At 42.4% G+C, this 115,343-nt stretch carries 124 protein-coding genes, 1 other RNA gene, 1 pseudogene and 1 riboswitch (2 of these 127 cut by a window edge); of the genes and pseudogenes, 21 read left to right on the top strand and 105 right to left on the bottom strand.

Going from position 1 to position 115,343, the window contains the following annotated elements; translation table 11 throughout:
- Together FOF60_RS15730 and FOF60_RS15735 are read right to left on the bottom strand one after the other, a co-directional pair.
- Positions 1–829, bottom strand: the 5' portion of a protein-coding gene (locus tag FOF60_RS15730) for a carboxypeptidase M32 (RefSeq protein WP_192470437.1). Its footprint begins 680 nt before the window's first position; the window shows 829 of its 1,509 coding nt (coding positions 1–829); it begins with the start codon at positions 827–829; its stop codon lies off the left edge, out of view.
- 199 nt (positions 830–1,028) lie between these two features.
- On the bottom strand, positions 1,029–1,262 hold the full coding sequence (locus tag FOF60_RS15735) for a DUF2249 domain-containing protein (protein ID WP_192470436.1): 234 nt from the start codon (positions 1,260–1,262) through the stop codon (positions 1,029–1,031).
- A gap of 196 nt (positions 1,263–1,458) precedes the next feature.
- On the opposite strand from FOF60_RS15735, the gene FOF60_RS15740 reads away from it, so the two are divergent.
- Entirely contained in the window at positions 1,459–1,593 is a 135-nt protein-coding gene (locus tag FOF60_RS15740; RefSeq protein WP_264647576.1) for a hypothetical protein, read from the top strand.
- 39 nt (positions 1,594–1,632) lie between these two features.
- On the opposite strand, the gene FOF60_RS15745 is transcribed toward FOF60_RS15740, so the two are convergent.
- The gene (locus tag FOF60_RS15745) at positions 1,633–3,996 is read right to left on the bottom strand and encodes a nitric-oxide reductase large subunit (RefSeq protein WP_192470435.1); all 2,364 of its coding nucleotides are present in this window, start codon (positions 3,994–3,996) and stop codon (positions 1,633–1,635) included.
- A gap of 224 nt (positions 3,997–4,220) precedes the next feature.
- Here FOF60_RS15745 and FOF60_RS15750 point away from each other — a divergent pair, with 224 nt between their 5' ends.
- From FOF60_RS15750 to FOF60_RS15770, 5 genes are all read left to right on the top strand, one after another.
- The gene (locus FOF60_RS15750) at positions 4,221–4,910 is read left to right on the top strand and encodes a Crp/Fnr family transcriptional regulator (RefSeq protein WP_192470434.1); all 690 of its coding nucleotides are present in this window, start codon (positions 4,221–4,223) and stop codon (positions 4,908–4,910) included.
- Positions 4,911–5,017: 107 nt separating this feature from the next.
- Positions 5,018–5,257, top strand: a complete 240-nt coding sequence (locus FOF60_RS15755; protein WP_192470433.1) for a DUF2249 domain-containing protein — start codon at positions 5,018–5,020, stop codon at positions 5,255–5,257.
- A 1-nt stretch (position 5,258) separates the two neighbouring features.
- Positions 5,259–5,474 carry a DUF2249 domain-containing protein gene (locus FOF60_RS15760; protein ID WP_192470432.1) on the top strand — a complete coding sequence of 72 codons (216 nt, stop codon included), beginning with the start codon at positions 5,259–5,261 and terminating at the stop codon, positions 5,472–5,474.
- 5 nt (positions 5,475–5,479) lie between these two features.
- Positions 5,480–6,724: a hypothetical protein gene (locus FOF60_RS15765; RefSeq protein WP_192470431.1), complete on the top strand. Its 1,245-nt coding sequence runs from the start codon at positions 5,480–5,482 to the stop codon at positions 6,722–6,724.
- A 12-nt stretch (positions 6,725–6,736) separates the two neighbouring features.
- On the top strand, positions 6,737–7,042 hold the full coding sequence (locus FOF60_RS15770) for a metal-sulfur cluster assembly factor (protein ID WP_192470430.1): 306 nt from the start codon (positions 6,737–6,739) through the stop codon (positions 7,040–7,042).
- A gap of 77 nt (positions 7,043–7,119) precedes the next feature.
- Here the strand turns inward: FOF60_RS15770 and FOF60_RS15775 are convergent, their stop codons facing one another.
- From FOF60_RS15775 to FOF60_RS15815, 8 genes are all read right to left on the bottom strand, one after another.
- Positions 7,120–7,287 (bottom strand): hypothetical protein, encoded by a 168-nt coding sequence (locus FOF60_RS15775; protein ID WP_192470429.1) that lies wholly within the window; start codon positions 7,285–7,287, stop codon positions 7,120–7,122.
- A 158-nt stretch (positions 7,288–7,445) separates the two neighbouring features.
- Positions 7,446–8,588, bottom strand: a complete 1,143-nt coding sequence (locus FOF60_RS15780; RefSeq protein ID WP_192470578.1) for a THUMP domain-containing class I SAM-dependent RNA methyltransferase — start codon at positions 8,586–8,588, stop codon at positions 7,446–7,448.
- Between the two features lie 132 nt (positions 8,589–8,720).
- Positions 8,721–9,109, bottom strand: an RNA gene (gene rnpB, locus FOF60_RS15785) — RNase P RNA component class B.
- A gap of 83 nt (positions 9,110–9,192) precedes the next feature.
- A complete protein-coding gene (gene gpsB, locus FOF60_RS15790) occupies positions 9,193–9,492 on the bottom strand; it encodes a cell division regulator GpsB (protein WP_023627594.1) in 300 nt (99 codons plus the stop codon).
- Between the two features lie 97 nt (positions 9,493–9,589).
- The gene (locus FOF60_RS15795) at positions 9,590–10,150 is read right to left on the bottom strand and encodes an SLOG family protein (RefSeq protein WP_192470428.1); all 561 of its coding nucleotides are present in this window, start codon (positions 10,148–10,150) and stop codon (positions 9,590–9,592) included.
- A 126-nt stretch (positions 10,151–10,276) separates the two neighbouring features.
- On the bottom strand, positions 10,277–10,594 hold the full coding sequence (locus tag FOF60_RS15800) for a CotD family spore coat protein (RefSeq protein ID WP_084135366.1): 318 nt from the start codon (positions 10,592–10,594) through the stop codon (positions 10,277–10,279).
- A 387-nt stretch (positions 10,595–10,981) separates the two neighbouring features.
- Positions 10,982–12,259, bottom strand: coding sequence for a ribonuclease H-like domain-containing protein (locus FOF60_RS15810; RefSeq protein ID WP_192470427.1), 1,278 nt, complete (start codon positions 12,257–12,259; stop codon positions 10,982–10,984).
- Between the two features lie 15 nt (positions 12,260–12,274).
- Positions 12,275–14,551 carry a DEAD/DEAH box helicase gene (locus FOF60_RS15815; RefSeq protein ID WP_192470426.1) on the bottom strand — a complete coding sequence of 759 codons (2,277 nt, stop codon included), beginning with the start codon at positions 14,549–14,551 and terminating at the stop codon, positions 12,275–12,277.
- A 207-nt stretch (positions 14,552–14,758) separates the two neighbouring features.
- Between FOF60_RS15815 and FOF60_RS15820 the strand changes: the two genes are divergently transcribed.
- The gene (locus tag FOF60_RS15820; protein ID WP_192470425.1) at positions 14,759–15,451 is read left to right on the top strand and encodes a Crp/Fnr family transcriptional regulator; all 693 of its coding nucleotides are present in this window, start codon (positions 14,759–14,761) and stop codon (positions 15,449–15,451) included.
- Positions 15,452–15,536: 85 nt separating this feature from the next.
- Here the strand turns inward: FOF60_RS15820 and hcp are convergent, their stop codons facing one another.
- Entirely contained in the window at positions 15,537–16,838 is a 1,302-nt protein-coding gene (gene hcp, locus FOF60_RS15825) for a hydroxylamine reductase (RefSeq protein ID WP_192470424.1), read from the bottom strand.
- 223 nt (positions 16,839–17,061) lie between these two features.
- Between hcp and FOF60_RS15830 the strand changes: the two genes are divergently transcribed.
- Positions 17,062–17,535, top strand: coding sequence for an Hsp20/alpha crystallin family protein (locus FOF60_RS15830; protein WP_192470423.1), 474 nt, complete (start codon positions 17,062–17,064; stop codon positions 17,533–17,535).
- Between the two features lie 217 nt (positions 17,536–17,752).
- Here FOF60_RS15830 and FOF60_RS15835 read toward each other — a convergent pair whose 3' ends face one another.
- Positions 17,753–18,328, bottom strand: coding sequence for a YppG family protein (locus FOF60_RS15835; protein WP_192470422.1), 576 nt, complete (start codon positions 18,326–18,328; stop codon positions 17,753–17,755).
- A gap of 191 nt (positions 18,329–18,519) precedes the next feature.
- On the opposite strand from FOF60_RS15835, the gene FOF60_RS15840 reads away from it, so the two are divergent.
- Positions 18,520–18,717: a YppF family protein gene (locus tag FOF60_RS15840; protein ID WP_192470421.1), complete on the top strand. Its 198-nt coding sequence runs from the start codon at positions 18,520–18,522 to the stop codon at positions 18,715–18,717.
- Positions 18,718–18,758: 41 nt separating this feature from the next.
- Here the strand turns inward: FOF60_RS15840 and FOF60_RS15845 are convergent, their stop codons facing one another.
- The 3 genes from FOF60_RS15845 to FOF60_RS15855 form a co-directional block, all read right to left on the bottom strand.
- Entirely contained in the window at positions 18,759–19,142 is a 384-nt protein-coding gene (locus FOF60_RS15845; protein ID WP_192470420.1) for a YppE family protein, read from the bottom strand.
- Positions 19,143–19,269: 127 nt separating this feature from the next.
- The gene (locus FOF60_RS15850) at positions 19,270–19,524 is read right to left on the bottom strand and encodes a hypothetical protein (RefSeq protein ID WP_192470419.1); all 255 of its coding nucleotides are present in this window, start codon (positions 19,522–19,524) and stop codon (positions 19,270–19,272) included.
- Positions 19,525–20,052: 528 nt separating this feature from the next.
- A complete protein-coding gene (locus FOF60_RS15855) occupies positions 20,053–21,039 on the bottom strand; it encodes a DUF2515 domain-containing protein (RefSeq protein ID WP_192470577.1) in 987 nt (328 codons plus the stop codon).
- A gap of 123 nt (positions 21,040–21,162) precedes the next feature.
- Between FOF60_RS15855 and recU the strand changes: the two genes are divergently transcribed.
- Both recU and FOF60_RS15865 read left to right on the top strand, forming a co-directional pair.
- Positions 21,163–21,780 carry a Holliday junction resolvase RecU gene (gene recU, locus FOF60_RS15860; RefSeq protein ID WP_192470418.1) on the top strand — a complete coding sequence of 206 codons (618 nt, stop codon included), beginning with the start codon at positions 21,163–21,165 and terminating at the stop codon, positions 21,778–21,780.
- A gap of 31 nt (positions 21,781–21,811) precedes the next feature.
- Positions 21,812–24,376, top strand: a complete 2,565-nt coding sequence (locus tag FOF60_RS15865; protein ID WP_192470417.1) for a penicillin-binding protein 1A — start codon at positions 21,812–21,814, stop codon at positions 24,374–24,376.
- 29 nt (positions 24,377–24,405) lie between these two features.
- On the opposite strand, the gene FOF60_RS15870 is transcribed toward FOF60_RS15865, so the two are convergent.
- The 6 genes from FOF60_RS15870 to FOF60_RS15895 form a co-directional block, all read right to left on the bottom strand.
- Positions 24,406–24,783, bottom strand: a complete 378-nt coding sequence (locus FOF60_RS15870) for a YpoC family protein (protein WP_192470416.1) — start codon at positions 24,781–24,783, stop codon at positions 24,406–24,408.
- A complete protein-coding gene (gene nth / locus FOF60_RS15875; RefSeq protein WP_192470415.1) occupies positions 24,783–25,433 on the bottom strand; it encodes an endonuclease III in 651 nt (216 codons plus the stop codon). Before nth ends, FOF60_RS15870 begins: the two co-directional genes overlap by 1 nt.
- A 154-nt stretch (positions 25,434–25,587) precedes the next feature.
- On the bottom strand, positions 25,588–26,295 hold the full coding sequence (locus FOF60_RS15880; protein ID WP_192470414.1) for a DnaD domain-containing protein: 708 nt from the start codon (positions 26,293–26,295) through the stop codon (positions 25,588–25,590).
- A gap of 269 nt (positions 26,296–26,564) precedes the next feature.
- Positions 26,565–27,746 carry a pyridoxal phosphate-dependent aminotransferase gene (locus tag FOF60_RS15885; RefSeq protein ID WP_192470576.1) on the bottom strand — a complete coding sequence of 394 codons (1,182 nt, stop codon included), beginning with the start codon at positions 27,744–27,746 and terminating at the stop codon, positions 26,565–26,567.
- Positions 27,747–27,815: 69 nt separating this feature from the next.
- Complete coding sequence (locus FOF60_RS15890; RefSeq protein ID WP_192470413.1) at positions 27,816–28,301, bottom strand: cell wall elongation regulator TseB-like domain-containing protein; 486 nt, start codon at positions 28,299–28,301, stop codon at positions 27,816–27,818.
- 71 nt (positions 28,302–28,372) lie between these two features.
- Entirely contained in the window at positions 28,373–28,543 is a 171-nt protein-coding gene (locus FOF60_RS15895) for a YpmA family protein (protein WP_192470412.1), read from the bottom strand.
- 203 nt (positions 28,544–28,746) lie between these two features.
- Here FOF60_RS15895 and FOF60_RS15900 point away from each other — a divergent pair, with 203 nt between their 5' ends.
- Positions 28,747–28,971, top strand: coding sequence for a hypothetical protein (locus tag FOF60_RS15900; RefSeq protein ID WP_192470411.1), 225 nt, complete (start codon positions 28,747–28,749; stop codon positions 28,969–28,971).
- An 84-nt stretch (positions 28,972–29,055) separates the two neighbouring features.
- Here FOF60_RS15900 and FOF60_RS15905 read toward each other — a convergent pair whose 3' ends face one another.
- From FOF60_RS15905 to FOF60_RS15960, 12 genes are all read right to left on the bottom strand, one after another.
- On the bottom strand, positions 29,056–29,886 hold the full coding sequence (locus FOF60_RS15905) for a ComEC/Rec2 family competence protein (protein WP_192470410.1): 831 nt from the start codon (positions 29,884–29,886) through the stop codon (positions 29,056–29,058).
- A gap of 108 nt (positions 29,887–29,994) precedes the next feature.
- The gene (gene dinG, locus FOF60_RS15910; protein WP_192470409.1) at positions 29,995–32,790 is read right to left on the bottom strand and encodes an ATP-dependent DNA helicase DinG; all 2,796 of its coding nucleotides are present in this window, start codon (positions 32,788–32,790) and stop codon (positions 29,995–29,997) included.
- A 485-nt stretch (positions 32,791–33,275) separates the two neighbouring features.
- Positions 33,276–33,662, bottom strand: a complete 387-nt coding sequence (gene panD, locus FOF60_RS15915; RefSeq protein WP_192470408.1) for an aspartate 1-decarboxylase — start codon at positions 33,660–33,662, stop codon at positions 33,276–33,278.
- A gap of 23 nt (positions 33,663–33,685) precedes the next feature.
- Positions 33,686–34,534: a pantoate--beta-alanine ligase gene (panC, locus tag FOF60_RS15920; protein ID WP_192470407.1), complete on the bottom strand. Its 849-nt coding sequence runs from the start codon at positions 34,532–34,534 to the stop codon at positions 33,686–33,688.
- Positions 34,531–35,367 carry a 3-methyl-2-oxobutanoate hydroxymethyltransferase gene (gene panB / locus FOF60_RS15925; RefSeq protein WP_192470406.1) on the bottom strand — a complete coding sequence of 279 codons (837 nt, stop codon included), beginning with the start codon at positions 35,365–35,367 and terminating at the stop codon, positions 34,531–34,533. The genes panC and panB overlap by 4 nt, the downstream gene beginning before the upstream one ends.
- A 244-nt stretch (positions 35,368–35,611) precedes the next feature.
- Positions 35,612–36,607 (bottom strand): biotin--[acetyl-CoA-carboxylase] ligase, encoded by a 996-nt coding sequence (locus FOF60_RS15930; RefSeq protein WP_192470405.1) that lies wholly within the window; start codon positions 36,605–36,607, stop codon positions 35,612–35,614.
- Positions 36,568–37,776 (bottom strand): CCA tRNA nucleotidyltransferase, encoded by a 1,209-nt coding sequence (locus FOF60_RS15935; protein WP_225649890.1) that lies wholly within the window; start codon positions 37,774–37,776, stop codon positions 36,568–36,570. The genes FOF60_RS15930 and FOF60_RS15935 overlap by 40 nt, the downstream gene beginning before the upstream one ends.
- Entirely contained in the window at positions 37,773–38,912 is a 1,140-nt protein-coding gene (gene bshA / locus FOF60_RS15940) for an N-acetyl-alpha-D-glucosaminyl L-malate synthase BshA (protein WP_192470404.1), read from the bottom strand. The genes FOF60_RS15935 and bshA overlap by 4 nt, the downstream gene beginning before the upstream one ends.
- Positions 38,909–39,625 (bottom strand): bacillithiol biosynthesis deacetylase BshB1, encoded by a 717-nt coding sequence (gene bshB1 / locus FOF60_RS15945; RefSeq protein ID WP_192470574.1) that lies wholly within the window; start codon positions 39,623–39,625, stop codon positions 38,909–38,911. Before bshB1 ends, bshA begins: the two co-directional genes overlap by 4 nt.
- Complete coding sequence (mgsA, locus tag FOF60_RS15950; protein WP_192470403.1) at positions 39,606–40,037, bottom strand: methylglyoxal synthase; 432 nt, start codon at positions 40,035–40,037, stop codon at positions 39,606–39,608. The genes bshB1 and mgsA overlap by 20 nt, the downstream gene beginning before the upstream one ends.
- A gap of 10 nt (positions 40,038–40,047) precedes the next feature.
- Positions 40,048–40,848: a 4-hydroxy-tetrahydrodipicolinate reductase gene (dapB, locus tag FOF60_RS15955; RefSeq protein ID WP_192470402.1), complete on the bottom strand. Its 801-nt coding sequence runs from the start codon at positions 40,846–40,848 to the stop codon at positions 40,048–40,050.
- Positions 40,849–40,862: 14 nt separating this feature from the next.
- Positions 40,863–41,177: a nucleotide pyrophosphohydrolase gene (locus tag FOF60_RS15960; RefSeq protein ID WP_041964555.1), complete on the bottom strand. Its 315-nt coding sequence runs from the start codon at positions 41,175–41,177 to the stop codon at positions 40,863–40,865.
- A gap of 291 nt (positions 41,178–41,468) precedes the next feature.
- On the opposite strand from FOF60_RS15960, the gene FOF60_RS15965 reads away from it, so the two are divergent.
- Complete coding sequence (locus tag FOF60_RS15965) at positions 41,469–42,341, top strand: YitT family protein (RefSeq protein ID WP_192470401.1); 873 nt, start codon at positions 41,469–41,471, stop codon at positions 42,339–42,341.
- Positions 42,342–42,433: 92 nt separating this feature from the next.
- On the opposite strand, the gene FOF60_RS15970 is transcribed toward FOF60_RS15965, so the two are convergent.
- From FOF60_RS15970 to FOF60_RS16125, 32 genes are all read right to left on the bottom strand, one after another.
- Complete coding sequence (locus FOF60_RS15970; protein ID WP_192470400.1) at positions 42,434–43,111, bottom strand: zinc metallopeptidase; 678 nt, start codon at positions 43,109–43,111, stop codon at positions 42,434–42,436.
- A gap of 61 nt (positions 43,112–43,172) precedes the next feature.
- Entirely contained in the window at positions 43,173–43,970 is a 798-nt protein-coding gene (gene ypjB, locus FOF60_RS15975) for a sporulation protein YpjB (protein WP_192470399.1), read from the bottom strand.
- 69 nt (positions 43,971–44,039) lie between these two features.
- A complete protein-coding gene (locus FOF60_RS15980) occupies positions 44,040–44,642 on the bottom strand; it encodes a lipoprotein heptaprenylglyceryl N-acetyltransferase LhaT (protein WP_192470573.1) in 603 nt (200 codons plus the stop codon).
- Between the two features lie 223 nt (positions 44,643–44,865).
- Positions 44,866–45,624, bottom strand: a complete 759-nt coding sequence (locus FOF60_RS15985; protein ID WP_192470398.1) for a menaquinol-cytochrome c reductase cytochrome b/c subunit — start codon at positions 45,622–45,624, stop codon at positions 44,866–44,868.
- A 68-nt stretch (positions 45,625–45,692) separates the two neighbouring features.
- On the bottom strand, positions 45,693–46,367 hold the full coding sequence (qcrB, locus tag FOF60_RS15990; RefSeq protein ID WP_102263395.1) for a menaquinol-cytochrome c reductase cytochrome b subunit: 675 nt from the start codon (positions 46,365–46,367) through the stop codon (positions 45,693–45,695).
- A gap of 3 nt (positions 46,368–46,370) precedes the next feature.
- A complete protein-coding gene (locus FOF60_RS15995; protein ID WP_102263396.1) occupies positions 46,371–46,877 on the bottom strand; it encodes a QcrA and Rieske domain-containing protein in 507 nt (168 codons plus the stop codon).
- 155 nt (positions 46,878–47,032) lie between these two features.
- Positions 47,033–47,488 (bottom strand): YpiF family protein, encoded by a 456-nt coding sequence (locus tag FOF60_RS16000; RefSeq protein ID WP_192470397.1) that lies wholly within the window; start codon positions 47,486–47,488, stop codon positions 47,033–47,035.
- A gap of 765 nt (positions 47,489–48,253) precedes the next feature.
- A complete protein-coding gene (locus FOF60_RS16005; protein ID WP_192470591.1) occupies positions 48,254–48,808 on the bottom strand; it encodes a ReoY family proteolytic degradation factor in 555 nt (184 codons plus the stop codon).
- A gap of 42 nt (positions 48,809–48,850) precedes the next feature.
- Positions 48,851–50,116: a tetratricopeptide repeat protein gene (locus FOF60_RS16010; RefSeq protein ID WP_192470592.1), complete on the bottom strand. Its 1,266-nt coding sequence runs from the start codon at positions 50,114–50,116 to the stop codon at positions 48,851–48,853.
- A gap of 94 nt (positions 50,117–50,210) precedes the next feature.
- Positions 50,211–51,116 carry a hypothetical protein gene (locus FOF60_RS16015; protein ID WP_192470593.1) on the bottom strand — a complete coding sequence of 302 codons (906 nt, stop codon included), beginning with the start codon at positions 51,114–51,116 and terminating at the stop codon, positions 50,211–50,213.
- Positions 51,117–51,255: 139 nt separating this feature from the next.
- A complete protein-coding gene (gene aroA, locus FOF60_RS16020) occupies positions 51,256–52,548 on the bottom strand; it encodes a 3-phosphoshikimate 1-carboxyvinyltransferase (protein ID WP_192470594.1) in 1,293 nt (430 codons plus the stop codon).
- Between the two features lie 17 nt (positions 52,549–52,565).
- Positions 52,566–53,672 (bottom strand): prephenate dehydrogenase, encoded by a 1,107-nt coding sequence (locus tag FOF60_RS16025; protein ID WP_192470595.1) that lies wholly within the window; start codon positions 53,670–53,672, stop codon positions 52,566–52,568.
- A gap of 13 nt (positions 53,673–53,685) precedes the next feature.
- Entirely contained in the window at positions 53,686–54,789 is a 1,104-nt protein-coding gene (hisC, locus tag FOF60_RS16030) for a histidinol-phosphate transaminase (protein WP_192470596.1), read from the bottom strand.
- A gap of 104 nt (positions 54,790–54,893) precedes the next feature.
- Positions 54,894–55,250, bottom strand: a complete 357-nt coding sequence (aroH, locus tag FOF60_RS16035; protein WP_192470597.1) for a chorismate mutase — start codon at positions 55,248–55,250, stop codon at positions 54,894–54,896.
- On the bottom strand, positions 55,243–56,337 hold the full coding sequence (gene aroB / locus FOF60_RS16040) for a 3-dehydroquinate synthase (protein WP_192470598.1): 1,095 nt from the start codon (positions 56,335–56,337) through the stop codon (positions 55,243–55,245). The genes aroH and aroB overlap by 8 nt, the downstream gene beginning before the upstream one ends.
- A 2-nt stretch (positions 56,338–56,339) precedes the next feature.
- A complete protein-coding gene (aroC, locus tag FOF60_RS16045; protein WP_192470599.1) occupies positions 56,340–57,512 on the bottom strand; it encodes a chorismate synthase in 1,173 nt (390 codons plus the stop codon).
- 255 nt (positions 57,513–57,767) lie between these two features.
- Positions 57,768–58,541 carry a CheR family methyltransferase gene (locus FOF60_RS16050; protein ID WP_192470757.1) on the bottom strand — a complete coding sequence of 258 codons (774 nt, stop codon included), beginning with the start codon at positions 58,539–58,541 and terminating at the stop codon, positions 57,768–57,770.
- 186 nt (positions 58,542–58,727) lie between these two features.
- Positions 58,728–59,174 carry a nucleoside-diphosphate kinase gene (gene ndk, locus FOF60_RS16055; protein ID WP_102263408.1) on the bottom strand — a complete coding sequence of 149 codons (447 nt, stop codon included), beginning with the start codon at positions 59,172–59,174 and terminating at the stop codon, positions 58,728–58,730.
- Positions 59,175–59,265: 91 nt separating this feature from the next.
- On the bottom strand, positions 59,266–60,228 hold the full coding sequence (gene hepT, locus FOF60_RS16060; protein WP_192470600.1) for a heptaprenyl diphosphate synthase component II: 963 nt from the start codon (positions 60,226–60,228) through the stop codon (positions 59,266–59,268).
- A 387-nt stretch (positions 60,229–60,615) separates the two neighbouring features.
- Complete coding sequence (locus FOF60_RS16065; protein ID WP_192470601.1) at positions 60,616–61,317, bottom strand: demethylmenaquinone methyltransferase; 702 nt, start codon at positions 61,315–61,317, stop codon at positions 60,616–60,618.
- A 4-nt stretch (positions 61,318–61,321) separates the two neighbouring features.
- The gene (locus FOF60_RS16070; RefSeq protein WP_264647578.1) at positions 61,322–62,158 is read right to left on the bottom strand and encodes a heptaprenyl diphosphate synthase component 1; all 837 of its coding nucleotides are present in this window, start codon (positions 62,156–62,158) and stop codon (positions 61,322–61,324) included.
- Between the two features lie 265 nt (positions 62,159–62,423).
- Complete coding sequence (gene mtrB / locus FOF60_RS16075; protein ID WP_192470602.1) at positions 62,424–62,657, bottom strand: trp RNA-binding attenuation protein MtrB; 234 nt, start codon at positions 62,655–62,657, stop codon at positions 62,424–62,426.
- Between the two features lie 306 nt (positions 62,658–62,963).
- Positions 62,964–63,530, bottom strand: a complete 567-nt coding sequence (gene folE / locus FOF60_RS16080; RefSeq protein WP_192470603.1) for a GTP cyclohydrolase I FolE — start codon at positions 63,528–63,530, stop codon at positions 62,964–62,966.
- Between the two features lie 298 nt (positions 63,531–63,828).
- On the bottom strand, positions 63,829–64,101 hold the full coding sequence (locus tag FOF60_RS16085) for an HU family DNA-binding protein (protein WP_023627533.1): 273 nt from the start codon (positions 64,099–64,101) through the stop codon (positions 63,829–63,831).
- A 503-nt stretch (positions 64,102–64,604) separates the two neighbouring features.
- Complete coding sequence (gene spoIVA / locus FOF60_RS16090; protein WP_192470604.1) at positions 64,605–66,083, bottom strand: stage IV sporulation protein A; 1,479 nt, start codon at positions 66,081–66,083, stop codon at positions 64,605–64,607.
- Positions 66,084–66,373: 290 nt separating this feature from the next.
- On the bottom strand, positions 66,374–67,087 hold the full coding sequence (locus tag FOF60_RS16095; protein WP_192470605.1) for a hypothetical protein: 714 nt from the start codon (positions 67,085–67,087) through the stop codon (positions 66,374–66,376).
- A 28-nt stretch (positions 67,088–67,115) separates the two neighbouring features.
- On the bottom strand, positions 67,116–67,316 hold the full coding sequence (locus tag FOF60_RS16100; RefSeq protein ID WP_167831376.1) for a DUF2768 domain-containing protein: 201 nt from the start codon (positions 67,314–67,316) through the stop codon (positions 67,116–67,118).
- 264 nt (positions 67,317–67,580) lie between these two features.
- Positions 67,581–68,627 (bottom strand): NAD(P)H-dependent glycerol-3-phosphate dehydrogenase, encoded by a 1,047-nt coding sequence (locus FOF60_RS16105; RefSeq protein ID WP_192470606.1) that lies wholly within the window; start codon positions 68,625–68,627, stop codon positions 67,581–67,583.
- 19 nt (positions 68,628–68,646) lie between these two features.
- Complete coding sequence (der, locus tag FOF60_RS16110; protein WP_192470607.1) at positions 68,647–69,957, bottom strand: ribosome biogenesis GTPase Der; 1,311 nt, start codon at positions 69,955–69,957, stop codon at positions 68,647–68,649.
- Positions 69,958–70,159: 202 nt separating this feature from the next.
- A complete protein-coding gene (locus FOF60_RS16115; RefSeq protein WP_192470608.1) occupies positions 70,160–70,345 on the bottom strand; it encodes a capping complex subunit for YIEGIA in 186 nt (61 codons plus the stop codon).
- A complete protein-coding gene (locus tag FOF60_RS16120) occupies positions 70,342–71,235 on the bottom strand; it encodes a YIEGIA family protein (RefSeq protein ID WP_192470609.1) in 894 nt (297 codons plus the stop codon). Before FOF60_RS16120 ends, FOF60_RS16115 begins: the two co-directional genes overlap by 4 nt.
- Positions 71,232–71,843, bottom strand: coding sequence for a YphA family membrane protein (locus FOF60_RS16125; RefSeq protein WP_192470610.1), 612 nt, complete (start codon positions 71,841–71,843; stop codon positions 71,232–71,234). The genes FOF60_RS16120 and FOF60_RS16125 overlap by 4 nt, the downstream gene beginning before the upstream one ends.
- A gap of 207 nt (positions 71,844–72,050) precedes the next feature.
- Between FOF60_RS16125 and FOF60_RS16130 the strand changes: the two genes are divergently transcribed.
- The gene (locus tag FOF60_RS16130; protein WP_167831382.1) at positions 72,051–72,194 is read left to right on the top strand and encodes a YpzI family protein; all 144 of its coding nucleotides are present in this window, start codon (positions 72,051–72,053) and stop codon (positions 72,192–72,194) included.
- A 107-nt stretch (positions 72,195–72,301) separates the two neighbouring features.
- Here FOF60_RS16130 and fni read toward each other — a convergent pair whose 3' ends face one another.
- The 9 genes and pseudogenes from fni to prsW form a co-directional block, all read right to left on the bottom strand.
- A complete protein-coding gene (gene fni, locus FOF60_RS16135) occupies positions 72,302–73,360 on the bottom strand; it encodes a type 2 isopentenyl-diphosphate Delta-isomerase (RefSeq protein ID WP_192470611.1) in 1,059 nt (352 codons plus the stop codon).
- Between the two features lie 12 nt (positions 73,361–73,372).
- Positions 73,373–74,512, bottom strand: coding sequence for a 30S ribosomal protein S1 (rpsA, locus tag FOF60_RS16140; RefSeq protein ID WP_192470612.1), 1,140 nt, complete (start codon positions 74,510–74,512; stop codon positions 73,373–73,375).
- Positions 74,513–74,665: 153 nt separating this feature from the next.
- Complete coding sequence (locus FOF60_RS16145; protein WP_192470759.1) at positions 74,666–75,247, bottom strand: lysophospholipid acyltransferase family protein; 582 nt, start codon at positions 75,245–75,247, stop codon at positions 74,666–74,668.
- Positions 75,248–75,249: 2 nt separating this feature from the next.
- Positions 75,250–75,924, bottom strand: coding sequence for a (d)CMP kinase (cmk, locus tag FOF60_RS16150; RefSeq protein WP_192470613.1), 675 nt, complete (start codon positions 75,922–75,924; stop codon positions 75,250–75,252).
- Between the two features lie 221 nt (positions 75,925–76,145).
- On the bottom strand, positions 76,146–76,328 hold the full coding sequence (locus tag FOF60_RS16155; protein ID WP_192470614.1) for a YpfB family protein: 183 nt from the start codon (positions 76,326–76,328) through the stop codon (positions 76,146–76,148).
- A gap of 63 nt (positions 76,329–76,391) precedes the next feature.
- Positions 76,392–77,051 (bottom strand): flagellar brake protein, encoded by a 660-nt coding sequence (locus FOF60_RS16160; RefSeq protein ID WP_192470615.1) that lies wholly within the window; start codon positions 77,049–77,051, stop codon positions 76,392–76,394.
- A gap of 213 nt (positions 77,052–77,264) precedes the next feature.
- Entirely contained in the window at positions 77,265–78,614 is a 1,350-nt protein-coding gene (ypeB, locus tag FOF60_RS16165; RefSeq protein WP_192470616.1) for a germination protein YpeB, read from the bottom strand.
- 12 nt (positions 78,615–78,626) lie between these two features.
- Positions 78,627–79,319: pseudogene (sleB, locus tag FOF60_RS16170) on the bottom strand (spore cortex-lytic enzyme); the annotation flags it as partial.
- A 201-nt stretch (positions 79,320–79,520) separates the two neighbouring features.
- Entirely contained in the window at positions 79,521–80,192 is a 672-nt protein-coding gene (prsW, locus tag FOF60_RS16175) for a glutamic-type intramembrane protease PrsW (RefSeq protein ID WP_192470618.1), read from the bottom strand.
- A 102-nt stretch (positions 80,193–80,294) separates the two neighbouring features.
- Between prsW and FOF60_RS16180 the strand changes: the two genes are divergently transcribed.
- Positions 80,295–81,266, top strand: a complete 972-nt coding sequence (locus tag FOF60_RS16180) for an asparaginase (RefSeq protein ID WP_192470619.1) — start codon at positions 80,295–80,297, stop codon at positions 81,264–81,266.
- A gap of 531 nt (positions 81,267–81,797) precedes the next feature.
- Here the strand turns inward: FOF60_RS16180 and FOF60_RS16185 are convergent.
- The 7 genes from FOF60_RS16185 to FOF60_RS16215 form a co-directional block, all read right to left on the bottom strand.
- Positions 81,798–82,772 carry a YpdA family putative bacillithiol disulfide reductase gene (locus tag FOF60_RS16185; protein WP_192470620.1) on the bottom strand — a complete coding sequence of 325 codons (975 nt, stop codon included), beginning with the start codon at positions 82,770–82,772 and terminating at the stop codon, positions 81,798–81,800.
- A gap of 118 nt (positions 82,773–82,890) precedes the next feature.
- Positions 82,891–84,168, bottom strand: a complete 1,278-nt coding sequence (locus FOF60_RS16190; RefSeq protein ID WP_192470621.1) for a Glu/Leu/Phe/Val family dehydrogenase — start codon at positions 84,166–84,168, stop codon at positions 82,891–82,893.
- A gap of 352 nt (positions 84,169–84,520) precedes the next feature.
- Positions 84,521–85,105 (bottom strand): genetic competence negative regulator, encoded by a 585-nt coding sequence (locus FOF60_RS16195; protein ID WP_192470622.1) that lies wholly within the window; start codon positions 85,103–85,105, stop codon positions 84,521–84,523.
- Positions 85,106–85,170: 65 nt separating this feature from the next.
- Positions 85,171–86,085: a MerR family transcriptional regulator gene (locus FOF60_RS16200; protein WP_192470623.1), complete on the bottom strand. Its 915-nt coding sequence runs from the start codon at positions 86,083–86,085 to the stop codon at positions 85,171–85,173.
- 76 nt (positions 86,086–86,161) lie between these two features.
- Positions 86,162–86,932 (bottom strand): metallophosphoesterase, encoded by a 771-nt coding sequence (locus tag FOF60_RS16205; protein WP_192470760.1) that lies wholly within the window; start codon positions 86,930–86,932, stop codon positions 86,162–86,164.
- A 29-nt stretch (positions 86,933–86,961) separates the two neighbouring features.
- The gene (locus FOF60_RS16210) at positions 86,962–87,348 is read right to left on the bottom strand and encodes a hypothetical protein (protein ID WP_192470624.1); all 387 of its coding nucleotides are present in this window, start codon (positions 87,346–87,348) and stop codon (positions 86,962–86,964) included.
- Positions 87,349–87,408: 60 nt separating this feature from the next.
- Entirely contained in the window at positions 87,409–88,041 is a 633-nt protein-coding gene (locus tag FOF60_RS16215) for a CBS domain-containing protein (protein ID WP_192470625.1), read from the bottom strand.
- 146 nt (positions 88,042–88,187) lie between these two features.
- Here FOF60_RS16215 and FOF60_RS16220 point away from each other — a divergent pair, with 146 nt between their 5' ends.
- From FOF60_RS16220 to FOF60_RS16235, 4 genes are all read left to right on the top strand, one after another.
- Positions 88,188–88,418 carry a spore coat associated protein CotJA gene (locus FOF60_RS16220; RefSeq protein ID WP_192470626.1) on the top strand — a complete coding sequence of 77 codons (231 nt, stop codon included), beginning with the start codon at positions 88,188–88,190 and terminating at the stop codon, positions 88,416–88,418.
- Complete coding sequence (locus tag FOF60_RS16225) at positions 88,415–88,675, top strand: spore coat protein CotJB (protein WP_192470627.1); 261 nt, start codon at positions 88,415–88,417, stop codon at positions 88,673–88,675. The genes FOF60_RS16220 and FOF60_RS16225 overlap by 4 nt, the downstream gene beginning before the upstream one ends.
- A 26-nt stretch (positions 88,676–88,701) precedes the next feature.
- The gene (locus tag FOF60_RS16230; protein WP_192470628.1) at positions 88,702–89,271 is read left to right on the top strand and encodes a manganese catalase family protein; all 570 of its coding nucleotides are present in this window, start codon (positions 88,702–88,704) and stop codon (positions 89,269–89,271) included.
- A gap of 90 nt (positions 89,272–89,361) precedes the next feature.
- Positions 89,362–90,917 (top strand): IS3 family transposase gene (locus FOF60_RS16235; protein ID WP_264647579.1). Its coding sequence is split into 2 segments (ribosomal slippage): positions 89,362–90,001 and positions 90,001–90,917, totalling 1,557 coding nucleotides; the frame shifts between segments, so codons are not numbered across the junction.
- Positions 90,918–90,974: 57 nt separating this feature from the next.
- Here FOF60_RS16235 and FOF60_RS16240 read toward each other — a convergent pair.
- The 5 genes from FOF60_RS16240 to FOF60_RS16260 form a co-directional block, all read right to left on the bottom strand.
- Positions 90,975–91,433 (bottom strand): YpbF family protein, encoded by a 459-nt coding sequence (locus FOF60_RS16240; protein WP_192470630.1) that lies wholly within the window; start codon positions 91,431–91,433, stop codon positions 90,975–90,977.
- A gap of 191 nt (positions 91,434–91,624) precedes the next feature.
- The gene (locus FOF60_RS16245; RefSeq protein WP_192470631.1) at positions 91,625–92,350 is read right to left on the bottom strand and encodes a LysM peptidoglycan-binding domain-containing protein; all 726 of its coding nucleotides are present in this window, start codon (positions 92,348–92,350) and stop codon (positions 91,625–91,627) included.
- Positions 92,343–92,945 (bottom strand): CPBP family intramembrane glutamic endopeptidase, encoded by a 603-nt coding sequence (locus FOF60_RS16250; RefSeq protein WP_192470632.1) that lies wholly within the window; start codon positions 92,943–92,945, stop codon positions 92,343–92,345. The genes FOF60_RS16245 and FOF60_RS16250 overlap by 8 nt, the downstream gene beginning before the upstream one ends.
- Positions 92,945–94,444 (bottom strand): RecQ family ATP-dependent DNA helicase, encoded by a 1,500-nt coding sequence (locus tag FOF60_RS16255; protein ID WP_192470633.1) that lies wholly within the window; start codon positions 94,442–94,444, stop codon positions 92,945–92,947. Before FOF60_RS16255 ends, FOF60_RS16250 begins: the two co-directional genes overlap by 1 nt.
- Positions 94,435–95,481, bottom strand: coding sequence for a YpbB family protein (locus FOF60_RS16260; protein WP_225649923.1), 1,047 nt, complete (start codon positions 95,479–95,481; stop codon positions 94,435–94,437). Before FOF60_RS16260 ends, FOF60_RS16255 begins: the two co-directional genes overlap by 10 nt.
- A gap of 293 nt (positions 95,482–95,774) precedes the next feature.
- Between FOF60_RS16260 and FOF60_RS16265 the strand changes: the two genes are divergently transcribed.
- A complete protein-coding gene (locus tag FOF60_RS16265; RefSeq protein WP_023627496.1) occupies positions 95,775–96,023 on the top strand; it encodes a ferredoxin in 249 nt (82 codons plus the stop codon).
- A 135-nt stretch (positions 96,024–96,158) separates the two neighbouring features.
- On the opposite strand, the gene FOF60_RS16270 is transcribed toward FOF60_RS16265, so the two are convergent.
- On the bottom strand, positions 96,159–96,740 hold the full coding sequence (locus FOF60_RS16270; protein ID WP_192470635.1) for an ECF transporter S component: 582 nt from the start codon (positions 96,738–96,740) through the stop codon (positions 96,159–96,161).
- A gap of 164 nt (positions 96,741–96,904) precedes the next feature.
- Positions 96,905–97,037: riboswitch (FMN riboswitch) on the bottom strand.
- A 299-nt stretch (positions 97,038–97,336) separates the two neighbouring features.
- Here FOF60_RS16270 and serA point away from each other — a divergent pair.
- Positions 97,337–98,911, top strand: a complete 1,575-nt coding sequence (serA, locus tag FOF60_RS16275) for a phosphoglycerate dehydrogenase (RefSeq protein WP_192470636.1) — start codon at positions 97,337–97,339, stop codon at positions 98,909–98,911.
- A 98-nt stretch (positions 98,912–99,009) separates the two neighbouring features.
- On the opposite strand, the gene FOF60_RS16280 is transcribed toward serA, so the two are convergent.
- From FOF60_RS16280 to FOF60_RS16360, 17 genes are all read right to left on the bottom strand, one after another.
- A complete protein-coding gene (locus tag FOF60_RS16280; protein WP_192470637.1) occupies positions 99,010–99,822 on the bottom strand; it encodes a histidinol-phosphatase in 813 nt (270 codons plus the stop codon).
- 68 nt (positions 99,823–99,890) lie between these two features.
- A complete protein-coding gene (locus FOF60_RS16285; protein WP_192470638.1) occupies positions 99,891–100,853 on the bottom strand; it encodes a peptidoglycan DD-metalloendopeptidase family protein in 963 nt (320 codons plus the stop codon).
- Positions 100,854–101,068: 215 nt separating this feature from the next.
- The gene (locus FOF60_RS16290; protein WP_192470639.1) at positions 101,069–102,310 is read right to left on the bottom strand and encodes a hypothetical protein; all 1,242 of its coding nucleotides are present in this window, start codon (positions 102,308–102,310) and stop codon (positions 101,069–101,071) included.
- Positions 102,285–102,836, bottom strand: a complete 552-nt coding sequence (gene sigX / locus FOF60_RS16295) for an RNA polymerase sigma factor SigX (RefSeq protein WP_192470640.1) — start codon at positions 102,834–102,836, stop codon at positions 102,285–102,287. Before sigX ends, FOF60_RS16290 begins: the two co-directional genes overlap by 26 nt.
- 442 nt (positions 102,837–103,278) lie before the next feature.
- Positions 103,279–105,066 carry an ATP-binding protein gene (locus FOF60_RS16300; RefSeq protein WP_192470641.1) on the bottom strand — a complete coding sequence of 596 codons (1,788 nt, stop codon included), beginning with the start codon at positions 105,064–105,066 and terminating at the stop codon, positions 103,279–103,281.
- Entirely contained in the window at positions 105,063–105,779 is a 717-nt protein-coding gene (locus FOF60_RS16305; protein WP_041965633.1) for a response regulator transcription factor, read from the bottom strand. The genes FOF60_RS16300 and FOF60_RS16305 overlap by 4 nt, the downstream gene beginning before the upstream one ends.
- 112 nt (positions 105,780–105,891) lie before the next feature.
- Entirely contained in the window at positions 105,892–107,079 is a 1,188-nt protein-coding gene (gene ccsB, locus FOF60_RS16310) for a c-type cytochrome biogenesis protein CcsB (protein WP_192470642.1), read from the bottom strand.
- A gap of 12 nt (positions 107,080–107,091) precedes the next feature.
- Entirely contained in the window at positions 107,092–108,717 is a 1,626-nt protein-coding gene (locus FOF60_RS16315; protein ID WP_192470643.1) for a cytochrome c biogenesis protein ResB, read from the bottom strand.
- 27 nt (positions 108,718–108,744) lie between these two features.
- Complete coding sequence (resA, locus tag FOF60_RS16320) at positions 108,745–109,266, bottom strand: thiol-disulfide oxidoreductase ResA (RefSeq protein ID WP_192470644.1); 522 nt, start codon at positions 109,264–109,266, stop codon at positions 108,745–108,747.
- A gap of 64 nt (positions 109,267–109,330) precedes the next feature.
- On the bottom strand, positions 109,331–110,056 hold the full coding sequence (gene rluB / locus FOF60_RS16325) for a 23S rRNA pseudouridine(2605) synthase RluB (protein ID WP_192470645.1): 726 nt from the start codon (positions 110,054–110,056) through the stop codon (positions 109,331–109,333).
- A gap of 359 nt (positions 110,057–110,415) precedes the next feature.
- Entirely contained in the window at positions 110,416–110,949 is a 534-nt protein-coding gene (locus FOF60_RS16330; protein WP_167831417.1) for a spore maturation protein, read from the bottom strand.
- A 6-nt stretch (positions 110,950–110,955) separates the two neighbouring features.
- Entirely contained in the window at positions 110,956–111,543 is a 588-nt protein-coding gene (locus FOF60_RS16335; protein WP_192470646.1) for a nucleoside recognition domain-containing protein, read from the bottom strand.
- Positions 111,536–112,672 (bottom strand): D-alanyl-D-alanine carboxypeptidase family protein, encoded by a 1,137-nt coding sequence (locus FOF60_RS16340; RefSeq protein WP_192470647.1) that lies wholly within the window; start codon positions 112,670–112,672, stop codon positions 111,536–111,538. Before FOF60_RS16340 ends, FOF60_RS16335 begins: the two co-directional genes overlap by 8 nt.
- Before the next feature lie 182 nt (positions 112,673–112,854).
- Positions 112,855–113,343, bottom strand: a complete 489-nt coding sequence (locus FOF60_RS16345; RefSeq protein ID WP_192470648.1) for a YpuI family protein — start codon at positions 113,341–113,343, stop codon at positions 112,855–112,857.
- Positions 113,344–113,504: 161 nt separating this feature from the next.
- Positions 113,505–113,924: a hypothetical protein gene (locus FOF60_RS16350; protein ID WP_192470649.1), complete on the bottom strand. Its 420-nt coding sequence runs from the start codon at positions 113,922–113,924 to the stop codon at positions 113,505–113,507.
- Between the two features lie 154 nt (positions 113,925–114,078).
- A complete protein-coding gene (gene scpB, locus FOF60_RS16355) occupies positions 114,079–114,669 on the bottom strand; it encodes an SMC-Scp complex subunit ScpB (RefSeq protein WP_192470650.1) in 591 nt (196 codons plus the stop codon).
- 4 nt (positions 114,670–114,673) lie between these two features.
- Positions 114,674–115,343, bottom strand: the 3' portion of a protein-coding gene (locus FOF60_RS16360; RefSeq protein ID WP_192470761.1) for a segregation/condensation protein A. Its footprint extends 74 nt past the window's final position; only the last 670 of its 744 coding nucleotides appear in the window; its start codon lies off the right edge, out of view — the gene reads right to left on this strand; its stop codon occupies positions 114,674–114,676.

The raw sequence follows: 115,343 nt of genomic DNA on the forward strand, positions 1-115,343 counted from the left end.
AAATGTTTTGTTCATAAAGAGCGTGGCCTCCTTCATGAATGGTACCAAAAACAGCTGTCCTGAAATCTGCTTCATCATATTTCGTCGTAACCCTAACATCTCCAGGGTTCAATCCCATCGCAAATGGGTGAACCGTTTCATCTAGGCGGCCAGCATCAAAATCATATCCCATTTGCTTTAGGATCTCTAGGCTGAAAGCACGCTGCTTTTCTTTAGGAAAATGCTTAAAAAGGAACTCTGTTTCAGGTTTGGCAGTTGAACTGGAAATCTGCTGTACAAGCGGGACAATTTTTTCACGAAGGTCTCCAAACACCTGATCCAAAACCTCAACAGTTACTCCAGGTTCATACATATCGAGCAAGGTGTTGTATTTATTCCCTTCATATCCCCAGTAACCAATGAATCTCTTAGTGGTATCCACCAATTTTTCAAGATACGGTCTGAACATTTCAAAATCCGACTCTGCTTTTGCTTCTTCCCAAACAGTTTCGGCTTTTGATTGAAGAATCACATATTCACGATATTCTTCTGCAGGGATTTTTTTATTGCGATCATAATCCTTTCTGCACTCATCCAGCGTTTTACGGGTAATCTCAGATAAACTTGTTTCATTTGAAAGTCGTGCTATGTATGACGCCATTTCTTCTGATGTTGACATGTTAAACAGCTCGGAAGACAGTACCCCGATGACTTCAGAACGCTGGCCAGCTCCCTTTTTCGGGGCTCCAGTCCGTAAATCCCAATAAATCAAAGAAAGCGCCTCTCCATAGGCAGCCATTTTTTTGACATAGTCCAAAAATCTCTTTTCTGTTTGCATAACTTCACTCATTCATTTCACCCCATTTATCTCTTTCCAGTCTATCTTATCATACTTTTCTGAAATTTACGTTCAGGAAAATCAAAAAGCCCGCGCTAAAAATAGCTGAACGGTGAAGCTAAGTTCTTTATGAACTTAAAGGATTCCGAACAAAATAAAAACAACAGGCGAACCTGTTGTTTAATAGATTACTAGAATGTTTTCTGGATTATTATTTCGTTTTGCCGATCGCCACACGCCATGTTTCTGGGCCTTCTTCAAGATACTCCCATGAAAATGACTCCGCGCGCTCCATCATGAATTGGTATTGCAGCGGTCTAGGGTCGTGGTCATTGACAATTTGCATGAATTCTCCCTTTTTCAGAGAATCAAAATGATTGAATATCGTAGGGTGTTTATCCCGTGGTGCATAATCAGGTACATTGATAATAACGTTGAAAGTCATTTCACTCTCTCCTTTAAGTCTGATTTTCTTTACATTTTTATTATAAATCCCATCTAATCACCTCGTAGTGAGCGCGGTCACAGTTTGACTATGACTTCTTTCATTCAAGAAGATTAGTAATTATTGATAGTCCCTGTGAAAAAATAAAGGAACTTTTTTTATAAGAGCGAAACTTAAAGTTAAGGAGGCGATTTTTTTGAAAGAGTTAGTTGGCAGCTGCGATCGTTGCAGAAAAGAGATTTTTTGCCTGGATGGATTTTTGAATGGTGTACATAAAGATGGGAAAGTACTTTGTTTTGAATGCGAAAAAGAAGAAGAACTAAAATCATAATAAAAACCGCAAAGCGATGAAGCTTTGCGGTTTTCCTATTTAGTCTTCATCAACAGCCAAATCTTTTACTGGCAGCTGTTCTCCCTCTTTATGTGTCACTTTACGGAGATTGAAGAGTGCTTTTACGCTGAATATTGCCAGCGCAGCAACACCAATCAAGAAGATTGTATCAGGGATTGATCTCAAGGTCAGCAGCATTTCAACCGTTTCTCCCTGCAAGAACTGGGATGAACGTGAAGCTGCATAGCCATTGAAGTACGCTTCTTTTAACTGTAGATACCCGACTGGCAGCAATGACAGGAATACCATTCCGGCCAAGCCTACATTCAGCATGATGACAATGAATTTAACCCACCTGTCGCTCCATTTTTCAGGGTTAACAATATTGCGCAATGAATAGATCAATACTGCCCCTGCGAACATTCCATACACACCCATCATCGCCGCGTGGCCGTGTGCTGGTGTCAGGAACTGACCGTGTTCAAGGAAGCTTACTGCAGGCAGGTTGATCAGGAATCCGAGTACCCCTGCACCAACCAGGTTCCAGATCGCTACTGAAATCAAGAACCAGAATGTACCTTTGTAAGGGAAATCGACTCCCCCATCCCTCATCATTTTGTACTGCTCATATGCTTCCAGGATGAGCAAGGTTAATGGGATGACTTCAAGTGCAGAAAATACAGAGCCCAGTGCGATCCAAACCTCTGAAGAACCATTGTAATAATAATGGTGGCCGATGCCGATGACACCTGCTCCCATCAGCAGGATTAATTGGAAGTATAATGCTTTTATTGTTGATTTTTTCGTGACAAGCTTCATTTGGACCATTAAGAAACCAATGACAACGACTGCGAAAACTTCGAATATCCCTTCAACCCATAGATGGATGATCCACCAGCGCCAGTAGTCAGCAAAGGTATAGTGTGTGCCTGGATTGATCATGAAGGCAAAGAAGTAAAATGCCGGTACGGCGATAGCTGAGTAGAACAATAGGTGAATCAGCCCGCCTTTATCTGATTCCCTTTTCAAACCACTCTTGATTCCGCGGAATACGATGAACAGCCAGATCAGCATTCCGGTCGCAAGTATGAACTGCCATAAACGTCCCAGCTCTAGATATTCCCAGCCCTGGTGGCCTAATAAGAACCAATTGTTACCCAGGTAGCCGTTTGCACCAAGCCATTGGCCAATCATGCTGCCGGCTACAAGCACTACTAATGCCCAGAAAAGAATGTCGACTAGTAATCCCTGGCGTTTTGGTTCATGTCCGCCTACAAGCGGAGCAATGAAGATTCCCATTCCAAGCCACGCTGTTGCAATCCAGAAAATCGCGAGCTGCAAGTGGAAACCTTTTGTAATGTTGAAAGGCAGGATATCATGGACCCATTTCATTCCAAAGAAACTATCAGGCTCAATATAATAGTGTGCCAGCAGCGCTCCGAACATTGCCTGAACAAAGAACAGCACGGATACAACTGCAAAATATTTACCCGTTTTCAATTGTGAAGATGTAAGCGGAAGCTTCCTCAAATCGATTTTAGGGAAGTTACCCGCTGTATAAGCCTCTTGCATTCCCAAATGATAGCGATAGAAGACAAACAGGATCAAGCCTACGAACAGGATCAGAATGGTTACACTCGCCCCGCTCCACCAGATCGCCGAGAATGACATGGTGTTACCTGCGTCCTCATAATATGGCCAGTTATTTGTATAAGTTATATCATCGTCAGGTCTTTCTGTACTTGATAGCCAAGCTGTCCAGAAAAAGAAATCAGCGATTTGTTCAATCTGATCACCCTTTGAGACCCAGGCGCGCTCCCCGTCCGGCATATGCCTTTCCTGGATTAGCCCTGGTTTTAGACCCCACTGGTCACCTTCAGTAAAAATAGTATGATAAAATTCCCTTACCTTTTCGTGCCCATATATTTGTGCGTCTGTCAGCACCAGCTTATCTGTATCAGGTACATAACGATTTTCACGCATTTCCTTCATGACAGTGTCTCGGATGATTGTTTGTTCATCCTCTGCCAAGCCTTCGAAATCTTTACCGTATTTCTCCTTTGCCCTGAAGTCTTGCATCCCATCAGAATAAATCTTCAAAGCTTCTGCAGTATAATCAGGTCCCATATAGGATCCATGCCCTAATACAGTTCCATAATCCATCAGACCATACTTTTGGAAGACAGCCTGCCCTCCCATGATGCTTTCTTTTGTTAAGATGACTTCTCCCTTTGCGCTTGTGGCTTCAAGCGGCCTTGGAGCCATATCTTTAAAGATCCAGTAACCTCCTGTCAGGAGTACTGTAAAGCTTAGTAATAATGTAATGATGAGTACGGATTTCAACAGTGAGTTTCTATTTTTCTTGACCACTGCCTTCGTGGATGTTCCATGCTGGAGTTCCATCTACCATACATCCCCTTCCCTGTTATATTTACACCCTAAGCATAAAGGGAAAAGCGATGTTGAGTTTGTGAAGTTCCTCATTTGTTGGGTGTGATATTTCCCACAGCAATGATAATTATTTTCATAAAAACGTCAAAATATGATTCAAGTCACTTAGCCCTCCTCTTTCCCTTGATAAAATTTAAAGCAGATACTTAATCAAAATCATAGAGGAGCAGATTGATATGCATATATCTCAAATCAGACAGCAATTAAAAGAAGTTCCTATATTCAAAGAATTGTCACCAGAAGAGCTGGACCCTATTGTTGAAATTGCCCAGCCAAGATTCTTTAAGAATAAAATGTATGCTTTCATGCAGGGAGATCCGCTTGACCGGGTTTTCTTCATCTATTCAGGTAAAGTAAAGATTTATAAAACAGACTCGTCTGGCAGGGAACAAATCGTATCAGTCCTTGAATCCGGTGAAATGTTCCCTCACGCCGGATTCTTCAGGAAAGGTCAATATCCAGCTCACGCGGAAGTAATGGAGGACACACAGATGATCATCGTACCAATCTCCAAATTTGAAGAGATCCTGGTTGCCTATCCTGAACTTTCTATTAAGTTATTCCGTGTCCTTGGCGAGAAAATCATCGATTTGCAGGCCAGGCTCGAGGAACAGATTCTTCACAATACTTACGAACAGATCATTATGCTGTTACTCCGTCTATGCAAGACAAATGGAGAAAAGAAGGAACATGGATTTAAATTGACCACCCATTTTACCAATAAGGAATTTGCCAATATGATCGGTACTTCCAGGGAAACGGTCAGCAGAACCATCAACCATTTAAAGAAGAAAGATTACTTAAGTCTGGATCCTGACGGCTACTATCTGATTGACCATGAAAAATTGCATCAAGAATTGTTTTAACAGGAAGAACAAAATTTCTGAGGTTAAGTGATGAGCATCACGGCAGAAAATAGTGAAAATGATTATCATTTAATCATACCAACTACAGTATTAAGGAGCTGAACGATATGGAACATAGAACAATTGAACTGGACGTGCGGGAGGATATCAATAACAAGCTGGAGCCATTTCAAAAAATCATGGAAGCTATTGGCGAGCTGCAAATGAATGACAGCCTGGTTCTCCATGCTCCCTTCAAGCCTGTCCCATTATATGGAGTATTAAAAGCAAAGGGCTTTGAGCACGAAGTTGAAAAAATCGAAGCAAAACATTATAAAATCACTTTTACCAAAACAGGAGGGAAGTAAGATGATACTCGACAATAGGGGGCTTGAACCGCCACAGCCGATGATCAGGACGCTGGCTAAGCTTGAAGAGCTTGAACCAGGAGAGACGCTTATCATCATTAATGACCGCCGGCCGATGTTCCTGTTCGAGCAGCTGGATGAACTTGGTTTTTTATACTTGACTGAACAGCAAGAAGATGGCAGTTATCGAGTGACTATTTCCCGAAAAGCGGGGTGATTGAAGTGTTTCAGCAAAGCAGCGGTAACGAGACAAATATTAAACTTCCTTTTTCTTTCATCGGCTTCAGCATGCTGGCATTGATCCTTTCACAGCTGCTGATCCTGCTGAACGGTGACCTGCTTGTTTCCGGTGTGTTCCGACTGCCGGCAATCTGGTCTGCTGCACATCTTTTCGTGCTAGGCTGGGCACTGATGGTCGCTATGGGTTCAATGTACCAGCTGGTCCCAGTCGCCTTCCTGACACCGATCTGGAATGAGAAATTCGGTTTCTGGCAGTTAGGGGTAACGACTGTAGGTATCATATCTTTTGCAGCTGCTCTGTACTTTCAGCCAGAGAATGCCCTAATTCCGGGACTCCTGACATTGCTCGGCATCCTGATGTTCATTTTCCAAATGTTCATGACGCTTAAAAGCCAGGCAAAGCCCAATATCCTAACTTTATTCGTAGGAACTGCACTATTTTCTCTGCTTGCTACCATTTCACTTGGTATTACACTGGTTCTGAGCATGAAGACAGGTTTTGCATCAGAGTATTATCAAGCTATTTTTAAAACGCATATCCTGCTAGGAACAGTAGGCTGGTTCTCATTATTGATCTTTGGTTTTTCTTATAAAATGGTTCCTATGTTCTCACTTTCACATGGGTATTCCATGAAACCGGCACTACATGTCTTCGGTGTTTATGTTATTGGAATAATCCTTTTGATCTCTTCCTTCTTATCGGGCAGCCATCTGTTTGAAGTCCTGGGAACTCTCATGCTGTTTGCTGGGTTCATGGTTTTCACCTGGCATGTCAAAATGATCATTGAAAAGCGTGTGAAGAAGAAGCTTGACCGTCCCTTCATGTTCGCATTATTCGCGATTGGTTGCGGGGCTTTAGTCCACTTTGCTGCTTTTACTGGAAGCGCCGCAAATCTTCTTCCAAAAATGGCAGGTCCGATTATTTTACTATATTTAGTCGCATGGATTGCATTCAGTATCATTGGTTATCTATATAAGATCGTTCCATTCCTGTGGTGGACTCATAAATACAGCAAGGAAATCGGCAAAAAGAAGGTACCTGCGTTGAAGGACATGATGGACGAGAAACTGGCACTGCCGCTTTTCATCTTGTTCACTGCCGGCACCATCCTTCTAATACTCTCATTCATCGTCAAGTTGATGCCGGTCTTTTACATTGGCCAGGGATTGATTGTTATCGGGTCTGTTCTATTCAGCTATATTATCGCCAAAGTAGTAACTATTTAAGGAGGAGTTAGAATGACTGAATTACTGGAAAAAATCAGGGAGAATTTAAAAACTGTAATCGACCCAGAATTGAATATTAATGTAGTAGATTTAGGTTTGATCTATGAAATAGAAGTTCCAGAACCCCGCACTGCTAGAATCTTAATGACACTTACAACTCCAGGCTGTCCACTTCATGACAGCATCGCCAGCGGCATTAGATATTGCGTACAAGGCATGGAGGAAATTGACCATGCAGACGTCCAATTGACGTGGGAGCCAGCCTGGACACCTGACCGGATGACCGAGGATGGAAAAAGACTGCTTCAGGGGTTTTAATCAGGGTATACATGAAAGTTTCATAACCAACCACAAAGTAAAACGCTTGGGCGCTCCAAGCGTTTCTTTGCATTGGCTTATTTAGGATTTGAAAGGCCAAATGACAATGCCTGACGGAAATTATTTTCTGCTTCCTGCAATTCAGCCAGCTGGAGTTCATCAGCCTGGAATTCATTACGCAATGCCTCTGTACTAGTTGAAAGAGCTTTTGAGATCCGCTGGAAGTCGATAAAAGAATAATTCATTGCCATCCCTCCGTTCATACGAAATACAGATTTAAATGTATTTTATGCCGTTCTCACCTTATTTATTCCTACAGGTTAGCCTTAGTGCTTTTTTAAAGGCTGTTTCATATTTCATTTTTTTAAATAACAAAGCCTCCTGATATACAGGAGGCTGCGTCTTATTTATCAACTCTTGGAGGGCGTTTGCCCCAATACTGATAGTAATCTGTTCGAATAAACCCATTGAACAGCTTACGCTTCTTTGTTGCTGGTTTTCCGTATACTTGTTCAAAGTCCTCATTGGATGTCAGGATGTAAATGGACCATGTGTCAAGCGGAGCAAATGCCTTGCCCATCTGGCTGTACATTTCTTCTACTGCTTTCTTTTCACCCAGTCGCTCCCCGTATGGCGGGTTGCCAACGATGACCCCATAGTCTTTTTTTGTAGTAAAGTCCTGGACACGCATTTGCTTGAAGGAAATCAAATCGCCCAGCCCCGCTTCAAAAGCATTCTCTTCAGCGATTTTTACCATGCGATGGTCGATGTCCATGCCGCTGATGTCCAAAGGCTGATCATATTTTGCAAGATCCTCTGATTCCAGCCTAACCTCTTCCCAAACAGAATCAGGAAGAATAGGCCAGCTCTCTGATACAAACTCTCTGTTAAAGCCTGGTGCAATATTTTGACCAATTAATGCTGCTTCAATCGGAATCGTTCCTGACCCGCAGAACGGATCGACGAAAGGCTTGTCCGGATTCCAATTGGTCAGCATGATCAGGGCAGCTGCAAGAGTCTCCTTCAATGGAGCTTCCCCCTGGCCAGACCTGTAACCGCGCTTATGCAGACCGCTTCCGCTGGTGTCGATTGTCAGTGTTACGACATCCTTCAGGAGGGCAACTTCTATTTTATATAACGGGCCGTTCTCTTCAAACCAAGTTGTTTTTTTGTATGACTTTCTCATTCGTTCAACAATAGCCTTCTTCACGATTGCCTGGCAATCGGATACGCTGAAAAGCTTGGATTTCACTGACTTGCCCGAAACAGGAAATTCAGCATTCTCAGGTAAAAATTCCTCCCATGGGAGAGCCTTCGTTTTTTCAAATAATTCGTCAAAGGTATAAGCCTTGAATTCGCCGATTTTGATTTTAATTCGGTCAGCGGTACGGAGCCACATATTGCTTCTGGCTATCGCCCTGGCGTCCCCTTTATAAGTGATCTTCCCGTTTTCCACCTGACATTCGTACCCTAGGTCACGGACTTCCTTTGCGACGATTGCTTCTAGGCCCATCGCCGAGGTTGCGATTATATCAAAATTTTTCATCGTTTCACCCTTTATATCCAAAATCTTATGTACTCCATTATTAAGTTGCCCAATAGACTTAATATACATAAAAAAAGCTCTCCTGGCAAAAGGAGAGCTTTAGTAAACACTCATACAAATCCATTAATAACGTTCTGTAAGCCATGTTTTGTACCTTCGTACTGCAAACGACCAAAAGTCTCGTACTCCGGCGGTAATCATCTATCTACAGATGAGAACTCATCTGTCCTTCCCTTTGTTCAGTTCCTCCAGGAAGGTGCCCCTACCATCGTTTGGGTTTCTCGCTCGTGGGGTTTACCTCGTTCCACCCTTCCGATTTCTCGAAAGGCTCCGTCACTGTGGCACTTTTATAGGTATTCATGCCATATCGTTGCCGACTTAGGCATTTTCCCGGCCGTCAGCCGAGCGTGAGCCCGACTGCCCTGGCTTATGAATTGGCCAGGCACGAACACTACAGGCATCTCAGCCTGTGCGAGCATGGACTTTCCTCTGCAGCAGAACTGCAGCGATTACCCGAACGTTATTAACAGCTACAAGAAACATTATATGAAATATAGGTTTGAAAAGCAATGGTAATACATTTCAAAAACTAGCAGATGCTGGATTAATCGTAAAGTTTATCCCCAAAAACATGCTTTTCAAGATTCGAAAGTCTTTTAAGGATATCGAAATTCGTTGTACCGGCAGCCTGTGTGCTTGGTCGGCGCGAAGCTTCATCAAGCTGCTTTTTCAGGCGAAGATTGTCCTGTTGAAGCTCTTCGATCTCCTGCTGCATCACTTCATAGTCCTTAATGATCATATCAAGAAACTTATCGACATCTTCCGGTTTGTAACCACGCATTGCTGTTTTGAATTCTTTTTCTAAAATATCTTTAGCAGTTAACTGTATTTTATCGGATAGCATTCCATTCACCTCAATATACCCCAATCGTCACATTTATTTTTTCAAAAACAAGGGGATTTGTCAATTTTTCTTTTATTAAACTTATTTATGAGTAATTTTAAAAATCCTGCTGTTTCAATTGTTCCTCTTCAACCGCCATTTGTAAATCGTACAATGTAATTAATCTTATCTCATAATCGTTTGTTTCTTGATATTTTTTTGCTGTTTCATATATAAATTTTGGGCTGCCTTCTTTTTCAGGATCATAAAGCAGGACCAACAAGTCGCTTTTCTCTACAAAAAATTGATTCTTCAACCTGAATTGCCACGGTTTTTCATAAGGCTTTTTAGTGATGGAATCAACATGGTCAGCGCCAGCAAGCACTGATTCATACCACTCCTTATTGGCTTCTTTCCAAGTTTCCTCCTGATTCAGGAAAGGAGTGAATACAGAAAGTTTAAGTTCGGGATATTCTTCCTGCAGCTCGAAAACCGCTTCACCAGCCCACAATTCGACACCCAGCTGTCCGCTTATCATCACCCATTCCAGGCCTTCTTCAATTAAAGGAAGCAAGCTTTTTTTTATCGCAATTTTTATGTATTCTGCTGACGGATGATTATGCTGGAACACGCCAAGTTCAAAAGGTTTATAACCAGATATTGCAGCTACTTTTACCATATAATCTCCTTTGAATCTATTATTGAAACAAAAACTCCATATTAGAGGTATTCCCTATATACAGGAATTATTACACCTTAAATATTAAAAAAACAAGGGCTTTAGGAGCCCTTGTTTAAAGTCATTTTATCGACCAAATCCTGGACCGCCAAATCCTGGTCCACCAAATCCTGGACCGCCAAATCCCGGGCGCGGTCTCGGGCCAACTGGAGCCACTCCGCCTGGTACCGGACCAGGTCCGCCATAATGATTCTGGTGTGTCACCTGATTAACCGTGGACTGTGTCTGCGGGAAATAATGGACATGATCGTAATTAATGTGGTTTACGTTTGTAGTGTGTGTTGGATGAACATGCGGAACCACATTGTTTGTAAAGTTATGGTTCGTGCAGCACTTTGTAGGATGAACTACTGTTGGCAATACATGTGTCGGCTTGCAGTGCATAGTGCATAACTCCTTTCATTTAGACTTATTGTTTACATTATCAGCCTATGAAGAAGTCATGCGTCTTGTACTAATGAAAACACCTATTTTTCAAGAGAAATTACAGTGCAGTCACTATTGATATTTCCTAGAGGAATGTGTAAAAGTTGTCCTTCAACCCGCTGAAGATCACAGCGATGAGTGTAATTACAACAAAATATAGAACTAATACCGCTTTATACATCAAACCAGCCCCGTAAAATTATACTGTTTTTTAACACCATACAATTTTACATTTTACAACGTCGAAACCATACATACAACAGGATATTACAGGTTTTAAAAGGAAAAATGTTAAAATTTTGTTACAATTCAAGATTCCTTGACGAAACCTGGCATAAAACCAATTTATTTTGGCGAATTCTGCGCTTGCCCGGGAAATTCTTTTCGGGAAATCCTCTGTATCCTTTTTTCGAGCTCAATGGTAAAAATCATGTCTTTTTTTGTTGTACTCTTTTCTTCGCGGTGTATTTCTTCAGCAAGAGAGCAGTACTTCATCGCCAGTTCTAGGTTCTTCTCGCGATGCTCGTAATGTTTGGCCAGCTCTATGCACGCTTCTTTCCGCTGCTTTTTCGTCCCTTTAGCTGCACTTTCTATCCAAAGCTCGACCGCTTTTTGCCATTCTTTATGCTTTTTATACTCAAATGCAAGTGCATGCTTAGCTGAGATCGCTTCCTCATTTCCTTCATCAAGAAGTCCACTGAACGTCTGCTTCGCTTTATCTGATTCACCAAGATAGGAAAACCATCGTCCCACCTCGAACGTTTCCCTCGATGTTTGTGTCCTGTCCCTTCCAAGAATCTGAAAGGTTAAATGTGTATAAAGAGTCAAAAGTGACAGGATATCCGTTTCATTGTGCTTAATGACTCCAATCAGGCCTTCGGGGTTTTTCCTCTCCAGAAAGTCAAAATAAATCATTGGTGCCAAAAAGCCAGGAATGTCATCCTTTCTTTCTAGACCTAGTACTTCTTGTTCGACAATGCTTAATTTCATCCGCTCAATTTTATGCTTCCACAACCTCCGGGCAGCATGATATAAATCAAAATGGCCATAGGAAGGCAGCTTAGGCACATGGTCACGAACAAGGGTGTGTCTCGTTTTGACCTGTGGCCAATCGAAAGCCTTGCCATTGTATGTAACCAATGTCGTGTAATCGGCATTCATTAAAAAGCTCTGATAAAGAGCTACTTCCGCTCCTGGATTTGGCAGGATATGCTGTTTCAATTTCAATGAATTCCCTGAAATGGACGCATGGCCAAGCAGGAAGATGGTATTGCCTGCCCCTCCCCCAAGCCCTGTTGTTTCGGTATCAAAAAATACCAGGTCGGCTGGGCTGTGCCCAACTGCAGAAAGCGGATGCTTTGTCTGCTCCTTGTTCCACAGTGTTACAGCCTCCAGTAAATCGCCGAATTGGTAATGACCGTGCTGTTGGTCCAGTGGATAACTCACTTCCCTGACAAGGCAATATTGTCCGTCAAAATAGAAGGGGGATACCTGCTCCTGCTGCCAGACATCAAGATATGGGATTTCCGGCGCTTCTTCCGCTTTTACCGGTTCGGCCTTGGGCTTTTCAACTCCGCTTTTTATATGTGGCTTCAGCCTGTTCAATTTATTCTTGAGACTCATATTCCCCCTCCTTCCCTACACAGCCGCTTTAAGGAATAAATCCAGTAATTTTACGACGTCATTTTTTGAATGAATAGATGATGTATCCGTTCCGATGCAAGATGGGCACCCGTCGGCACATTGGCAATTCATGACCATTTTTTTAGTTTGGTTCAGAATTTCTTCGATTCCGGTATATATTTTTTCGCTTAACCCGATCCCTCCAGGGTAGCGGTCATAAAAGAAGATCGTTGGCTTTTCATTATGAGCCGCCTTGACCTGCGGGACAACATGAACGTCAGAAGGGTCGCACATTACGAATAATGGAGCGATATGCTTTAGTGCCTGGGATGTCCCAATCAGCCCTTCCTCAAGCCGGTCATGGCCGAACTCCGACAGTTCTTTGTTCAGTGATATCCATGCTGAGCTTGTGTGAAGCTCCTCTTCCGGAAGGAAAATTGGTCCTGAACCAATATTCTCATGTGTTTCAAACCGGATCTTCTTGAAAATCGTTGCCATTGCTCTGACACTGACATCGCCATAGCCAATTTCTGTTTCTTCATTGCCCCTGATTTTATCTTCTTCAAGGACGCTAAGCTGGACAGCAAGGTTCGCATCGGTAAAATAATCGACATCCACTTCGCGGACAAACGCCTTCTTTTCCTCCCAATCAAGCTTTTCCACCTGGAATTGTATTCCCTGGTGGAGATAAATGGCTTCTTCATGCAGCAATGTCATCGCTGAAAAAGTATCCATTTCGCCAATAACCCTTACATTTGCTACATCTGACTGGTCAATGATCACGACATTTTCCTGTGATGCTGAACGCAGGCTGATATTGTGTGCCGGGAAAGCGTCATTCATCCAGAACCACTTGTCTCCGTTCTGGTGCAGGATACGCTCTTCCGTCAAATATTCCAGTATTTCTTCAATTTCAGCAGCACCAAAAGTGTCGCCCTTTTTGAAAGGCAATTCATAGGAAGCACATTTGATGTGATCAATTAGGATAATCAAATTGTCCGGGTTGATTCTTGCCGTTTCCGGACTGCGATTAAAAAAGTAATCTGGATGCTGGATAACGTATTGATCCAGCGGGCTGGAGCTGGCCACCATGATGACAACCGATTCACCGTGGCGGCGTCCTGCCCGCCCTGCCTGCTGCCAGGCACTCGCAATCGTTCCCGGGTAACCGTTCATGATACATACCTGAAGCTGTCCGATATCGACACCAAGTTCAAGCGCATTGGTGCTCACTACCCCATATATGTCACCTGAACGAAGGCCCTTTTCAATTTCGCGCCTTTCTGTCGGAAGATAGCCGCCCCGGTATCCTCTGATTGCCCTTGGACCCAGCTTGTGTTTGACCAGCTCCTGTAGATAAGTAAGCAGGATTTCGACTCTCACCCTGCTTCTTGCAAACACGATGGTCTGGATTTTATTTTTCAAAAATTCACCTGCAAGCCTCCTGGTTTCAAGCGTTGCACTTCTGCGGACATTCAGCGGAATATTGACGACTGGCGGATTATAAAATAAAAAGTGCTTCCTTCCTGAAGGAGCTCCATTATTGTCAATCAGGACCATATCCTTTTCAGTAAGACCCTCGGCCAGTTCAAGCGGATTTGCAATCGTAGCGGAAGTACAGATGAAAACAGGATCGCTTCCATAGTAATTGCAGATCCTCTTTAATCTTCTAATGACATTTGCCACATGGCTGCCGAAGACCCCCCTGTAAATATGCAATTCATCAATGACGACATACTTCAGGTTTTCAAAAAGGGAAACCCATTTTGTATGATGCGGCAGGATCGCAGAATGGAGCATGTCCGGGTTTGTTATAACGATATGCCCTGCTCTCCTGACCTTCTGGCGGATATTAGAAGGAGTGTCTCCGTCATATGTATAACTATTGATTGCCAGCTCCGCCTCCTGGATCAATTCATTGATTTCACTTTTCTGATCCTGGGCCAGCGCTTTTGTCGGGAACATATACAGCGCCCTGGCATTCGGATCATTAATGATCGATTGAAGCACTGGCAGGTTATAGCACAATGTTTTCCCTGAAGCAGTCGGCGTGACTGCCACTATGCTTTGCCCCTTCATGATTTGCTCATAGGAAGACTTCTGGTGTGTATACAGGCGGGAAATTCCCCGTCTCTCAAGTGCATTTCTTAATACACCGCTTAATTCCTCTGGCATTTCTTCCGTTTGGGCTTCTCTCTCTTCAATCGTATGCCAGTGGACTATATTTTTCTTTACCGATTCACTAACCTTTAGTTCTTGCAAAATCTCTTGCATGCTTTTCCGGACCTTCATAGCGTTCACCTCGTTATTCCTATTTTACCGAATAAACGTTCGTTGCAAAAGATAAAAGTTCAATAAATCAATCTGCTATTTTTTGGAATACATACTCTTCCATCCCTAATCACCTCTATTTAATCTTCCTCAGAACAATCTGTTATGTCTTTTAAATCAGCCTTTTGTTAAAATAGAGTGGACAAACAGCTGACAGAGGTGTTTTTTTTGAATAAAAATGAAATTAAAAGAGTCCTGGCTAGATTTTCTTTATTCAGGGATCTTGATGATAATGAACTAGATAAGATTGTCGATATATCAATTTCCCGAGAGTGGAAGAAAAACAGCCATATTTTCATGCAGGGTGATCCGCTGGAAAATGTGTATTTTATTAATGAAGGAAAAATAAAAGTCTATAAAAGTGATGCCAATGGACGGGAGCAGATTGTGGCCATCCTGAAAAAAGGTGAGATGTTCCCGCATGTCGGTTTTTTCCGAAAAGGCGGCTATCCAGGTTATTCCGAGGTGTTGGAACAGGCAAGCCTTGTTGTGGTTCCGATTTCACAATTCGAGAAAGTCCTAGTTGATAATCCTCACTTAAGTATCAAGGTATTCAAGGTGCTTGGAGAAAAAATTGTTGATCTTCAAGAAAGGCTTGAAGCACAAATCTTGAACAACACTTATGAACAGATCATCAAGCTTTTGATCAGGCTGGGAGAACTTCATGGAGAAAAACAGGAGGACGGCACAGTATTATTGAAGGCTGACTTCACAAACAAAGACCTCGCCAATATGATTGGAACAACCAGGGAAACAGTTAGCAGGACATTGACTAAAATGAAAAAAGATGACCTAATCTCTACTGATACAAACGGGAACATGGTATTAGATCCTGATGTGTTAATGGATGAGCTTGTCTAATTTACCAGCAAACCCCATTATGCTTTTCTTTAGTATATTATAAACATAGTAAAACGCCCGGATTCTGCTCCGGGCGTTTAAATTATTATTCAGTTTTGCTTAATCCCATCATTGTTTCCATATCTTCCTGTGCGGTTGTGATCAGCTTCAGATTGAATGTATCCTGAAGTACCTGCATCACTCCCTCAGAAATGAATTCTGGCGGCTTAGGCCCAATGCGAATATCCTGGATCCCAAGGCTGAACAATCCAAGCAGGATCGCTACAGCTTTTTGCTCGAACCAAGAAAGGACGATACTTACAGGCAGCTCGTTAACGTCACACTCAAACGCATCAGCAAGTGCCTTCGCAATTTTTACAGTGGATACAGAGTTATTGCACTGGCCAAGGTCCAAGTATCTTGGGATGTTTGTTCCAGGAACCACTCCATAATCTACATCATTGAAACGGAATTTTCCGCAAGAAGTTGTCAAAATCACAGCTTCTGGAGGAAGTGATGTTGCGAGCTCTCGGTAATATTCTCCGCCTTTACCTGGTGCGTCACAGCCTGCAATGACGAAGAAGCGCTTAATCTTGCCGGCTTTTACTGCATCAATGACCTCTGGCGCCAGCCCGATGACCGTTTCATGGTGGAAGCCTGTCACTAATGTTTCTTCGGATTCCATATTGGCTTCGGGAAGCTCCAATGCTCTTTCGATCAGCATGGAGAAATCATCATTTTCAATCTTCCTCACATTCTCAAGGCCCGCAACTTCATATGTAAACATACGGTCTGCATATGAACCTTTGATAGGCATGACACAGTTTGTCGTAGCCAAAATTGCTCCTGGGAATTTTTCAAACAGGCGGCGCTGGTCGAACCAGGCTTTCCCGATGTTCCCCTTAAGATGCGGGTACTTCTTCAATGCTGGATAGCCATGTGCAGGTAGCATCTCGGAGTGAGTATAGATGTTGATTCCTTTTCCTTCTGTTTGCTTCAATAATTCTTCAAGCGCGAACAGGTTATGACCTGTTACCACGATTGCTTTTCCTTCAATCTTATTCTGGCTGACCTTAACAGGCTGCGGAATTCCAAGACGGCTTGTGTGTGCCTCGTCAAGCATTTCCATCACGCGGACTGCTGACTGGCCAACCTTCATTGCCATATCGATATGTTCTTGAACATTAAAGTTTGAGTTAGTTAATGTCATATATAATGCTTCATGGGTTGTTGCGTCAACAAATGGATCTGTGAAACCAAGCTGGTTCGCATGTGTTCTATATGCTGCAATCCCCTTCAAAGCAAAAATCATAGTATCCTGAAGACTAGCGATTGTTTCATCTTTTCCGCACACACCAACAACTGTACATCCCCCTGTTGGCGTTTGTTCACATTGGTAACAAAACATATGTGTATTCCCCTCTTCTGCGTTATTTACTTTTTCAGCATACAGAGGATGAAAATCCAGTTAAGTGACCTAAATCACACTAAAGGCATTTTTCACAAAGTGTTCAAAAATCTAAGGCGAAGCGATGAAGCCTTTCCAAGGTTAAAAAATCACCAATATTGAACAGGGACATTCCTCTCAACATATCCTATTATAAGAATTCCTGCAGAGGAGGATGTTCCCAATGGCAACCAATCATCCTGACCGCCCCAAAAAACATGAGGCGCTGGAACAATGGTTTAAATCTATGAATCAACTGATGCAAGAGAAGCCGGTTAAAGGCATACTGCAAAGCATTGATGATTTTTTCAGACAGCCCTTTCCACATTCGCCCTTCAATGTGGTGCTGCATGAAACTGAAAAGGAGTATATAGTGAAAGCAGAATTGCCAGGGGTTAAGAGAGACCAAATATCAATCAATATCATTAATAACTCCCTTACCATATTGGTCAATCAGACTGACGTCACTTCAGAGATCAATGATATCGCCAAAACGGAGAAGCACATGGCTTCGGCACGGCGTTTGAGCAGGACGATTCCCTTTTCTGTTCCTGTCAATGAAAGAAAGACCCGTGCCGCCTATCGTGACGGGCTGCTTGAAGTGAAGGTCGCGAAAAAGCAAGGCAAGAAGATTGATATATTGTCAGACCAGGATTAAAGAAATGGAAAAAACTTTATCGTACCCTTATAGGAGACAATAGCATCGCATAAGGTTACGATTCCCTCTTTATCGTATCCTTTTAGCAGACGAAAACCTTGCATAAGGGTACGAACACAAAACAAGCAGGCCATTTAATTAGCCTGCTTGTTTTTTGGTTCCTATAACATACATTCACCTCATAGTAACTCGGGAAGTAAGAAAATCTCCATCTTACTTAAACCTTGAACATCCCGCCCAGTCCTTTTACCAGGGAGGAAACCTGTGTCACTGCATTCATCATCTGGCCCGCCGTATCTACCATTTTGTTGACATCCAAGTTGCCATCCTGGCTCTTAAAGGAGTTCATAATCGATTGCAGGCCGGATGGCTGCTTAGGCATGAATGCATATTGCGGATAGGGATTGAAATTCTGGTAATCGTTTTGAGGGTTATAGTACCCGTAAATCGGGTCACCCTCAGGCTCAAGGGGATTCTGGAAAAGCATTTTGGAATAGTCATGCTTGTTTCCGCCCATTTGATTAGGCTGATTCCAAGAGCCATTACCCTGCATATACTGATTCATTGGATAACCCTGCTGCATATAGGGGTTCATCGGATTTTCCTGCTGTATATATTGGTTAGGCCAGTTTCCTGGCGCGGCATTCCAATATGGAGCATTATATTGTTGAGGGTATGGCTGCTGCCGGTTCAAACCTTGATTATTCACGTTTACAAAGTTAGGATCTAGATTGTATTGATTTTCCCACCATTGTGGATGATTGGCATTCGTCTTATTTCTGCGGCCAAACATGGCGAACATCCTCCTCCAGGTTTTCATTACGATATTATATGTTACGGCCGCCCAGTTGGTGATAAAGCTGGAAGGTGCTTCCGGTTTTGTCTAATGGTGAAATATGTTGTCGGAAGTTTCAATTTTTGAAAAATAGATGACAATTGTATTTTCATGATACGATTGTTTTAAATGATGGAGGAGGATGAAAAATGAACGTTCACGAACTAAAAAATCTATTTGCCGAAACAAAAGCATATACTCCGGAACATGTAAATGAATTGCTTGATTTCACTAAAAAATCATACATTCAAAATGATATTACCATTTTAGAATACCGGAACCTGGTTCGTGAGCTGGAGTTGCAAGGTGCCGTCATTCCCGAGGAACAGAAAGAAATATCCATCTAAACAGATCGAAGCACCAGTTCAGAACTGGTGCTTCTTTAGTTTCAGCTGCCTGGCTGGCCTGCAGATTGTTCGATGGCAATGATCATGCTGTTTAGAATGAATTCAACCGACTGTACTTGATCGAGGAATCTCTTCTTGCTTGTTTCAGGAAAAAAAGCCTGAACAGAGATGACTTCCAAATAATCAGCCGCTGTTTCGATTTGATTAGCATGAAGGTTCTTTGGTCTGTTATTTTTAACCCAGTTGGCGGCAGATTCTCTCCAGGCATCCGCTGCTAGTTTTACCTCATCAGCAAATGGCTTTACTTCCGAATGAAAGTCACCCCTGACACCCTTTTCCTTCGAATATTGAAATCTTCTATGTGCGGTATCCACATTCACCAGCAATTGCCGGGACAATGTCAGTATGTTATTTTCCAATTCCATGTTCATCACACTTTCTTAAATCTATTTTACTTTCGCTTTTGCGTCCAATCGTTGACCATCTTTCAGAATACAAAAAAGTAGCCTTCTTTAAAAAAGCTACTTAAGGTTGAATCTATTCTATTATAAATTAAAAACTCAATTCAAGTTTTAAAGATGTCTGTTCAGGCTTGGCATGCAAGGCTTGGGTCATTGGCTGCGGCAGTTTACCTTCCATTTTTTCTAAAAGAATGCTTGTTTCTGCTAAATGCAAGGAATGTGCTCCATACATTTTCTTTCGGATATCCGTCAATGAATCATGCAGGTTCATATCTGTCACTTCAAGGCTATCGGCCATGTCATTCAACATCCCTAAAATCTCTTCTTTTTCAATTCCTGGTCTCATAGGACATCTCTCCTTACTATAGTAACTTTTTGGGCTGGCAGAATCATTCTCGCTGCACGTCAAAGAATTTACGGAAATATAGGAACTTTACTTGTAAATTCTATTTTTGGCTGAAACCTCCTTCCAGGTTGACAAAACTAGAAGAAATTCGCCAAACAAAGTGCTTTTCAGCAACAATCTGTCCAGCCTTCGACATGCAATTGCCGAATGAAAAACCAGCAAATGAACAAACTAATCTCGGGAGGTGTTCAAATGAATAAAAAACAACAGAAAACTGCACATCAGCCTGGTAAAACTGCGGAGAAGAAAACAGGATATGGCGACAAAAAATTAGAAGGACCTAACCGTCCAGCAGAATGACGCAAAACTCAAGCCAGTCGTTCCGCCCCAGCAAGCGGTTTGAGCTGCTGCAAGCGATCACTTTTCACAAGCTGCTCAAGGATGCCGTCTAGGGAAATGAAACTAGCGGAACGCTGGAACTGGACTAAGAAACAAAAAGCAAGGAGTTCCCTTGCTTTTTTGTTTGGTTCATTCCGGTGTGAATAATTCCTTCAGCGAAATCAAAGCATGTAATTGTTTTTGTTTTTTTTTGTACCATCCGGTCAAGTGGACAGGATGCCTGTGATTAATTTTTTGGCTGAACCACTTTTTGTGATATCTCCTCTCTTTAAACCAGTCACCTTGCTCACGGAAATGATGCTGAATAATGGGATATGTACAGCGAAGGAATGGAGTGTCTCTTTTTTTATTTCCAGGAAAGTACTGTTCATAATCATGCCTTGAAGCAGTATGTTCCGTATGCACCGCAAATTCCAAAAATAAAGGATAGTAACGGTTGTCAAACAATATTGATGCAAGCCGCTTTCCTAGGTTAATTCTTTTGCTGACAGATTTGAATCCATTCACACTTGCCCCGTAAAGTTCTCCATCGCACGTCGGAAAAAGGACTGTGCTGAAATGCAAATAGTCTTCAAAGGAAAACATCAAGGTATTGAATACGCGCTTTGTATATAGTGGATGCCTTATAACAGGATTATGAATCACATTTTGTTCATTTATGATCAAAGCCGTCAATAGCCTCTTCTTATCTCCATGCTCCCAAAATATCTGCCATTCCCTTTCCATAAAAGAAGAAACATCAAGGAATTTCAGCAAGTGAAACATTGGTGTGCTTTTTTTCGTCGAATAGGAGTATAGAAGGAGCTGGGAATAGGCATCGCGAAAGATCAGCCAGTTCGCCCTTTCATATGTGAGGAACAAACGCAGGCGAATTGGAGGATCCAGAAACTGTGGGAACCAGTCTCCCTCCAGGTCGCACATATTATATCCGCCATTTCTTGAAACCATGCTGGCCAGGAACGACCAGATCATTTCTGGATAGTCCAGATAGAAATCCAGATATGCTCTTGTTCTTGAGATATTGTCCAAATTCTTTTCATGTGTTTCCTGCCTGATTTTTTGCAAAACTTCGGCTTCGTGGTCAGTCAGTTGTTGAAATTGAGGATTTTGGGTTATTGACACACCTTTTCTCTTCCTTTTCAATAGGTTCTTTATAGGGTGAATTGAAATGAGGCTTTTTATTCAACCAAAGTCAGTTGATATTTGGTATGATATAGAGTAGTCTGCGAGGTGGTTAGCTTGATCTTCAATTATCCAAATGGGAAGAAATATACTCCAAATACAAGAAATGAGCCGGCAAAGAAAGCCAGGGTGCAAAAAAACGCAGCCTATAGCAATAGAGGTATGACATTAGAGGAGGACCTGAATGAAACGAACTCCTACTATCTTGACCGTGGTATAGCGGTAATCCATAAAAAGCCGACACCCGTTCAAATCGTTAATGTGGATTATCCGCGCAGGAGTGCAGCAGTAATAAAAGAGGCATACTTTAAACAAGCTTCTACCACAGACTATAATGGGGTTTACAAGGGTAGATACATTGATTTTGAAGCGAAAGAGACAAAGTTTTCAACATCTTTTCCTTTGAAAAACTTTCATGAGCACCAGATCGTCCATATGAAAGCCATACTTGAGCAGCAAGGCATTTGTTTTGTGATTCTCCGCTTCTCCACCGAAGAAGAGATCTACCTGCTCGAAGCCAGCCATTTACTTAATTTTTGGGAGCGAATGATAACAGGCGGCAGGAAGTCAATCACAAAGGAAGAGGTCATGAAATTGGGCCATCAGATCCCCCTTGGCCTTCATCCAAGGATTGACTATATAAAGGTTATCGATTATCTTTATAAACTTAGTTAGTTTTTTATTGCGAGAAAGGAATGAACTATATATGGCACAAAAACCTCAAACTAGAGAGGAGCGACGAAGACAGCAGGCAGCCAAGAATAAGAAACCTAAAGGAAAGAAAGCGAATAAAGGAATGTTCAAGAAAATTTTCCTTACGCTGATCGCCCTTGGGATCATTGGCATGCTGACTGGAATCGCCACCTTTGCATTCATGATACAGGATACGCCAAAACTTGACGAAAGCTTGCTCAAAGACCCTATATCCTCCAAGATCTATGATAAAGACAAAGAGCTTGTAACAGAAGTAGGCTCGCAGAACAGGGACTATGTTGCCTATGAGGATATACCAAAGCTAGTGGAAAGCGCCTTTTTAGCGACAGAGGATGTGAGATTTTATAAGCATAATGGTATCGATGTCATCCGTCTTGGAGGCGCCGTTTTAGCAAACATAACTGACGGGTTTGGATCCGAAGGTGCATCTACCATTACTCAGCAGGTTGTTAAAAACTACTTCCTTGGCTTTGAAAAAACAATCTCCAGGAAGGCACAGGAAGCCTGGCTTGCATACCAGCTGGAACAGAAATATACAAAAGAACAAATCTTTGAAATGTATGTAAATAAGATTTATATGTCAGAGAATATGCACGGTGTCCTGACTGCATCAAAGACTTACTTTGGCAAAGATTTAAGTGAGCTTGAGCTTCATGAAGCCGCCCTGCTTGCAGGTATGCCTCAGAGCCCTAATAATTACAATCCTTTTACGAACCCTGAAAAAGCGGAGAAGCGAAGGAACACTGTATTAATGCTGATGCATCAGCATGGATTCATTTCACAGGAAGATAAGGAAAACGCACAGAAGATTCCTGTTGAATCCAGCCTTGTAAAAGAAGAAAACAGAAAGAATAAGAATGAAGAACCTTTCGATGCTTTCGTGGACATGGTGATCGAAGAGGTTACCGAAAAAACTGATTTTGATATCTTTTCCGATGGCCTTGAAATATATACGACTCTAGACCAAAACGCACAAAAGCATGTTGAAAATATCCTGAATACAGATGCCGCTGTACAATTCCCTAATGACGAAATGCAGGCTGGCATCACCCTTCTGGATACGAAAACCGGTGAAATACGCGCGATAGGCGGCGGTCGAAAACAGCAGGTAAAACGCGGACTGAATTATGCGATTGATGTAACAAGACAGCCAGGATCGACCATCAAGCCAATCCTTGACTATGGACCTGCGATTGAGCATTTGCGATGGGGCACCTATCATATGCTTGAAGATAAGCCTATGACCTATTCAAACGGTGAACCGATCGGTAACTGGAACGACAAGTATAACGGAGTCATGACTATGAGAATGGCTCTGGCAAAATCGATCAATATTCCTGCCCTGCAAGCCTTCCAGGCTGTAGGTCTTGAGAAGGCAAGAGAGTTCGGGACCAATCTTGGTTTAACACTAGATGATCCTTTTTACGAATCAGCGTCGATTGGTGCCAAAGAAATAGCGCCAATTGAAATGGCTGGTGCGTATGCAGCATTTGGAAACAATGGTTTCTTTACGGAGCCATATTCTGTCAAAAAGGTTGTACTCCGTGACAAGACAGAAATTGACCTGACTCCTGAAACTGAAGTCGTCATGAAAGATTACACTGCCTTTATGATTTCAGACATGCTTAAGACGGCGATCAAGCAAGGAACTGGGGCAACTTACGCAAACATCTCCAACCTGCATGTTGCCGGAAAAACAGGAACAACGAATTACACACAAGATGAAATAAATAAATGGGAAATCAAGAATGGCGGTGTTCCTGACTCCTGGTTCGTTGGCTATACAACAAGATATACAGCATCTGTCTGGACGGGTTATAGTGACAGAAAGACCGCACTTTATGGGAATGAACAAAAAATTTCCCAGACTCTTTTCAAGAATCTAATGACCTATGTATCAAAAGATGTGGATACACCTGATTTTACCGTACCCAAGAGTGTGGAAAGAGTTAAAGTCGAAAAAGGCACAATGCCTGCAAAGCTTGCCAGTGAATATACTCCAAAGGACCAGATCCTTTATGAGTGGGCTGTAAAAGGAAATGTTCCTAAGGAAACTTCCAAGAAGTTTGAAAAGCTTGAAACTCCATCAAAGCTTGAAGCAAAATACGATGAAATCAAGAATGAAATTCTCCTGACTTGGGAATTCAATCAGGAGAATAAAGAGGATATTCAATTCGAGGTTACCGCATCCCTTGATGAAGGTCCTGAGCAAACACTGACCACGACAGCTGAGACAGGATTGAAAATCGCCAATGCTGTTCCAGGCGGTATTTACTCATTCAAGGTAACTGCTATACGTGGTGAACAGCGATCTGACCCAGCCACCCTGAAAGTCGAAGTTCCAGAACCACTCCTCCCAGAACAAGAAGATGGCGAGAATGAAGAAGAAGAAAATGATGAAGGAAATGAGAATGGGAACGGGAATGGAAACGGCAATGGAAACGGCAATGGCAATGGCAATGGCAATGGCAATGGCACTGGTGATGGCACTGGTGATGGTGATGGTGATGGAAATAATGATGACGGTGGGGATGATAATAATCCCCCTGGACCATAAGCCTTACTAAAACAAACAAACGTCCTGAATCAATCAGGACGTTTGTTTGTTGATTTATTTAATATTACTTGTTTGGCAAACTGCTTTTCCTGTTCAGCGAACAGCTCAGCAAGCTGTTTATAAGAATGAAAAAGTTTTGGTCTAGAAACAATAAAATCAAGTCTTTCTTCGGTATTCACCGGTTTGATTTTACAGTCTTTAATCGAATGCATATCCTGATTCAGGCCGTTTGTAAGAAAAAGAAACTGTTCAAATAGCAGGATCGCCCTCTGCATCAAAGGCTCTGCCCCCTCACTATCCCTGTTCCTGAAGTGAGCGGCCAACTGATCCTTACACTGTTTCCACTCACTGAGAAGTCTTTCCACTGCCTTGTTACAATCCTTAGAGAAAGTATCTACTCTATCCATTACGCTTTTGCTCTCATCCTTTTCTTGCCCTCTCTGCATACCTCCAGCAAAGGACATGTTTCACACTTGGGGTTTTGCGCTTTACAATGATATCGGCCAAAAAAGATCATCCTGTGATGCGTGATCGACCACTCTTCCTCAGGAACCTTTTTCATCAGTGTTTTTTCAACCTCAAGTACAGAATCCTTCCAACGGCAAAACGCCAGACGTTTGCTCACCCGCTCTACATGCGTATCCACGGCAATGGCAGGTACACCGAATGCTACTGAAACAACAACGTTTGCTGTCTTGCGCCCAACACCAGGAAGCTTTGTCAATTCATCCCTGTCCTGCGGCACTTCTCCGCCATACTCATCTATAATCATCCTGCATAGCTTTTGGATATTCTTCGCTTTATTTCTATATAATCCAATTGAGCGGATGTCCTGCTGAAGTTCTTCCAATGAAACACTCAAAAAATCCTCAGGAGTTTTGTATTTCTGGAATAAGTTTTTTGTCACCTTGTTCACAAGTGCATCAGTACATTGCGCAGAAAGGGCGACAGCAATTACCAGCTCAAAGGGATTCGAGTGAACCAGTTCACAGTGGGCTTGAGGAAACATCCGCCCCATTTCATCCAGGCAAAATCTTATCTGTTGTTTATTTAGCATTTATATCACCACTTTTCTAAATTTGGCCTTCTAAATGTGTAAGCCCTTTTATCATAATTAAATTTATTCAATCCTATTTTGCAGCCAATTGCAGCAAAGTTTGAGAAAAGAGCAAATTAAAAAAAGAGAGAATGAATGAATTCTCTCGTTACAATTACTGTTCAAGCCAGTTATAAAACGGAACAGGATTCGCAGAAACTTTAGGTTCTTCCTTCCCTGTCTTTTGCGTACTCTGATGCTGCCTGAATTTCCTTCCATAACTTTTTGCTTGTTCAATTGTCTTGATTCCATTCTTCTTCCATTCGAAAAGAATTCGGTCTATGTACCGAAAATTCAGTTTGCCAGAGATGACAGCTTCTCTTAACGCAGCTTTAATGATGATCGGATCATGGTGATCATCATCCATCCACATTGCCAGTGACTCACATTCAAATGGTGATAACGGCCGGCCGAATTCCCTTTCAAACGTTGTATATAAATCCGTCTCTTCCTTCTGGTCCAGAATCTCTTTCTCCTGTTTCCGCTTGAGCATAAACTGATCGAACAGCTTTTCCCATAGCGGTTCCAGTGAATATTTTTCATATCTGATTCCGTCCGTGGAATTCCCGTCACTTATCGATATAAACCCTCTTTGAATCAGTGCTCGGAGCAAATCTGTACATTCAAAAGCCGATATCGTCATGCGGGCTGCAAGTTCCGTAGGCGTAGGAAATTCATTTCCTTTTTCAGAAAAATAGAATACATGAAGTAGTAGTGCCAATTCTTGTTCGTTCAATCTCATTTCTTTATACTGCGTTAGCAATACAGCAGGAATGGTAACATTCCCCTCTTTCAGCCAATCTAACAAATCTGCTTTTTTCATTCCGGACACCTCTTTTCATAGTATAGCATGAACAAGCCCGGCTGGTAATAAAATAGGAAAAGATTAAAAAGGGAAATTAGTCGAAAAATAGCGAAAAGGAAAGCTATTCCAGATAAGAAATACGATACTAAAATAATCAAGGCCCGCAAATTTACGGGCCCTCATATTATATTAATACAGGTATTATTATGGATAAAGAAGATTCAGCAAACGTGGGAATAGAATCGATTAACGCAAATGTTCTTCCCTGCTTATCCACGCTGCCTGATTTAAACTCGGCTTTGAATGAACTTATGGATCCTGCTGACCGCTTCCTCCAGCTGGTCAAGGGAGGTTGCATATGATAGTCGCATATAGTCAGGTGCTCCAAATCCAGAGCCAGGGACAACTGCAACATTTGCTTCTGTAAGCAACACTTCTGCAAACTCATCTACATCCTTGCAGCCTGACATTAGTGCTGCTTCTTTTGCATTCGGGAACAGGTAAAATGCTCCCTGAGGCTTAATGCAGCTGATTCCTGGAATGTCGTTCAGCTTCCCATGGATGATTTCAAGCCTATCTTCAAATGCTGAACGCATCGTTTCCACGGCATCCTGTTCACCAGCATAGGCAGCAATCGTTGCATATTGTGCCGGAGTAGTCGGGTTTGACGTGCTATGGCTTGCCAGGTCGGTCATTGCATTGATGATTTTGCTGTCACCGGCAGCGTAGCCGATTCTCCAGCCTGTCATTGAATGGGATTTGGAAACACCATTAATGATGATGGTCTGCTTTTTCAGGTCTGCTGAAAGCTGGGCAATCGAGATATGTTCAGCATCTCCATAAATTAACTTTTCATAGATTTCATCTGAAATGATCAGAATGCCCTTTTCCAGGCAGACTTCGCCAAGAGCCTGCAATTCCTCTTGAGAATAAACCATCCCGGTAGGGTTGCTCGGAGAATTAATGATGACTGCCTTCGTCTTTTCAGTGACCTTCTCCTTCAGTTGATCAGGAGTGATCTTGAAATTGTTCTGCTCCAGTCCCTCGACGTAAACCGGATTCCCACCCGCAAGCTTGACCTGCTCTGGATAACTGACCCAATATGGAATCGGAATGATGACCTCATCACCCTCATTAAGCAGAACCTGAAAGAGTGTGTATAATCCATGCTTAGCTCCACTTGTCACAATGATTTCATTCAGCTGATAATCAAGTCCTTGATCTTCTTTTAACTTAGCAGCGATTTCCTTTTTCAAATCTGGAAGCCCGCCAGATGGTGTGTACTTTGTGAAGCCCTCATTCATTGACTTTACAGCAGCATCGATAATATGCTGCGGCGTGTTGAAGTCTGGCTCTCCTGCTCCTAGTCCAATCACGTCTTTCCCTTGCGCTTTCAATTCTTTTGCTTTTGCAGTAATTGCCAAAGTTGATGAAGGAGTGAGCGCTCCCACTCTGCTGGCTAACTGGATCTCCATCCCTTTACCTCCTATGTTTTTTTACATGTATAACGTTCTGTAACCTCGAATTCCCCACAGGAATTACAAATTATCAATAGCCCTGAGTTTTTCACCCGTATCAAAATCGACATAATAATAATTGATTGTGTCGCTGTTGTTCCGGTAAAAAATTTCCCATGCCGGCCTGTCCGTCTTTTGTATTCTGGCCATGCCGAGCCTTACTTCGATGATTTCATTCGGATTTTTTTCCTGATATAGTTTATTTAAAGCCTCTTTTTTCGTGATACCATTTTTGGCATTTCTCGTGATAACTTCGCTGTTTTTTTCATTAATCCATACATAAACAGCTTCTTCTTTAGCATTTTTCCCGGTCATCACATAATAAGTCTCTTCTCCGCTGTACAAACTGAAGTTTGTGAAATCGGTAAGATTTGTTTCTTTTGACGCAATTTGTACAGCCTCTTTTTCTGCTGCCTTGACTGGCTCAACAGCGTTTAAGTAAACATTGATCAGAATCCCCGTTATTGTAACAATTATGAGAATGCTGAAAAATATCCATTTCTTCACATGTATCCCTTCTTTATGTATGCTCTTTTCTGCTTAACAAAACAGCAGTTCATGCTAATATTTTCTTTATATCATGTTCGGTAAATGGTGAAAACTGCTTTTTCTTTATCATCCTGATCCAGTGCAAGACCGAACATTAGGTCATCACGCTTCAATGTCCTGTTAAGGGCATCTACTATTTTATATAAATCAGGGCTATTCTGGACTTTCACGGTTGAGACCACTTCAATTTTGCTTTCCATGCTCGTTCCCTCTCCTCTCACACAATTATTGTCATTTATATATGAGTGTTCAACTGGCAACAATAGAATTAACACCACTCATTATATCAGGAGATAGCCCTCACTGGTAAGAGTATTCCTGCCACACAAAAAACTTTTCTAGTCCAAACACAGAAAAGCGGAAGCGCCTCGGTCAGCCCCGACAAGCGCTGGAGGGCCTGCCAGTGAAGTTGTTCTTTAACTTCATTGGCAGGACCGAAATCGAAATGTATAGCCGACTGTCCAGAAACGCAGAAACTGGAGACTCCGACAAAGAAGCGCTTTTTGCTTCTGCCGGCGGAGTTGAAGTTTCGGAGTTTCTAGGAGGCGACACAAGACAAGCGACTCGAGTGGCTAGGCGCTGTAGCTGGACAATTCTCAAAGTGTTATTTTACTTCTTACAGAACTAAAATGGCTGCGCAATTTATGCGCAGTTTTTCTTTATCCATTTGATCATTTCAGAAGTGATATTTTCAGCTAAAAAGGTTCAGCTTTTATTCTTCGCTCAAAATCGTTATGACATCATAGGTTGAATCGGTAAGCTTAATTGTAACAGTACCATGCTGCTTTGTGAAATAAACATCAATCCAGGCTTCATTCAGCATTTCCACTAAATCTGGGTCGGGTTTAATCGAATTGGATTTAAAAATCACTGCGAGTTGCGGATCTAAATGCTCGATCAGCAAATCAGAAAAAGAACCTTTTGCAGCAAAAAAGGGCAATTTCACTATATTGACATTCTTCAATGGTTCAGCAAGAAAAGCTTGCTCAGAATTATGACTCGCTGAGCTAATATAAAAAATTTGATGATGGAAAAATTGAAAAGATATATCCGTCCCTTCATTCTCTTCACTTCCATCAAAAATGACTTCAGCAGTCAATCCTGGCATTAGCTTTAACAAATCTCCCTGCTTCCAGCTTTGAACCTTCACCTCGGCCGGAATTGGAGCTTGTGTAAGAACCTGATTACCAGCTTTCCCGGTAAATATCCGGCGAACATTATATTTCTCGATGATTTGCCCGAGGTTTTCCTGCCCTGTATCCGCAGTCAAAATAATCGTCGATAAATCCTTAACATGAAAAAGAGTGAGCAGCCTTTCAAGCTGTTTTAAAGTACCCTTTCCACCCGTGTTGACCAGTATATTATCGCCATTGGCGTGCTGGATTAGCGCAGCTTCTCCATCGCTGATTGCTAAAAAGGTAAAGGCCAATTCATTTCTTTTCAGGTTGACATCCACTCCTTCAACCTCTACGGGAGAAGAAGGAGATTCATACGGAAAATAATACCAATTCATAAATGCCAGGATTGCTAATATCAGCTTCATGTACACTCCTCCAATTACTTCTAGCTTTAGAGTGCGTCATTTAGCTGAAATTATAAAAAGCTTTTTAAAAAAGGACTGCTTTCACATAGGCAAAATAACACAGCGTTCCTACAGCCAATCATGAATCATCTCGACAATTTCTGTTATAGTCCCTTTTTCAACAGGAACGTCAGGCACCGAATGTAAAAAGGCTTTTCCATATGATGTAGTAACAAGCCTTCGATCGAAAACAAAAATCAAACCTCTATCGTTTGATGTACGGATCAGCCTCCCGAATCCTTGTTTAAATCTCAGGACCGCTTCAGGCAAGGATAGTTCAGAAAAAGGACTGCCACCGTTTTCCTTGATTAAAGCACATTTAGCGGCTGTAATTGGTTCATCGGGAGGAGTAAATGGAAGCCTCACGATGATCAAGCATGACAAATCCTCACCCGGAATATCAACACCCTCCCAAAAACTGCTGGTCCCAAATAAAATCGCTTTATCAAACCGCTTGAAGTTCCTGGTCAGTCTCGTCCTGCTCCCTGCTGTAATACCTTGGGCAATCAAAATATATTCTTCCAGAAGGCCGCTTTCCTTGATCAATTCATAAGCCTTTTTCAGCATCTCATGGGATGTAAATAAAATCAGCATCCGGCCTTTGGTTGCTTCTGCAATCGATATTATATGTTCTGTAATGGCCGCAACATAATCATCATTGGAAACAGCCTTTATATCCGGCAAGTCGTCAGGGACAACAAGCTTGACCTGCGAACCATAGGAGAATGGCGATGGTATTTGCTTTTCCATAAGCGTATTTCGGATTCCCAATTCCTTTTTGATAAAAGCAAAGGAATTATTAACAGACAGGGTTGCTGAGGTAACAACTACGCTTCTTTTTTTCGCAAAGAATTGTTCTGCCAAATATTCAGATACATAAACAGGGCGTGAAAAAATGGTCGTTGAATTTTGCAAAGCCCTCATATCTGCCTCGATCCATCTCACATAGCCGCTATCATCCATAAAAAGAGTCCTGGCGGTCATGCAAATTTGTTCCAAATCTTCTTTAACTTGTACTACTTCTTCAAGGATGGATTGCTGCACGCCTGTATATTGCTGAGAGTTTTTCCCAGCCTCAACCAGCCTTTTGTCCAGAGCCGCGATTAAATCCTTTAAGTGAAAATAAAACCTTTCGGCGGTTGTCTTCAATGCGCTCCATATACGATTATCCCTGTCCGGAACCATGCTTGCATGTATTTTGCTGCCAAGGGTTTTATTCTTCAGCGTTTTCCTAGCATAGGTTCCCGCAAGCTTGAAAAGTTCTTCTGTTTCATATACCAGGTCGGAAATCAACTGATTGATTTCAAACGAATGAAGTCTGCCGGAATCAATATCGCCGTTATTATGGTTCAGCAGCGTCTCCAATTTATAAAACAGCTGGTTTTGGTCATATAGACCAAGCTGATTAAGTACTAGCCTGGCCCCGAGATAATCCAGTGATTTCCCAAAGTACTTTCCTGCCGCTTTTTCGAACTGGTGACCTTCATCGAGTACGGCATAATCATAACTCGGTAATGGACCTTTTTCAGAAACAAGGTCCGCAAGAAGCATGGAATGGTTGGTGATTAAAATATCCGCATGCTGTGCTTTTTCAACCGCTCTTTGATAAAAATCATAGCCTTCCCAATGCTTTGTCCTGAGGAATAAAGCACGTTCATTTTTCACTTTACCCCAGAAAAGCATGCCCCCGCTTGATAAATTGAGTTCATCAAAATCTCCAGTTTCTGTCTGCGTGAGCCATACAAGGATTTGCATTTTAGTAAGGGCTGTATCATAGTTCTCCTCTACTTCCCTCAGGGATTGCTCAAACCGGGCCATGCTGATATAGTTATTCCTGCCTTTAATCAGCGTAGCATTTATGGATGTTCCCAGTACCTGAGCGAGTTTCGGAACGTCATTGAACAATAGCTGCTCCTGAAGCTGGGTAGTATAAGTACTGACTACAACTGGTTTATTGCTTTCCAAAGCAAATATTGCCGCGGGGATTAAATAACCAAGAGACTTGCCTACTCCCGTTCCCGCTTCAATCAAAGCATGGCCATTCTTTGAGAAAGCTTCACGCACAGTATCTATCATCTCGAACTGCCCATGCCTGATTTCATAGCCAGTAAAAGCTTTTTGGAGGAGTGCCTTCTTTTCCTCCACTGATTCAGGATACTTAATAACACTTTGTTCAGCGTTTCTGACTGCCGCTACCCTTCTCAAAGCAATCCCCCGGTAGACCTCAATATGGTCAGGTAATACTTCCAGGCTGCGCTCCTTCCTATTCAGTACATCATCAAAAATCAAGTGAAGATCGCTTTTTAGTCCCTCAGAAAGCTTTGCAAGCTCCTTGACTGTAACAAGAGGCAAGGCTTTTACAGCGTCAAGCATGATCAGGAGCAGCTCTGCCGTCACTTGGGCATCACTATCAGCCTGGTGAGGACGGTCATGATGCAATTCCTCTCTTGCGGCCAAATCTGTCAATTTATAACTGTCAGCCGACGGATAAAGAATTCTTGCCATTTCCACCGTATCTATAACCGGGCCATAGAAACCTTCCTGGCCTGAGCTTAATAATTCTTCTTGTAAAAACGAAAGATCAAATAAAACATTATGAGCCACAAAATACGCATCCTCAAGCATATCAGAGATCTGTGGAGCGATTTCCTCAAATAATGGAGCATCCTTCACCATTGAATCCGAAATTCCCGTCAACTCCTCAATGAAAGCAGGAATAGCCTGCAATGGATTGACAAGTGAGGAAAATCGGCCAGTAATCTTCCCATCCTCAATGATCACGGCTCCAAATTGTATAATACGGTCACCCTTTTTGGGGGAATTTCCCGTTGTTTCTAAATCTACAACCACAAATTTTTGGCTCATTCTTCAATACACCTCTAACATTCAGTCAAACAAAACCGTATCACAAAAAATACGAAAGTGAAAGTGAGACAATGCCTTTAACGCTGTTCTGACACTCTACAATAATGTATTTTTTTCATCCGGACATTAATTTCATGTAACATTTTTTATCCAGATATTTCATTTCATATTCCATTGGCCTTCATTGAGACGCTTTCCATCATTCGGACATTCCACTTTCATGCTCCAATGGCCATTAGTGGGATATAGCACTTTCCATCTTTAAATCCCTATGTAAAACAGGCCTATTCATATTATGACCATTATAAATGCAATTGGGGTATTCTTTTAACCATTCCAGGGCAAATATCCAGTCAACCGTCTGTATGTAATTCTATCTCATATTTTTACCGGAAGATCCTTATCCAAGTCCTTTACCAGCATGGCAAAGGGAATACAGAGTAATGGTATGAAAAAACTCCCGATGGTACGGGAGTTTTCTTGTTTTATAGGAATACCGTTTTCTCAGGTTCAGCGTGAAGCATTTCTACTATACGGTTATTCTCATCCATCAACGCTACTTTTGGCTGATGTGACGGAACCTTTTCTTCCGCAACAAGCGCGTAGGAAATGATGATCACAACATCACCTTCATGAACCAGACGTGCTGCTGCTCCATTCAGGCACACAACGCCGCTCCCTCTTTCCCCAGGAATAATGTAAGTTTCAAAGCGAGCGCCATTATTATTATTGACAATTTGAACCTTTTCATTGGCAACCATACCGACTGCATCCAGAATATCGCTGTCGATGGTGATGCTGCCTACATAGTTCAAATTTGCTTCAGTTACTCTTGCTCGATGTATTTTAGCATTCATCATGGTGCGGAACATGGAATATAATCCCCCTATTTAAATTATTCTACTTCTATAATGATATTATCAATCAATCTGGCTTTAGAGAACTTCACTGCAAGGGCAATGATGACTTTTCCCTTCAAAGCCTCCAACTCCTGCAGCTCAGGATAGGAATAAATTTCAATATAATCTACTGTACCTGTCGTATGTTCATTTAAATGATTTTTTATCAATTCAACAAGTTCTTCAGCATTTCTTTCACCATTGTCAATGGCGAGTCTGGCCATGTTGAGGCTTCTGCTGAGTTCAACAGCCTGAATTCTTTCCTCATCGCTTAAATAGACATTTCTTGAGCTTTTTGCAAGGCCATCCTCTTCAAGAACTGTTTCAACCGGAATCAATTCGATCGGAAAATTAAAATCCTTGATCAGGCCATCGACCACTGCGACCTGCTGTGCATCCTTCAGACCAAAATAGGCCCTCGTTGGCTGAATGATATTGAACAGCTTGATAAGAACTGTTGCTACCCCGTCAAAATGGCCTGGCCTTGATTTTCCGCAAAGTACATCTGTCCGTTCAACGACAGAAACCTTGATTGAAGACTTACCTGGATACATTTCTTCTGCAGAAGGGTAGAAAATAAAATCCACGCCCTCAGATTCCGCGATTTTATGGTCGCGTTCAAAATCCCTTGGGTAGGCGTCCAAATCCTCTGTCGGACCGAACTGGAGAGGATTAACGAAAATGCTCAGGACCACAACGTCATTTTCTGGCCGGGCGTTCTTCATCAAAGATATATGGCCTTCATGCAGGAAACCCATGGTTGGTACATAACCGATGGTTTTCCCTTCAGATTTAAGTTTTTGCATCTGCTCCTGCATCTCGGTGATTGTTCTTATGATTTTCATTCTTTTCCCCCGTACAATGCCTGCAATTCTTCTTCCTTCATAGTAAAACTATGTTTGTCTTCAGGAAATGCCTTATGCCTGACTTCAGTAACAAAGGCACTGAGCCCTGATGAGATTAATTCATTTACATTCGTATATTGTTTCACGAATTTCGGGACTCGGTCCACTCCATAAGTGATAATATCATGGTATACAAGAACCTGTCCGTCAACCTCTGCTCCAGCCCCGATGCCAATCGTCGGGATTGTAAGGGCCTGGCTGACTTGTTCAGCAAGCTGCTTAGGAACGCATTCCAGAACAACTGCAAACGCACCTGCCTCTTCGCATTTTTTTGCGTCAGCAATTAATTTCTTTGCTGCATCCGCGCTCTTCCCCTGCACTTTATATCCGCCAAGTACACCTACTGATTGCGGAGTGAGGCCAAGATGAGCTACCACAGGTACTCCTGCCTTGGTCAGTGCGTTTATATGGTCAATGACCTCATCGGCACCTTCTAATTTAACAGCGTTTGCCCCAGTTTCCTGCATGATTCTCGCACCGTTTATAAGCGTGTCTTTGATTGACAGATGATAGCTCATAAATGGCAAATCGACAACAATGAACGTGTTTCCCGCTCCTCGCCTGACAGCCTTCGAATGGTGGATCATATCATCCATTGTGACCGGTATAGTTGAGTCATAGCCCAGCACGACCATTCCAAGGGAATCGCCTACGAGAATCATATCTGCTTCAGCCTGTTCAGCATGCTTTGCTGAAGGATAATCATAGGCCGTCACCATGACGATCTTGTTGCCTGTTTGCTTCATTTTTAAGAAATCAGTTGTTTGTTTCATTTTTCTTTCCTCCCTTTTTCTGAAGAGGAGATAAAACAATCCATCAACCCCAGACACTAAAAAAGGACCCATCTATGCCAGAAGGACCCTTTGAAGCCTGTACTTGTTTCATCCCTCTGTCCCAGTCCGCTACCGGATCCAGGCAGAACTATTTTTTTATAAAAAAAGTCAACAAGGTGCAGTTCTCACGATACCGCCCAGATTGATTATAGCAAATGACCGCTTTTTTGGCTACACAACGATTTTAACCTTCGATCTGGATATCAGCCGAGTAAATATTATGAACCTCCCCTGCTGAATCCTCGATCAATAGAACTCCATCCTCAGTGATACCAATAGCTTTTCCCTTGATTTCCCCGGTAAGTGTTCTTGCAGTGATCTGTTTACCAATGCTGATCGCGTAACTCTCCCACATCAGCTTTATTGGAAAAAAGCCCTTCTTCAGATAAAGCAAATACAACTTCTCCAGTTTTTCAAGAATCGACCTGATCAATCTTTCCCTGTCTATGATTTTGCCAGATTCAATGGCAAGCGACGAAGCAATTGATCGGATATCTTCAGGAAAATCTTCTATACCTGTATTTACATTGAGGCCGATTCCGATAATGATAGAATTGATCCGATCGGATTCCGCCTGCAGCTCGGTAAGGATCCCGGTTATTTTCTTGCCATTGATGAGAATGTCATTCGGCCATTTAATTTCGGGCAGTAAGCCTGTTACTTCCTCTATGGCCTGCACCACTCCTACCGCCGTTATCAATGTCAGCTGCGGTGCTTTCGGGATAGGAATTTTCGGTCTAAGGATGAGACTCATCCATATCCCTGAATATTTGGGAGAATGCCATTTACGGTCCATTCTGCCTCTGCCTGCAGTTTGCTCTTCGGCAATCACGACAGTTCCCTCTTCGGCTTGATCATAAGCCAGCTTATACGCTATTTTCTGAGTCGATTCCACACTGTCATGGTAATGCAGATTCCGGCCTAAGAATTCAGTATTTAAACCAAGGTTTATTTTGTCTGCAGACATATTGTCAGGGATAGAGATGATCTTGTATCCTTTCCTTCGAACCGCTTCAAACTGAAAACCTTCCTTGCGAAGTTCCTCGATGTGCTTCCAGACCGCTGTGCGTGTACAGCCAGCAATATCAGCGAGATGTTGTCCGGATAGGTATTCAGTTTCGTTTTTCGTAAATGCATCTATTAATTTTTTTCTGATTTCAGATTGAACGCGTTCAGCCATTCCTTTATTTTCTCCTTCTCATTTGGCACGACACCATAGATTACAGAACGTTCGATTTCTTCAAGAATGTCTCGCAGCCACGGACCTGGGTGTTTATCCAGCCATGCCATGACATCATTTCCCGTTACATCCAATTCCTTACGTTGCTTGATCGGAAGCCGCTCATACAAATCCCTGATTTCATTATCTCTGCCACTAATGTTATGGAGGGACGCATACACTATTTCAGCACTAATCGCATCTTCCAGACCTGCTTTATAAACCAATTCCAGACTCCAGTCATTTTCAAGGCGATGCAATAATAAGGAATGAATTTTGTTGATTCTTTTAATTTTATTTACCGGGAGCTTCCATTCTCTCAGGAAATTATCTACTTCCTTGTCCTTTAATCCTAATTCAAATACTAACAGGACCCAGGACTCCGTCAGTCGTAAGTTTTTACTTAAACGGCTCGAAAAGCGTCTTACTTCATCACTATGATTTTTCAATCCTGGCAAAAATTGAATCATGCCGCTATTTGCCAGCAATTGAACCGCTTCACTCCTGCCTTTCCCCACAAGCAATTTCTCGAACTCAACAGTTTTCCGTTCGACCGCAATGTTCTCCAGCAGATGACAGTGGGCTGCAAGCGACTCTATAGTATGCTTTTCAATCGAAAAAGATAATTGTGATTGGAATCTAACAGCCCTCAGCATTCTTAATGCATCTTCACCGAAACGTTCATCAGGATTGCCTACAGTCACAATCACCTTTTTGTTTATCGCTTCCTTGCCCGCAAAAGGATCGATTATGGTCCCTTCCTTGTCCATCGCAATTGCATTCATCGTGAAATCGCGACGCTGTAAATCCTCCTTTAAAGACCGGATAAAAGAGACCTTATCAGGCCTTCGGAAATCAGAGTAATTTTGTTCGGTTCGGAATGTCGTGATTTCATAATGGCCGCCTTTATGATGGACAAGAATCGTTCCATGTTCGATTCCCACGTCATTGGTTTTAGGAAAAATCTGTTTTAATTCCTCAGGTAATGCTGAGGTAGCAATATCAACATCGGATATTTCGCGGCCCAGTATATGATCTCTTACAGAACCGCCGACAAAATACGCTTCAAAGCCAGCATTCTCGATTAACTGGAGGACAGGTGCAGCCTGTATGAATGGTTCGCCAATCATTGGACATCCTGCCCGACGATATTATAATAGATTCTTTCATATTCAGATACGATTTGTTCTGCGCTGAAGCTCTTTTCTGCCCGTTCAATCGAATTTTCAGCAAACCGCTTGTGGGTTTCCGCACTTGAGAGTATATCGACAGCTTTTTCTGTTATCTCTTTGATATTTCCTAATTCGCAAATGTATCCGGTCCTTCCGTCCACGATCACTTCTGGGATCCCTCCTACATTCGTTCCGATACATGGTACGCCACAAGCCATAGCCTCTAAAGCTACCAGTCCGAAACTTTCTTTTTCTGAAAGGAGAAGCATCAAATCACTTAATGAATATAGCTCTTCAACTCTCTCCTGCTTACCAAGAAGCAGTACTTTGTCACGAATCCCCAGCTCACTTGCAAGATTGCAGACAGTCTTCATTTCCGGTCCATCTCCTACAAGCAAAAGCTTGGCCGGCATTTTTTCAGCGATTCCTGCGAATGTTTTAATGACATCTGGAACCCTTTTAACTGGCCGGAAGTTTGATACATGGATGACCACCTTCTCTTCTGGAAGGATTCCATATTCTTTTCTAAGATCTGTGGAATCACTGCGTTTGTTGACTCGAGTGTCGATGAAGTTGTACACACAGTTAATTTCCTTTTCCGGTTTGATCAAATCATATGTTTGCTGGATCAGTGAATTGGACACTGCTGTCACAACATCCGATTTTTCAATACCGAAACGAATGGCATCCGTTAGAGATGGATCATATCCAAGTACAGTAATATCGGTACCGTGAAGCGTAGTGACAATCTTCAGATCACGTCCGCTCATCTGGCGGGCCAAAATGGCACAGACAGCATGGGGAATCGCATAATGGACGTGGAGGACATCTAAATTTTCCAAGACTGCGACCTCTGCAATTTTGCTGGCCAGTGCTATATCGTATGGAGGGTACTGAAATACTGAGTATTGATTGACCTCTACCTCATGAGAATAAATATTCCGGTACATTTTCTTCAGCCTGAAGGGAAGGCTCGATGAAATGAAATGAATCTCATGCCCTTTCTCTGCCAGCAGCTTCCCAAGTTCAGTTGCGACAACACCAGATCCCCCCACCGTCGGGTAGCAGGTGATGCCAATTTTTAATTTCTTCATTTTCCTTCCCCTAACAAATCCTTGTGGATTAACAATGGTTTTTTAGACATAAAGCCTTCGGCATATGCGGCGCCAACTTCCTTGCCGAATAATTTTTCGCGCGCCTCGACTGTTTCGATATAGCCGTTCACCAGCGGGGTGTCAAATGTGGCTGCCCCTTTCACGAATTGGCTTTCGTAAGCATTCAGTGCACTGATTTTTAAATTTATAAAATCCGAAACATCAACAACAAAATCAGGTTTATGGAATCCATTGATCATATAAAAATACAACGCTTTCGGCCTATGTGGTGCCAACCCATCATTCTCATCATATTTTCGTACTGCCGCCGAAAAGACCGCCTCCTCGACAAGGCGGGCACAGCTGCCATGGTCAGGATGACGGTCGTCAAAATAAGGTGCAAAAACTATGTCCGGTTTGTTTCGCCTGATCACTCTAACAATTTCCCTTATGTATTCTTCCTTTAAAAACAAGCCTCTGTCCGGCAAGTCAAGTGCTTCCCTCATCTTCACTCCAAGAATGCCGGCTGCTTCATTCGCTTCGCGGCTCCTGATCTCTACTGTTCCATTCGAAGACATTTCAGCTTTGGTCAAATCACAAATCCCAATCCATTTACCTTCAGCAGCATATTTTGCGATTGTACCGCCCATCCCGATTTCCACATCATCAGCATGGGCACCAAATGCGAGAATATCAAGCTTTATTGCTTCCATTTTCATCACCAGTTTCTTCTTTCACTATATTTCGCCAATCAAGATCTCCTCTTTCAATTCCTTTGACAAGAATTTCCGCTGTTCCCATATTGGTCGCAAGCGGAACGGAATATACATCACAAAGCCGAACCAGGGCAGTCACGTCAGGTTCATGCGGCTGCGCAGTTAATGGATCTCGGAAGAAAAACACTGCGTCCATTAAATTGTTGGCAATTCTTGCGCCGATTTCCTGGTCGCCGCCAAGCGGGCCAGATTGAAACCTTGACACTTCCAATCCAGTTGCTTCAATGATCCGCAATCCTGTAGTCCCGGTAGCAAATAATGTATGCTTTTCAAAAATCTCCTTATAAGCGACTGCGAACCCCACTAAATCGTCTTTCTTTTTATCATGAGCAATTAAAGCAATGTTCATGGTTTCTCCCCTATTCAATGATATTCTCTAATCCGTAAACAAAAGCGTCCATTTTCATGACTGTATCCACCGCAAGTTTGACTCCGGACATAAAGGAGCTTCGATTGTAGGAATCATGACGTATCGTCAAAGTTTGTCCGTCGGCACCGAATAATACTTGCTGATGGGCAATCAGTCCAGGCAGTCTTACAGAGTGGATGTGCATGCCTTCATAATCCGCACCGCGCGCACCTTGAATCGTTTCCTTCTCGTCAGCATGGCCCTGTTTTTTTGGTTCACGTACATCAGAGATCATTTGGGCTGTTTTGACAGCTGTGCCCGATGGTGCATCCAGCTTCTGGTCATGGTGCAGTTCGATGATTTCAACGTCACTGAAATATTTGGCTGCCATTTGTGAGAATTTCATCATCAAAACCGCCCCGACTGCAAAGTTAGGAGCGATGATACAGCCTGTTTCCTGTTCAGCGCATAGTTGTTCAAGTTCTTCAAGATCTTCCTTGCTGAACCCTGTTGTTCCTACTACGGGGCGAACTTTATATTTCAAAGCAGTCCTTGTGTGGAACATGCCTACTTCAGGTGTTGTCAAATCAATCAAGACGTCTGGCTCTACTTCCTGTAGACATTTCTCGAAATCCGTAAAAATAAAGGCATCACTCTCCGGAAACCCCTCGAGCTCGCCAAGTTTCATTCCTTCATACTTCCGGTCGACAACGCCAACGAGTTCATATGTATCCGTCCCGAGCACCAAATTGACAGCCTCTTTACCCATTCTTCCTCTTGGTCCTGCAATAACAATCTTTACTTTTTCCATATAATTAGTCTCCTTTAGCTGTCTTTTCTCGTCCAGCGGTCTTTGTCCCTTGTATTGAACTTTTCCATGACCATGTTATGCGCTTCTTCAAGGTCTATATTTAAAGAGTTGGCAAAACAAATCATAACAAACAGCATATCTCCCAGCTCTTCTTCAATTGTCTTTTCTTTTTCATCGTTTTTCTTTGGCTTTTCACCATAATAATGGTTAACCTCACGAGCCAGCTCACCGAGCTCCTCGGTCATGCGTGCAGTCAAAGCAAGCGGACTGAAGTAACCTTCTTTAAATTGGCTTATATAAGTATCCACTTCCTGCTGGAGTTCTTTCATCGTTTTATTTCCACTCAAGAAACTCACCTAACCTTTATTTGTATGTATATCTATATCGATGTTAGCTTAATGGAGGTGCTTTGACAAATATTTTTATTTCAAACTATTTATGGGCATACCAGCAATAAAGCCCTAAATCAAAATCTAAAGCTGAAACCACTGGACAAGTGTCTTGGAAAATTCCGACTCTTCAAGCTCCTCCTGTAAAAGATTGCCCTTGTTGGTTATATTTTATATAATATAAGCGCTTCATTTGGAGAATTTTAGTCGTACTTTTAGGAGGAATAAATCGTGCTGAACGGCTTAAAAATCAAAAACATCTTTTTCATTTTGCTTGGTGCGGCTATTTTTTCATTCGGTCTTGTTCATTTCAATATGCAAAATAACCTGGCAGAGGGCGGCTTCACTGGTATTACACTATTGCTTTATTTCGTATTCGGCTGGTCTCCTTCCATTACGAACTTGTTATTAAACTTGCCGCTTTTTTTCATAGGCTGGAAGCTGCTTGGCCGCAATGTATTTATCTATACAATCATAGGCACAGTAGGTGTTTCCATCTTTCTGGCAATATTCCAGAAATATCAGATTGAGATGCCCTTATATGAAGACTTATTTTTAGCTGCCTTGTTTGCCGGCGTGTTCATCGGAATCGGTCTAGGTATCATCTTCCGTTATGGGGGAACAACTGGTGGAGTCGACATTATTGCAAGACTTGCGCAGAAATATTTCGGCTGGACGATGGGCCGGACAATGTTCATGTTCGATTTTGGCGTAATCACACTTTCCCTTCTTACATATCTGAACTACAGGGAGGCCATGTATACGCTTGTGGTCGTTTTTGTAGGTGCCAGGGTAATTGACTTTATGCAGGAAGGTGCATATGCTGCAAGAGGAGCCATGATTATCTCCGATAAAAATGAGGAAATCGCAGCCAAAATCATGAAAGAAATGGATAGGGGCGTCACCAGCCTAAAAGCTGTAGGATCTTATACGAGAGCAGAAAGAGATGTTTTATACTGCGTTGTTGCCAAGAATGAAATCGTCCGATTGAAAAGCGTCATTAATTCTGTGGATCCCCACGCATTTGTATCGGTTACCGTTGTCCATGATGTACTGGGTGAAGGATTTACGCTTGATGAAAATAAGTTGCCTTTGGAAAGATAAAAACATATAGGAGCTGGGTGCCAGAGGCATTTTCAAAGTAGAAATGATCTTCCCAGACACATAAAAAAATCCGGATCTAAGTCCGGATTTTTTTATTCTTCACTAGTCATCCCTGTGTAAATCATTACTAAACGAACAAGTTCTAGTACCGCAACAGCGGCCGCAGCTACATATGTCAGTGCAGCAGCGTTCAATACTTTCTTTGTTTCTCTTTCTTCATCATTCCTGATGATTCCCGCTGAAACCACCTGTTCCATTGCACGGTTTGAAGCATTGAATTCAACCGGTAAAGTTACCAATTGGAATACAACAGCCGCTGCCATGAAAAGAATACCTAGTAAAAGCAATCCGCTTAATTGAGCGAAAATCCCAATCAGGATCAGAATCCATGAGAAGTTTGAACCTAAGCTTGCCACTGGAACAAGCGCATGGCGGAATCGAAGGAACGAGTAATCCTCAGCATCCTGAATCGCATGGCCTACTTCGTGAGCAGCGATTGCAGCTGCAGCAACTGAGTGGCCAAAAAAGTTATTTGAAGATAAACGTACAACCTTTGAACGCGGATCGTAGTGGTCACTTAAATAACCTCTGGTTTCTTCGACACCAACATTGTATAACCCGTTTTCATCGAGAATTTTACGAGCCACCTCTGCGCCCGTCATTTGGGACGAAGAAGCAACCTGTGAATATTTCTTGTATGCTCCTTTTACTTTGAATTGAGCCCATAACGGGATCAAAATAATAAGCGCAAAATAGATTATTATAGACATCTAGTACCTCCCCTTACATCTCATGATGTTATCACTATTTTATAAATACTAGATTACGGTGTCAATTCTTATGTTCTTTTTGCACATTTCTTTTTTTGTCATTGTCGCCTCTATATTTTCTCCAGCCCACATAGGACAATGTAAGAATAATGATACTTCCAGTGGAAATCATTACCCACCACAGTGAAGGGTCCGCTTCATCCTCTGTCATATCATCAAAGATGTTCTGCAAATCCGATTCAAGCATTTCAAGTTCTTCCTTGCTGGAAGCCTCTTGTAATACCTGCGGCCGATACTGGTCAATAAAACTTACTTTGGCATCAACTCTTTGGATCCTTTCCGGATTGATGTCAATCTTCATACTCGGATAAATCACATTGTATAAAGACAGGAATGAATTAAGGTTCGAATGAAATTGGTCATTGTCACCCTCATATGCAGCAGTCTTCATATCATTGAAAACCGTCATGATGGGCCCTTCCATCTCTGTCCATAATGGCTGGTGTGTGGAAGCAATCGCATCAATGACAAGCCTGAATTTTGTGACCCTGTTCATCCTTTCGGCATGTCCCAGATCTGCGTTTGCTACAGCCTCAACTGCTTCATCATGTGCCACAGTGATAATCCGCAGTTCATCCATGGTAAAAGGCCGTTCATTTCCAGTAACCAGCAAGAATTCTTCTGAAAAATGATCCAGCAGCCTGTTTGCATCTTCATACCGGTGGAGTTTAACCATTTGCAGTGCTTGGTCTGATATATTGTCTAGTTCTTCAACAGGCGACTGTGGTTCTGCGTATGCTGCGAACGGCGCAATCAATAATAATAGCACCGAAATGAATAAAAGATATTTTGCTCTCATTCCTGTCCCCCCTCTAAATACTATTAAAATGTATGAGAGGGTGGACAAGGTTAGACCAAAATTCCAGGGTTATCTTGATCTTTTTAGTGAAAGAGAGAATCGCCCCGGCCGCAGCCCGAAGTAATATCCCACGGCAATCGAGAAGATGCTCAGCCAAAATGTAAAATACCCAATCTGGTCCATGTATAAATCTAGCGTATGGTACCTTGGCATCATTTCAAAAACATAATCAATGATTTCATTATGAAGAAGTACAACCGCAGCTGCAATTAAGTGCCATGCCTTCATTCGATAAAAAGGAGCATATAAGACACCTTCCACTGCCATAGCAAAATGAGATGCCATAAGCATAAGACCGATCCAGTCCAGCTGTCCTGAAACGAAGAATACCATTAAATTCATGACTACCGCCCAAAGGCCATATTTGACTAGGCTAACAATAGCCAATGCTTCCATAAGCGGCCAGTTTTTCCCCATAAGGAAGGCCCCTAGAACGAAAACAAAAAACAAACTGGCAGTCGGACTATCAGGTACAAATAAAAGGAATTCTGCCGGCGTATCGATAAGCTGCCATTTGTACCAATAGTACCCGTAAGCCGTCCCCAAAACATTCACCCAAAATAACAGCCATAATACGGATCTATTCCCTAGCAAAGGGTATATTCTCTTGATCATTTTGACTATCTCCATTCCCAAGTTTTCTAACACTATTATTACAGTTTATAGAAAATAAACCAAGTTTTCCTTTGTTGTTTTCATTAAGTGCCATTTGTCTTTAATTCATTTCTTATCAATATTTATCTCTAAACAAATAAACTTCTTATGTAAGGATGACCCATGAATAAAATTTGCGCAAAAAAGAACCTGCAAGTTACCTTGCAGGTTCTTTGACATATTACTCGCTTAGGCCGTCGATGAATTCAGCAAGAGTCTTGAGTTCTTCATCCGTACCTTTGAAAACTGCAGGCATGCTTCCTTTACCATTCTTGGCAACGTCTGCAATTTCTTCGGCATTCATTTTTGTATCTAACAAACTTGGCGCTGTAGCACCACCGGCAAGTTCGCCGCCATGGCATGAAATACAAGTTTGCGCTTGTGCAATTTTATATCCATCAGAGTTTTTGTCGATTTCGACATCCGCAATCTGTCCCTGTTTCTTGGCTGCTTCCCAGTCATGGGTGGCAACAGATTCCCAAGTAAGGAAGAAAACTGCAGCGATTGATAACAGCATAAAGCCTGTCGCAAGCGGACGCTTAGACGGGCGACGCTCAGGTCCACGGTCAATAAATGGAGCAAGCAGAAGCGCGCCAAATGCAAGACCCGGGATGACCAATGCCCCGATAACAGTATATGGACCGGAAGCATAAGAATACTTAAGCAATTGATATAAGAATAAGAAATACCAGTCTGGCAATGGAATATACGCTGTATCAGTAGGATCGGCAATCCTCTCAAGCGGAGACGGGTGAGCTATTGTCAAGCTCAAGTATCCGATCAGGAAGACCGCACCAACCATCCATTCCTTCAACAGGAAGTTAGGCCAAAACGCTTCCGTTTTGCCAGGGTATTCCGAGTAATCCTTCGGAATATTAGGCTTACGTTCTGCAGGGACACGTGAGTCTCCTACGAACTTCATACCTTTACCACGATGCATCGAGCAATCCCCTCCTTTTTCCGTATCATTGGGCGAATTACTATTCGCACAACATTTTTAATCGAATTTTACAATGGACCAGAAATACCTTGCTTACGAATCATCAGGAAGTGCGCTCCCATCAAGCCTAGTAGTGCAGCAGGCAGGAAGAATACGTGAATCGCAAAGAAACGAGTCAAGGTTTGAGCACCAACGATCGTTGAATGTCCAGAAAGCAATATCTTAATGTATGGCCCAATCAATGGTACAGCTTCTGCAATCTGCAATGTAACCTTAGTCGCGAATAATGCTTTCATATCCCATGGAAGCAAGTATCCAGTCAAGCCAAGAGCCAGCATGACGAAGAAAATCAGAACTCCGACAACCCAGTTCAATTCACGAGGTTTCTTATAAGCGCCCTGGAAGAACACGCGAAGCGTATGTAAGAACATCATAACGATGACAAGGCTCGCTCCCCAGTGATGCATACCGCGGACAATTTGTCCGAATGCTACCTGGTTTTGAAGATAATAAACAGATTCCCATGCGTTCTTGATGTCCGGCACATAGTACATTGTCAGGAACATCCCGGATAGGATCTGAATGACAGTGATGAAAAACGTCAGACCGCCAAAGCAATACACGAACGCTGAAAAGTGGTGCGCCGGGTTAACGTGCTCTGGTACCTCATGGTCTGCGATATCGCGCCACAAAGGCGTAATATCTAAACGCTCATCTACCCAATCGTAAATTTTGTTTAACAAAGATTACGCCCCCTTTCGTGGTTCGGCTTTTCCTACATAAAGGAACCCGTCTTTTTCTTTTGTTGGATATACATCCAATGGTGCCAACGGCGGTGTGCCAGGCACGTTTGTACCGTCCTTTTCATAAAGACCGTAGTGGCAAGGACAGAAGAACATATTCGGGTTTTTCTTATCCGTATTCCAGTCTACTACACAACCAAGGTGTTTACATACTGGCGACAGGGCAATAATCTCCCCGCCTTCGTTCTTGAAAACCCAAGCAGTTCCAGTTTCTTCAGATTCATACCATGCATCTTTTTGTGTGAAAGAAAAGTTTACTTTTTGCGGTTCATTTGTGATATCTGCGATCTTCAATGGAGTCGCGATAAAATCCCCCGCATCTTCACCCTTAAGTACAGGATCAACGGCAAATCGAACCATTGGCATCAGCATCCCTGCAGCCATGAAACCGCCTACACCTGTTAGAGTATAGTTTAAGAATTGTCGTCTTGAAACACGATGCTTACTCACGCTATTCCCCCCTCTATTCCCAAGTTAAGTCCCCAACGGACATAATTTAAACACATTTTAAAACTAGGACATAACCATGATATATCAATCTCATTACAAAATCAATATAATACTATGTTGAAAACATTTTTTGCAGTGAGAAAAATAACACTGAATTATTCTTCTTCCCATTTCTCTGTGAACAGCGATAATAATTGCTTTACCTGATCATCCACTATGGCAACCTTCTGCTGCTCCTGCATATGCTCCAAAGACAAGGACGGAAGCCATAGAACATTTCCACTCAGCTCTTTTTCCTGCTGTCTCCATCGGCTGTCCGACGTCACATAAAATATATGTTTAAATTGCTTCTCCAAGAGAGTGTTCTCCCACTCCTTCAAAGCGTTCAAGCTTCCCTCATTTTCCTTTATGTATACAAAATCAGGCAAAAGGAAGATTCGGCCCCGAAACTGCTTCTCCAGCTGTGATGTAAGGATTCCAATGAATTCCGCCATCGAAGCATTTTGCTTCATATCCTCACCAAAAGAAACTGGCAAGAGCGGGACGATTACAGTGTCTACATACTCAGCAGCTTTCTGATACATTTCTACATCTGCTGCCACCCATTTCATAATACCATCTCCATCATTCTATTAGGCTTAGTCATAAACAAAGGCTATCTCTCGTCCTTTATTTACACCTTTCTATAATATCATGATTAAAATTAGTTTTCGAATCGTTTGATGGCTTGGGGGGACTTAGGTTTCAACTTTTGAGATGGTGTCCGATGTTGGTCGGGGTCGGACAAAAATGCGGGTTCTCTTCGTTAATCGTACCCTTATGCAGCGCTTTCAACTTCTATAAGGGTACAATTCCGAGTTAATCGTACCCTTATGCTGCCCTTTCCACTTCTATAAGGGTACAATTCCGAGTTAATCGTACCCTTATGCTGCCCTTTCCACTTCTATAAGGGTACAATTCTGGGCTAGTCGTACCCTTATGCAGCCCTTTCGACTTCTATAAGGGTACATTTCCGAGCTAATCGTACCCTTATGCAGCCCTTTCGACTTCTATAAGGGTACAATTCTGAGCTAATCGTACCCTTATGCTGCCCTTTCAACTCCGATAAGGGTACATTTCTGAGCTAATCGTACCCTTATGCAGCCCTTTCGACTTCTATAAGGGTACAATTCTGGGCTAGTCGTACCCTTATGCAAGCAACTTTGTACCATAAGGGTACCGTTCAAGCCAATAGATACCCTTACGCATGCTTTTCCTCCACATACGCCACCTCAGGATCAGGCAAATCCGTAACTTTTCCTTAAGCCTTCAGACCGCATACAGGATGTCACCCACACAAAATCTGGCAAAATAAAAAGCCTGCTATCAAAAGCAAGCTAAAATGAGTTGACGGTACCCAATCTTTTTAATTGTTCAGTGAGATGTTCGAAAGCCTCCTGGTCCTGGCTGTCCAGTGCCTCATCGATCATGGTAAGCAGTTTGTCTTTTTGGAACTTTTGAATGCTTTCTTCAAGAAATCTTTCTGCTACCATCTTGTCACTTTCGCTAATTTGGAGCTGACCCGGAACATAAGGGTTTTCTTCCAGCACGGCCGCAAATTGGTGGGCTTTGTTTGAAGCGTGGAAATTCAATTGGATGTAAATTTCTTCTTCCCTGTTCAAGCGAATGTCGTGGAAAGACTTTTCTGCATCTGTCGTCATCACATTTTCTTTAAAGAACCTGAAAGGCACTTCATCCACGCAATGGGTCGACATCACTAATCCCCTTGGACAATACTGTGCATTTTCCACAAAATGCACCTTTTCCATCAGCTGGTCATGGCTCATCAAGTAGTTAAGGATCCAAACGCATTCCCGCCTTTTAAGCTGGTAATGGTTCAAAAACCAGCGGATGAAATCCTTTTTCTCGTTGACAGATACAGGGGTTGTCATTTTTGAATCCCTCCTCTGCATAACTCAAATTTTTTGTTAAAATTACTGATTCTCCGTCAAGCGTTCCAATAACTCACGGAATTCTTCATTGCCAGGTTCTTTTTCAACTAACTTACTAAAAATTTCGGCGGCGTCGGCCATTTTTCCTTCTTCAATTAAAAAATATCCGTAGTCTGACAAAAATTCTTTGTTGTCTTTAAAGAAAGTATATGCTAGTTGGTATTTGTTTAATGACTGTGAAAATTCTTCAATTTGCTGATAAGCAATTGCCTCATCCCAAAGAATCTGTGGTTCCTCTTCTTCTTCGTGGATGTCAGCTGCACGCACCAGCTCAAGTACATCTTCATAGCGCTCCTGCTTAAGCAGCAGTTTGTTCAGGACAAGGACTCCTTCCATAAACCCTGGATCCAGAGCGATTGCTTCACGAAGCAATTTCTCAGCAGCTTCCTCATCAGGAATCTTAAGTGCCAATTTGCCGCCATAAAAGTATAAATCTTTATTGAACTCATCCTGATCGATACCCTGTTTAACAGCTTCGAACGCCTCTTCGGCCATTTCCTCTCGCTCATAGGCTTTTGCCAGATAGAGATAGAGCGAATGGTATTCAGGATCAAGAGCTTTAAGTTCCTCAAACTTGTCAATCGCTGTTTTATTATAGCCTGCCTGGAGGGCTGTAAAAGCAAAACCGAACAAAGTATTAATTTCCAGCTTTTGCTCAAGCGCTTTTTCGTAAAAAACGAGAGCTTCCTCGAACGAACCGCCAGCACTTAATGATTCAGCCAATCTCTGATTAATATTCACTCCGCCAATTTCTTCATGCGACTTAAGGGCTGTCTCATAAAACTGTATTGCTTCAATAAGTTTTCCCTGGTGGGCATATAACTCACCAAGAGCAAAGTCAATTACTGGCTCCTCCGGTAATAACCTCTTGGCCTCAAGGAGTTTCTTTTCACTCACCTCAAACAGACCCTCCATCTGATACAGGTCTGCCAGCAGAAGCAACGCTTGTGGAAAAGAAGGGTCATCTTCATCTACCCTTTCAAGAGATAGCATAGCCTCTTCCTCTTTCCCCATTTCAATCTGAGCTTCAGCGAGCAGAACATGGAGTTCGCCTTCGTCCGGATAATTCTTCAATAAACTTTCAATCAAAGCCTCTGTTTCTTCAATGAAACCGAACCGGAACAACTCCTCAGAGAGAAGGAATTTTTCTTCGTCGCTTCCTTTTTCAAGAATGCCTTTATAAGCAGCCATTGCTTTTTCAAGATATCCATTTTCAATATAAGTTGTTATTTCATTTACTCCGACCATTTTTATCATCCTACCCTTACTTTAGGCTTTGCATTATTTGCCGGTTGGCCTGAAGCTGTCTGATCAGCAATTCATTCTTGAACCAGCGTGCCCTTTAATAATTGTCTGTAAAAAATCCTGGTGTCTTAATTATAACATTCTCTCCCTTTCCTGGCCGATAATAAACCTCGTCCCCGGCGCGAATGACTTTTCCCTTATCGACAGTGACGGCCAGATGCTTCGATTGAAAAAACAACCCATGTTCATCACGATGTTTGGTTTCCGCGTTTATATTGTAAAGATTATAGCTGAGTTCTCCGCCACTGTGCAGATTTGATTTTTCTGGGAAGATGCCAGTTTTCTTTAAAATCGACCTTGAAACGGGGCCCGGGGTCGCTAGATCTTCATCCACCGAGGGGACCCTTTCTTTTTTCATCAAATCACTCCAGGCATTTAGCTGCAGCTGTCTCCCTTTTTTATGCTTGTTTTCAGGAAAGACTGGAATGATCGGACAGTTATAAGGAAACAGCGCTTCCTTGATCCATCCCCACGGCATCGCCGCCAATTTGTCCATTTCATCGATTTCCAGAAAGATCGCTGGTATTTTCAGTTTTTTACATTTCCTGATAAATCCAGGATTCATCAAGCGCGGCGGGATACTAACCCCAAGAACAAAGTCAATTGGGCTGTCTAAATAATGACTTTTCGCCTGATTAAGCTTTTCTTCAAGCTGCCGTTCAAATTGAATTTTGACTGTAGTGAAAACAACTGTGCTGCCCTTCATTATAAAGTTCTTCAGATAGTATTCTTTTCTCTCTTTAAAAGATTCTTTTACAGGGAGATTCGGATCAAAGAGGACATGAGTCGGGGTCATTATATATTTGTCCGCATCCATCCTCATATAGTTATAACGTTCAAAGTTGGATGTTGCAGATAAGATTCGCTGGCCCTCCACCAGCATGCTTGTATCTATGAAGGCTTGTCCTTTCAAGAGATGGACATTTTCTATAATGTAAGCCATAAAACCACTCCTTTAACGGTCTTATGACAAACTATGCTGAAATTACGAGAATATAACGGAGTTTCTTTTAGTTTTACATGTAAATAGACAGAAGGCCATCCATTCCTCATGATTGGCCTTCCTTCAGGAAAATACTATATTATTTTTGCAGCAAGGAATACAAATCATCAAAGAATCCCGGATAAGATACGGCGACCGCTTCACTTTGCTCTAGGATGACATCCCTTTTACAAAGAAGCGCGGCGATTGACAGCATCATTCCAATCCTGTGGTCACCGTGTGCTGACACAGTGCCGCCTTGAAGGCTTTGATTCCCTTGTATAATCATGCCATCATCTGTAGCCTCTATGTCCGCCCCGAGCTTCTTTAGTTCATTGACAACGGTATCAATGCGATTTGTTTCCTTCACCTTCAACTCCCCGGCATCCTTAATGACCGTCTTGCCCTCGGCCTGTGTTGCCAGCAAAGCAATGACTGGGATTTCATCGATTAATCGAGGAATCAGGTCGCCTTCAATTATTGTGCCCCTCAATTCTGAATGTTTTATTCTTATATCTCCAGCTGGTTCAGCTGATTCACCCTCGTAAGGTTCGACTATGAAGTCGGCTCCCATTGCTCTTAGCACATCGATTATTCCGGTTCTTGTCGGATTTAGCCCAACGTTCCGCAGAATGATATCACTGCCAGGAACGACAGCGGCTGCGACCAGAAAAAAGGCAGCGGATGAAATATCACCAGGAACATTTATATCAGTCCCCTTCAGCATTTGTCCGCCGGTTACCTTTACGGCATTCTCCTTACGTTCTACCTGGCCGCCAAATTGCTTGATCATCCGCTCGGTATGATCCCTTGTTTTCACGGGCTCAACAACTACTGTCTCACCTTCAGCCTGCAAACCGGCTAGCAGGATCGCTGATTTTACCTGCGCACTGGCAACTGGCAGTTCATATGTAATCCCATTTAATTTTTGGCCTTGCACTGTCAGCGGAGTGAATTCCCCATTATTCCTTCCCGTAATGCTTGCTCCCATTTTGCTGAGAGGAAGGGTCACTCTCGTCATTGGCCTTCTCGCGATTGATTCGTCACCTTCAAGAGTGGATTTAAACGGCAAGCCCGAAAGGATTCCCATCATCAGCCGTATGGTTGTTCCGGAATTTCCGACATACAGTGTTTCCTGAGGCTGTCTTAACCCCGCCGTACCTTTTCCTGTAACTGTTACATCGCTGCCGTTCTGGACAATTTCAACACCGAGCTGCCGGAAGCAGGAAATCGTACTTAAACAATCTTCTCCGGGCAGGAAGTTTTCAATACGGGTGACTCCGTTGGCTATCGACCCGAACATGACTGCTCTATGCGAAATGGATTTATCACCAGGTACTTTAACTTGCCCCTCCAAAGAGGTTCTATTTGTTAAAAGAGTTTTCACTGACATTTTTCTGCTCCTTAAGTCTACTCTGCAACAGACATTTCATAGTCTGTCTTTTTTCCAATACATTCTTGTGCCCTGGCACGGTCGTCAGGCGTCTGGAAACTGATCACCAGTACCCCGTATATATCTTCACGAGTTTCTATGATTCTGATATTCGTTATACTGATGTTTTCCACTGCTAGATATCCGGTGACTTCAGAAATCACCCCTGGATAGTCAGGGACATCCACAAACAGATCATAAAAGCTTGGAATAGCCCCTTTGTCGCTTACCGGGAGGCCATCCCGATATTTTTTGGCTGTATCAAAAAAATCAAAGATCCTGTCCTGTTCATTAGCTACCAGCAATTCTTTTACCCGGCTCATTTCATCTTGCCAGTCAGTTAACAGCGAAATGAGGACCTCCCGGTTTTGAAGCAGGATGTCTCTCCACATCTGCGGATTACTTGATGCGATTCGGGTTATATCCCTGAACCCTCCAGCAGCCAGACGGTTGACGAGAGGATTACCTTCGTCCGCCCGTGATGCCTGGTGGACGAGGGAAGCTGCTATTATATGTGGAAAATGGCTGACAACTCCTGTTAGATAGTCATGTTCTTCAGGTGAAACATCCAGGAACTTTGCCCTCGTGCCAGAAAGCCAGGCTTTTAGCCGGTCTACCGTCTCACTTCTGACTGTAGTCTCAGGTGTAAGAAGATAGAATGCATTTTCAAACAGGATTCTTTTGGCTGCGGCAACACCGCTTTTATGGGAACCGGCCATTGGATGGCCGCCAATGAAGGCAATTCCTTTTGATCTCAGGCACGCGGCCTTAGTTGAAATATATCCCTTTGTACTGCCGGTGTCGGTAACAATGACCTCATCTTTCAGTTGCAATGTAGCTAATAGGCCAATTATGTTTTCGGTGGCCAATACCGGAGTCGCAATAATGATTAAGTCCGCCTCCGGTGCTTCCGCCTCTATACTGACTGCTGCACGGTCAATGACACCCAGCATCTTGGCCAGATCCATTTGATTTTTATCGGCATCCAAGCCAATTAGTTCTGCCTGCGGATGCTGCCCTTTTATACACATTGCCAGAGAGCCGCCAATCAAACCAAGACCAATGATCAATACGCGGCCTTCCATAAAATCAACACCCTTATTTAGATATTACAGTATCAATACTCAAGTATTCTTTGATCAATTCAATTACACCTTGGTTTTGTTCTTTTGAGCCAATGGTAATCCTTACACAGGTTGGGAATCCAAGTGCTGTACCGGAACGCACAATATAACCTCTTTCAAGCAGGTATTGAAAAACCTCCTGGCCATCCCTGTTAAAATCGATCAAGATGAAGTTGCCTTCCGATGGGAAATATTTTAACTCTGTACGATCACAAAAATCATAAAATTGCTGGAGGCCGTTTTTGTTTTCGATTTTACATTCATCTACAAATTTTTGGTCACCAAGCGCTGCTATTGCAGCTGCCTGCGCCAATGTATTGACATTGAATGGCTCTCTTGCCGGTTCAAGTGCCCTGATGGTATCTTCGTGGGCGATTCCATAACCAACCCGAAAACTGGCCAGGCCGTATATTTTGGAAAATGTCCGCAGGATAATCAAGTTTTTATACTGCTCTAATAGACTCAGGGAATCATGATAATCTTCCGCTGTCACATATTCAAAATAAGCTTCATCAAGCACGACAAGCACATCGCTTGGTACCCGTGCCATAAACGCTGTTAATTCTTCTTCGGTTATATAGACACCTGTCGGATTATTCGGAGAGCATAACCAGACAACTGTTGTCCGATCATCAATGGCAGCAGCCATCCCCTCCAAGTTATGAGCACCGTCCACTAATGGAATTTCTGTTATTTCACAGCCTTCGATAATTCCATTGTGCTTATACTGCGGAAAAGTCGGAGCGGCCATCACAGTTTTTGACTCAGGTGTAAGCAAGCCGCGGGCAATCATTTGGATGATTTCATCCGACCCGTTGCCAAAAATGATTTGTGCTTCCTTTACACCTAAATGGTCTGCCAAATGTGTACGAAGCTCGGTTGCATATCCATCTGGGTATATTGAATACTTACCAGCATAATTTGCGATTTCATTTTGCACTTTTTCTGAAGATCCAAATGGATTCTCATTTGATGCCAATTTTACAATCTCGGATAAACCATACTGCCTTTTCACTTCACTGATCGATTTACCAGGCTGATACGGGTTTAATTTTAGTAGCTGCTCTTTCCATCTCATCTAATCCACCTCGACTATTCTACTCTTTAATCCACTATCTAATTAAAGTAATAAAGAACATGAGCCTATCATACACTGTTTTGGCGCTGCAAAAAAGGATTAAGTTATAAATCAGGTCGTAATCCTGCAGCTCCCTCAAGGTAAATATGCTTGATCTCTTCCTGTGGTTTCTCAGTGTTGAAATGAATCATGACTCTGATACACTTCTGCAGCGAGCCGGGAACTGATAATTCTTGCATACACATGACCGGAACATAGGTCCAGCCGTCCAAATTTCTTAAAGCCCTTGCCGGAAAGGCTGCATCAACATCATCAGTAGCAGAAATGAAAATTGAAGCAACATCATTCGGTGTAATATCGTTGGCAGCGACTGCTTCTTTTAAAAGTCTTTCAGCAGCTGTTATGATTTCTTGTTCATCATTTTTGTTTACTGTAATAGCTCCTCTTACTCCCCTAATCATGTAACTCCCCCTCTTCTGCAAACTTCATCAGGTTCATCCTTAATACCTTTTCCTCGACTTCCTTGAGGGAAGGCACTCCGAGCTTTTCAAGTAATACGAAACGGATTGCCCCATTAACAGTTTTTTTATCCTGCTTCATTCTTTCCAGCAACTGTTCCGAAGAGAGTCCCGCTGGAATCTTGGTTATATATCCAAGATTGTTAAGCCAGTTCGTGAATGCTTTTACATCGAAATCAAGATCAAGCAATTGTTTGCTTAATTGAAGGGCAAATACCATCCCGATTGCTACAGCCTCCCCGTGAGTAACTTTTCCGTAACCTGCTTCGGCTTCAATTGCGTGGCCAAGAGTGTGCCCGAAATTCAAAAATGCACGAATTCCGGTCTCCCTCTCATCTTCTGCGACAACAGATCCTTTAATTTGGATGCCCTTCGTCAAAAACTCAAGCAATTGTGAATCATTCATTTTATCCAATGAATAGATTTCTTCTTTAAGCCAAAAATAAAAGTTTTCATCTCTTATCAGGGAGTGCTTGATTACTTCCGCAAAGCCGGATCGAACTTCATGTTCAGGGAGTGTTTGCAGGAAATCCAAATCATAGACGACAGCTTCGGGTTGATGGAAGGCCCCAATCATATTCTTGCCTAATGGGTGGTTGATTGCCACCTTCCCTCCCACGGCACTATCATGAGCAAGAATAGTGGTCGGGACTTGTATGAAGCGGATTCCCCTCATATAAGTTGCGGCCACAAACCCTGCCAAATCTCCGACTGCCCCGCCGCCAAAAGAGATGATCAGCGACTTCCTGTCAAGTTTATTTTCAAGCGCTGAAGTAAGACAATCCTGATAAACATCGAACGTTTTCGCTTTTTCCCCTGATGGGACGATTTTTTCAAAAATTCTTTCCAGGCCTGTGTGTTTGTAAAATGAATCAAGATGGTGCTTGGCGACTGTTCCATCAGTAATAATCATGATCGATGTATATTTGTCTTCAGTCTCTTGAACAATACTTCGCAGTTGACGAATAGCACCATTACCAATATAAACAGGATAGGTTTTTGTGCTTGCAACGATATTCACTTGCTGCATTTTTAAAAGTCCCTCGCAGTCCTTCTTTGCTCTTCGATTGATGCCTTTAATGTGTCAAATCGATCTGAGTAAAATTGGTCGACGATGACTGAAGCAAGTTCCCAGGCAACAACGCTTTCAGCAACCACTGCAGCAGCAGGGACAGCACAGGCATCTGATCGTTCAATACTCGCAGCAAAAGGTTCCTTGGAATCAATATCGACACTCATCAATGGCTTGTAAAGAGTCGGGATCGGTTTCATTACACCACGGACAACGATTGGCATGCCCGTTGTCATCCCGCCTTCAAGGCCTCCAAGCCGGTTCGTTTTCCGGTAGTATCCACTGCCCTCTTCCCAGGCAATCTCATCATGTACCTGGCTGCCAGGCCTTCTGGCTGCTTCGAAGCCAATACCGATCTCCACACCTTTGAAAGCATTGATGCTCATAATGGCCGCAGCAAGCTTCCCATCAAGCTTGCGGTCATAATGGACATAGCTGCCCACTCCAGCAGGCATACCCTCGGCTATTACCTCAACGACACCGCCAATAGAATCTCCATTTTGCTTCGCGTCATCAATTGCTGCCATCATTTTTGTCCCAGCTTCAGGATCGAAGCATCTGACCGGTGAAGCTTCTGTTACTTCTTTAAGCTGTTCCAGTGAAACGAAATCCTGCTTTTCAGCTATCACACCGCCAATTTCAACAACATGGGCAACCAACTCGATACCCAGCAGTGATAGCAGTTTTTTTGCGGCAGCACCTGCTGCGACCCTGACAGTCGTTTCCCTGGCAGATGAACGTTCGAGAACATTCCTCATATCCCGATGGCCATACTTAATTGCCCCATTTAAGTCTGCATGACCAGGTCGAGGACGTGAAATCTTCCTTTTGACTTCATCAGAGGATAGGTCATCGAGCGGTTCCTGTCCCATAATCCCGGTCCAGTGCTTCCAATCATTATTTTCTACAACAAGGGCAATCGGCGAACCTAATGTATACCCATGCCGAATCCCTGAAGTGATCTGCACCTGATCCTTTTCAATTTGCATCCTTCTTCCGCGGCCATAGCCTTTCTGCCTGCGCGCCAGCTCTTGGTTTATATCTTCTGCCACGAGCGGCATGCCTGCTGGCATTCCCTCTATAATCGTCGTTAGCTGCGGTCCATGTGATTCTCCAGCTGTTAAATACCTCATACGCTTTCCCCCTTCAACTCGCTAAAGGATTTGTTTTACTATATCATACAGTTAAAAATAAATAAATTAAAAATTATGAAATATGTATTATTCCATTTAAAGAATGAAGTCATTTTATCATGAAGCCTGTTGACTCGCAAAAAACAATCTCCCCGACTTCAATATCCGATTGAGATCTGGAACTAGATCTGCGGCGTTATACACCCTCATTCTCGGGACAAAGGAAGAAGGAGCTCGGTTACCCGGCTCCTCCTATTATTTCTTTCTGTAAAAGAAAGTATCTGCAGTTTCAAAGTTATATGTGCCAGGGTTGAAGATTTGTTCTGTGCTTCCCACAAACAAAATCCCGCCAGGCCTTAATGCTGCACTGAATTTATGGTAAATACTTTCCTTTGCCTCCTCGGTAAAATAAATGAGGACATTGCGGCAGACAATTAAATCAAAAGGTCCGCCAAAATGGTCGGCAAGCAAATTTTGCTTTTTAAAGGTTACAGTCTTCTTAATGTCATCTTCCACAGCATAATAAGATCCATCCTGCCGAAAAAACTTTTTAACCATTTCTTCAGGGGCTTCATTCAATGCCCTTTCTGAATAAACTCCGAGCTTGGCTTTTGCAAGTACGTTATCATCAATATCTGTCGCAAGAATTTGGATCTTCGATAATGGCAAATGCTTTGACAGCACCATTGATAAGGTATAAGGCTCTTCTCCAGTTGAGCAGGCTGCGCTCCAGATTTTCGGCTTTGGATTTTTGCTTAACAACTCTGGAATCATCGATTGATCGAGGACTTCCCACCGCTTTGCGTTTCTATAAAACTCGGAGACATTGATTGTCATTCGATCCAAAAATTCGTTCATGAGCTGCTTGTCATTGTCCAGAGCCTGGAAAAACTCTTTGAAAGATGAGTAGCCCTTCTTTTGATAGAGTGAAGTCAACCTTCTTTTCATTTGGGCTTCTTTGTATAGAGCAAGGTTTATACCAGTCTTCTGGTAGATTTTCGAAATAAACTGTTCATAGTCTTGCGGCATCATTTTGCTCCCTCTCGGTACTAGAAAAAGTTGGACATTTTCATTATATCGAAAATTGATATTTAGAGTGAGATATTTTTTCATATGTCTGGAAAAACCGATAGGTGTAGTGATAGGGAAATTACATAAGTGATAGAACCTGTAAAAAAAAGGACACTTGCTATTCACAAGTGTCCAGGGGTTATTTTAGTAAACCCACTCGTTGATTAATTTGCTGTATTCAGCAAGTTCTTCTTGTTTGAAGAATAGTCCGATTTCACGCTCTGCACTTTCTGGTGAGTCAGATCCGTGAATTACGTTCTTGCCTACAGTAACCCCGAAGTCTCCGCGGATTGTTCCAGGAGCTGCATCCTTAGGGTTAGTTGCACCCATCATCTGGCGTGCTGTAGAAATAACATTCTCTCCCTGCCATACCATAGCGAATACTGGGCCTGAAGTAATGAAGTCTACTAATTCACCGAAGAATGGACGCTCTTTATGTTCGCCGTAATGCTCTTCAGCAAGTTCTCTTGGGATGTTCATAAGTTTTGCGCCAACAAGCTGGAAGCCTTTCTTTTCGAAACGGGCTACAACTTCACCAATCAGGTTGCGCTGTACACCGTCAGGCTTTACCATCAAATAAGTCTTTTCCATGAGTTCCACTCCTAATTCATATATGTATGTGAACCGCTTACAAAAGCAATCCTTAGAAATAGTATCATTTTTTTGAAAAATTCGCAACTTGCTAATACTTGCGTTTCCCGATGAACCTGGCGATATCGCGCAATGACTTCTTGGCCTTATTAGATGGGAGCTCTTCAAGGATTTCAAGGGCCTTATCCAGGTAACGGTCACTGATTTTCAGTGATTTTTCAATCGCACCGGAATCCTGAACAAGCTTAAGTATTTCATTAAGTTCTTCTCTTGGCATGCCCTCATGTACATTCCTGATGCGGCTTTTGATGTATTCGTCCTGCATTGCGTACAGTACAGGAAGAGTTATATTCCCCTGCAGAAGGTCCCCGCCAGCAGGCTTCCCAAGTTCTTTTTCTGTACCAGTGAAATCCAGCACGTCATCGGTGATCTGGAAGGACATACCGACATAGTAGCCAAACTTATACAATTTACGGTGGTCCTGTTCAGGAACTCCTGATACTACCGCACCAAGCTGACAGCTCGCTGCAATAAGAAGAGCAGTCTTCCGCTTGATTCTCAGCAAGTAATTACGCAGGTTCTGGTCAAAATTATATTTATCTTTTATCTGTTCTATTTCGCCAACACTTAGTTCGACTATTGTATCAGAGAGGATTTGGTGTGCTGTCGGATTTTTGATGTCAGTCATAAGCTCCAACGCCCTGGCAAAAATATAATCCCCAGTATACATCGCAATCCTGTTATCCCATTTTGCTTTGATTGTCGCCTGCCCTCTGCGCAATTCAGCATCGTCGATTACGTCATCATGGACCAGGGAGGCCATATGGATGAGTTCAAGTGAGACTGCTGCATCCTTGATGATATTGATATCATAATCACCGAATTTTCCGCCGAGGAGAACAAAAACGGGCCTGATCCGTTTCCCGCCGGCTTTAAGCAAGTGCAGGCTAGCCTGGCTTAGCAGCTGGGAATCCGCCTGGATCGCTTCTTCCAGTTCTCTTTCTATCAATGTCAAATCAGAATTCAAATATGTATATAGTAACTTCATCTTCATAATTATCCACCCAGCTTTTACATCCTCGATATCATTGATGCTGCTTTGACCGTCCTTTTCGGCGCCTCAATGCATTCAGGAGATTTCTATTATGCTTGGAGCTTTAACGGCCAAGCTAATTAATTTCTCTACATCCGGACCCATTCTGATAGCCTCTTCGCTATCATCAACATTGCCGTAATACTAAAATAAAACAGGCTGACCTTCCTTGACGGGCGAAAAAGAAAAGGACAGCCATAGTCTATTTTACCATCAGAATGTTTATTATCCTGGAGAATGGTCCAGCCAGAGCGCCTTGCAAGCCTTCAAGCCAGTAAAACGCTTTTCGTTAAACTTGGAAGAAACCACTCAAGACAGTGTCAACAGACCAAATCCTTCGCACTCTTCCTATTTCCGGCCGATATGCACGGCTGCTACCCCGCCGCTATATGGCTTGTATTCAACATTAATGAAACCTGCTTCGGAGAACATTTTGGCAAGCTCTTTCATGCCTGGAAAATCTTTAGCGGATTCCTGGAGCCAGGAATACTCATCATAGCTCTTAGCGAACAGTTTGCCGAACATCGGCATGACAAACCTGAAGTATAATCGGTATGCTTGCTTGAAACCCGGCATTGTAGGCTGGGAGGTTTCGAGGCATACTGCCATCCCGCCCGGTTTAAGGACCCTGTACATTTCACGCAGCACCTGATTGTAATCAGGCACATTTCTCAGACCAAAACCAATGGTTACATAGTCAAAACTATTATCCTCGAACGGGAGCTCCATTGCATTCCCATGGATTAGATTTGCCTGATCCAGGTTGCGGGCCTGCAATTTCTCCTCGCCTATCTTCAGCATATTTTTGCTGAAATCAAGTCCGACTACTTCGCCATCTTTCCCGGCAGCTTCTGCAAGCGCAATCGTCCAATCAGCCGTTCCGCAACAAACATCAAGTGCTTTGGCTCCCTTTTGGACATTCATCTTTTTCATTGTGTCATTGCGCCATTTAATATGCTGCTGAAAACTGATGACAGAATTCATTTGATCGTAATTCTCATAGATTTTTTCAAAGACTCCATGAACACGTTGTTCTTTCGATTGCTGCATTGCATTACCCTTCTTCCGCGAATTTTTTAGACATGGTCTGATGCTGCCCTGCAATCAGGTCTAACCGTTCCATCAGCAAGCTGTTCATCCCTGGCAGCTTCTTTAATGCTGCATTTATCTTCGTCATTGAGAATTCAATATATCTTGTGCAAATTGTTAAAAGGTATTTCTGCTGTTCCGATGACAGATCTGTTGTACTCTGGTCCATTTTTGGCAGAGCAATCTTTTTTAGCGCATTAAAAACCAGTGAACTGCCGGATTTAATGAACTTGGTTTCTTCTGAAAGCAGTCTCTTGACAAAAAGCCAATTGGAAGCGAATTCAAACCATTCTGAAGCATCCAAATGGTCAGCGACCTTGCCTAAAAGAGCCGACTCGATTAATTTAACACTTTCCATTAATTTATCGATCGCTTCAGCTTCTTTTTGATACAACAAAATTTTCTGCTCATTGACTTCTTTTACACCTGAAGCTAATAGCTTGATCATTTCTATATCATCCATATCAGCCAGCAGCTTGTAATATAGTCCACTGAAATAAATTCCAGCGAGAACCGTAAGCTGGCGGCGCTTATGGCTTTCATCCTCTTCACCTGGTTGTGAGTTATGGACCTGCTCATGGGTATCAAGGGCAATTTGCAGGAGCATTGTGGTCACAGTATAGTTCTTTGCTTTTTCCTGATTTACTTCCTGCTGTTCCATCAATGAGGTAAGCAACAAGAGCCTGTCATCATCTATAAAAGGAGATTCTACATGCTCCAGCAAATAAGGATGTGAAAGTTTTTCGAGAAGAAGCTCTCTTGTGCCGTCTAATTTGTTTTGTAAATCTAGCAAATAAATCACCCTTGTTCCCCTTATTTATGTTGGATTGCCGGCGGCGGGCACAATTTTGTTCTATCATGAAAGCCAGCGGTATGCAGATATCTGGCTATTGAAAACAGACATAAAAAAAGCGCCTAAAATCTATTTTTGCAATTGTACCGAACACTCCAAGGCAGTGACAATTATATCACAAATAGTAAAAACATGAACGGGATATTATAAATTAAACACTATTTACGAAGAACTAAGCTCGATTTTGTAACAAAATAGTTGGTTTTACATTGATCTACTTCTTCTCACTCATTATTTCACCGAATGGAGTGACGATCTTTGCATGCCCTCTGATTTTGATGGCAGAGGTATGTTCTGTAAACTGAGCAATCATAACTTCACCCTGGTCGAGTTTCTCAGAATGATGGAATCGAGTGTCGGTCCCTCTTGTAAGACCAATAACATTCACGCCATCCTCAATGGCCTTGATTACTACATAATCCGTATTAACGCTTTGTTTCTTATCCATTATTATCCCCCTTACAGGAAAGAATATGTCGTGCTCGGGACGCACTCGTTAAGCCCGTTTTATAACGTGATAGAAAAGTCCCAAAACTTCACTTCGAGAATTGTCCAGCTCCAGCGCCTTGCCAGTTTTCATCCCTATGATTGCTTCATCGAGTATTTTGCGAGAAGCGTTAGCTTTGAGCAGCTCGAGCCGCTTGTCGGGGCTGACCAAGGCGCTTGCGCTTTTCTTATAATATAACAAAAGGCTAAAAGAATTACTTTCAGCCTCTGACACTTTTGCATGCTACTTTTTAGTTATCAAATCTCTTTAAGCTTTAATCAATGAGAGAATTTCAGCTCTTGCGTTAACATCCTCTGCCAAAGTACCTCTTACAGCAGAAGTAACTGTTTTCGAGCCGGGTTTCTTTACCCCTCTCATTGTCATGCACATATGTTCAGCTTCTACCACTACCATGACACCATGGGGATCCAGCTTTTCCATAATCGAATTCGCTATCGTGGAAGTGATTCTTTCCTGAAGCTGAGGCCTTTTAGCCACTGCTTCCACCGCTCTTGCAAGCTTGCTGAGTCCGGTAACCTTGCCACCTCGCGGAATGTATGCGACATGCGCCTTGCCAAAGAAAGGAACCAGATGATGTTCACACATTGAATAGAAAGGGATATCCTTTACTAATACCAACTCTTCATGGTCCTCACCAAAAATGGTTTCGAAGTATTCTTTAGGATCCTGGTTCAACCCTGAGAAAACCTCTTCATACATCTTCGCGACCCGTTTGGGAGTATCTAGCAAACCTTCCCTGTTAGGATCTTCACCGACTGCTTCTAATATTAAACGCACCGCTTCTTCAATTTGGGTACGATTGACGTTTGACATCTGCGTTTCCTCCTATGATCCATCAATCTCATCATAATCCTGCATAGATAAGCAACTATTAGATTATAATATTTTCATCTTAGCATAACCAATTCTCGGCAGGCAAAACTTAATATTCAACTGTAACAATAAAAAACTCAAATGTCTCAATCAGACACAACTCGCGATGGAGCTGGATTTAAAAACATCGTATAAAATTATCGTTAAAAATAAATTATAAGATTTACGGAAAAGAAAAAAGGCCGCGAACAGGTCGCGGCCCTTAGGGTTTAGCATACGCTCAGTGCGTCGTATGTAATTATTTCACTGCATCCTTAAGTGCTTTACCTGGTTTGAAAGCAGGCACCTTGCTTGCAGAGATTTCGATTTCATCACCAGTTTGTGGGTTGCGACCTTTACGGGCAGCGCGCTCACGAACTTCGAAGTTACCAAAACCGATTAATTGTACTTTGTCCCCATCTTTTAATGCATTTAAGATTGAATCAAAAACAGCGTCAACTGCTTTTGTTGCATCTTTCTTTGAAAGCTCGCTAGCTTCCGCAACTGCATTGATAAGTTCTGTTTTGTTCATGCCATTCACCTCCTCCCAAAGAGATCCCATTGCTCAGAAATTAAGCATCTTAACTACATTTCTAAACAAAACTTGTGAATTCTATACGTTGCCGGCAGATTTTATTATCCTAGTTTGCAAAAAACTATGATAATGAAACCTAAAATCGCTTGAAACCCTGTTATATAAGGGTTTTTAAGCTACAACGCTAATTCTGTTAAAAGATTATCATAATGTTTTACTCTTATCAAGATAATTTCAAGAAATAATGGGAATCTTTTCTTCTTTGAAACATATTTGTAATATGTTGACCCTAATTCATTACCCGTAACTGGCACCATCAAACATGCAATAATGAATTTTAAGTCTTTCATCCTTAATTCAAAGGACGTTTTCAAGGTCTTTTCTCATATTTCGCTGCTGGTAAGTTATATTAGAAGAGCATTTTGTGTAAAGACAACATAATGGAGTATGAATCAAAATCTTCTAAAAAACAAACAAAAAGACTCCCAAAAGGAGTCCAATTATAATATGATTGCTATTAATCCACCGGAACCTTCGTTGATGATTCTTTCCAGCGTTTCTTTTAATTTATATCGTGCATTTTCAGGCATCAAGCTCAATTTTGCCGAAATTCCTTCTCTGACGATTGAGCTCAAGCTCCTGCCAAAAATATCAGAATTCCAGATTGACAGCGGATCATCTTCAAAATCCTGCATCAGATAGCGGACAAGTTCTTCACTTTGTTTCTCTGTGCCAATGATTGGCGAGAACTCAGATTCGACATCCACTTTAATCATATGGATTGAAGGCGCTACTGCTCTTAGGCGAACACCGAAACGCGATCCCTGGCGGATAATTTCTGGTTCTTCCAGGCTCATGTCAGTCAAGGATGGTGAAGCAATTCCATATCCTGTCTGCTTAACCATTTTAAGCGCATCAGAAATCTGGTCAAACTCGGTTTTTGCATAGGCGAACTCCTGCATCAGCTCAAGCAGATGATCCTTCCCGCGTATCTCTACGCCTACGATTTCTTTCAGAATCTCATCGTAAAGATCATCCGGGGCATACAGGTCGATTTCAGCAACACCCTGGCCCATTTCGATACCCGCCAGTCCAGCTCTGTCAATGTACTCAAAATCGCTGAATTGATGGACGACCCTGTCTACATCACGCAGCCTCTTGATATCCTTCACAGTCTCTTTGACTGCTTCCTGGTAGCTTTCACGGAGCCAGTGATTTTCTCGAAGCACCATTACCCAGCTAGGCAGGTTGACATTCACTTCAAGTACAGGGAACTCATACAGAGCTTCCCGCATTACACTGAGAACATCGGATTCACGCATGCTTTCGACACTCATTGCCAGTACAGGGATATCGTATTTATCCGCTAACTGAGCCCGCAATGTTTCTGTATTTGGATGGTAAGGCTGTGCACTGTTCACCACCATGATAAACGGCTTTCCGACTTCCTTGAGCTCTTCAATCACTCTTTCTTCTGCTTCAATGTAATCCTGTCTCGGGATTTCCCCAATTGTCCCATCCGTCGTGATGACGACGCCAAGAGTAGAATGTTCCTGAATAACCTTCCTTGTTCCAATTTCAGCTGCTTCATGGAAAGGGATTGGCTCTTCATACCAAGGCGTATTGATCATCCTCGGTCCATTCTCATCTTCATAGCCCTTCGCTCCTGGAACTGTATAACCCACACAATCAACGAGCCTGATATTCACATCCAGGCCATCATCCACATGAACAGATGCTGCCTGGTTAGGCACGAATTTTGGTTCAGTAGTCATAATCGTTTTACCTGCTGCACTTTGTGGCAGCTCATCAAGCGCTCTGGCTCTATCAGCCTCATTATTGATATTAGGTAAAACCACCAGCTCCATAAATTTCTTAATAAAAGTGGATTTTCCGGTGCGGACCGCACCTACAACCCCCAGGTAAATATCGCCGCCAGTCCTCTCGGCAATATCCTTAAAAATATCTACCTTTTCCAAGTGATCCCCTCCCGATCATAGAGTTAGTGGGAATAAATTCATCCAAATTAGTAATCTGGGACAGTATATATTTATGATGTTGTCCTATATCAATATGACAATTTTTTTATTTTTTTACCCCCTTATTTTGATTTCACAAAAGAATCCCTTCAATTCCCATATATGAGAACAATTGATATCTTTTTAAAGACAAAAAAACCCTGCTTCTACAATATATTTTGCAGAATCAGGGTTATGACAAATTTATTAGAAATGCACGAGAGCCTTGCAGCACCACGAAGAATCGGAATTTAATCCTTCACCAAAAAGACCGGTTCATTGGTCTCCTGATCGATGGCATATGGCAAGGAATAGGCTGGAACAAACATAGAATTATCTACGAGGATGTCACGTATGTCCACACCTTCTTCAAATTCTTTCTTTGATGATTTAATAGCCTGGTAGAGATCACTCCGGTAATCTACATAAATTTCTCCTTCAGTAGAGATGATAAAATGCAGGTTCTGGTTTGTGAACGGGCTTACTACCACAGGCTCCTCTTTATAGCCTATTTTCTTGAAATCGAGCGTGTACACATTTTCAGCGATCTTTTCCTTGAATGGAGGATAGCCTGTGGCATTGATCCGCATTTTTATCTCACGGATCGTCTCTGCTATTCTTAAGTCGAGCAGCTTTACTGTCGGATTTGTTTCTGCATTAACGAGGACATATTGAAACAGTCCGCCATTTTCATAGGCATTGCCTGGAGCTTCGGCCATATATCTCGGAACAATTTTCTTAAAATCTATAGGATACTTTTGGTAAATAGGTGTCTCTGCATCTTTTGTCTTGATTGGCAGCAAACCGCCATTTGCTTCCTTGTACTGGTCAACTGCAGACTGGACACTGTCAAGCTGATCCTTATAGGGCACTTGGTTCTGTACTAGCTTTTCTTCCGGATACATACAACCAGTCAACGTGACTAAGACAAGGATGGCCGCCAGATAAAAACGAATTTTCTTCATTGATCCCAACCCTTTAAACCTATGTATTTTATTCGCTCGTAGGGCCGCTGAAAACGACAAAGAAAATTATCAGCCCTGCGATGATCATCAATATGTAGGCAATGATTGCCGTGGCTATTTTGAAAAAGCCTTTTAACTTGTAGCGGCTTAAATAAATGGCAAACAAAGACAGTATCATACTTCCCATACCAACAAAAGAAATATACATCTTCAATAATGCGGGTGACAAAATAAACCCCTCCCTTTTCCGAGAAGTATTATATCATAAGCAGCAATCAGGAATGCAAATAAATCTTTTTATCTTTACGAAAACAGCAAAAAAAGCTGAGGTAAAGAAGGGGCGGACAACTTTACCTCAGCCTACATGACTAAATACCCTAACACCCAGTTCAAACCACCAGTTTGCTTCGTTTGCATCTTATGCAAGCATTAAGGAAATCGCATCCTCGAATGCCCATATTGACAACATTATTCAGGAGAAAATTTTTCTAAGTCAGATTTTCCCGCCAAGAATGTCAGCCAGGTCTTCCATTTCGTGTGTTTTCTCCCGGGACATCAACCCATCAACAGCGTCCTTCGGATTGACTCCATTGAAAAGGATACTATATAGCGCATTCGTTATAGGCATATTGACTCCGTACTTTCCTGCGAGCTGGTAGGCAGCCTTGGTCGTCCGGACTCCTTCTACGACCATTCCCAAGTTCTCAAGGACTTCCTCAAGGTTCTGGCCTTTACCAAGCAGATTACCCGCCCGCCAGTTCCTTGAATGGACGCTCGTACAAGTAACAATCAAGTCGCCGATCCCTGTCAATCCTGAAAAGGTCAATGGGCTTGCCCCCATTTTGACACCAAGCCTGGCGATCTCTGCAAGACCCCTGGTAATTAAGGCTGCCTTAGCGTTATCTCCATAACCTAATCCATCTGAAATTCCGGCAGCCAGAGCAATAATATTTTTTAGGGCTCCGCCAATTTCCACACCGATCAAATCCGGATTCGTGTAAACCCGGAAATTATTATTGATGAACAGGTCCTGGATTTTCTCGGCTGCTTCCATATTTTTCGAAGATACAGTTACCGTTGTAGGGTGGCGCAGGCTTACCTCTTCTGCATGGCTTGGACCGGATAAGACTACAACACTTTCCAACAAGTCCGCTGGCATTTCTTCTTCGATCATTTCGGAAATACGAAGCAAGGAATCAGGTTCAATCCCTTTGCTGACGTGGACAATGACCAAAGGTTCAGAGGTAACCTCAATCATCTTCCTGATTACTTCACGGATCGCTTTTGTAGGAACCGCCAAAACCACTGTACTGATGCCGTCCAATGACTCTTGAAGTGAAGAATGCCCAAAGATGGTTGCTGGCAGAGTAATTTCAGGAAGATATTTCTTGTTGGTATGGTGGAGATTGATTTCATCAATTTGCAATGGATTGTGACCCCAAAGGCGAACCTCATGCCCATTGTCGGCAAGGACCATAGCCAAAGCCGTTCCCCAGCTCCCGGCCCCAAGAACCGCTACTTTCTCACTCTTCCTTTCCATTTAAACCACAACCTTTATCTTATTTTCTTTGTCTCGCAAAAATCTTGATTGGTGTGCCTGTGAAATCGAAGGCATCCCTGATTCTGTTCTCAAGGAATCGCTCATAAGAAAAATGCATTAATTCAGGTTCATTGACAAAGACAACAAATGTAGGCGGCTTGACCGATACCTGTGTCGCGTAATAAATCTTTAGCCTTTTCCCTTTGTCTGTTGGAGTTGGATTCATCGCAACAGCATCCATGACAACTTCATTCAGGATATTCGTCTGAACCCTCATTGCATGGTTTTCACTCGCCATATTAATCATCGGCATCAATGTGTGGATTCTTTTCTTTGTTTTTGCCGATAAGAAAACAATTGGGGCATAGCTCAGGAATTGGAAGTGGGCACGGATTTTTTCCTCGAATTCCTTCATTGTCTTTTCATCTTTTTCGATTGCATCCCATTTGTTTACCACGATGATGACTGCGCGGCCTGCTTCCTCGGCATACCCGGCAATATGCTTATCCTGCTCGATGATGCCTTCTTCCGCATTAATGACAATGAGGACCACATCAGAACGCTCAATCGCCCTTAATGCCCTTAAAACACTATATTTTTCAGTTGTTTCATACACTTTCCCTTTTTTGCGCATACCCGCAGTATCAATAATGACATATTTTTGCCCATTGTAAGTTACTTGCGAATCAATCGCGTCCCTTGTCGTTCCCGCTATATCACTTACAATGACACGGTCTTCCCCTAGAATCGCATTCACTAAAGAAGACTTCCCGACATTCGGGCGGCCGATCAATGAAAACTTAATCGCATCTTTATCATATTCATCTTCTTTATCCTTTGGGAAATGCTTAGCTGCCTCATCCAGCAAATCACCCAGACCCAGTCCATGCGAGCCAGAGATCGGGAAAGGTTCACCGAAACCAAGAGCATAAAAGTCGTAAATCATGTCTCTCATTTCCGGGTTATCAATTTTATTGACCGCCAGGACCACTGGCTTGTTGGAACGATAAAGGATTTTTGCCACTTCTTCATCAGCGGACGTTACTCCTTCCCTGCCATTCACAAGGAAAATGATGACATCTGCCTCATCAATGGCGATTTCAGCCTGCTGGCGGATTTGATCTAAAAACGGCTCGTCCCCTAAATCTATCCCGCCAGTATCAATAATGTTAAAATCATGTGTCAGCCATTCAGCTGAACTGTATATACGATCCCTCGTTACTCCAGGAATATCTTCAACGATCGAAATACGTTCACCAACGATTCGGTTAAAAATCGTAGACTTGCCGACATTCGGACGCCCAACGATAGCTACCACTGGTTTCGTCATGAACATCACCCTTTCAAAATTCTATTGTGCAGGTCCAGGACCTGAGCCATAACAATGTCAAACTCAAATTTTTTTATAGTTCTCATTATTAATTTAATGCCTTGACGACATTTATAAAATAAACCCTTCTTGATATACAGAAGGGTCTGGCTTAATCAGTTTATCAAAAGATGCCTTAAACAGGCAATGAAAACATTTCTTGTCAGTGTTTTACGATAATATAGAGCTCTTCTGTCAGAGCATGAGCGATTCCATCCAGGATTGCTTCAAGGTTGGCAGCAACCTTCTCCATTTCTTCCTTTGAATCGCAATGAAAAACGGCTGTACCAGCTGGCACTTTCTTAGGGTTTGTAGTGATGGCGGCAAGGACGAATTTTTCCAGCATCATTGAGCCCCACTCCCTTCATTGCTCTTTTTTTCAGAAGGCATCCTGATGGCATTCTCCAGTGTTGGCACATCACCAATCACTGTTAAGGCCCGTTCAATATCCCGTTCCTGCGGCAGCACAAAAACTCCTACTCTGCCATCGTCGAGGTCCCTCTTTGCCAACGGAACGAGCGCTGGTGTGCCTGAATCGCGATAAACGCCCAGCGCGGTCGACAAGTCATGCAGCACCGCCTGCCTCTGCCCAAGATTTGCAATCGTTGACCGCGCATTCATGTTTTTTGGTTTTAAGATGAATCCCATACCATAACGAAGTACTTCTTTCTGCCTTTCGGGAAGACCAATATTCATAATATAGATATTATCCACATACAGCCCTGCACCTTCAAATCTTGGTTCCATATATTCGATTTCAACAATGTCCTTCAGCTTTCCCCCTGACATCAGCTTATGGGATATTACCACCGCGATTACTGCCGCAACGATTCCAGCCCAAATATTAAAAATCAGGTAGGCGAGCGTGCTGACAAGGGAAGTGAAGATCACTAGGTAATTACGGCTCTCAAAAGCAATCGCAATGCCTTCAATATATGTCTTTCCGCGGGAAACCAGTTCATAGCTATCGAGTTCGGTCAGAGTGTTTCTCTCCATGTTTCTGACCTCCCTGAATTGTGACGCAGCTAAGGTCAAAAAGGTAATCGCCGTGAACTCTTCCTCCATGATTGCAGGACCTGCAACAGTGCCTAGTCCTGCCGCGATGAATCCGAGAGCTACATGAATGATTTTCCCGTGTAAATATGTTGGATACTGACGATAATCGGTCCTAAGCATAAAAAGCCTGGATAAGGTCCCTATAGCAATTCCAAATACGATTGGTAACGTATATTCATTCATGAAGTCTTTTGTTCCTCCCCTTCTACTTGATTTATTGTACTGCCGGACATGACCGCAATCATTGATTCAATAACTGACCAGGCGAGGAGAAGTCCAAGAGATATGAACAGGAGGTCCATAAAACCCATGGAAGCAGCAGCATATGGAAAATTAAATTTCCAAAGAATTGCTGAAAACAATAGATCTCCCTGCAAAAATCCTGAAATCAACGCTAATATACGGTCTTGCCTTTCTTTATGTAACAGGACTGCCAGATAAAAACCAGCTGCTCCAAGCATGATTTTCCGATCGAACAATACCCATATCGGATCAAATAATTCGAACATCAGGAAGCTTGTGTACGCAAGCATTATAATAAATGAAGTTAAAAATAAATATAAAAATGAACCTGTCTTTTTTCGTCTTGTCTCAAGAAAAATAAAAAAGGCAATTGCTAAAGCAGACAGATGCATCTCGAAAATAAAAACATCGACTGTATATGGTGCTGCTAAAATGACGGCCAGCAGGATAATAGCCCACTTTAGTCTCAGCGGATTGTTTTTATTCATAAAGAAAGTAGTCCAAACCCAACCAATCCAAGCCAGCCAATAAAAGTACAACCCTTCCATTCAACCCCTCCTATCATTTCCATTATGGTAAACCGTTATGTAATTTAATCTTTTTTGTATAAAGTTTTTTAGCTGTACCATGTTAAGAAAAGCAGTATCTTTTTCACAGCTGATAAACAGCAAAAGATAGGAGAACCTTTAACAGGAACTTGCCCGCTTAGCTGACTGGTTCCTGTATGAGTTCCACATCATTCTGGAGGTGAAAATATGGGCAAAGACCGACAGGAAAAGAAACTTAAAAAGAGCGGACGAGTGGAGTCTGACCGCGACCAGGCATTGCACTATCCAGGAGCAACTAAATTACAAAGCCCTGAAGAAGCTCGCTCGTTAAATGACGGGAAGTATAGTTAACAGTGGTCTTTTGAACACAGCTAGTCCAAGCTGGTTATACGAAAGTTAAACCAGCAAGAATAGCCCCCTGCAAAAAAATGCAGGGGGCTATTCCTAATTATTATAGTTTAAAATTTTCGCCTTCTGGCAAACGCTGCTGAATTGATCCCTCTTTGTTCAAGCCAGTGATAGGTTTCACCCGCTATCACCAGAGGCACGTTTTTAAGTTCCTCAATTGTATGTACTCCAAGCGCTGTCATAATGACAGCAATTTCTTCTTTAATCAGATCGATTTCCTTGATCAGCTCTTCCGTTCCATTTTCCATCAAGGTCTTAAGCAAGTAGCCTGCCATTGCAGCCGCGTCTGCACCAGTGGCAAGGGCTTTAACTATATCAAGGCTAGTCTGTATTCCGCCTGAAGCTATAACAGAAAGTTCTTGCGAAGCAGATTTTGTCTCAATAATCGAGACAGCAGTCGGAATTCCCCAATCCTCAAAAAACGTCAATAAACGGTTCCTCCGCTTATTTTCTATTTCCGCAAAATTGGTGCCGCCGAATCCGCCAACATCAACATAGCGTATACCTGATGATAAAAGAGCAGCAGCAGTCTCGGCACTTATGCCAAACCCTACTTCTTTCACAACTACCGGGATCCCGACACTTTGTTGAATTTCTGCAATTCTTGCTAACGCGCCTTCAAAATCCCTATCGCCCTCAGGCATGGTCAATTCCTGCACTACGTTCAAGTGGATTTGCAGGGCATCTGCCTCGATCATATCGATTGCGGCTCTTGCCTGCCGGACTGACGCCTCACTGCCCAAATTGGCAAGGATAATGCCGTTTGGATGCATTTCCCTTACAACTTCATAACTTCTTCGTTCACCCGGATCCTTAAGCGCAGCCATTTGTGATCCAACGGCAATAGCTGATCCAGTCTCTCTTGCCGCTATAGCCAATTCCCGGTTGATTCGGTAAGTTCGCTCTCCGCCGCCGCCTGTCATGGCATTTATAAAAATTGGCGAACTTAAAGAAAGTTCGCCAATTTCAGTTTCCAATTTTACTGAACCAAGATTTAATCCAGGCAAGCTTTGGTTTACAAACTTAATGTCATCAAAACCGGTTAGGCGTTTCTGGCCTGTTTCGAGGGCGTATTGGATATGGTCCCATTTACGTTTTGATCTTGACACGATATATCACCATTACTGTTTAAGATTCTTTAGCTTGTCTCCGATCATATCACCTAAGCTGAAGCCCTTTGTCTCCTCAGGAAGTTCATAGTCGAACGCCTCATTGCTTTCTCTTTCCTCGAACTCCTTCATGCTAAGTGATAGTCTTTGATCTTCCTTGTTAACTTCTAGCACCTTTACTTTTACAGTCTGCCCTTCTTGGAGGACTTCATGCGGGGTACCGATATGCTTATGTGAGATTTGTGAAATATGAACGAGGCCTTCAACCCCAGGGAATACTTCAACAAATGCACCGTAAGAAACCAAACGCTTCACTGTTCCTTCCAAAGTGCTGCCCTTCGGAGCTTTCTCATCAATATCAGCCCATGGCCCAGGCAGTGTTTCTTTGATAGAAAGTGAAATACGCTCATTGTCACGATCCACGCTCAACACTTTAACTTGAACCTGCTGACCTTCCTCGACAACGTCTGATGGCTTTTCTACATGCTCGTGGGAAAGCTGTGAAATATGGACAAGTCCATCAACTCCTCCGATGTCCACGAACGCTCCAAAGTCTGTGATTCTTTGTACTGTACCCTCAATAACCTGCCCAGATTGGATAGCCGCAAGCAAGTCCTGCTTTTTCTTTCCTTGTTCTTCTTCTACGACTGCACGGTGTGAAAGAATCAGGCGGTTCTTCTCCTGGTCAAGCTCTACAATTTTGAAACTGAGCGTCTTCCCTTTATAATCAGAGAAATCTTCCACAAAGTAAGATTCTACAAGTGATGCTGGAACGAATCCGCGGACGCCAAGATCCACTACCAGGCCGCCCTTGACGACATCTTTTACTTCAGCTTCGAAAACTTCGCCGCTCTCAAATTTGCCTTTTAGTTCTTCCCAAGCTTTTTCTGCATCTACTTTTCTCTTAGAAAGAATCAGAGCTTCTTCTTCAACCTTTTGTACTTCCAAATCCAACTCATCTCCGACAGAAACCGCATCTTCTGCTTTTTCAACGTGAAGACTGGATAGTTCACTGATTGGGATGATGCCGTCTAACTTGCTGCCTTCGATATCTACTAAAACTTGCTTTTCTTCCACTTTTGTTACTTGGCCTTTAACTCGGTCTCCAGCCTTAAAGTTTTTTACCTCAATTTGGTTCATATCTTCTGACATATGTACTCCTCCTTAATCCATGACTGCTGCAATATATGCTTTGTGGCGAAAAGCCACTTTAAAAACACAATAATTAGCCACTAAGTGAAAATTCTAAAAATATCTCTTCTTAATAACTTCTTACAAACAGACATTTTTGTCAAGCAAGAAACATTACTTATATTTGTTAATCAGTTCCTGGATTTCACCCATAATTAAGTCAGTTGTCTGTTCTGCATTTAACTTTTTTTCTTTAATAGATTCCATATCGATAGGCTTTCCATATACCACCTTCAATTTCTTGAATGCTTTGTATGGACCGATGATCGCGCACGGTACGACATGAGCATCAGACCGGAGCGCAAAGAAGCCCGCTCCTGCAAGCCCTTTACCCATTTCACCTGTCTTGCTTCTTGTTCCCTCTGGAAACAAACCTAAAACCTTTCCATCCTTTAAAATTCCGAGACCCTTTCTCAGAGCTTCCCTGTCGCTCATTCCCCTTTTGACAGGGAAAGCATTCAGGCGAGGAACAATTTTCCCAAGTACAGGAACAGAGAAAAGCTCTTCCTTCGCCATAAAATGGACGGGACGAGGTGCTGTGATCCCAACTACCGGGGGATCAAGATTATCAATATGATTGGCACATAACAGCACACCGCCATCAGCAGGAATATTTTCTTTGCCAATTACCTCAATTCGATAAATTGGACTCAAAATTGAATTTACTAGAGATCTTGCAAACGAATAAACCGTCAATTTCATCCGATCCTTTCAAGCGCCAATTCCATAATTTTCCCTACAACATCCTGGATTGACAAAGAGGTTGTATCTATTTCGACTGCATCATCCGCTTTTTTCAATGGAGCTACTTCCCGCTCAGAATCAATTTTGTCACGCGCGGCAATCTCTTCCTTCAGCTTTTCCAGATCAGAAGGGAATCCTTTTTGGATATTCTCTGCATGTCGGCGTTGTGCCCTTTCTTCAACACTCGCAAGTAAAAAGACCTTTACCTCGGCATTCGGCAATACATGTGTGCCGATATCCCTTCCGTCCATCACTACACCGCCGTCAACTGCAAACTCTTGCTGGCGTTTTACCATCTCTTTCCTCACAAGTTCATGCACGGCAACATAGGATACTTGATTGGTCACATCTGCACTTCTTATTTCATTGGTAACTTCGATCCCATCCAGCAGCACTTTTTGCCCTGTTTCTCCAGGCATCAGTTCGATTGAAGTATCATTTAAGATATCAATCAATTCTGCTTCGCTATCCAGGCCGGCTCCTTTATTTAAAGCCTTGTATGTAAGTGCCCTGTACATCGCACCTGTATCGATGTATATATATGTAAGTTTTTCGGCTACAATTTTGGCAACCGTACTTTTTCCTGCTGCTGCAGGACCGTCTATAGCAATTGAAATTCGTCTACTCATATTTCCTCCTGGTACACTTCTAGTTGTTACTTTATATTCTCTTATATTTTAACACAAAAATCTTTTAATCCTCGCTAATCAACACTTTTTTTGAGGCACTTTTCTAAACTTTGCCTGCACCCATGCCACTAAAGGAATCAACCCTTTTCAAAAGTGAATTGAAAGCACTTTTAAAGGGTTTTAAATCGACAATATAAAAAGTAAGCAGATATCCAACCTGCTTACTCTTTTCTTCTTATGGAATTCAGGACTTCTGAATGGTTATTGTCCGTTACACCTTCGTATTGGGTAATTTCTTTAAGCTCAGGAAAAGCATTGATTTCATGGAAAAATATTTGGGCGATAATTAAAAAAACAAACTGAATGATAGCGATTTTGATAAGGATTCTTTCAAATGTTTTCATTTCCAATGCTCCTGTAAAAATCTTTTATTCTATTATGGGAGCATTTCCAGGTATTTATTCCTTTTAAACAGGAAGTCCTTTTTTCTTCATTTCAAGCTGTCTCTCAAAGCAGAATCTTAGAAGCATCTGCCTGTCGGTTCCCGACGAGTCAAAGAATTGGACAGAAGCCTTGTTCATATGTCCCTCACCGTCGATGATTCGAACGACTTTTCCACGGAACTTCCTGTATTCAAATTCTCCATTCTGCATAGGGAGGACAAACCAGCACTCAACCTCCATACCCTGCTTCAGACTGCTTTTTTTATCAATCAGCAATGCAGCTCCACCAGCGCTGATATCATCCGTTACTGTTGTAAATGGAGTGAACTCTCCCTTGCCAGAATAAACAGCTACATCCACGGAGGTTTCAACCCGGACAAATTGCCTGCGCTGAATTTTAATGAGTCGATCCTTGCCTGGATACGAAAGAATCACCATTGGGATATTAAGCTTGACCCTTCCTTTGACTTCCGTGTCAAAATAATAATGAGAACCTGAATCTGTCACAAAATTAGCCTTTAAGGGTGTACCCTCAAGCAAGAACACTGTTCTGTTGGTATTCAAGTTTACAGGATAATCAATAAATAAATCATTGCCCTGACGCTCAACGAGTTTACACTTATATTGTTCAAAGCTGTCAGAATATCTATGCTCAAGGATTATGTTATCACCGATTTTTATCATAGCTAGCCCACTTCCCCACTTCTGTCTATGCTGCTTAAATTTGTTTGGTAAACTATCTCATATTTATTATGACATGCAGGACTAATCTGGTGCAATAGTCCTTTAATGGATTATTTTTACAACACTCTTTATCTAAACCTTTTTAATTTCCCAACATCGCAAACCATATACAGATGAAACCGAAATAAAAAAGGGAAAGCACTTGGCTTTCCCTTAGACTACATCCTCATATACTGGTTCAGCATTATGGAGTTTTTCTACTTTCTCTTCCGTTCCGTCTTCTGCATTGATATAAATCCTGAATGTGTCGTTGCCGAGAACTCCTGTGAATTCATAGCATAACACCTCTTCATTAATGTCGTTCAGGATAATTGCTTTTTTCTCATCCATCACTTTGAGATTTGGATTGACTTTCTTTTTTGCTTCGGCTATGTCAATGCCAACCTGAGGAATTTCTCTTGTTTTATGAGATTTTAAATAATCCTCCGCAGAGAAGCCGATGACATCTCCATTGTCTAGTGCGACCTTCATATTGATTGCATCAGGATAAATTCTTACGTCGTCCTGCGTACCGACAAAAGTAAATACACCGATATTATCGTATTGGGCGCTTTCAAAGAGATCCAAATTTTTGAAGTTATGATCCTTTAAAAATGCGATTGCCTTATTAGAAGCGTCATTGAGACTGAGTTTTTGATTCTTCACTTCTCTTTCAAGCAAGAACCAGATTGGATAGCCACCCTTTTTGGTTATATCCATATTAGCTTCAAGCTTTGTTTTTGGGTTCTGGATCGAGACACTGAAGAATCCATAATCCGAGCCTTTGCCGCTTTCCGTTACCTTAACTTTGCCGCCTTTTCTAAGCGGAGTATAATTCCTGGTAATCTGAATCGCTTTTTCTTTTGAAATTTTCTCACCAGGCAGCTTTTTAAAATTTTCATCATCTTTCTGAAGATTGATCTGCGCTGGTCCGAAATCAGTTTCCGTATAGCTTTCAACTGTCTTTTCAACAGTCTTGAAACCATCAATGATCGTATTGTCAGTCTGGCCCTTCTCCGTTGCAAGTGCCAACTCTACATCCATCCATCGAAGATTGTTTTCCAGAACCATGTGCTGGACTTTTCTCAAATCCTGCTGGATTTCACCTGATTGCTCATATAAGGTTTTAAGGGTCGAATATTCTTTTTCCGTGAGTGGTTCCTTATCCAAGTCTCGCACCGCTGTTTTATAACTAAAATTACCGATATTCGCCAGAAACTCTTCGGTTTTATTAAAAGGCAATAAGGTTAATGGAAGCTGGCCTACATCACTATGAGCCTGCGAAGTGATTTTCCAAACCTCTGCCAACTGTGGTGATAATGAACTTCTTGAATTCATCGCTAGTGTTGTGCCAATTTTATCGTTCAATAAATCAATTTGATATGTCAGATCATGAAAGGCTCTTTGGTAATTATTTTCAGCATTAATCAATACTGCTGTTTTTTCCCTGTGCTCCTGATAACCCCAATAGGCAGTTCCGGCAATACCAATGACGAGGACTGCAATGGCTATTCCTCTTAGCAATTCAACTCACCCCTATTTACAAAAAATATGTTTCCCGATCTTTTTGATTTGCGGTCGTGACCAAATCCAGGCACTGGTGGCCGTGTCAGGATTAAAATAGTACATGGCGTTTCCAGTAGGATCCCAGCCATTGATCGCATCAAGGACTGCTTTTTTTGCGGTTTCGTTTGGTGTAAGCCAGATTTGGCCATCAGCAACTGCTGTGAACGCCCTCGGTTCGAAAATAACACCCGAAATAGTATTCGGGAATGTGGCACTGTCTAACCTGTTCAAGATTACCGCTGCAACTGCTACCTGTCCGGTATAAGGTTCACCCCTTGCTTCTCCATAGACCGCATTAGCCATGAGCTGGATATCATTCTGTGAGAATCCATTTGGTGTATTTGTGGCGGCAGCCGGTTTGGGTGCAGCTTGTGTTTGGGCACCCCCGCCCGTTTTCCCGCCGCCTTGTGTTTCGCCGCCCCAGGCAATTTTCGCATTTGGCGTCGCTTTCGCAAGCTTGAGTTTCGTCTTCCACCCTGCAACTCCATCAATCTCCAAACCAAATTCATATTGGAAATTTCTTAGAGCCCAATAGGTACCCCAGCCAAATACTCCGTCGATTTTTCCATTGTAAAAACCAATATGCTTTAGTCGTGACTGGAGCTCAATAACATCGTCTCCTACCGCACCCTGCTGAAGTACCTGACTTGTAAACGCCTCAGCCCTTTGATCGATTTGGCTTAATTGCACTAAAGACATGATCAAAGCCAGCGCGGCCATCACCTTCAAGATAGACCGATATTTCTTCATTGAATGCAACCCCCAAAGATGTGAACTTAAAAGATTACTCCTATTTTTTGTTAAGAGTTGACTTTTATTCCACAAAACAAAAAAACCCTCCATTTTTTAAGAATGAAGAGTTTTTCAGATTGGATATTGCTTTTCAATATGCTGCAGGGTCAATATTCTCGCCTTTTTCACTTTTCTTAGTCCCAGCCACCAAAGGAAAATCATGAATGGAACCATCAGAACCAGCCAGTCTTCCCTGGTCATAAGGATAAAATCATAAACACCATGCAGGAGAACTGGCACCATTAGTGAAAGCATGATCCACTTCTTTTGCACCCCGGGGGAAAACTTTGCCTTACCTATATAGTAACCCATTATCACTCCAAAAAGCGCATGGCTTGATACAGGCAGAAGAGCCCTCCCAATTGCGTCCTGGAGGCCATTGGCAAGCAGATAAAAGATATTTTCAGCTGATGCGAAACCCAGGGATACAGCTACACTGTAAATAATTCCATCATAATGTTCATCAAAAGAAATATGCTGGAAAATTGTATAATAAAGAATGAACCATTTAAAGAATTCTTCTAATAGACCAACTGTTCCGAACGCTTTGGTGAAGTCCCCCTGAAGCAAGCCCTCGACAGAAAGGACATATTGAATGAACATAAGCGGAAATACAAGCAACGCACCGAAAATAAACATCTTAAACACCAGTGATAGCGGCTCTGACTCATACTGGTCCTTTAAGTAAAAATAACTTAACAGCGCCAGACCCGGAGCTACCCCGGCAGTAACTATTCCCAGCATATGCTGTCCTCTTTTCAATTTGTTTTTTTAATCGTATCATGTAATTAGAAGAAAGAAAATGGATTATTATTCTTTCTTAATGGTCTTTCGGAGGTAATAGTTTTGAAAAAGAATATTTTACTGATTCATACTGGCGGTACCATTTCCATGAGCGAGGATACAAGCGGAGCGGTCAAACCCGGGGCGAATAACCCACTGACACAGGGAACCGACCATTTATCCAATCTCGCTGAACTTATTGTAGAAGAGCCCTTCAATTTGCCATCTCCACACATTACACCCAAGGAGATGATGGAGTTAAAATATATTCTTGAGGATTATGATAAAAAAGGCTACATCGATGGAGCAATCATCACCCATGGAACAGATACACTGGAAGAGACAGCATATTTCCTCGATCTCACTTGCCAGGCAAGCTTCCCGGTCGTCGTTACTGGTGCGATGAGATCCAGCAATGAAATCGGATCTGACGGCCTGTATAATTTGATATCTTCAATAAGAGTGGCTTCCAGCCCGGATGCAAAGGGAAAAGGGGTACTAGTCGTCCTTAATGACGAAATTCACACAGCTGTCAACGTGACCAAGACACATACAAGCAATATCTCAACCTTTCAGAGCCCGCAATATGGCCCAATCGGGATAGTGACAAAAAGGGGTGTTCTTTTCCACCACACTCCTACGAAGCACGAAAACTATCCAGTAGCGGACATCAGCAAAAAAGTTTCCCTGATTAAAGCACACGCTGGAATGGACTCTTCTTTGCTGCAAGCCATACTGGACTTAGGCGTCGATGGTGTCGTGATCGAAGCACTTGGACAAGGCAATCTTCCGCCCGCTGCACTTGAGGGTGTACAAGATTTTCTTAAGCACAATATCCCGGTGGTCATCGTTTCCAGAAGCTTTGCCGGCATAGTCCAGGATGTTTATGGATATGAAGGCGGCGGCAAGCACCTGAAAGAATTGGGCGTCATTTTTTCAAATGGTTTGAATGGTCAGAAAGCAAGGATCAAGCTGCTGGTTGCACTTGCTAAAACGGATGAGATGGATGAAATTAACGAGATGTTCATGTTCTAAAATTCTAAAATTGACGTGATAAAATAGGAAAAAGCGGTGTCTGAATTCAATCAGACACTGCTTTTTTATTTTTTACTAAAGAATACTATAGGTGGATTATCATCTAGTAAATCATTTTTTGGGGTAACCCTCGCCAAGGAGGCCGATTGGTCACCAAAAGATCCTGTTTTGGGAGAATTCAGGTGTTAATGAAGCCTATTGGTTACCTAAAAATCCAATTCTCGGGAAAACAGGGCACCAATCAACCCTATTGGTTACCTAAAAATCCATTTTTCGGAAAATCAGGGCACCAATCAAGCCTATTGGTTACCTAAAACTCCATTTTTTGGAAAATAAGGGCACCAATGAAGCCTATTGGTTACCTAAAAATCCATTTTTTTGGAAAATCAAGGCATCAATGAAGCCTATTGGTTACCTAAAAATCCATTTACCGGAAAATCAGGGCACCAATGAATTCAGGTTGCTCCCACAGCTTTCTTTTCGCAGCAATATTCTCTTCTGAAAATATAAAAGGCGGGATTTCCCCCGCCCTTATCCATTCTTGGTTCTGCTTGAGATCGCTTCTGCAATCTGTCCGCCATGGAAGCGTCCATTTTCGATGAATATTTCGTTCGCATTGTTACCGGCAGCAATTACTCCTGCAATAAAAATGCCTGGCACGTTTGTTTCCATTGATTCCGGATCAAAATATGGCCGACCTGTATCTTCCTCAATTTTCACGCCCATTTTCTCAAGGAATGCATGATCCGGACGGTATCCAGTCATCGCAAAAACGTGATCATTTTTTAGTTTGACCTTTTGCCCTTCGTGCTCATAAACCACATAGTCTTTTTCGATTTCTCTTACTTCTGCATTAAATACCATCTCTACAGACCCTGCCCTGACAAGCGCTTCAAATTCGGGAAGCACCCACGGTTTGATGCTTGGTGAATATTCTGCTCCTCTGTACAATACGGTCACTCGCGCCCCTGCCTTCTCCAGTTCAATCGCAGCATCCACACTGGAGTTTTTCCCGCCAATGACCACGACATCCATATCGAAGAAAGGATGGGCTTCCTTAAAATAATGGGATACCTTGGATAAATCTTCGCCTGGTATTCCCATGAGATTCGGATGATCATAGTAACCAGTCGCGATCACGATGTTTTGAGCGGTGTATTGCTGTTTATCCGTGGAAACCATGAACACGTTATCGCCTTGTTTTATAACTTCAGTCACCTTTTCATATTTATTAATCCGAAGTTTTTCGCGTTTGACCACTTCACGGTAATACACCAATGCCTGATTCCGTTTTGGTTTAAGGTTCTCGGTTATGAAGGGAACATCGCCGATGGCCAGCTTTTCACTGCTGCTGAAGAAGGTTTGATGAGTGGGATAATTATAAATCGCATTCACAATATTTCCTTTTTCTATGATAAGTGGATTAAAGCCCTTTTTCTTCAAAGCAATCGCGGCGGCAAGACCACAGGGACCGCCCCCTACAATAATGACATCTTCCTTGTTCATGTTGCAAAATCACTCCTTATGGATCTATATAAACCGTATAAGCATATATAAAAAATCTCCTATCATTAAATGATAGGAGATTTCATCTTAAGATTCAATGAAGAACCCTTTGGTAATATCAAATCCAGCCTCTGAAACGGCTAGCTTCAGCCATTTTGCGGACACCGACCATATAAGCAGCAAGACGCATGTCTACTCTGCGTGTCTGGGCTGTATCATAGATGCTATCGAAGGATTTCACCATCACCTTTTCAAGCTTCTCTTCCACTTCTTCTTCTGTCCAATAATAACCCTGATTATTTTGGACCCATTCAAAGTAAGAAACCGTTACGCCGCCTGCGGAAGCGAGTACATCCGGAACCAGCAGGATGCCGCGTTCTGTAAGGATTTCTGTTGCTTCGAGCGTTGTTGGGCCATTAGCAGCCTCAACGACGATACTGGCCCTGATATTATGGGCATTTTCTTCAGTAATCTGATTTTCTATCGCAGCTGGAACAAGGATATCACAATCAAGTTCCAACAATTCTTTATTTGTAATTGTATTATTGAATAATTTGGTTACTGTACCGAAACTGTCTCGACGGTCAAGCAAGTAGTCGACATCCAGTCCTGCAGGATCATGCAGCGCACCGTAAGCATCAGAGATACCGATGATTTTCGCTCCAGCATCGTGCATGAACTTTGCTAAATAGCTTCCGGCATTACCGAATCCCTGTACGACAACTCTTGCGCCTTCAAGTTCAATTCCTTTTTTCTTTGCAGCTTCGCGGATACAAATCGTAACCCCTTTTGCTGTTGCTGATTCACGACCATGTGAACCACCGAGTACCAGCGGCTTGCCTGTAATGAATCCTGGAGAGTTAAATTCATCTATACGGCTGTATTCATCCATCATCCAAGCCATTATCTGTGAGTTTGTGAAAACATCAGGTGCCGGGATGTCTTTTGTTGGACCTACGATCTGACTGATCGCACGTACATATCCCCGGCTCAATCTTTCCAGTTCCCTGAATGACATATCGCGAGGATCACAAACGATCCCGCCTTTACCGCCGCCGTACGGCAGATCGACGATACCACATTTCAAGCTCATCCAGATTGATAAGGCTTTTACTTCTTTCTCTGTTACGTTTGGATGGAAACGTATTCCTCCCTTTGTTGGACCCACTGCATCATTGTGCTGCGCCCGGTAGCCAGTAAAGACTTTAACAGATCCGTCATCCATTCTGACAGGAATTTTTACTGTCATCATCCTGAGCGGCTCCTTTAAAAGCTCAAAAACCTCATCTGGGTATCCGAGTTTTTCCAAAGCCTTGTGAATAACAGTTTGTGTAGATCGTAAGACGTCATGTTTGTCTTCTTTATTTGGATTTTCATTACCGTTTGCGGCTACCATTGATAAACCTCCTAAATCACTTTTGCGGATGTTGTCTGCTTTCATGGATTAGTATACACCTTTGGTTATTTTATGCAAGAAGAAAAAAACAGTTTTCCGCATTTTTTGATTATTGAATGAAAACGCTACCATTCAAGCCCTTATTATTATTGGCTTAATAATAAATTAACTGAATAATAAGACATTACCTGGTGATCATACAGTATTTTAAGATTTATTTTGGGATCGAAACACCCCTAATAATTTCTCTGATATTCCCCCTTTGGCAATCAGACAAGTTTGCAGAGGGAACGGATGACAAGACCACCTCTTAAACACAATATTTTCCATAAAAAAAGCCGAAACCCCTCCATTATTTCATAAAATAATGGACAAGGTTTTCGACTGCACGTTCTTCCATAATTTCGTTCCCATACTCGAGCAGTCTGTGGATGCTCAATATTGATGGAACTCCGTATTCTGCCATGATTGAAACCGTCTTATCGGCCTCATTAGGCAATATCCCATTCATAAGCAAATAATAATGGTCATTCATGAAATGCAGACTGCCTCCAATAATACCGGCGTCCAGGAGTCTTTTCGCCAGCTGGATCACGTCCTCGATATTCTCGAACTCGAATAAAATGTCTTCGCTTCCTTCGAGCGTGACCTGCATTTCTATGATGCCATCATCAAACTGCTCCTCATCTTCATCCTGTTCAATCATAGTGACAATCATGACCATCCCCTGGGCATGCAATGAAAAAATTTCCACTGCAACTGAACCGATGATATCCAAATCGAATTCCTCGCTGGCTTCCTCAAGCATATCATGAAAAAGCTGATGCCACTTCAACGAGTCTTTCCATATATCTTCTTTGGTCAATCCCCGGTCGGATAAGTCATCTATCGTAAGGAATATCTTAATCTTATTGTTGGTTAATCGTTCCAAGCGCATATTCATGCCCCCTGCCATCGACAAAGCTCTTATTGTAGTTTATGAAAATATCGCAGGTTGGTGAGTTATTTAAGTTGATCGATGCGCTTTTTTAACCACATTTCCCATTCCGCTCTTGTCATTCCTACAATGTACTCCCGATATTTTTCTTGCTGCTCTAACGGCATGGAATCAAATGCTATTCCACCGAGCCCAATAATAAGGTCCGGGTTAATCCTTTTCATTTCTTCGGCAAGCTGCAAGGTTGCCTTTCTATTTTCATCGAGAGTGCAGGAGAAGAAAAGAAATTTGGGTTTAATCTTTTCCACAACTACCTCCAGATCGTTTTCGGCAATACTTGTGCCAAGGAAGATAACTTCAAAGCCTTTTCGCCTTAGGTAGAGCGTATAGATTAACAAACCGAGTTCATGCTTTTCACCGGGACCGCAAACTGCAATTGACTTTGGAAGGAATGAGCTGTGCGGAAAAGAATTTGATATCCCTTCTATTCGCGAACGTATAAATGACGAAGCAAAATGCTCATGTGCAGTCGTTATACTACCCTCTTCCCATAAATCACCCACTTTAATCAAAATGGGACCCAATAAATCAATAACAGTTTTATCAATTGTAAATAGACTAAACGCCTCATTGATTAATTCATGAGCTTTTGAACTGTCGAACTCAAGAAGTGCAGCCAATAGCTTGTCTCCAATTTCATCGACCCTGTCCCTTTTAGGCAGTTCGGATTTCTCCACGGAAACAGAAGAAGAGTTTTCAAGCAAAGTCACAGCCTGACTGATGGTAAAGCCTTGATTAATTTTTGAAATCAGCCACCGTAATATTTCTACATGCTCCTCGGTATATAATCGATGACCGGATTCATTTCTTACAGGGGCAAACATCTGATATCTTCTTTCCCAGGCCCTAAGGGTGCCAGGCTGGATGCCAAGCATTTGGGATACTGCCTTTATATTGTATTTACCTGCGCCACTGCCCATGCCAAAACCTCCATCGTTACCTGTATTACCGATTATATCCATGTCTTAGCTTTGCTGTAAAACTTCAATCTGCTTTTCAGGAATCTGAAACCAATGTAATGAGATGCGTCTCAGCCTTTGCCCCCAGTCTCAAAGGGACTCCCGTGGTTCCATAGCCATTGCTGGTCAGCACTGTGGCGCCATTTTTCTTTTTGATCCCGCCTAATTCATACGGACCAAACCCAAATATCCTGATTTGCCCCCCATGAGTATGACCGCTCAATACCAGGCGGATATTGTGTTCTGGCTTGAGGCTGTTAGCGATGGCAGGGTTATGGCTGATAAGGATCCTGAATCCTTCTTCCTCGGCATCACGGACGGCGAGATCCAGTCTGCTTTTACCAAGACTTAAATCATCAATCCCTAAAACGTGCATTACGTCCCCAGATCCCGATTCAAATTTAACTGCGGTATTGTCCAGTACTTTAACACCCAAGTGGTATAAAAGTGAGTCAAGTTCATGGGAATTGAATTCATAATCATTGTTTCCCCAGACGAAAAAAACTGGGGCAATCGTTTTCAACTTTTCAATATTGGCAGAAACCCTCTCCAACGGAACACCTTTTTCAGCAAGGTCACCACCAATAATCACAAGGTCGGCCTTTCCTTTCACCGAGCTGATTATAGAATCCTGAATTATCCGCTTATGGATATCTGATATAAAAAAGATTTTGACTGGCCCGAAGCTCTCCGGAAATCCCTTCAATTGTATTTCCTGCTCAAGCACTCTGTCAGCAAAGGCCTGGCGATACATATATAGTAAAAGGAAGCTGCCAATCAGCAGCATTCCAAGGATGATAAAAATAATCTCCATTTTTGCCTCCCGCAATACTTTATCTAGCTTTCATTTCCGTCCTCTGGTGAGCTAAAAGACATCATACCATAAAGCAAACAGAAAACGAAAAAAATTGCTGTCTGCCAAACACCCAGGGGCAGCAGCAAAAAAAATGAGCCTAGACAGGTGATTGCCAGAATAATATCAGTTCCAGACTCCTTTTTCCCTTTATTTGCAGTTATGACACCAACACCCCCGTCCCTGATCAACCCACCCATTGCATACATCCCGAATACAAGAGCCACTATCCCGGCAAGATACTCAAAAGGATTCAGAATAAACTCTCCCAGGAAGTCCTCGGAGTGAAAGGAAAAGATTGTTGACAGCGAAAAGATGAACAGGTAACCGCAAAGCAGTCCAATGACCAGCCTGAAAATTTTCCAAAGCATACAAAAACCTCCCATACACAATGTATGAAAGGCCCTTGTCTTTATTTCCGTATAGAAAAATCAAACTTCATGGATATCAAGGATGCGGAACCCAGACTCTTCCAGCTTCTTGACAAACTTATCAATGTTGTCTTTCTTTTCGATCTTCATGACAATCCTGCGTACAAGCTTATCTGTTTCATCAAAAGTAACCAATGAGATGATATGCTCATGGAACTGGTGGGCAATATCAGCCAGTCGTGCGATACGTCCTTCTGTTTCCACAGAAGTAAACGCAATCCTGACGCCCTCCCTATGTACTCCAAAAGCACTCTGGAACTGGTCCAGGGCATCAGAGCGAGTTACGGCTCCCTGGAATTTCCCCTTTTCATCGACTACCGCCATCAGCGGGATATCCTTTAATTTCACCAAGGTACTTTCGAAGATTTCAATGCCATGAAGGATTTGTTCCTGAAGGCAAAGTACATCACGAGCAACCTTATTTTGGAGGAAATCATCCTTCTCTCCTCCTGTCTTGAAGTACTCCTGGTAGATGCCATATCTTGTGACCACACCTGCATATTGATCGCCGTCCAGCACGGGTACGCCATCAATTTCATTTCCATCCAGCTTTTCAAGAACGCTTTGCAATGTTTCATCCATTTGTGCGGTTATACATTTATACTTCGGTATCATGATACTTTTAACAAACATTCCACTCACCTCGAATTTTTAAGTACTGCCCTGTCTTATATATTTCTGCATTTATTGCAAAAATCCCTGCTTACATAGATAAATTTAACATGAAATAAAATTTTGCTCATAAAATGAAATGAAGTTTATGTAGAGGAGGGCTTAGCTTGTCAACATACAGAAGAGTTTGGTATCCGTACGCCAGTCCCTTCGACCCTTGTCCGCCGATCAAGGCGAAAACGTATTCCACGCCACCGAATTTATTCCTGGGCTTCCAGCCGCCCAATCTAGAACAATTTACGCCAATGCAGGCATTAAGAACAGGAACGCTGTGGAAGGTCTTCTATGACCCTTGGTATTCACCTTATGAGGCTCCAAGGGAGGAGGATCTTTCATGAAACAATTACCGAAAGAGTTCTATGCAGCCATGGAAGAACTCCAGGCTGTAGATTTTGTTCTTGTGGACCTAACACTTTATTTAGATACCCATCCGGAGGATTATGAAGCTATTAACCAATTCAATCAGTTCGCTAAAGAAAGGCGACGGCTAAAAAAGGTCGTCGAAAGCATGTATGGACCTCTCCAGCAATTCGGCAACAGCTATTCAGGATATCCGTGGAACTGGGATGACGGTCCTTGGCCATGGCAAATCTAAATTCCAAATAGGAGGGGGTAAGGAAAATGTGGCTTTATGAAAAGAAGTTGCAATATCCCGTAAAAGTAAGCACTTGTAACCCCACGCTCGCCAAATTCCTGGTTGAGCAATATGGCGGAGCTGACGGAGAATTGGCTGCGGCTCTCAGATACTTAAACCAGCGTTACACCATTCCTGATAAGGTAATTGGACTTTTAACTGATATTGGGACCGAAGAATTCGCTCATTTGGAAATGATTGCTACAATGATTTACAAGCTGACTAAGGATGCCACACCTGAACAAATGAAGCAAGCTGGACTTGATGCCCATTATGCTAACCATGATAGTGCTCTATTTTATCATAATGCTGCAGGTGTTCCATGGACTGCTTCCTATATAGCTGCTAAAGGCGACCCGATAGCAGATTTATATGAGGATATTGCTGCGGAAGAAAAAGCAAGAGCCACTTATCAATGGATCATAAATATGAGCGATGACCCTGACCTGAACGATGGCTTACGATACCTTAGAGAACGCGAAATCATCCATTCCCAGCGCTTCCGTGAAGCAGTGGAGATTCTAAAGGATGAACAAGGGAAAAAGAGAATATTTTAAAATAAATAGAAGCGTCCCTTTTGATATGCTCCCCTTTAGGTAGACAGATTAAAAAATAAAAATCTGTTTACTTAAAGGGGAGTATTTATTATGTCAAAAAGGACATATTCATTCCAAGATAAAATCAAGATCGTAGAGGCGTTAAAAAAGGGTAGCCATTCTATTTCAGAGCTGAAGTTTATATACAAAGTAAATGATCATGCAATTTATGACTGGGTCTACAGGTATGAAAAATACGGAGCAGAAGGATTAAAGAAGTCTTCTACCTGGAAGAGGTATTCTAAGGAACTTAAGCTGGCGGCTGTACAGGACTACCTTAGTGGGGACTACTCTCAAAATGATGTTATCAGAAAGTATGAAATCTCATGTAGACGCGTCCTGCAGAAATGGATTAACAAGTATAATAGTCATAGAGAATTAAAGGACACTTCCAAAGGAAGGACAAACACTATGACTAGAAGAAACACTACCATAAATGAACGAAAAGAGATTGTGCTCTATTGCCTTGAGAACGGCAAGGATTATCAGAAGGCAGCTGAGACCTTTAAGGTCTCTTACCAACAAGTATATCAATGGGTTAAAAAGTATGAGGATGGCGGCGAAGAAGCCCTTCGGGATAAGCGAGGGAGGAAAAAGGAAGAAGTTGAACTCTCCCCAGAACAGAAGATGAAATTGGAGATGAAGAGGCTTGCGAGCGAAAATGAGCGATTACGCGCAGAGAACTTATTCCTAAAAAAGTTAGAGGAGATCGAAAGGAGGCGAAGATAAGCCAGATACGCCTTGAGGAGAAATATATCGCTATCAAGGAACTTCACGAAGAAGAAGGATTCTCTTTCGTTATGCTTTGTGAAATTGCGGGGTTGGCCAGGTCTGCATATTATAAATGGCTGAAGCGAACACCTTCCAAGCGTGAATGTCAGAATGTGATGCTTGTAGAAGAAATGAAGGCTCTCCATGAGGAGGTTAAAGGAATCTACGGCTACCGCAGGATTACGATGACTTTGAATAGAAGGTTGAGCAAGAGCTTCAATGAAAAGCGAATCTATAGGCTGATGAAGATTGTCGGCATTCAAAGCGTTATTCGGAAAAAGAAAAATCGCTATAAAAAGTCAACCCCTCAACACGTCGCAGAAAACGTGTTAGACCGTAATTTCCAAGCCGAAAGTCCAAATGAGAAATGGGTAACAGATGTGACTGAGTTCAAGTATGGAGAAGCAAGAAAGGCTTATTTGAGTGCAATTAAAGACTTACATGATGGAGCCATCGTTAGTTACGTATTTGGACATTCCAACAACAATAAACTGGTGTTTGATACGCTGGATCAGGCCACAGCCCTACTGAATGGTGACCGCCCACTTATACATAGCGACAGGGGCTTTCAGTATACCCATTTTGGATTTAAACAAAGAATAGATCAAGCACAGATGACTCAAAGTATGTCCCGAGTCGGAAGATGTATTGACAATGGTCCAATGGAATCCTTTTGGGGATCACTGAAAAGCGAGAAATATTACATGGAGAAATATAAGACCTTTGAAGAGCTTTCTGCGGCGATTGATGAGTACATATACTTTTATAATCATGAACGTTACCAAAAAAGATTAAACGGCCTTAGCCCCCTAGAATTCAGGGCTAAAGCCGCCTAGATTGTTTTTATTATTTCCACTGTCTACTTGACGGGGAGCAGTTCATTTTGGATGCTTCTATTTATTTTCATGAAACAGATTAATATCAAACTTCTTCTTCATCATGTCAAATACAATATGGCGATTTTTCCATTCCTCTTCTTTTTTCCATAAATCCTTGCTTCTGTCCACTATTTCACACCTTAGTGCCTGGTATTCTTTCTCTGCCTTTTCGCGCTTCTCTTTTAACAGAATCATCAATCCATAGGTCCCTACCGTTAAAATGAGGAAATATAAATTTGCAGAATTCTGAACATACACGGAAAAAATCTCAGCGAAAGAATACGAATAAGGCTGCAGCACCGTTACATAGAGATAATAGAAATAGATTGAAATAAATCCGATCGTCACCCATACTGACAAAAGATGTCTGGATTTAAACCGGTCAAACTTTCTCTTTCGCTCAATTAAATTCTGCAGCATCCTTTTAGTCGCAGGGTCCGTACGATTATCAAGATTCTCGATTTCCTGTTCCATGCCAAGCCCTCCCCTTTATATCATTTTTATGAACTTGTCCATGGAGTTATGATATTGCCTTACAAAAAAGAAACAGAATCTAGTTCGACTCCCATACTTCTCATAGGGAGCAAGGGCGTCAATTTAAGTGACTAAGATGCACGCCCCATTAAAGGTAAATAATAAAAAAAGCCAGGAGTTTTTCACTCCGGCTAATTTTTAATAGGTATCTTCAATACTTGTCCTGCTTGAATCTCATTCCCCTGGATATTGTTTGCTTTTTTAATGATTGGGATTCCATCCTGGGATTTATAGTAGGTCATTGCTACTCGGAACAATGTTTCATTTGGTTTTACAGTATGATAGATGACCTTTTCATTGTTTTCTGATACTTTTTCCTCTGCTGTTGCGTCTTCTGAAGCTGCAGATTCATTTATGGGCTCCGCTGAGGCTGGAGCGGTTATATTCCCGCCTTCTTTTTCTTCACCATCACCCGGTTCTTCCGCAGTATTTTTATCCCCGCTGCTTGATGGAGCAGGACCAGCTGTCACAACATCGATTCCATCTGGATCGGCAATTTCTTCATAGGATGGCGCTTCCTGATCTGCTTCTTTCTGGTCCTTACTGTTTCGTTCATCTTGGCCTTTAACATTGATCATCTCCACCCCGGCACGTTCCTGCGGCTTATACAAAGGTGTTTTAACGCCATCAAGGTAAGAGATAATGCTGAAAAAAGAAATAGGCAGCAGGATGAAAAACAGTGCCATCAGCCTGATGACAGGGTATTTTACTTTAACTTTCGTTTTTTTCTGTTTTTGCCTGTGCATCTCACTTCTTGGCGGGAGGGATTCCTTTTTTTCAGTAGTAGGCTCAGTTTTGCGCTCCACTCGTTTTCGCAGCCGCTCTGCCTGGTCCCTAATAGGTTTTTCCTTATTCACTGCCTGTACCCCCAATTGTTGCTTGAGTCCTGAATTTAATGATTATACCTAAGATAAAATCAATGAAAAAATGCATCACGATTGTCACAACAAGATTATTTGTCACCATATAAATATAGCCAATCAAGAAACTCAATAAAATAATATTAATAAACAAAAACCAATTGAACAGATAGCGATAATGGACGACTGCGAAAATTATGCTCGATATGATTAAGCCGGTATTTGTCTGGATGACACCTCTAAAAAGAATTTCCTCACTAATTGCTACCATAGCCGCAATCAGCATAATCTGGACTACACTTCTATTCTTGAATATCCTTTCGTTCAAGCCCCCATCGTCATAATAGGACTTTGGCAGATATCTCATGAAGATAAAGTCCATAACTACGACTGCAGCTCCCGCAGTGAGCCCAACCAACAAAATATTCCAGTCTTTCCAAATAAATAATCCTTCGAACTCATTGAAGCTATCAAACAATATCATACCTAATATTCCCGATATCGTTAATAGTAAAATTTGCGTAGCGATTAAATGGAACAGCAGTTCTTTTTCAGTAAGACCTGCCACGGTTTCCTTATATCGATCTTTCATTATATCCGCTCTCTCATCAATAGAATTGAAGCCAATTCCTGCTTCCAGTCCAACGCAACGTCACTTTGTCCACCGGCTGGTTCGGTTTCTTCAAAATGATCTATATTTATACCACAATTACTGCAGCAATTCCGGGGCCTTTCCTGGATTTCCTCGCCGAACATATCCAAAATAAAAGCCCTCTTGCATTCCTTTGTATGAATCCAATCAAGCATCTTCTTAATTTGCCTATTTTTTACCTGCAGACGATTTTCAATTAATTGCCCCAGGCTCCTTTTATCCTTGTTATAATCCATCGTTTCTATACTAGAGAGGTAATCCTCAACAATCCTCCATTGGATCTCGGTGAAGCCGCATATCATTGACAGCTCTTCCGCACGTCCGGCAAGATCATGATAATGGAGCTGGTTATCAATTATAAAGGCAAACAGCCTCTCAATCTGGTATTGATCAGGGAGCTCACCTTCAGCGAGCTGGTACGCCAGCTGTTCGTCTCCTGGAGTGTAAATCAAGACGGCAATTGAATCGCGGCCATCTCTTGCCGCCCTTCCTATTTCCTGAAGGTATGATTCGATCTGCATTGGCATATGGAAATGAATCACATAACGGACATTTTCTTTATTAATCCCCATTCCAAAAGCGCTTGTAGCACAAACCACATCAAGCTGGCCATTGATGAATTGCTGCTGGATAAGGATCCGGCTTTCCGGATCAAGGCCCCCATGATAGGCCATGGCATTCATGATTCCTTTTTCCCTCATATGCGCGGCTGTTTGCTCAGCGACTTTCTTGCTGGAAAAATAAATGATCCCGGGTCCTTTAAAAAATTTCACCAACTCGACTGTCCGGTCCAGCTTATCCTGAAAAGCAGATGCGAATTCCAAGGCAAGAGAAATAGCGGGCCTGTCCACAGAATAAACCACTTCATTCCAATCTCCTAAATGGAGCTTTTCAGCTATATCTCTTCGGACTTCCTCTGAGGCCGTGGCTGTCAGCGCAAGCGTTAAAGGATGGCCAAGCTTCTCTCTGAACTCTCCAAGCTTGAGATAGTCCGGCCTAAAATCATATCCCCATTGAGAAATACAATGAGCCTCATCTACAACGAACAGTGAGACAGACAATTTTTTAATCCGCTTTAATACAGAATCAATTCCCAGCATCTCTGGAGAAATGAAGATAAAACGAAACCATTCGAGTTCTTCCATCGCTTTTGCTTTTTGCGGTGGTGACAAAAAGGAATTCAAGGCAATCACTCTCTTTTCACCCATCGCCATCATTTGCTCAACCTGATCCTGCATAAGGGACAGCAGGGGTGAAACAATCAAGACCGGCCCGTCCACAAGGTAACCCGGAAGCTGGTAGCACAGGGACTTACCCGTTCCAGTTGGCAGCATGGAAATCGTATGTTTTTTTCCTACAACCGATTGGATTGTTTCTTCCTGCCCTGGACGGAAATCCTCGAACCCAAAATACCTTTTTAAATAGTTTTTTAATTCCATTCCATATCACCATATTTAGCCATAACAAGCCTAATTTCAAAATAGGAGGCATCAGCCACCTGTTCCTTGATTTGCTTTAGTTTTTTCGCAGAATTCTGCTGAGCTGCGAGAAGGATTCTTTCCCTTTTGTCATGAAGAACATAGTGATCTATATTAAAATCCTTGATGGAAAACGTAATTTCCACAACATGATCTTCTATTGTGCTTTGCTTAAGGTTTCGTACAGCTGCAATCTCTTCAAGGGTATAACCCCTCTGAATTAATCTATAGGTCTTGTCAGTCGAAATCGTCAAGGGAACGCTGCGCTCCGCCTTTTTGATTAATCCACTAAGCAATGGATAGGCATGCTCGTTCTCTATCACCCTGTCAAACATTGCATGTAAGCAATTTAAGAATTCGTAATGATAATGAGCCGGTTCTAGACCGGTCTTTTCAGCAGCCTGCAGAGTGGTTAAACCAATTTTCCTGAAGCCAGTCAGTCTAAAAACAACCAAATCGGGTCTTGTCTTTTCATTATCAAGCGCAGAGATCAGCTCATTATAAAGCCTTTCCGCAAGCTTGTAACGATCTTCATTTTGCTGCTTGATGTAATGTTTAACCCAAATAAGAGTTTCCCTCTTATTTCTTACCGGGATAAAGGAACGCTCATGATTGATAAGATTAGAACTCACCTGGATCAGCAACGTCACCCTTTCCCAAAATGAATCCGTAACCTGGTGATATTTCCAGCCATTCAGATAATCAGGAAGCTTGTATTCAGCTAACTGTTTTTCCAGCGCTTCTTCTCCCTTGCCCGTTAATATTACCCTCGTTTCTGCAATTTCCTCTGCCAGTCCCCTTTGCTTCAGGCTATCAATCATGTTTTCGAGTCCTGCACGGGTAACTGAAGGGTATGTATGAAAAAAAGGGGTGATTTTATACAAATGCGCATCTTGTATCGTCTGGGAGGAACGTTTGCCCTGTAGAAGATGAAATAACGAATAAATGGTTCTATCGCCATTGATTTTTTTCAATATAGACAAAACAACTGTTTCCAAATATGTTATCTCCATAAAATCACCCTGGAATGAAAAATTAAGCAAAGGGCACGATAATATTCGGCGCCCACTATAGCAGAAAAATAATCTAACATTATTTTAACATGAAAATATCTAGTAAAATGTTTTATTTTCAACGGAAAAACCATTCAACGCCTTGTGTGATAAGCATTCTCAATACTTTTTTTATTGAAATGTTGGCGATACAGTTTTACAATAGGTATGAGGAATACGTTTTCACTGTTTCAGTGAAAACAGCATATTATTGTTAAACACTTGGGAGGAATTATATCATGGCTAAGTACACAATTGTTGACAAAGAAACTTGTATTGCATGTGGAGCTTGCGGTGCAGCTGCTCCAGATATCTACGATTACGACGATGAAGGCATCGCATTCGTAACACTTGACGAAAACGAAGGTATCGTTGAGATCCCTGATGTATTAATTGACGACATGATGGATGCATTCGAAGGCTGCCCAACTGACTCAATCAAAGTTGCAGATGAGCCATTTAACGGAGATGCTACTAAATTCGAATAAGAGTATACATAATTCCCGCTTACAGGCGGGAATTTTTTTTTGGGAGTTATTACGGATGATGACACTGTACATCCCATTTAAAAATCAAAAAGCAACGGTGCAGACCGTTGCTTTTGTATTAGAAATCATATGAATTTAAGCACTTTTGAAAGCTTGCTGTCTCTCGATCCATGTTTTCATCCTTGTGAAGATCAGCATGAATATGACAGACATCAGTAAGCCTTTAACGAAATTAAATGGTAAAATCCCTGCGACTATCATGGCCCGCGTTTCCGGTCCGGACATTGCCGGCATATTCAAGAACAAAGTGTAGGCAGGAAGGAACACGTAATAGTTCAGGACACTCATCAGGATGGCCATACTTGTTGTACCAGCCACCAATGCGAACGTCATTCCCTTATTGGACTTCATCCGCTGATAGATATAATAAGTTGGAAGGATGAATAAAACACCTGCAACAAAGTTGGCAACATGCCCAACAGGAACACCCGTATCACTGCCTGTCATAAAATAATCAAGGGTATTCTTCAAGAATTCTACTAAAATACCGGCAGCCGGACCAAAAATCAACGCAGCAATCAATGCAGGTATATCGCTGAAATCGACCATTAAGAATTTTGGAAACGGCGGCAGCGGAAAATTCAGCAGCATCAACACATACGAGATACTGCTCAGCATACCAATTGAGACCATTGCTTTGACACTAAATTTTTTCATTTTCCTCTCTCCTTATAGAGATCCATCTCACATAAAGAAGAAAGATTCGGCAATCACATACCCATAACAAATAAAACCCTCAAGTTTTCTGAACTTGAGGGAGACTGTTGAAGGGTATGCCAAATAACCGTTCGAAACCTGCATTTTTCGAACGTCTGCAGAACCTCCATCTTCTCCCATCCAGACTATACTGTCGGCTTTGGAATCGCACCAAATCCTGCCCTTACAGGCTCGCGGGCTTAGAGAATTCTTCTCATTACCGCCGATCGGGAATTTCACCCTGCCCCGAAGATAGACCATATTTATTTAACAAGTTTATTATACTGAAAAAAAGATATTTTGTGAAGGTGTATGCTTGTGACGATTTTATGTCTGAAATGGCCTAAAATGCATTTTGGTCAATAAGAGGATCGTGATTAGCAAAAATTTCTGCTAAATTCGGAATAACAGAATATAATTAGATTAAATCAATTGATTTTGGTCAGCGCTTGCATTGTATTCATGAACAATTCGGGAGTTTGACAAAAGAATATTCGTTTTGTAAAATAATCAGAAAATTACCACTTTATTTTTCAAAAGAAGGAGTGAAACAAAAAATGTTTCAGGTTCTGGCGGCAGATTCAATAAAGGAAGAAGGCTTACAGCCATTATTAGAACACGAAGGAATCCAGGTACATATCGGGGGTGTTGGCTCAGGGGTAATCGATTTACAAGAAGTTGATGCCCTAATAGTCAGAAGCGCTACGAAAGTCACCAAAGAGCTGCTCGATCGAATGCCACAACTAAAAATCGTTGGCCGGGCAGGTGTCGGTGTAGACAATATCGATATCACCGAGGCGACAAAGAGAGGAATTATCGTCGTAAACGCTCCAGATGGGAACACCATTTCTACCGCGGAACATACTTTTGCAATGATGTCTGCTTTAATGCGGAACATCCCACAGGCACACTCCACCGTAAAAAATGGAGAATGGAAGAGAAATAAGTTTATTGGAAATGAACTTTACGGAAAGATACTAGGCATTATCGGTTTGGGAAGGATTGGTTCTGAGCTTGCAAAAAGAGCCAGAGCTTTTGGAATGTCTGTAAAGGTATTTGACCCATTCCTGACGAAAGAGCGGGCAGACGTTTTGGGTGTTCAACTGTCCTCCTTTGACGAGGTCCTCGCCGAAACCGATATCATCTCGGTCCACACTCCTTTGACGAAAGAAACAAAAGGACTTCTCAATGAAAAGACATTGAGCCAAACTAAAAAAGGCGTCTATCTCCTCAACTGTGCGCGAGGAGGAATCATTGATGAGATGGCTCTCGCTCATTATATTGAGAATGGTCATGTTGCCGGCGCTGCATTGGATGTATTTGAAGTTGAACCCCCAGAGAATCACCCTTTACTTAAGTTTGATTCAGTTATTGCCACCCCACACCTCGGAGCTTCTACAAAAGAAGCGCAGCTGAATGTTGCTACCCAGGTAGCCAGAGAAATCAGGACTTATTTTGAGAATAGACCTGTGGCCAACTCGATTAATCTCCCGGCAATGTCTAAAGAAATCTATGAAAAAATCCAACCCTACCACCAGCTTGCGAAGGAAATGGGGAAGATTGTCTCAGAATGCCACAACAAAGGGATCAGCGAGCTGACAGCCACCTATTCAGGCACTGCAGCAGATCTCGAGACCTCTTTTTTAACAAAGGCGCTCCTTGCTGGATTTTTCGAAAACCGCATTGATGTGAAAGTAAATGAGGTAAATGCAATCCACATTGCAAAAGAGCGTGGAATCATGGTTGGGGAAAAAGTGACAGGAAATTCCTTTGGCTACGCAAATACCATAACAGTAACTGCAAGCGGAGACGGAGAAACTTTTACAGCGAGAGGAACCTACATTGACCATTACGGGCCAAGGATTGTCAATCTGGACGGTTTTAACATTGATTTCCACCCAGCAGGGAACCTCCTGTATATCCAGCACATGGACCGTCCTGGGGTAATCGGGCATGTAGGAAAGGTCTTAGGTGACCATGGTGTGAACATTGCGACAATGCAGGTCGGAAGAAAAGAGGCCGGCGGCGAAGCCATCATGGTCCTCTCGTTTGACAAGCCCCTTTCAAATGAGATGATCGGCAAGCTTGAGTCTCTGCAGGACATTGTCACCATCAATAGCATATTGCTCTAAGCACAGCAAACAGGCCTCCACTTAACGAGGCCTGTTTTATATAATTTCGTGTTTAGTATGAGTTTATTCAGCTCGTCCCCATTTGTCAGTTCCCCATATTATCCCAACGGAAAAGATTTTCTTTCACCTTTGGAGAATGTCATGATTTCGTCATATCCAACCTCTCGCGCTAGTTCAAGAGCCTGGCCAAAATCAGCACCGACATGCTCAGGCACATGGGCATCGGAGGACAAAACAATCGGTATATTCTTATCAAAGCACATCTGCAATAGTCTTTTGTCTGGATACAATGTCTGAGTAGGCTTCCGCAATCCTGCAGTGCTTATTTCCACACAGGTCTTGGATTGTGCCAGCGCTGATGTCGCGCGATCATACTGCTCCAAAAGGAAGCTTTCATCTTCAGGGACATATTTAAAAATTTTCACAAGATCAATGTGCCCGATTATATCGAAAAGATTTGACTGCGCCAGTGTTACCACCTGGTCAAAATAACTTTTATACACTTCATAAACATCTCTTCTGTCCCATTCTTTACGATATTCGGCCAGGTCAATCCCGAAATCGCCAATCCAATGGATCGACCCTATTACATAATCAAATTCATAGCTGTTGATGAACTGTTCCATTTCCCTATGCTTCCCAGGAGTGTAATCCATCTCGATTGACATTTTAACGTCAATTTCATTTTTCCAGGCTTCCTTAAAAAGATTAACGTAATCAGCCATATCATAGAATCTGCGTTCATCCACCCAGCTGTTGCGCAGGATATCTGCAGTTTGGTAGAAGTGATATGCATGCTCAGAAATCCCGAAATGCTGGATTCCCCTTTTATTGGCCATATCAGTAAACTGCTTTAAATAGTCCTGCGTCAATGTGCCTCTTTCCAGATGGTTGTGGTAATCCGTCAGCATAGTACCCATCCCCTTTGTGACCGTTTTACTCATTATACTTTCAGATAACAGCAGGGGACAAGGATTGATTATCGGGTAATTAATATTTGCTGCGGCTGGATTGTATCAGATGTCAGATTGTTCAAAGCTTTTAATTTTTCAACGGACGTGTTTGTCTTTCTTGCAATAGAGATTAGTGTATCCCCACTGGAAACCACATAACTCTCTTCAGCTGAACTCTCGATTATTAAAACGTCTCCTGGAGAGATCTGGTTGCTGTTCATATTATTTTCTTTCTTGATTTTTTCTACAGAAGTGTCATAATATCCAGCGATTGACCAAAGCGTCTCGCCTCTTTGCACGGTATGCTTTGCTATAGGCTGATGCTCAGCAGCTGCTAGTTTTTCTGAATTTTCGTTTGCAATGTCAATATGGTAGCTCTCGCCTTGGCTGCCAATATCGATATTATCCATCAGTCGAAGCTTGGCAATTGTTTCTACCGTCACTCCACTTCCTTTTTTCTCCATAGCTAAAATAGGCTGTCCTACAGCTGCTTCACCTAAAGCCAATACAGGATCTACAGCATTTTCTTTTTCGTATGTCCAATTATCCTTATGAATTTCAAAATGAAGGTGAACTCCAGAGGAATCCCCTGTGTTCCCCATCAGACCAATCACATCGCCCTGCTTAACAACCTGCCCTTCTTTCACATTCCTTTTATTCAAATGGGCGTATACAGTTTCCAGGTTGTTCTCATGCTTAATGAACACTACATGTCCATATGAGCCTGAATAATATGATTTTGTTACTACCCCTTTATCAACGCTATGTATTGGTGTTTTGAATTCACCTGCAATATCAATTCCCTTATGATGGCCATGTCGCGTTCCATATAAGTCCGTAACGACACCATCGGCTGGCCAAACCCAATCTAAAGTCAATTCTGTTATATCGAGCATTTCTGCCTGAGAGTGCTTTCCGCCAAGAAATAACAAACTAATACAGAGTGCCATGATTCCGGCAATGAGTAAACGCTTTATGTAATCCTGCATTTTCTTCCTCCTTAACTTTTTACTCCCTTTCCATCCCTATGACAGCCTGTACAAAAATAGAACTGTATTGTGGAAAAGCAGCAGCTAAAAAAGCACATTCGTTATAATTGGTGGGAAGCTGCTTTTTTATGCAAAAGAAGGAAAATTTGTTATTGGGGTGGTTTTAAGCTCCCCCTCCCATCCAAAAAAAAAAGAAAGACCTGATGGCCTTTCTTTTAGTTGATATTTTTCTTGTTCGGTGCGAGTGGCAACGGGAGGACCTCGTTCAGATTGAAAGGTCCAAGCTGATCAATGTTCGCATTTGTGAACCTGACTCCGGAGTAATCAAACTCGCTTGCAGTCATTAGGATTGCCTCAAGATTCGGCAGAAACCCTTCATCAAGAGTCGTATCATCCGTTAAGGTGATTTCTAACACTTTATCTTTTGATTCAGTTTTTGCAAGCTTGAAATCATCCGGAAGGGAAGGTGAAAGGTAGCCTATTTCATCACCTTTTATCATCTGCAGAAATGCTTCACCAATTGTTTTGTGCTGTTCTTTAGTCGGCACAAGGTATGGGTTAGCCATGCCTTGTACTGGCAAGAACAAGTACGCTCTTCCCACTGTTGTTTCGGCACTGATTGGCAACTCATTAATTACGCCAAAGTTACCTAAATCAATCCCCGGTTTACCCTCAGTTGTGAAGATGATTTTATCGATTCCTACACCTGAGAAATCCTGTTTCATTGAGTCAACAAAGTTAGTGTTTGAAGTGCTTCCTTCTCGGTATGGATTATTTTGTTTAACATCCATTGTCAATGTCTTAGTTGCCTCATCGAAGTTCCAGGTAGCATCTATTGGGTAGTAATCTGTCAATCCCCATTCCTTTTCCTTAAGCAGCGGCATTGTTTCCGTATAGCTATCTATCAGGGACTTCCCTTCTTTTTTCGGTGCTGTGACCGTAACTGGAACAATTGCCATCGCCTGGTCGTCAGGAATTGCATAGGTGAAGATGTCTGATGTCTCGATGTCAGCCTCTTCTGGATATAAAGAAATCAGGCCGTCATAAGGATTTACCTGGTCCATTGCAGCGAAATCCGCCTTTTCTTCTTGCTCACCATCTGCTGACTCCGCCATGAAGGTATTTTCCTGCTCTCCAGTGCTTTTTTGACTTGCTGAATCATCCCTGACAGCAGTATCCATATCCATTGTTGACTTTTCTTCAGTGGCGGAGTTGCGATCCATGCTCTCCTGGGACGAGTTGTTGACACCCAGCAGACTTGGAGAAAGAATAAAGGCGAGGAAGAGCACTGCGGCAAGAGCTGCGCCTGGAACAACCCAGACTGGCATCTTCTTTCTTTTTTCAACACGATGGGCGATATTCTGATAAATGTCACGAGAGTCGCGATGATCTTTTATCTTAGGCATTTGGCCGAGGATTTCTTCTAGCTGCTTATCGCTTAGCTGTGACTTTTTCACTAGTCATCCCTTCCTTTTCAATCATTTCTTCCATCAGCTTTTTCAATGTTTTTAAAGCACGGTGCTGAGTCGTCTTTACCTTGCTTTCCGTCCATGATAAAGCTTCTGCTGTTTCGCTTATCGTTAATTCATGTATATAGCGCATGATGATGACCATTCTCTGGTCAACCGTGCATTGGTCAAGGCACTTGTACATCAGTTGGATCTCTTCACTTTGAAGTGCCATTTCTTCAGGAAGGGGCTGATCGTCCCTTACCTGGCGTGCAGACATATCAAAGGATTCAAGCAATCGCTGCTTCCAGCCCTTCTGTTTGCGGAAATGATCAATCGCGACATTTTTGGCAATCGAAAACAGCCATGTCTTTTCACTGCTCTTTCCCTCAAACCGATCATACGCCTTTAAAACGCGGATGTAGACTTCCTGAACAAGGTCTTCAGCCAGCTCCCTGCTTTTTACCATATAAAATAAAAATTGAAAAACGTCATGATGATATTTTTGATACAATTCATCAAAAACGGAGTTCATAGCTCTATTCGCCTCCGTATTCATTAGATTAGTCGTAAAGTATTAATAAAAGTTTCATATTAACTATATTATTTTTAGAATGGAAATGGAAGGAATTTTCGTGGACAAAATATTCGAAGAAATTACGTAAAATTAAAATTCTTTTCCAAAATGAGGCAGGCTATGGAATAAACAAATCAAATGGAAAGGTGCTAACGGACACTTTTCTCCTGATTTCCTTGGGGTTTGTCCGATATAGGAGTTCTTAAGGACACTTTTTCCTTAATTCCACTTCGGTTTGTCCGATAGACGTGCTCTAACGGACACTTTTTCCTTAATACCACTTCTGTTTGTCCGATAGAGCCATATAAACGATCATTTCCTCTTCAAAATACAAAAAAGTCCACCCATAAACGGGATGGACTCGTAAATTGTTCCTTGTGAATCAAGAATAGTCGGCAAGTTATTCAATAATTCGAGGGATGAAAAAGGAAAATGTCGTACCTTGTCCGAGTTTGCTTTTTACCGAGATATTCCCTCGATGTGCGTCGATAATATTCTTGGCGATGGCTAGTCCAAGACCCGTGCCGGATACGCCTCTAGTTCTTGACTTATCGCCTTTATAGAATCTCTCGAACAAGAATGGCAAGTCTTCCTCAGGAATACCAGGCCCCTGGTCGCTCACCTCAAAATACAAGCCGCGTTCATCGGTTTTACCGCTGATTATAACAGATGCAGAATCCGGGACATGCCTGATGGCATTATCAATCAGATTGGTAAGGACCTGTTCGATGCGGTCTGGATCAAATCGAAAATCAATTTCTTCTGAATCGAAGTGGACAGATAACTCAATCCCCTTCTCCTTCGCAAGGCCATGGAATTTACGGATGATCCGATTGACATAAGGACTAATCTCGACGGTTTCTACGTTAAGAAGAATATGACCTGCTTCCATACGAGCTAAATCGAGCAGTTCATTAACAAGTCGGCCCATTCTAAGGGATTCATCGTAAATGACTTTGGCCATTTCCTTCTTTTCTTCATCTGTTTGGGCGATGTCATCGACGATTGCTTCACTATATCCTTGCATCATCGAAATCGGCGTCCTTAATTCATGTGAAACATTGGCGATGAAGTCTTCTCTCATTTTGTCGAGCTTTCGTTCCTCTGTCATATCGCGGACGACAGCTACAGCTCCCCGGATGAATCTCTTATTATACAGCGGGCTGACGATGATTACCCAGGTTCTTCCCTGAGCCGTAATCTCCCCAACCTGCTCTTTCTCCGTATTGACTGCAAGCTGGAATAACTCCATGACTTCAGATGGCACGGCATCTGTATTCTCGGAAGCCAGCCCCTGCTCATAATACCAATATCTCAGAAAGATTTCGGCAGGCGGATTGGTAATCAAAATTGTACCATCACGATTGAATGTGATCACGCCATCTGCCATGCTGCTGAGGATGCTTGTCAGCTGTTCTTTTTCCTGACTCAATGCGTTCATATTGAATTTCAGCTGTCTGCCCATCTGGTTGAAGGCAGTCGCTAATTCCCCTATTTCATCATGGGTGAGGATTGGCACCTTTGTATCAAACTTACCTCTGGCAACTTCAAAAGCTGCCTCCCTCATTTTTCGCAATGGAGCAGTAATCCTTGTGGAAAGGAAAAATGCAAAAATTGTCGTCAGGACTATTGCAACACCGGCAGCCAGCAAGATGAACTTAGTGGTCAGCCTGGTCGTCTCTTCCATTACCTCTAGTGACTGATAGATGAAGACTGCTCCATTTTCATTCTCAAACTGGTGAAGCGGAACACCGATCATTAGGTATTGGGTATCATCAACATCGTTTGAAATACCTGGCATGGAGGTAATCATGTCTACAGTCTGGTCGTTCTCAAAAACGGCAGCAAGATCCTTATCATTCATAAAAAATGAAATGGGTACATGTGTGGAGTCCTCTACACTGGGTGAATAAAAATAAGTATTTCTATCTTTAATGATCGTTACCCTGGAGTCATCGTCGACCATTTCCCATGCAATCTCAATGCCTAATTGTTCCTCCTGCCCAGGATGATCTTCCAGCACCCTGGCTATTTTTTCGGCAGTATTGGTCATTCCTCTCCTGGTTTCATTAATGTGATAATTTTCAAAGAATTCCATCAACATTACTGTCAGGATGAACAATACAAATGAAACCAGCAAAAGGATGGTAATCCAAAGCTTACCTACTACACTGCGCCAAAACATCATTCATTGACTACCTCGAACTTGTAGCCAACACCCCAGACCGTCACAATCATCTTTGCAGCCTGTTCAGATACTTTGTTCAGCTTTTCGCGCAATCTTTTAACATGAGTATCTACTGTACGTAAATCGCCGAAAAATTCATAATGCCAAACTTCCTTCAATAATTGCTCGCGATCAAAAACTTTATCAGGAGCTTTTGCAAGGAAGTAGAGCAATTCATATTCCTTAGGCGTCAGGCTGACTTCTTTGCCATCAGCCAAAACCCTATGAGCATCATTATCAATGGTTAAATGAGGGAAAACAATCACATCTTTTGCAGTCGTCTCTGTCTGCAGGTAACTTGTGCTCGATGAGCGTCGAAGCATTGCTTTTACGCGCAGCACAACTTCACGAGGGCTGAATGGTTTAACGATGTAATCATCAGTCCCTACCTCGAAGCCTTGTACTCTGTTCACTTCCTCACCTTTTGCGGTAAGCATGATAACAGGTGTTGACTTCTTTTCACGAAGGTCACGGCAAACCTCGATTCCGTCTTTCCCAGGCATCATCAAATCTAGAAGGATTACGTCATAATCATTGGCAAGAGATTTTGCCAGCGCTTCATTTCCATCTTCTGCTTCATCAATTATATAGTTCTCTCTTTCAAGATACATCTTCAATAATCGTCTTATTCTTTCTTCATCATCCACTACTAAAATCTTCACGTCTTTTTCCATAAGGTATATCCCTCCCTGCGATTATTTTACATAAACATGCGTCTACTTGCCACGATTTTTTAAAAAAGGCCTTCACTTAAGACAGTGAAGGCAGTCATAAAATTGACACAAATTAGGAACCTGCATAAGAATGCAGACCTGCAATTACAAGGTTAACTGCTACCAGGTTAAACATGATAATGATAAAACCAATGACCGCGAGCCATGCGGATTTCTCTCCATGCCATCCTTTTGAAAGGCGCAGATGCAGGAAGGCCGCATAGAAAAGCCAGGTTATCAATGCCCATACTTCCTTTGGATCCCAGCCCCAGAAGCGAGTCCAGGCAATCTGAGCCCAGATCATCGCAAAAATCAATCCGCCAAGCGTGAATACCGGGAAGCCAATCAATACGGAACGATAGCCAATTTCATCAACGAGATCCATATTGATGTTCTTCGTCCATGGCTGCAATGCCGCAGCAATTCGCTTCCGCAGAATGAGTCTTAATAAAACATATAATACTATACCCGCTGCGAGCGACCAAATAACAGTGTTCAGCTTCTTTGCACTGATGATTGCAGGTGTCTCGAATAATGGTTCAAAACGGTCTTTATCAGTCAGCTCATATTGGTGCGGTCCTACTATAGCAGGAATTGTATATTCCTCTGTGGCAGGCTGTCCATCCTTGTTAATATAGTTAAAATTCGCTGTATAATCTGTTGCTGCGAAGAAACTGGAAACAAATACGAATCCAAGCGTGCTGATCAAGCCAAACAAGACAACTTCAAGCCATAATGTACTTTTTGTTTTCTTCGTCTGATCAACGCTTCTAACGAGATAAATCAGACCAGCAGCAAAACTGATTGCCAGGATTGCTTGTCCGATCGCTGTCGTAGTTACGTGAATATGGAGCCAGTAGCTCTGAAGCGCCGGAATCAATGGTGTTACTTCCCTTGGGAACATGCTTCCATAGGCGATGATCAAAGCAGCCACAGGCAATGTGAACAGCCCCAGTAATGGAGTTTTATACATGAAATAAATGACGATAAATGCTCCTACCAATGACATGCCGAAGAATGTCGTAAATTCAAACAGGTTGCTGACCGGAGCGTGACCGGAAGCAATCCATCTTAAAATAAAAAATGTCATTTGCGAAAGGAAACCCGCAATTGTTACAATGACTCCAATATTCGCCCATTTATTTGGGGCATTTTTTTTATCAGCATGCCTTTTATCCTTAATAGCTCCCCCGAAAAACAAGATACCAACTAGATAGAGGATAAACGCTGCAAATAGAAAGTTAGAACTCAACTCAACCATTATTTTCCCTCCTTACTCCTTCTTTTCTTCTGCCACCTGGTCCTCAGGAGCATCTATCCCGGAATCGGAAAAGACTTCTTCTAGCTCTCTTTTTAAACCATGCCAGTTTTTATTTGTATGTGCCGCAGTCCATACCTGGTTATTTATTCTTCTTAACCATACACGTCGGTGGTTCCAATATGCCCCCTGGATGACACCAATCATGAATATCAATCCACCAAGACCAATGATCCAAAGTGTAAGGTCTTTTCTGACTGTCAGAGCTGTAACGTTCTTCGTTTCGATCCCTGCGAATGTCATCTTGTAGTCATTTTCACCCAAGGGCTCAAGATTCTGCCTGATGGCTACGAAACTGACTTCACCTTCTGTATTCTCAGGAGAGAACATCTTGAAAATAAAAGCAGGGTTATTGGGAATTCGTGACTTCGTTGCTGGTTCCCCATCTTCGTTAAACTCAAAATCCGGGAAATAGCTCATCACTTCTACTTTGTACCCATTTCCTAGATCGTATTTCATCTCAGGGTCATATAAGTCTACCACTACATCACCAAATTGTTGCTCTGTTTCTTTATTCTCAAGTTTAAAGGCCATCTTGCTCATTTCATCAAGCTTATAGTCGACCTGATACAAGGCAAAGCCATCAATTTTCAGAGGCTTGTTAACCTGGATCGCCTGATCACGTATTTTCTCAAGCTCAGGCTTTTCACCCGGGACAATTTCTCCCTGCCTTTGGTATAAAGTAGCATCGGTCTGATAGTTTTTCACTACCGTCCCTGCCTTGTTGATTGCGTCTTGGAAGACTTCCTCATCTTTATCTTTATCATAGACTTCGAAGATAAATTGATTGTTTTCAAGATAATAGCGGCCTTCGGTACCAGGAATCGCTTTTGTTTCCCCTTCCCTGAGCCACAGGATTTCATCCACGTACATTCCAGGAACGAATCTGAGCATGCCGCCAATCAAAAAGATGATCAGGCCAAGGTGGTTTACATATGGGCCCCACCGTGAAAATCGGTTTTTTTCGGCGAGGATATCGCCATTTTCCTCACGAAGTTTATAGCGTTTTTTCGTCAGATTTTCTTTGATTTTCCCTACTGCTTCATCCGTTAGAACAGCATCTGAGGTACTGAACATTCTCTGGCGCTTCAAAAAGCTTTCATGTCTTGAAACCCTTTGGTTTTTCAATGACCTGTATAAAGGAACCACCCTGTCAAGGCTTGCGATTACAAGTGATATACCTAAGGCTGCAATCAAAAGCAGGTACCACCAGGAACTGTAGAGGTTATGGAAGCCAAGATCATAGTAAAGCTTTCCCATCCACCCGTATTGCTCTTCATAATATTCCCATGGAGGCATCACTGGCGGAATGTACATTTCCTGTGGAAAAATCGTTCCTAAAGATGATGCAACCAAGAGGATGACGATCAGCCAGACCCCAACTTTTACCGACGAAAAGAAATTCCAGATTTTATCAATAAATGTCTTGTTATAAGTTTGTGACCGGCGCGCACTGCCTTCATAGCGCATATCCACGAGCTGCTTCTCTTTCTCTTTTTCTTCCAGCACTCTTCCGCAAGATTCACATAGGATCGTTCCCTGCGGATTTATATGGCCGCACTCACATTTTACTTCGTTCATAGTAAAAACTCCCTGTTCCCCTTACTTTTAAGGTTTTATCTGCTCCATGAAATCACGGACTGTTTTTTCATCTAATTCCCCAGTATGACTCCTTACAACAATTCCTTCTTTATCAATCAAAAAGGTTATTGGCAACGGGTTGATTCCATATGCTGCCTGTACTGGTCCCTCGTCGATCAGAACTGGAAAAGTCATGCCTTTTCGCTCAATAAACCTATTAACAGCAAGTTCTGATTCACCGGAGTCAATTGCCAGCACCTGGACACCCTGATCCTTGTACTGCTGGTACTGATTTTCGATATAAGGCATTTCCCGCTCGCATGGCTTGCACCATGTTGCCCAAAAATTAAGGAAAACTCCTTGCCCTTTATAATCAGAAAGCCTGTGTTTATTGCCTTCCATATCAACAAGGACAAAATCAGGAGCAGGTTTTCCAATCACAATCTTTTGGTTTTTATCCTTATTCATGTTAGCGTACAAAGTATAGCCAACAGCCAGAGCCATAACCGCGAGAATAATTGTTCGAGTGATTAGACGTCTCTTTTTCATTCCTAAACCTCCCACCGTATTTCTCCCTCATTATAACATTCTAACTACACCCATGTTAGTAACTCTAAGACTTTTTCATAGCCAGGACACGGAGCTGCTTCACCTCATGATGTGTAAGCTCCCTGATTTCGCCAGTTCTTAAGCCATTCAGCGTCAGGAATCCATACTTTTCCCTTTTCAGCTTTAATACCGGGTGCCCGATTGCGTCGAACATCCTTCTGACCTGTCTATTCCGTCCCTCATGGATCGTGATTTCGACAATTGCTGTATCCTTCTTTTTATCAACACTCAGCAATTTGGTCCTAGCCGGCGCTGTTTTTCCATCTTCGAGCATGACTCCTCGAGCCAGGCTAGTCAGCTTTTCCTTTGAAGGAATACCTTTTACCTTTGCCACATACATCTTATCTATTTCATTGCTTGGATGCATGAGCAGATTCGCGAATTCCCCATCATTCGTCAACAACAGCAGTCCTGATGTATCATAATCCAGCCGTCCTACAGGATAGATGCGCTGTTCGATTGTCTGAAAAAAATCCGTAACCACTTTGCGCCCCTTATCATCCTGTACACTCGAAATAACCCCGCGGGGTTTATAAAACAGGAAATATACCGGTTCTTCACCTTCGATCTGGACTCCATCGACTTCAACTCTGTCAGATGAGGTTACTTTTCGGCCAAGTTCTTTGACAACACTGCCATTTACCTTGACTCTTCCTTCGAGGATCATTTCCTCGGCTTTTCTTCTCGATGCTATTCCTGCATGAGCAATAACTTTTTGCAGTCTTTCCATAAGGTCACTCCTAATTAATATCAATTAACTATGGTAAATATTAATATCTAATCCATCCTTATGAATTATGACATAACTCTCGCTGTTTTCAAAGTAAGCAATGGTGTAAAAAGTGAAAAATAAGTATGGAATATTAATAGTTCTTTAACAAATGTTCGTTCTGTAAACGTGTTTCAATATTATTTTATACTAATATTAGCATCATTTGTGATTCCTTTGTCAGTAGGTTTTTTGAGAGTATTTTTAAAAGTGTGCGATCTAATATGACTGTTTCCGTACCTGTCGCTTCAAATTTCACTTCGTTTAGCTAAACACTAGGACCCCAAAAAATAAGAAGATACCTTTAGAAGGTATCTTCTCTATTTTGAGAACATGAACGTGACTACGATAATAGCTGTTATGATGGCTACTGCGTCAGCAAGTAGACCGACTTTGAGTGCATCTCCCATTTTTTTGATCCCGACAGCTCCGAAATAAACGGTGAGGACATAGAACGTAGTGTCCGTACTTCCTTGAAGGGTGGCTGCAAGAGTACCGATAAAAGAGTCAGGCCCATGGACACCAATCAGGTCGCTGGTAATTCCGAGTGCCGCTGTACCTGAGATTGGCCTGATCAGCGCGAGCGGAACTATTTCTGCCGGTATCCCCACCATCTCAAGCCCTGGCCGGATCCAATTCACCATGACATCAAGTGCGCCTGACGCCCTGAAAACCGCTATGGCGACCATCATGCCGACCAGGAAAGGCATGATGGATACAGCCATTTTGATCCCTTCCTTGCCGCCTTCTACAAAGCTTTCATATGTGGGAACTTTTTTATAGGTGCCATAAATCAAGATAAAAGCGATCAAAACAGGGATGAACCATAGTGATATCGCAGATACAATTTCCATTTTGATTTACCCCTTCTTGCTTCTTCTATAGTAAAAGAAACGGTCTATTAATATCGCTGCAAAAGCAGAGACAGCAGTTGCCACAAGAGTCGGCCCAACTATATCTGTCGGGTTGGCGGAATCATAATTCATCCTTATCGCGATAACAGTGGTTGGAATGAGAGTGATGCTAGCTGTGTTGATCGCAAGAAAAGTGATCATCGACCTGCTTGCTTCGTTTTTCCCATCATTCAACTCTTTTAGTTCTTCCATCGCCTTGATTCCCAGAGGTGTAGCGGCATTCCCAAGCCCAAACATATTCGCAATCATATTCGAAAGTATGTAGCCCATCGCCGGGTGGCTGGCCGGGACTTCGGGAAACAGCTTTGAAATCAAAGGCTTAAATAAAGATGAAAGCTTCGATAAAAGTCCTGAATCCTCCGCAATCCTCATCATCCCGAGCCAAAAAACAAGGATGCTGATCAATCCGATACTAAGTGTGATTGCTTCCTTTGCACCTGTAAAAACAGCCTCGTTCACCTCAGCCATTGTGCCATTCACCATCGCAAAGCCAAGACCAATTAAAATCATAACCACCCAGATATAGTTAACCATGATCCTGTACCCCTGCTATTGAGGTAAAGATATTTTTAAAAAGGTCGAAGAAGGAGTTTTTCTCTTTTTCCTCCACTTGGTAATAAACAGGTAAACTTGCAATCTGTTTATCATCCATATAGACATTTGCCCGGCCTGCGATAGGAGTTCGCATTTCCTCCTCATTTGGAGGGACCTTTTTCAATCTATATTCTACTTTGACCAGGTCCTCTTCTTCTGTAGTGAGCGGGTATACAAATGAATGGTTCAGATAAACTTTATTTTTATAATCCGATTCCTTTATCCCTTTCACTTTACCTTTAGATAGAATTTCGACGATGTCGTAATTCGAAAAGGCCGTTTCAAACATCTGGATGTGATCATTCCAATCATCAGGCGCATTGAGAGTGACTGCGATTAACTCAAAATCATCTTTTTGCGCAGTTGAGACCAAAGTTCTTTTCGCCCGTTTTGTATAACCGGTCTTTCCACCGGTGCTATATTTATACTTTTCTGTCAGAAGCCTATTTTTATTTTTCCAAACCCTGTCCCAGGTTTCAGTAGGATTGGGAGCCCTGTGTATTTTTGTTCCGGATATCTTCTCGTAAACTTCATTTTCCATCGCATAGCGGGTCAAAAGAGCCATGTCATACGCTGTGGAAACATGGTCTTCATGATCATCCAATCCGTGGGGGTTGGCAAAGTGCGTATTTTCCATGCCTATTTGCTGTGCTTTTTCGTTCATCAAGTATACAAATCCATCCAGACTGCCTCCAACATGTTCCGCGATGGCTACGGCAGCATCATTTCCCGATCTCAGCATCAAACCATACACCAAGTCCTCTAACCTAATCTTTTCTCCCGGCTTTAAGTAAATGGAAGATCCTTCGGCCCGGACTGCCTTCTCACTCACCTTCACCTTTTCATCCAATTTACCAGATTCTATCGCAAGGATGGCCGTCATGATTTTAGTGATACTGGCAATCCTGCTTACTCTGTGCGCATCTTTCTCGTATAACACCCTGCCAGATTCCTGTTCTATCAAAATAGCGCTTCGGGCACTTACCGACACAGAAGCCTGCGCTGTTTGAGGAATGCTGTAGATCAACAGAGTGGCAATTAACAATAATTTCATCCAAATCCTTTTCATTGACAGACCCTCGTCTCCTTTGGCAGTTTGTACAAGTTTATGCAGGACAAGGAGTGTTATGACACAAATTGGAGGACGAGAACAGCGGCGGTTCGAATATTTTTCCTGAATGGAGCAAGCCGGACAGCCAATTTTCAAATAAAAAGGGAACAGCCAGTTAAATAGCTGTTCCCGGGTAATCATTATCTTGATTGAAGCATTTTTGTCCGATAATCTGTTTCGTAATATTCAAGCTCTTCGCGGGCTCTCTGAAAACCACTTTCAAGACTGACCATCAGTTCGTTCAGCTCAGCCGGCACTTGCTGCCTGAACTTTATTGCATTTTTTCCAGTATAAGCGGCTCTGCTGTCCTCATACCATGCATCGTTTTTAGGAGAGAAGAACTCTTCGATGCACTGATAGTAGATTCGGTAGAGCGTCTTCTCAGCTGCCGGCTTTGAGAAGACTTCTGCCTGCAGAATCACCCTGCACGCATCCAGGCCTTCATCACAGTATACAGCCAACTTTCGAAGGCTTGAAAGAATCGTTTTAAAGTATTCTTCATCTGATGGCTGCCCTTGTTTTAGTTTTTCAAGGGTTGTTTCATTCAGGTAGTTCTCCAGCTTCTCTACGGTATCCGCCAGAAATCCCCTTACTTCCTCGATTTGTGTTTTTACGATTGTATTTCCCAAATTGACACCCCCACTGGATTTTAACCATTTCACCTTCGACGTTGCTTCTTTGCGACGGACTCTCATGATCGATTCAATTATGGAATCGGGTATCTTTAAAGTGAATTCCCGCGACCGCGAATCTTAAGAGTCTGAAGGTAAAGATAACAAAGTTTACGAAACTATACCGGCTGGATAATATAATCCAAGGGAGAGCGCACTTCAAAGCTGCCTTTTTGCTCGATGCCTTCGTATATCCCAGGTATCTTGCTGTAATCCAGTCCTTTGAAAATATCCGCGAACTCTCTCTGTTCATTTATATATACCCTTTTACGATGGCGATATCCCGGATTTTTCAATAAGGCAGCTAAAGCCACCAAATCCCTCATATATACTTCCTTGCTTCCGGTGTTGAAGATTGGATCCTGTTCAAATGGAGTAACACTTCCAGCCAACTCATCAAAATACCTCACATAAAGGACATGCAGGGTTTTCTCCTTGCCATCTTCCACAAATGTCACTTCGCTTCGGTTGAAAAAATCCTCCGAGGTGTTTGATTTTTCTTTTTCAAGTTCATAACCAATACATTGCTTTATAAGCATGGTATTCCTCCCGTTGGACATTCATTCTTAAAAACCTTATGTAGAAAGAAATGCTTTGCAGATGAAGCCAGAAGCCCAGCATTCGTCTATTAAGCATTTCCAGAATAATTATTTAGATTTTATCATAAATTCTAAACTTTGTGCACAAAAGCTATTAATCTGCTTCCATTGTTTCCTGGAATTTCTCAAAGAATAAATCCGCGTCATCCTGCAATTCGTCATCCTCAATATGATCAGGAAGCGGAGGCAGTTCACTTATATTTTTCAATCCGAAATAATCGAGAAATTCTTTAGTTGTTCCATATAAAATGGCTCGTCCCGTTCCTTCTGCTCTTCCAACTTCTTTAATCAAAGCCCTTGAAGATAGAGTATGGAGAGGTCTTTCCGTTTTTACCCCGCGGATTTCCTCAATTTCAGCCCTTGTAATTGGCTGCTTATAAGCTACAATCGCCAATGTTTCAAGTGCTGCTTGTGACAAGTGCGCGGTTCCTGGAGATTCCACAAGCTTTTTTAAGTAATCGGCATGATCTTTTTTCGTGGCCAGCTGGTATACTCCAGCCAGCTGGACGATTGTTATTCCGCGGTTTTCGTCTTTTTCGTAATCCTGCTGAAGTTCGGTAACAATTTCATTGGCTTGGATTTCATCCACTTCGAGCACAGCTGTAATTTGCTTCAGGCTCAATCCTTCATCACCTGCGGCAAACAGGAGGCTCTCCAATATTCCTTTCCACTTCACTATTCCCACGCCCCTACTCCTTTCTGGCTGTCATATAAATATCTGCAAAGTTCTGCTCTTGTTCTATGTCGATTTCTTTCCGTTTAATCAATTCTAAAATCGCCAGAAAGGTAACGACAATATGCTCTCGGTCAGATTCGGGAAACAAGTCATAGAACTTTTTCCTTTCACCGCTTTCTTTCAGGAAACTGAGAACCTCGTCCATCCTTTTTTCGATGGAAATTTCCTGACGGGCAATTTTGGTTGAGATTGGCCTTTGCAGCTTTTTCCTTCTCAGAAGCTTTTGAAATGCACCAAGCATGTCATACAACGAGACATTCAGGTCGTTATTTTCACCCTTGATTTCATGGGCATATTCTGACAGGTCACTTGGAGGTTTGGTGTACATAAGACCCCGTTCCTCCTCAAGAGATTTAAGATCACTTGCCGCCTCTTTGAATTTTTTATATTCAATCAATCTCTCCACGAGTTCATTTCGCGGATCCCCGTCATCATCAAATTCGAATTCATCTTCCAATTCTTCCTCATGCTTAGGGAGGAGCATCTTGCTTTTAATTGCTAACAGCGTCGCTGCCATCACGAGATATTCACTTGCGACATCAAGCTGCAATTCCTTCATCGCATGGATGTACATTAAGTATTGTTCCGTTATTTCTGCTACGGGTATATCGTAAATATCAATC

The sequence above is a fragment of the Mesobacillus jeotgali genome (assembly GCF_014856545.2).
GTDB lineage: Bacteria > Bacillota > Bacilli > Bacillales > Cytobacillaceae > Mesobacillus.

Bases quoted from the DNA above. Each gene is read 5' to 3' on its own strand.
- resA (WP_192470644.1), bottom strand. From the start codon at position 109,266: ATGAAAAAGAGACGTCTAATCACTCGAACAATTATTCTCGCGGTTATG.
- FOF60_RS15750 (WP_192470434.1), top strand. From the start codon at position 4,221: ATGCATATATCTCAAATCAGACAGCAATTAAAAGAAGTTCCTATATTC.
- FOF60_RS16025 (WP_192470595.1), bottom strand. From the start codon at position 53,672: ATGGAAGGCCGCGTATTGATCATTGGTCTTGGTTTGATTGGCGGCTCT.
- FOF60_RS16015 (WP_192470593.1), bottom strand. From the start codon at position 51,116: ATGGCTTACATTATAGAAAATGTCCATCTCTTGAAAGGACAAGCCTTC.
- FOF60_RS16285 (WP_192470638.1), bottom strand. From the start codon at position 100,853: ATGCAGGATTACATAAAGCGTTTACTCATTGCCGGAATCATGGCACTC.
- FOF60_RS16215 (WP_192470625.1), bottom strand. From the start codon at position 88,041: ATGTTTGTTAAAAGTATCATGATACCGAAGTATAAATGTATAACCGCA.
- FOF60_RS15755 (WP_192470433.1), top strand. From the start codon at position 5,018: ATGGAACATAGAACAATTGAACTGGACGTGCGGGAGGATATCAATAAC.
- FOF60_RS16010 (WP_192470592.1), bottom strand. From the start codon at position 50,116: ATGGTCGGAGTAAATGAAATAACAACTTATATTGAAAATGGATATCTT.
- FOF60_RS15810 (WP_192470427.1), bottom strand. From the start codon at position 12,259: ATGAGTCTCAAGAATAAATTGAACAGGCTGAAGCCACATATAAAAAGC.
- FOF60_RS16065 (WP_192470601.1), bottom strand. From the start codon at position 61,317: ATGCAGCAATCGAAAGAACAACGTGTTCATGGAGTCTTTGAAAAAATC.
- hisC (WP_192470596.1), bottom strand. From the start codon at position 54,789: ATGAGATGGAAAGAGCAGCTACTAAAATTAAACCCGTATCAGCCTGGT.
- FOF60_RS15775 (WP_192470429.1), bottom strand. From the start codon at position 7,287: ATGAATTATTCTTTTATCGACTTCCAGCGGATCTCAAAAGCTCTTTCA.
- FOF60_RS15935 (WP_225649890.1), bottom strand. From the start codon at position 37,776: ATGATTGGCGAACCATTCATACAGGCTGCACCTGTCCTCCAGTTAATC.
- FOF60_RS15745 (WP_192470435.1), bottom strand. From the start codon at position 3,996: ATGGAACTCCAGCATGGAACATCCACGAAGGCAGTGGTCAAGAAAAAT.
- dinG (WP_192470409.1), bottom strand. From the start codon at position 32,790: ATGAGCCAAAAATTTGTGGTTGTAGATTTAGAAACAACGGGAAATTCC.
- FOF60_RS16125 (WP_192470610.1), bottom strand. From the start codon at position 71,843: ATGGAAGGGTTGTACTTTTATTGGCTGGCTTGGATTGGTTGGGTTTGG.
- FOF60_RS15960 (WP_041964555.1), bottom strand. From the start codon at position 41,177: ATGAAAGAACTCCAGCAGGAAGTGGATACTTATATAAGCCAATTTAAA.
- prsW (WP_192470618.1), bottom strand. From the start codon at position 80,192: ATGCTGGGAATAGTTACTGCCGGGGTAGCTCCGGGTCTGGCGCTGTTA.
- ndk (WP_102263408.1), bottom strand. From the start codon at position 59,174: ATGGAAAAGACTTATTTGATGGTAAAGCCTGACGGTGTACAGCGCAAC.
- rluB (WP_192470645.1), bottom strand. From the start codon at position 110,056: ATGGAAAGACTGCAAAAAGTTATTGCTCATGCAGGAATAGCATCGAGA.
- bshB1 (WP_192470574.1), bottom strand. From the start codon at position 39,625: ATGGAAGCAATAAAGCTTGATATTCTCGCATTTGGTGCCCATGCTGAT.
- FOF60_RS16280 (WP_192470637.1), bottom strand. From the start codon at position 99,822: ATGCTGACGGATTACCACAACCATCTGGAAAGAGGCACATTGACGCAG.
- FOF60_RS16195 (WP_192470622.1), bottom strand. From the start codon at position 85,105: ATGCGCTTGGAACGATTAACCAACAATAAGATTAAGATATTCCTTACG.
- FOF60_RS15760 (WP_192470432.1), top strand. From the start codon at position 5,259: ATGATACTCGACAATAGGGGGCTTGAACCGCCACAGCCGATGATCAGG.
- FOF60_RS15850 (WP_192470419.1), bottom strand. From the start codon at position 19,524: ATGAGACCAGGAATTGAAAAAGAAGAGATTTTAGGGATGTTGAATGAC.
- FOF60_RS16350 (WP_192470649.1), bottom strand. From the start codon at position 113,924: ATGCTTATAAAGCAATGTATTGGTTATGAACTTGAAAAAGAAAAATCA.
- FOF60_RS16160 (WP_192470615.1), bottom strand. From the start codon at position 77,051: ATGATAAAAATCGGTGATAACATAATCCTTGAGCATAGATATTCTGAC.
- FOF60_RS16000 (WP_192470397.1), bottom strand. From the start codon at position 47,488: ATGAAATGGGTGGCAGCAGATGTAGAAATGTATCAGAAAGCTGCTGAG.
- FOF60_RS15835 (WP_192470422.1), bottom strand. From the start codon at position 18,328: ATGTTTGGCCGCAGAAATAAGACGAATGCCAATCATCCACAATGGTGG.
- FOF60_RS16105 (WP_192470606.1), bottom strand. From the start codon at position 68,627: ATGGAAAGGAAGAGTGAGAAAGTAGCGGTTCTTGGGGCCGGGAGCTGG.
- FOF60_RS16200 (WP_192470623.1), bottom strand. From the start codon at position 86,085: ATGGGCAGTGGCGCAGGTAAATACAATATAAAGGCAGTATCCCAAATG.
- FOF60_RS16270 (WP_192470635.1), bottom strand. From the start codon at position 96,740: ATGAAAAAATTTAGTGTCAAAGCAATGGTCTCAATTGGTATGCTGAGC.
- sigX (WP_192470640.1), bottom strand. From the start codon at position 102,836: ATGAACTCCGTTTTTGATGAATTGTATCAAAAATATCATCATGACGTT.
- FOF60_RS16085 (WP_023627533.1), bottom strand. From the start codon at position 64,101: ATGAACAAAACAGAACTTATCAATGCAGTTGCGGAAGCTAGCGAGCTT.
- cmk (WP_192470613.1), bottom strand. From the start codon at position 75,924: ATGAGTAGACGAATTTCAATTGCTATAGACGGTCCTGCAGCAGCAGGA.
- rpsA (WP_192470612.1), bottom strand. From the start codon at position 74,512: ATGTCAGAAGATATGAACCAAATTGAGGTAAAAAACTTTAAGGCTGGA.
- FOF60_RS15780 (WP_192470578.1), bottom strand. From the start codon at position 8,588: ATGAAAAATTTTGATATAATCGCAACCTCGGCGATGGGCCTAGAAGCA.
- FOF60_RS15845 (WP_192470420.1), bottom strand. From the start codon at position 19,142: ATGGAATTGGAAAATAACATACTGACATTGTCCCGGCAATTGCTGGTG.
- FOF60_RS16155 (WP_192470614.1), bottom strand. From the start codon at position 76,328: ATGAAAACATTTGAAAGAATCCTTATCAAAATCGCTATCATTCAGTTT.
- serA (WP_192470636.1), top strand. From the start codon at position 97,337: ATGTTTCAGGTTCTGGCGGCAGATTCAATAAAGGAAGAAGGCTTACAG.
- FOF60_RS16250 (WP_192470632.1), bottom strand. From the start codon at position 92,945: ATGAAAGATCGATATAAGGAAACCGTGGCAGGTCTTACTGAAAAAGAA.
- FOF60_RS16005 (WP_192470591.1), bottom strand. From the start codon at position 48,808: ATGACAACCCCTGTATCTGTCAACGAGAAAAAGGATTTCATCCGCTGG.
- FOF60_RS16095 (WP_192470605.1), bottom strand. From the start codon at position 67,087: ATGAAGAAAATTCGTTTTTATCTGGCGGCCATCCTTGTCTTAGTCACG.
- nth (WP_192470415.1), bottom strand. From the start codon at position 25,433: ATGCTAAATAAACAACAGATAAGATTTTGCCTGGATGAAATGGGGCGG.
- FOF60_RS15970 (WP_192470400.1), bottom strand. From the start codon at position 43,111: ATGTCTATAATAATCTATTTTGCGCTTATTATTTTGATCCCGTTATGG.
- FOF60_RS16190 (WP_192470621.1), bottom strand. From the start codon at position 84,168: ATGGTAGCCGCAAACGGTAATGAAAATCCAAATAAAGAAGACAAACAT.
- FOF60_RS15800 (WP_084135366.1), bottom strand. From the start codon at position 10,594: ATGCACTGCAAGCCGACACATGTATTGCCAACAGTAGTTCATCCTACA.
- ypjB (WP_192470399.1), bottom strand. From the start codon at position 43,970: ATGAGAGCAAAATATCTTTTATTCATTTCGGTGCTATTATTATTGATT.
- FOF60_RS15905 (WP_192470410.1), bottom strand. From the start codon at position 29,886: ATGAAGCTGATATTAGCAATCCTGGCATTTATGAATTGGTATTATTTT.
- FOF60_RS15930 (WP_192470405.1), bottom strand. From the start codon at position 36,607: ATGGCTGAACGCGTTCAATCTGAAATCAGAAAAAAATTAATAGATGCA.
- panB (WP_192470406.1), bottom strand. From the start codon at position 35,367: ATGAAACAAACAACTGATTTCTTAAAAATGAAGCAAACAGGCAACAAG.
- FOF60_RS15735 (WP_192470436.1), bottom strand. From the start codon at position 1,262: ATGACTTTCAACGTTATTATCAATGTACCTGATTATGCACCACGGGAT.
- FOF60_RS16340 (WP_192470647.1), bottom strand. From the start codon at position 112,672: ATGAAAAGGATTTGGATGAAATTATTGTTAATTGCCACTCTGTTGATC.
- aroH (WP_192470597.1), bottom strand. From the start codon at position 55,250: ATGATTAGGGGAGTAAGAGGAGCTATTACAGTAAACAAAAATGATGAA.
- FOF60_RS15985 (WP_192470398.1), bottom strand. From the start codon at position 45,624: ATGCATCGTGGTAAAGGTATGAAGTTCGTAGGAGACTCACGTGTCCCT.
- panC (WP_192470407.1), bottom strand. From the start codon at position 34,534: ATGAAAATCATAAGAACAATCACCGAGATGCAGGAGCAGATGCAAAAA.
- FOF60_RS16185 (WP_192470620.1), bottom strand. From the start codon at position 82,772: ATGAACAAGGAAGATGTCATTATTGTAGGGGGCGGTCCCTGTGGTCTT.
- hepT (WP_192470600.1), bottom strand. From the start codon at position 60,228: ATGAAGATGAAGTTACTATATACATATTTGAATTCTGATTTGACATTG.
- FOF60_RS16305 (WP_041965633.1), bottom strand. From the start codon at position 105,779: ATGGAAAAAGACGTGAAGATTTTAGTAGTGGATGATGAAGAAAGAATA.
- mtrB (WP_192470602.1), bottom strand. From the start codon at position 62,657: ATGGATAAGAAACAAAGCGTTAATACGGATTATGTAGTAATCAAGGCC.
- FOF60_RS16335 (WP_192470646.1), bottom strand. From the start codon at position 111,543: ATGGTTAACTATATCTGGGTGGTTATGATTTTAATTGGTCTTGGCTTT.
- FOF60_RS15880 (WP_192470414.1), bottom strand. From the start codon at position 26,295: ATGAAAAAAGCAGATTTGTTAGATTGGCTGAAAGAGGGGAATGTTACC.
- FOF60_RS16210 (WP_192470624.1), bottom strand. From the start codon at position 87,348: ATGCTTTGGAAAATTTTCAGGCTGGTCATTGGACTGCTTTGCGGTTAC.
- FOF60_RS16120 (WP_192470609.1), bottom strand. From the start codon at position 71,235: ATGAATGAATATACGTTACCAATCGTATTTGGAATTGCTATAGGGACC.
- FOF60_RS16225 (WP_192470627.1), top strand. From the start codon at position 88,415: ATGAAACAATTACCGAAAGAGTTCTATGCAGCCATGGAAGAACTCCAG.
- FOF60_RS15795 (WP_192470428.1), bottom strand. From the start codon at position 10,150: ATGGTAAAAGTAGCTGCAATATCTGGTTATAAACCTTTTGAACTTGGC.
- FOF60_RS16330 (WP_167831417.1), bottom strand. From the start codon at position 110,949: ATGGAAATTGTATCTGCGATATCACTATGGTTCATCCCTGTTTTGATC.
- aroA (WP_192470594.1), bottom strand. From the start codon at position 52,548: ATGTCAGTGAAAACTCTTTTAACAAATAGAACCTCTTTGGAGGGGCAA.
- FOF60_RS16115 (WP_192470608.1), bottom strand. From the start codon at position 70,345: ATGATGCTGGAAAAATTCGTCCTTGCCGCCATCACTACAAACCCTAAG.
- bshA (WP_192470404.1), bottom strand. From the start codon at position 38,912: ATGAAGAAATTAAAAATTGGCATCACCTGCTACCCGACGGTGGGGGGA.
- mgsA (WP_192470403.1), bottom strand. From the start codon at position 40,037: ATGAACATTGCTTTAATTGCTCATGATAAAAAGAAAGACGATTTAGTG.
- aroC (WP_192470599.1), bottom strand. From the start codon at position 57,512: ATGAGGTATTTAACAGCTGGAGAATCACATGGACCGCAGCTAACGACG.
- FOF60_RS15840 (WP_192470421.1), top strand. From the start codon at position 18,520: ATGAACGTTCACGAACTAAAAAATCTATTTGCCGAAACAAAAGCATAT.
- FOF60_RS15815 (WP_192470426.1), bottom strand. From the start codon at position 14,551: ATGAAGGTCCGGAAAAGCATGCAAGAGATTTTGCAAGAACTAAAGGTT.
- der (WP_192470607.1), bottom strand. From the start codon at position 69,957: ATGACGAAACCAGTGGTAGCTATCGTTGGGCGTCCGAATGTCGGCAAG.
- FOF60_RS16050 (WP_192470757.1), bottom strand. From the start codon at position 58,541: ATGCCGCAAGACTATGAACAGTTTATTTCGAAAATCTACCAGAAGACT.
- FOF60_RS15865 (WP_192470417.1), top strand. From the start codon at position 21,812: ATGGCACAAAAACCTCAAACTAGAGAGGAGCGACGAAGACAGCAGGCA.
- FOF60_RS16130 (WP_167831382.1), top strand. From the start codon at position 72,051: ATGGGCAAAGACCGACAGGAAAAGAAACTTAAAAAGAGCGGACGAGTG.
- panD (WP_192470408.1), bottom strand. From the start codon at position 33,662: ATGTTCCGCACCATGATGAATGCTAAAATACATCGAGCAAGAGTAACT.
- dapB (WP_192470402.1), bottom strand. From the start codon at position 40,848: ATGGAAAAAGTAAAGATTGTTATTGCAGGACCAAGAGGAAGAATGGGT.
- ccsB (WP_192470642.1), bottom strand. From the start codon at position 107,079: ATGGTTGAGTTGAGTTCTAACTTTCTATTTGCAGCGTTTATCCTCTAT.
- FOF60_RS15830 (WP_192470423.1), top strand. From the start codon at position 17,062: ATGGCAACCAATCATCCTGACCGCCCCAAAAAACATGAGGCGCTGGAA.
- FOF60_RS16300 (WP_192470641.1), bottom strand. From the start codon at position 105,066: ATGATGTTTTGGCGCAGTGTAGTAGGTAAGCTTTGGATTACCATCCTT.
- gpsB (WP_023627594.1), bottom strand. From the start codon at position 9,492: ATGCTATCCGATAAAATACAGTTAACTGCTAAAGATATTTTAGAAAAA.
- FOF60_RS16255 (WP_192470633.1), bottom strand. From the start codon at position 94,444: ATGGAATTAAAAAACTATTTAAAAAGGTATTTTGGGTTCGAGGATTTC.
- FOF60_RS16265 (WP_023627496.1), top strand. From the start codon at position 95,775: ATGGCTAAGTACACAATTGTTGACAAAGAAACTTGTATTGCATGTGGA.
- FOF60_RS16240 (WP_192470630.1), bottom strand. From the start codon at position 91,433: ATGGAACAGGAAATCGAGAATCTTGATAATCGTACGGACCCTGCGACT.
- FOF60_RS15870 (WP_192470416.1), bottom strand. From the start codon at position 24,783: ATGGATAGAGTAGATACTTTCTCTAAGGATTGTAACAAGGCAGTGGAA.
- FOF60_RS16315 (WP_192470643.1), bottom strand. From the start codon at position 108,717: ATGAACGAAGTAAAATGTGAGTGCGGCCATATAAATCCGCAGGGAACG.
- FOF60_RS15770 (WP_192470430.1), top strand. From the start codon at position 6,737: ATGACTGAATTACTGGAAAAAATCAGGGAGAATTTAAAAACTGTAATC.
- hcp (WP_192470424.1), bottom strand. From the start codon at position 16,838: ATGTTTTGTTACCAATGTGAACAAACGCCAACAGGGGGATGTACAGTT.
- FOF60_RS15895 (WP_192470412.1), bottom strand. From the start codon at position 28,543: ATGGAAAGCAAAATTGAAGTGGTCTCAACCGTGAAAGTCCAGAATAGC.
- folE (WP_192470603.1), bottom strand. From the start codon at position 63,530: ATGTCAAACGTCAATCGTACCCAAATTGAAGAAGCGGTGCGTTTAATA.
- FOF60_RS16230 (WP_192470628.1), top strand. From the start codon at position 88,702: ATGTGGCTTTATGAAAAGAAGTTGCAATATCCCGTAAAAGTAAGCACT.
- aroB (WP_192470598.1), bottom strand. From the start codon at position 56,337: ATGCAGCAAGTGAATATCGTTGCAAGCACAAAAACCTATCCTGTTTAT.